The organism is Bradyrhizobium sp. MI1.11 (assembly GCF_055811255.1).
Genome location: NZ_JBVVPM010000020.1, coordinates 1 through 110,077 on the forward strand (window position 1 = coordinate 1; position 110,077 = coordinate 110,077).

At 63.3% G+C, this 110,077-nt stretch carries 115 protein-coding genes, 3 tRNA genes and 1 pseudogene (1 of these 119 cut by a window edge); 43 read left to right on the forward strand and 76 right to left on the reverse strand.

Annotation, left to right across the window (positions count from 1 at the left end; genetic code table 11):
- Positions 1–220: 220 nt before the first annotated feature.
- Positions 221–700 (reverse strand): hypothetical protein, encoded by a 480-nt coding sequence (locus AC0L30_RS20365; protein WP_473405011.1) that lies wholly within the window; start codon positions 698–700, stop codon positions 221–223.
- 195 nt (positions 701–895) lie between these two features.
- Between AC0L30_RS20365 and AC0L30_RS20370 the strand changes: the two genes are divergently transcribed.
- Positions 896–1,198 (forward strand): hypothetical protein, encoded by a 303-nt coding sequence (locus AC0L30_RS20370; protein WP_219682443.1) that lies wholly within the window; start codon positions 896–898, stop codon positions 1,196–1,198.
- A 167-nt stretch (positions 1,199–1,365) separates the two neighbouring features.
- Here the strand turns inward: AC0L30_RS20370 and AC0L30_RS20375 are convergent, their stop codons facing one another.
- Together AC0L30_RS20375 and AC0L30_RS20380 are read right to left on the reverse strand one after the other, a co-directional pair.
- Positions 1,366–2,580 (reverse strand): hypothetical protein, encoded by a 1,215-nt coding sequence (locus tag AC0L30_RS20375; RefSeq protein WP_473405012.1) that lies wholly within the window; start codon positions 2,578–2,580, stop codon positions 1,366–1,368.
- Between the two features lie 70 nt (positions 2,581–2,650).
- Positions 2,651–3,280 carry an NUDIX hydrolase gene (locus tag AC0L30_RS20380; RefSeq protein WP_473405085.1) on the reverse strand — a complete coding sequence of 210 codons (630 nt, stop codon included), beginning with the start codon at positions 3,278–3,280 and terminating at the stop codon, positions 2,651–2,653.
- Between the two features lie 67 nt (positions 3,281–3,347).
- Here AC0L30_RS20380 and AC0L30_RS20385 point away from each other — a divergent pair, with 67 nt between their 5' ends.
- From AC0L30_RS20385 to AC0L30_RS20400, 4 genes are all read left to right on the forward strand, one after another.
- Positions 3,348–3,773 (forward strand): PaaI family thioesterase, encoded by a 426-nt coding sequence (locus AC0L30_RS20385; RefSeq protein ID WP_219682446.1) that lies wholly within the window; start codon positions 3,348–3,350, stop codon positions 3,771–3,773.
- A gap of 279 nt (positions 3,774–4,052) precedes the next feature.
- Positions 4,053–5,063, forward strand: a complete 1,011-nt coding sequence (locus AC0L30_RS20390; RefSeq protein WP_007597527.1) for an aldo/keto reductase — start codon at positions 4,053–4,055, stop codon at positions 5,061–5,063.
- 13 nt (positions 5,064–5,076) lie between these two features.
- Entirely contained in the window at positions 5,077–6,390 is a 1,314-nt protein-coding gene (locus tag AC0L30_RS20395) for a tetratricopeptide repeat protein (protein WP_473366883.1), read from the forward strand.
- 197 nt (positions 6,391–6,587) lie between these two features.
- Positions 6,588–7,163, forward strand: coding sequence for a hypothetical protein (locus tag AC0L30_RS20400; protein ID WP_007597530.1), 576 nt, complete (start codon positions 6,588–6,590; stop codon positions 7,161–7,163).
- 9 nt (positions 7,164–7,172) lie between these two features.
- Here the strand turns inward: AC0L30_RS20400 and AC0L30_RS20405 are convergent, their stop codons facing one another.
- Complete coding sequence (locus tag AC0L30_RS20405; protein WP_473405013.1) at positions 7,173–8,732, reverse strand: oleate hydratase; 1,560 nt, start codon at positions 8,730–8,732, stop codon at positions 7,173–7,175.
- Between the two features lie 358 nt (positions 8,733–9,090).
- Here AC0L30_RS20405 and AC0L30_RS20410 point away from each other — a divergent pair, with 358 nt between their 5' ends.
- A complete protein-coding gene (locus AC0L30_RS20410) occupies positions 9,091–9,411 on the forward strand; it encodes a hypothetical protein (RefSeq protein WP_219682448.1) in 321 nt (106 codons plus the stop codon).
- Between the two features lie 58 nt (positions 9,412–9,469).
- On the opposite strand, the gene AC0L30_RS20415 is transcribed toward AC0L30_RS20410, so the two are convergent.
- From AC0L30_RS20415 to AC0L30_RS20430, 4 genes are all read right to left on the reverse strand, one after another.
- Positions 9,470–10,741 (reverse strand): flavin monoamine oxidase family protein, encoded by a 1,272-nt coding sequence (locus AC0L30_RS20415; RefSeq protein WP_473405014.1) that lies wholly within the window; start codon positions 10,739–10,741, stop codon positions 9,470–9,472.
- 8 nt (positions 10,742–10,749) lie between these two features.
- Complete coding sequence (locus AC0L30_RS20420; protein WP_473405015.1) at positions 10,750–11,460, reverse strand: RibD family protein; 711 nt, start codon at positions 11,458–11,460, stop codon at positions 10,750–10,752.
- Positions 11,461–11,479: 19 nt separating this feature from the next.
- Positions 11,480–12,151: an FABP family protein gene (locus AC0L30_RS20425; protein ID WP_007597539.1), complete on the reverse strand. Its 672-nt coding sequence runs from the start codon at positions 12,149–12,151 to the stop codon at positions 11,480–11,482.
- 236 nt (positions 12,152–12,387) lie between these two features.
- A complete protein-coding gene (locus tag AC0L30_RS20430) occupies positions 12,388–12,888 on the reverse strand; it encodes a hypothetical protein (RefSeq protein ID WP_473405016.1) in 501 nt (166 codons plus the stop codon).
- A gap of 377 nt (positions 12,889–13,265) precedes the next feature.
- Between AC0L30_RS20430 and AC0L30_RS20435 the strand changes: the two genes are divergently transcribed.
- Positions 13,266–14,408, forward strand: a complete 1,143-nt coding sequence (locus tag AC0L30_RS20435) for a helix-turn-helix transcriptional regulator (protein WP_473405017.1) — start codon at positions 13,266–13,268, stop codon at positions 14,406–14,408.
- A 13-nt stretch (positions 14,409–14,421) separates the two neighbouring features.
- Here AC0L30_RS20435 and AC0L30_RS20440 read toward each other — a convergent pair whose 3' ends face one another.
- From AC0L30_RS20440 to AC0L30_RS20485, 10 genes are all read right to left on the reverse strand, one after another.
- The gene (locus tag AC0L30_RS20440) at positions 14,422–14,667 is read right to left on the reverse strand and encodes a hypothetical protein (RefSeq protein ID WP_007597542.1); all 246 of its coding nucleotides are present in this window, start codon (positions 14,665–14,667) and stop codon (positions 14,422–14,424) included.
- Between the two features lie 185 nt (positions 14,668–14,852).
- Positions 14,853–14,928, reverse strand: a tRNA-Phe gene (locus tag AC0L30_RS20445).
- Positions 14,929–15,113: 185 nt separating this feature from the next.
- The gene (gene yacG / locus AC0L30_RS20450) at positions 15,114–15,296 is read right to left on the reverse strand and encodes a DNA gyrase inhibitor YacG (protein WP_473405018.1); all 183 of its coding nucleotides are present in this window, start codon (positions 15,294–15,296) and stop codon (positions 15,114–15,116) included.
- 155 nt (positions 15,297–15,451) lie between these two features.
- Positions 15,452–16,081 (reverse strand): Maf-like protein, encoded by a 630-nt coding sequence (locus AC0L30_RS20455; protein WP_027565713.1) that lies wholly within the window; start codon positions 16,079–16,081, stop codon positions 15,452–15,454.
- A 156-nt stretch (positions 16,082–16,237) separates the two neighbouring features.
- Positions 16,238–16,705: an arsenate-mycothiol transferase ArsC gene (locus tag AC0L30_RS20460; protein ID WP_219682453.1), complete on the reverse strand. Its 468-nt coding sequence runs from the start codon at positions 16,703–16,705 to the stop codon at positions 16,238–16,240.
- Between the two features lie 5 nt (positions 16,706–16,710).
- Complete coding sequence (locus AC0L30_RS20465) at positions 16,711–17,208, reverse strand: UPF0262 family protein (RefSeq protein WP_018453111.1); 498 nt, start codon at positions 17,206–17,208, stop codon at positions 16,711–16,713.
- Complete coding sequence (gene hisD / locus AC0L30_RS20470; protein ID WP_035993721.1) at positions 17,205–18,500, reverse strand: histidinol dehydrogenase; 1,296 nt, start codon at positions 18,498–18,500, stop codon at positions 17,205–17,207. The genes AC0L30_RS20465 and hisD overlap by 4 nt, the downstream gene beginning before the upstream one ends.
- A gap of 152 nt (positions 18,501–18,652) precedes the next feature.
- A complete protein-coding gene (locus tag AC0L30_RS20475) occupies positions 18,653–19,090 on the reverse strand; it encodes a DUF2948 family protein (RefSeq protein ID WP_007597561.1) in 438 nt (145 codons plus the stop codon).
- A gap of 81 nt (positions 19,091–19,171) precedes the next feature.
- Positions 19,172–19,831 (reverse strand): NAD(P)H-binding protein, encoded by a 660-nt coding sequence (locus AC0L30_RS20480; protein ID WP_473256110.1) that lies wholly within the window; start codon positions 19,829–19,831, stop codon positions 19,172–19,174.
- A gap of 26 nt (positions 19,832–19,857) precedes the next feature.
- Positions 19,858–20,796, reverse strand: coding sequence for an SDR family oxidoreductase (locus AC0L30_RS20485; RefSeq protein ID WP_473405019.1), 939 nt, complete (start codon positions 20,794–20,796; stop codon positions 19,858–19,860).
- A gap of 83 nt (positions 20,797–20,879) precedes the next feature.
- Between AC0L30_RS20485 and AC0L30_RS20490 the strand changes: the two genes are divergently transcribed.
- A complete protein-coding gene (locus AC0L30_RS20490; RefSeq protein ID WP_219682456.1) occupies positions 20,880–21,533 on the forward strand; it encodes a TetR/AcrR family transcriptional regulator in 654 nt (217 codons plus the stop codon).
- A gap of 6 nt (positions 21,534–21,539) precedes the next feature.
- Here AC0L30_RS20490 and AC0L30_RS20495 read toward each other — a convergent pair whose 3' ends face one another.
- The 5 genes from AC0L30_RS20495 to AC0L30_RS20515 form a co-directional block, all read right to left on the reverse strand.
- The gene (locus tag AC0L30_RS20495; protein ID WP_354126889.1) at positions 21,540–22,364 is read right to left on the reverse strand and encodes an alpha/beta fold hydrolase; all 825 of its coding nucleotides are present in this window, start codon (positions 22,362–22,364) and stop codon (positions 21,540–21,542) included.
- 19 nt (positions 22,365–22,383) lie between these two features.
- On the reverse strand, positions 22,384–22,893 hold the full coding sequence (locus tag AC0L30_RS20500) for a hypothetical protein (RefSeq protein WP_354126890.1): 510 nt from the start codon (positions 22,891–22,893) through the stop codon (positions 22,384–22,386).
- 184 nt (positions 22,894–23,077) lie between these two features.
- Entirely contained in the window at positions 23,078–23,386 is a 309-nt protein-coding gene (locus AC0L30_RS20505) for an EthD family reductase (protein WP_354126891.1), read from the reverse strand.
- 216 nt (positions 23,387–23,602) lie between these two features.
- Complete coding sequence (locus tag AC0L30_RS20510; protein WP_473366899.1) at positions 23,603–25,309, reverse strand: FAD-dependent oxidoreductase; 1,707 nt, start codon at positions 25,307–25,309, stop codon at positions 23,603–23,605.
- Between the two features lie 27 nt (positions 25,310–25,336).
- Entirely contained in the window at positions 25,337–25,549 is a 213-nt protein-coding gene (locus tag AC0L30_RS20515) for a hypothetical protein (RefSeq protein WP_473405020.1), read from the reverse strand.
- A 315-nt stretch (positions 25,550–25,864) separates the two neighbouring features.
- Here AC0L30_RS20515 and AC0L30_RS20520 point away from each other — a divergent pair.
- Positions 25,865–25,939 (forward strand) — tRNA-Thr (locus AC0L30_RS20520).
- Between the two features lie 821 nt (positions 25,940–26,760).
- Here AC0L30_RS20520 and AC0L30_RS20525 read toward each other — a convergent pair.
- The 4 genes from AC0L30_RS20525 to AC0L30_RS20540 form a co-directional block, all read right to left on the reverse strand.
- Complete coding sequence (locus AC0L30_RS20525) at positions 26,761–26,958, reverse strand: hypothetical protein (RefSeq protein ID WP_473405021.1); 198 nt, start codon at positions 26,956–26,958, stop codon at positions 26,761–26,763.
- A 99-nt stretch (positions 26,959–27,057) separates the two neighbouring features.
- Complete coding sequence (locus tag AC0L30_RS20530; protein WP_219682461.1) at positions 27,058–27,522, reverse strand: Crp/Fnr family transcriptional regulator; 465 nt, start codon at positions 27,520–27,522, stop codon at positions 27,058–27,060.
- Positions 27,523–27,694: 172 nt separating this feature from the next.
- Positions 27,695–28,333 carry a ferric reductase-like transmembrane domain-containing protein gene (locus AC0L30_RS20535; RefSeq protein ID WP_473405022.1) on the reverse strand — a complete coding sequence of 213 codons (639 nt, stop codon included), beginning with the start codon at positions 28,331–28,333 and terminating at the stop codon, positions 27,695–27,697.
- An 11-nt stretch (positions 28,334–28,344) separates the two neighbouring features.
- Positions 28,345–28,848, reverse strand: a complete 504-nt coding sequence (locus tag AC0L30_RS20540; protein WP_473405023.1) for a peptidase associated/transthyretin-like domain-containing protein — start codon at positions 28,846–28,848, stop codon at positions 28,345–28,347.
- Positions 28,849–29,130: 282 nt separating this feature from the next.
- Here AC0L30_RS20540 and AC0L30_RS20545 point away from each other — a divergent pair, with 282 nt between their 5' ends.
- Positions 29,131–30,126: an LLM class flavin-dependent oxidoreductase gene (locus AC0L30_RS20545; protein ID WP_473405086.1), complete on the forward strand. Its 996-nt coding sequence runs from the start codon at positions 29,131–29,133 to the stop codon at positions 30,124–30,126.
- Positions 30,127–30,359: 233 nt separating this feature from the next.
- Here the strand turns inward: AC0L30_RS20545 and AC0L30_RS20550 are convergent, their stop codons facing one another.
- Genes AC0L30_RS20550 through AC0L30_RS20575 form a run of 6 tightly spaced genes read right to left on the reverse strand, consistent with a single transcriptional unit; the run spans position 30,360 to position 34,964 of the window.
- Entirely contained in the window at positions 30,360–31,235 is an 876-nt protein-coding gene (locus AC0L30_RS20550; RefSeq protein WP_473405024.1) for an amidohydrolase family protein, read from the reverse strand.
- A 13-nt stretch (positions 31,236–31,248) separates the two neighbouring features.
- Positions 31,249–31,641, reverse strand: coding sequence for a RidA family protein (locus AC0L30_RS20555; RefSeq protein ID WP_063994176.1), 393 nt, complete (start codon positions 31,639–31,641; stop codon positions 31,249–31,251).
- A 25-nt stretch (positions 31,642–31,666) separates the two neighbouring features.
- Positions 31,667–32,470, reverse strand: a complete 804-nt coding sequence (gene hpaH, locus AC0L30_RS20560; RefSeq protein WP_473405025.1) for a 2-oxo-hept-4-ene-1,7-dioate hydratase — start codon at positions 32,468–32,470, stop codon at positions 31,667–31,669.
- A 3-nt stretch (positions 32,471–32,473) separates the two neighbouring features.
- On the reverse strand, positions 32,474–33,334 hold the full coding sequence (locus AC0L30_RS20565) for a fumarylacetoacetate hydrolase family protein (protein ID WP_473405026.1): 861 nt from the start codon (positions 33,332–33,334) through the stop codon (positions 32,474–32,476).
- A 43-nt stretch (positions 33,335–33,377) separates the two neighbouring features.
- Positions 33,378–33,995: a flavin reductase family protein gene (locus tag AC0L30_RS20570; protein WP_007597595.1), complete on the reverse strand. Its 618-nt coding sequence runs from the start codon at positions 33,993–33,995 to the stop codon at positions 33,378–33,380.
- Positions 33,996–33,998: 3 nt separating this feature from the next.
- A complete protein-coding gene (locus tag AC0L30_RS20575) occupies positions 33,999–34,964 on the reverse strand; it encodes a Bug family tripartite tricarboxylate transporter substrate binding protein (protein WP_473405027.1) in 966 nt (321 codons plus the stop codon).
- A gap of 131 nt (positions 34,965–35,095) precedes the next feature.
- Between AC0L30_RS20575 and AC0L30_RS20580 the strand changes: the two genes are divergently transcribed.
- From AC0L30_RS20580 to AC0L30_RS20595, 4 genes are all read left to right on the forward strand, one after another.
- Positions 35,096–35,878 carry an IclR family transcriptional regulator gene (locus AC0L30_RS20580; RefSeq protein WP_473405028.1) on the forward strand — a complete coding sequence of 261 codons (783 nt, stop codon included), beginning with the start codon at positions 35,096–35,098 and terminating at the stop codon, positions 35,876–35,878.
- 82 nt (positions 35,879–35,960) lie between these two features.
- The gene (locus tag AC0L30_RS20585; protein WP_473256292.1) at positions 35,961–37,256 is read left to right on the forward strand and encodes an O-acetylhomoserine aminocarboxypropyltransferase; all 1,296 of its coding nucleotides are present in this window, start codon (positions 35,961–35,963) and stop codon (positions 37,254–37,256) included.
- A gap of 4 nt (positions 37,257–37,260) precedes the next feature.
- Complete coding sequence (locus AC0L30_RS20590) at positions 37,261–38,043, forward strand: alpha/beta fold hydrolase (RefSeq protein ID WP_473405029.1); 783 nt, start codon at positions 37,261–37,263, stop codon at positions 38,041–38,043.
- Between the two features lie 68 nt (positions 38,044–38,111).
- Positions 38,112–38,615 (forward strand): DUF6496 domain-containing protein, encoded by a 504-nt coding sequence (locus tag AC0L30_RS20595; protein WP_007597601.1) that lies wholly within the window; start codon positions 38,112–38,114, stop codon positions 38,613–38,615.
- 11 nt (positions 38,616–38,626) lie between these two features.
- Here AC0L30_RS20595 and AC0L30_RS20600 read toward each other — a convergent pair whose 3' ends face one another.
- The 11 genes from AC0L30_RS20600 to phnG all read right to left on the reverse strand — a co-directional run bounded on the left by AC0L30_RS20600 (position 38,627) and on the right by phnG (position 47,245).
- Positions 38,627–39,580: an aliphatic sulfonate ABC transporter substrate-binding protein gene (locus AC0L30_RS20600; RefSeq protein WP_007597603.1), complete on the reverse strand. Its 954-nt coding sequence runs from the start codon at positions 39,578–39,580 to the stop codon at positions 38,627–38,629.
- A gap of 21 nt (positions 39,581–39,601) precedes the next feature.
- Entirely contained in the window at positions 39,602–39,823 is a 222-nt protein-coding gene (locus AC0L30_RS20605; RefSeq protein ID WP_007597604.1) for a hypothetical protein, read from the reverse strand.
- Positions 39,824–40,303: 480 nt separating this feature from the next.
- Positions 40,304–40,915: a pyridoxamine 5'-phosphate oxidase family protein gene (locus AC0L30_RS20610; protein ID WP_473405030.1), complete on the reverse strand. Its 612-nt coding sequence runs from the start codon at positions 40,913–40,915 to the stop codon at positions 40,304–40,306.
- Positions 40,916–40,937: 22 nt separating this feature from the next.
- Positions 40,938–41,534 carry a phosphonate metabolism protein/1,5-bisphosphokinase (PRPP-forming) PhnN gene (gene phnN, locus AC0L30_RS20615; protein ID WP_473405031.1) on the reverse strand — a complete coding sequence of 199 codons (597 nt, stop codon included), beginning with the start codon at positions 41,532–41,534 and terminating at the stop codon, positions 40,938–40,940.
- Positions 41,531–42,685 (reverse strand): alpha-D-ribose 1-methylphosphonate 5-triphosphate diphosphatase, encoded by a 1,155-nt coding sequence (locus tag AC0L30_RS20620; RefSeq protein ID WP_007597607.1) that lies wholly within the window; start codon positions 42,683–42,685, stop codon positions 41,531–41,533. Before AC0L30_RS20620 ends, phnN begins: the two co-directional genes overlap by 4 nt.
- 11 nt (positions 42,686–42,696) lie before the next feature.
- Positions 42,697–43,395, reverse strand: coding sequence for a phosphonate C-P lyase system protein PhnL (phnL, locus tag AC0L30_RS20625; RefSeq protein WP_473405032.1), 699 nt, complete (start codon positions 43,393–43,395; stop codon positions 42,697–42,699).
- A 22-nt stretch (positions 43,396–43,417) separates the two neighbouring features.
- Entirely contained in the window at positions 43,418–44,215 is a 798-nt protein-coding gene (gene phnK / locus AC0L30_RS20630) for a phosphonate C-P lyase system protein PhnK (RefSeq protein ID WP_007615531.1), read from the reverse strand.
- Entirely contained in the window at positions 44,208–45,104 is an 897-nt protein-coding gene (locus AC0L30_RS20635) for an alpha-D-ribose 1-methylphosphonate 5-phosphate C-P-lyase PhnJ (protein ID WP_473405033.1), read from the reverse strand. The genes phnK and AC0L30_RS20635 overlap by 8 nt, the downstream gene beginning before the upstream one ends.
- A complete protein-coding gene (locus AC0L30_RS20640; RefSeq protein ID WP_473405034.1) occupies positions 45,101–46,216 on the reverse strand; it encodes a carbon-phosphorus lyase complex subunit in 1,116 nt (371 codons plus the stop codon). Before AC0L30_RS20640 ends, AC0L30_RS20635 begins: the two co-directional genes overlap by 4 nt.
- Positions 46,217–46,218: 2 nt before the next feature.
- A complete protein-coding gene (phnH, locus tag AC0L30_RS20645) occupies positions 46,219–46,827 on the reverse strand; it encodes a phosphonate C-P lyase system protein PhnH (RefSeq protein ID WP_007597614.1) in 609 nt (202 codons plus the stop codon).
- A 4-nt stretch (positions 46,828–46,831) separates the two neighbouring features.
- The gene (gene phnG, locus AC0L30_RS20650) at positions 46,832–47,245 is read right to left on the reverse strand and encodes a phosphonate C-P lyase system protein PhnG (RefSeq protein ID WP_007597616.1); all 414 of its coding nucleotides are present in this window, start codon (positions 47,243–47,245) and stop codon (positions 46,832–46,834) included.
- 170 nt (positions 47,246–47,415) lie between these two features.
- On the opposite strand from phnG, the gene phnF reads away from it, so the two are divergent.
- Positions 47,416–48,147, forward strand: coding sequence for a phosphonate metabolism transcriptional regulator PhnF (gene phnF, locus AC0L30_RS20655; RefSeq protein WP_473405035.1), 732 nt, complete (start codon positions 47,416–47,418; stop codon positions 48,145–48,147).
- Between the two features lie 109 nt (positions 48,148–48,256).
- Here phnF and phnE (AC0L30_RS20660) read toward each other — a convergent pair whose 3' ends face one another.
- The 4 genes from phnE (AC0L30_RS20660) to phnC form a co-directional block, all read right to left on the reverse strand.
- A complete protein-coding gene (gene phnE, locus AC0L30_RS20660) occupies positions 48,257–49,105 on the reverse strand; it encodes a phosphonate ABC transporter, permease protein PhnE (protein WP_473367338.1) in 849 nt (282 codons plus the stop codon).
- On the reverse strand, positions 49,102–49,986 hold the full coding sequence (phnE, locus tag AC0L30_RS20665) for a phosphonate ABC transporter, permease protein PhnE (RefSeq protein WP_473405036.1): 885 nt from the start codon (positions 49,984–49,986) through the stop codon (positions 49,102–49,104). The genes phnE (AC0L30_RS20660) and phnE (AC0L30_RS20665) overlap by 4 nt, the downstream gene beginning before the upstream one ends.
- A gap of 76 nt (positions 49,987–50,062) precedes the next feature.
- Entirely contained in the window at positions 50,063–50,998 is a 936-nt protein-coding gene (phnD, locus tag AC0L30_RS20670; RefSeq protein WP_354199987.1) for a phosphonate ABC transporter substrate-binding protein, read from the reverse strand.
- A gap of 63 nt (positions 50,999–51,061) precedes the next feature.
- Positions 51,062–51,871, reverse strand: a complete 810-nt coding sequence (phnC, locus tag AC0L30_RS20675) for a phosphonate ABC transporter ATP-binding protein (protein WP_007597623.1) — start codon at positions 51,869–51,871, stop codon at positions 51,062–51,064.
- 183 nt (positions 51,872–52,054) lie between these two features.
- Here phnC and AC0L30_RS20680 point away from each other — a divergent pair, with 183 nt between their 5' ends.
- From AC0L30_RS20680 to AC0L30_RS20690, 3 genes are read left to right on the forward strand one after another with little or no spacing between them, the layout of a single operon-like run.
- On the forward strand, positions 52,055–52,714 hold the full coding sequence (locus AC0L30_RS20680; RefSeq protein WP_354199988.1) for an LbetaH domain-containing protein: 660 nt from the start codon (positions 52,055–52,057) through the stop codon (positions 52,712–52,714).
- Entirely contained in the window at positions 52,711–53,904 is a 1,194-nt protein-coding gene (locus tag AC0L30_RS20685; RefSeq protein ID WP_354199989.1) for an alpha-D-ribose 1-methylphosphonate 5-triphosphate diphosphatase, read from the forward strand. The genes AC0L30_RS20680 and AC0L30_RS20685 overlap by 4 nt, the downstream gene beginning before the upstream one ends.
- A gap of 18 nt (positions 53,905–53,922) precedes the next feature.
- A complete protein-coding gene (locus AC0L30_RS20690) occupies positions 53,923–54,621 on the forward strand; it encodes a DUF1045 domain-containing protein (protein WP_354199990.1) in 699 nt (232 codons plus the stop codon).
- Positions 54,622–54,624: 3 nt separating this feature from the next.
- Here AC0L30_RS20690 and AC0L30_RS20695 read toward each other — a convergent pair whose 3' ends face one another.
- The 6 genes from AC0L30_RS20695 to AC0L30_RS20720 form a co-directional block, all read right to left on the reverse strand.
- Positions 54,625–55,218, reverse strand: a complete 594-nt coding sequence (locus tag AC0L30_RS20695) for a hypothetical protein (RefSeq protein WP_354200371.1) — start codon at positions 55,216–55,218, stop codon at positions 54,625–54,627.
- A 77-nt stretch (positions 55,219–55,295) separates the two neighbouring features.
- Positions 55,296–56,696, reverse strand: coding sequence for a selenium-binding protein SBP56-related protein (locus tag AC0L30_RS20700; RefSeq protein WP_354162620.1), 1,401 nt, complete (start codon positions 56,694–56,696; stop codon positions 55,296–55,298).
- Between the two features lie 307 nt (positions 56,697–57,003).
- Entirely contained in the window at positions 57,004–57,945 is a 942-nt protein-coding gene (locus AC0L30_RS20705; RefSeq protein ID WP_473405037.1) for a dihydrodipicolinate synthase family protein, read from the reverse strand.
- Between the two features lie 124 nt (positions 57,946–58,069).
- Positions 58,070–60,151 carry a methyl-accepting chemotaxis protein gene (locus AC0L30_RS20710; RefSeq protein WP_007597630.1) on the reverse strand — a complete coding sequence of 694 codons (2,082 nt, stop codon included), beginning with the start codon at positions 60,149–60,151 and terminating at the stop codon, positions 58,070–58,072.
- A gap of 133 nt (positions 60,152–60,284) precedes the next feature.
- On the reverse strand, positions 60,285–61,055 hold the full coding sequence (locus tag AC0L30_RS20715) for an enoyl-CoA hydratase (RefSeq protein ID WP_473405038.1): 771 nt from the start codon (positions 61,053–61,055) through the stop codon (positions 60,285–60,287).
- A gap of 11 nt (positions 61,056–61,066) precedes the next feature.
- A complete protein-coding gene (locus tag AC0L30_RS20720; RefSeq protein WP_473405039.1) occupies positions 61,067–61,540 on the reverse strand; it encodes a MarR family winged helix-turn-helix transcriptional regulator in 474 nt (157 codons plus the stop codon).
- Between the two features lie 211 nt (positions 61,541–61,751).
- Between AC0L30_RS20720 and AC0L30_RS20725 the strand changes: the two genes are divergently transcribed.
- Complete coding sequence (locus tag AC0L30_RS20725; protein WP_473405087.1) at positions 61,752–62,354, forward strand: ATP-dependent Clp protease adaptor ClpS; 603 nt, start codon at positions 61,752–61,754, stop codon at positions 62,352–62,354.
- A 183-nt stretch (positions 62,355–62,537) separates the two neighbouring features.
- Positions 62,538–63,470: an AAA family ATPase gene (locus tag AC0L30_RS20730; RefSeq protein WP_473405040.1), complete on the forward strand. Its 933-nt coding sequence runs from the start codon at positions 62,538–62,540 to the stop codon at positions 63,468–63,470.
- A 25-nt stretch (positions 63,471–63,495) separates the two neighbouring features.
- Here AC0L30_RS20730 and AC0L30_RS20735 read toward each other — a convergent pair whose 3' ends face one another.
- The 3 genes from AC0L30_RS20735 to AC0L30_RS20745 all read right to left on the reverse strand — a co-directional run bounded on the left by AC0L30_RS20735 (position 63,496) and on the right by AC0L30_RS20745 (position 67,811).
- On the reverse strand, positions 63,496–65,157 hold the full coding sequence (locus tag AC0L30_RS20735) for a tannase/feruloyl esterase family alpha/beta hydrolase (protein ID WP_473405041.1): 1,662 nt from the start codon (positions 65,155–65,157) through the stop codon (positions 63,496–63,498).
- A gap of 77 nt (positions 65,158–65,234) precedes the next feature.
- Positions 65,235–66,479 carry a phosphoglycerate dehydrogenase gene (gene serA, locus AC0L30_RS20740; protein WP_007597639.1) on the reverse strand — a complete coding sequence of 415 codons (1,245 nt, stop codon included), beginning with the start codon at positions 66,477–66,479 and terminating at the stop codon, positions 65,235–65,237.
- A gap of 99 nt (positions 66,480–66,578) precedes the next feature.
- The gene (locus AC0L30_RS20745) at positions 66,579–67,811 is read right to left on the reverse strand and encodes a rhodanese-like domain-containing protein (protein WP_473405042.1); all 1,233 of its coding nucleotides are present in this window, start codon (positions 67,809–67,811) and stop codon (positions 66,579–66,581) included.
- A 182-nt stretch (positions 67,812–67,993) separates the two neighbouring features.
- Here AC0L30_RS20745 and AC0L30_RS20750 point away from each other — a divergent pair, with 182 nt between their 5' ends.
- Positions 67,994–68,662 (forward strand): hypothetical protein, encoded by a 669-nt coding sequence (locus AC0L30_RS20750; protein WP_219682492.1) that lies wholly within the window; start codon positions 67,994–67,996, stop codon positions 68,660–68,662.
- Positions 68,663–68,719: 57 nt separating this feature from the next.
- On the opposite strand, the gene AC0L30_RS20755 is transcribed toward AC0L30_RS20750, so the two are convergent.
- The 3 genes from AC0L30_RS20755 to AC0L30_RS20765 all read right to left on the reverse strand — a co-directional run bounded on the left by AC0L30_RS20755 (position 68,720) and on the right by AC0L30_RS20765 (position 73,392).
- Positions 68,720–69,913, reverse strand: a complete 1,194-nt coding sequence (locus tag AC0L30_RS20755; RefSeq protein WP_473405043.1) for a PepSY-associated TM helix domain-containing protein — start codon at positions 69,911–69,913, stop codon at positions 68,720–68,722.
- 63 nt (positions 69,914–69,976) lie between these two features.
- Positions 69,977–72,301, reverse strand: coding sequence for a TonB-dependent siderophore receptor (locus AC0L30_RS20760; RefSeq protein ID WP_473405044.1), 2,325 nt, complete (start codon positions 72,299–72,301; stop codon positions 69,977–69,979).
- A 206-nt stretch (positions 72,302–72,507) separates the two neighbouring features.
- Positions 72,508–73,392: a dihydrodipicolinate synthase family protein gene (locus AC0L30_RS20765; protein ID WP_473405045.1), complete on the reverse strand. Its 885-nt coding sequence runs from the start codon at positions 73,390–73,392 to the stop codon at positions 72,508–72,510.
- Positions 73,393–73,572: 180 nt separating this feature from the next.
- Here AC0L30_RS20765 and AC0L30_RS20770 point away from each other — a divergent pair, with 180 nt between their 5' ends.
- Positions 73,573–74,985, forward strand: a complete 1,413-nt coding sequence (locus AC0L30_RS20770) for an FAD-binding oxidoreductase (protein WP_473405046.1) — start codon at positions 73,573–73,575, stop codon at positions 74,983–74,985.
- An 8-nt stretch (positions 74,986–74,993) separates the two neighbouring features.
- Complete coding sequence (locus AC0L30_RS20775) at positions 74,994–75,659, forward strand: GntR family transcriptional regulator (protein ID WP_354200000.1); 666 nt, start codon at positions 74,994–74,996, stop codon at positions 75,657–75,659.
- Between the two features lie 6 nt (positions 75,660–75,665).
- Here AC0L30_RS20775 and AC0L30_RS20780 read toward each other — a convergent pair whose 3' ends face one another.
- Positions 75,666–75,830 carry a hypothetical protein gene (locus tag AC0L30_RS20780; protein ID WP_007597654.1) on the reverse strand — a complete coding sequence of 55 codons (165 nt, stop codon included), beginning with the start codon at positions 75,828–75,830 and terminating at the stop codon, positions 75,666–75,668.
- A gap of 266 nt (positions 75,831–76,096) precedes the next feature.
- Between AC0L30_RS20780 and AC0L30_RS20785 the strand changes: the two genes are divergently transcribed.
- From AC0L30_RS20785 to AC0L30_RS20795, 3 genes are all read left to right on the forward strand, one after another.
- The gene (locus tag AC0L30_RS20785) at positions 76,097–78,118 is read left to right on the forward strand and encodes a YgiQ family radical SAM protein (protein ID WP_354126945.1); all 2,022 of its coding nucleotides are present in this window, start codon (positions 76,097–76,099) and stop codon (positions 78,116–78,118) included.
- 91 nt (positions 78,119–78,209) lie between these two features.
- A complete protein-coding gene (locus tag AC0L30_RS20790) occupies positions 78,210–78,425 on the forward strand; it encodes a type II toxin-antitoxin system HigB family toxin (protein WP_473405047.1) in 216 nt (71 codons plus the stop codon).
- Positions 78,412–78,792, forward strand: a complete 381-nt coding sequence (locus AC0L30_RS20795) for a helix-turn-helix domain-containing protein (protein WP_007597661.1) — start codon at positions 78,412–78,414, stop codon at positions 78,790–78,792. Before AC0L30_RS20790 ends, AC0L30_RS20795 begins: the two co-directional genes overlap by 14 nt.
- Positions 78,793–78,883: 91 nt before the next feature.
- Here AC0L30_RS20795 and AC0L30_RS20800 read toward each other — a convergent pair whose 3' ends face one another.
- Entirely contained in the window at positions 78,884–79,831 is a 948-nt protein-coding gene (locus AC0L30_RS20800) for an MFS transporter (protein WP_473405088.1), read from the reverse strand.
- 17 nt (positions 79,832–79,848) lie between these two features.
- Complete coding sequence (locus AC0L30_RS20805) at positions 79,849–80,172, reverse strand: hypothetical protein (protein ID WP_473405089.1); 324 nt, start codon at positions 80,170–80,172, stop codon at positions 79,849–79,851.
- Positions 80,173–80,274: 102 nt separating this feature from the next.
- Between AC0L30_RS20805 and AC0L30_RS20810 the strand changes: the two genes are divergently transcribed.
- The gene (locus tag AC0L30_RS20810; RefSeq protein WP_473405049.1) at positions 80,275–80,733 is read left to right on the forward strand and encodes an Rrf2 family transcriptional regulator; all 459 of its coding nucleotides are present in this window, start codon (positions 80,275–80,277) and stop codon (positions 80,731–80,733) included.
- Between the two features lie 26 nt (positions 80,734–80,759).
- On the forward strand, positions 80,760–81,443 hold the full coding sequence (locus tag AC0L30_RS20815; RefSeq protein WP_473405050.1) for a class I SAM-dependent methyltransferase: 684 nt from the start codon (positions 80,760–80,762) through the stop codon (positions 81,441–81,443).
- A gap of 47 nt (positions 81,444–81,490) precedes the next feature.
- On the opposite strand, the gene AC0L30_RS20820 is transcribed toward AC0L30_RS20815, so the two are convergent.
- A complete protein-coding gene (locus AC0L30_RS20820) occupies positions 81,491–82,315 on the reverse strand; it encodes an outer membrane beta-barrel protein (RefSeq protein ID WP_219682501.1) in 825 nt (274 codons plus the stop codon).
- A gap of 45 nt (positions 82,316–82,360) precedes the next feature.
- Entirely contained in the window at positions 82,361–85,996 is a 3,636-nt protein-coding gene (locus AC0L30_RS20825) for an autotransporter domain-containing protein (RefSeq protein WP_473405051.1), read from the reverse strand.
- Between the two features lie 355 nt (positions 85,997–86,351).
- On the opposite strand from AC0L30_RS20825, the gene AC0L30_RS20830 reads away from it, so the two are divergent.
- The 3 genes from AC0L30_RS20830 to AC0L30_RS20840 all read left to right on the forward strand — a co-directional run bounded on the left by AC0L30_RS20830 (position 86,352) and on the right by AC0L30_RS20840 (position 89,516).
- Complete coding sequence (locus AC0L30_RS20830; protein WP_246648925.1) at positions 86,352–87,320, forward strand: AraC family transcriptional regulator; 969 nt, start codon at positions 86,352–86,354, stop codon at positions 87,318–87,320.
- 132 nt (positions 87,321–87,452) lie between these two features.
- Positions 87,453–88,418, forward strand: coding sequence for an AraC family transcriptional regulator (locus AC0L30_RS20835; RefSeq protein WP_473255583.1), 966 nt, complete (start codon positions 87,453–87,455; stop codon positions 88,416–88,418).
- A gap of 75 nt (positions 88,419–88,493) precedes the next feature.
- Positions 88,494–89,516, forward strand: a complete 1,023-nt coding sequence (locus AC0L30_RS20840) for an LLM class flavin-dependent oxidoreductase (RefSeq protein WP_219682504.1) — start codon at positions 88,494–88,496, stop codon at positions 89,514–89,516.
- 30 nt (positions 89,517–89,546) lie between these two features.
- Here AC0L30_RS20840 and AC0L30_RS20845 read toward each other — a convergent pair whose 3' ends face one another.
- Positions 89,547–89,705, reverse strand: a complete 159-nt coding sequence (locus tag AC0L30_RS20845) for a hypothetical protein (RefSeq protein ID WP_007597667.1) — start codon at positions 89,703–89,705, stop codon at positions 89,547–89,549.
- Positions 89,706–90,152: 447 nt separating this feature from the next.
- Here AC0L30_RS20845 and AC0L30_RS20850 point away from each other — a divergent pair.
- Positions 90,153–92,446 (forward strand): annotated as a pseudogene (locus tag AC0L30_RS20850) (MHYT domain-containing protein).
- Positions 92,447–92,521: 75 nt separating this feature from the next.
- Here the strand turns inward: AC0L30_RS20850 and AC0L30_RS20855 are convergent.
- Positions 92,522–92,968, reverse strand: a complete 447-nt coding sequence (locus AC0L30_RS20855; RefSeq protein WP_245285950.1) for a hypothetical protein — start codon at positions 92,966–92,968, stop codon at positions 92,522–92,524.
- Between the two features lie 276 nt (positions 92,969–93,244).
- Between AC0L30_RS20855 and AC0L30_RS20860 the strand changes: the two genes are divergently transcribed.
- Together AC0L30_RS20860 and AC0L30_RS20865 are read left to right on the forward strand one after the other, a co-directional pair.
- Positions 93,245–93,469, forward strand: coding sequence for a hypothetical protein (locus AC0L30_RS20860; RefSeq protein WP_245285951.1), 225 nt, complete (start codon positions 93,245–93,247; stop codon positions 93,467–93,469).
- A gap of 249 nt (positions 93,470–93,718) precedes the next feature.
- Entirely contained in the window at positions 93,719–95,140 is a 1,422-nt protein-coding gene (locus tag AC0L30_RS20865) for a DUF7986 domain-containing protein (protein WP_473405052.1), read from the forward strand.
- 80 nt (positions 95,141–95,220) lie between these two features.
- Here AC0L30_RS20865 and AC0L30_RS20870 read toward each other — a convergent pair.
- Positions 95,221–95,293: transfer RNA gene (locus AC0L30_RS20870), tRNA-Arg, on the reverse strand.
- An 87-nt stretch (positions 95,294–95,380) separates the two neighbouring features.
- Between AC0L30_RS20870 and AC0L30_RS20875 the strand changes: the two genes are divergently transcribed.
- The 5 genes from AC0L30_RS20875 (at position 95,381) to AC0L30_RS20895 (ending at position 100,958) form a co-directional block, all read left to right on the forward strand.
- Positions 95,381–96,643 (forward strand): tyrosine-type recombinase/integrase, encoded by a 1,263-nt coding sequence (locus AC0L30_RS20875; protein ID WP_473405053.1) that lies wholly within the window; start codon positions 95,381–95,383, stop codon positions 96,641–96,643.
- Positions 96,644–97,007: 364 nt separating this feature from the next.
- Positions 97,008–98,168, forward strand: a complete 1,161-nt coding sequence (locus AC0L30_RS20880; protein WP_473405054.1) for a Shedu immune nuclease family protein — start codon at positions 97,008–97,010, stop codon at positions 98,166–98,168.
- A gap of 340 nt (positions 98,169–98,508) precedes the next feature.
- Positions 98,509–99,243 carry a reverse transcriptase domain-containing protein gene (locus AC0L30_RS20885; protein ID WP_473405055.1) on the forward strand — a complete coding sequence of 245 codons (735 nt, stop codon included), beginning with the start codon at positions 98,509–98,511 and terminating at the stop codon, positions 99,241–99,243.
- A gap of 365 nt (positions 99,244–99,608) precedes the next feature.
- A complete protein-coding gene (locus AC0L30_RS20890) occupies positions 99,609–100,616 on the forward strand; it encodes a restriction endonuclease (RefSeq protein WP_473405056.1) in 1,008 nt (335 codons plus the stop codon).
- A 141-nt stretch (positions 100,617–100,757) separates the two neighbouring features.
- A complete protein-coding gene (locus tag AC0L30_RS20895) occupies positions 100,758–100,958 on the forward strand; it encodes a hypothetical protein (protein WP_473405057.1) in 201 nt (66 codons plus the stop codon).
- Between the two features lie 748 nt (positions 100,959–101,706).
- On the opposite strand, the gene AC0L30_RS20900 is transcribed toward AC0L30_RS20895, so the two are convergent.
- From AC0L30_RS20900 to AC0L30_RS20910, 3 genes are all read right to left on the reverse strand, one after another.
- On the reverse strand, positions 101,707–101,931 hold the full coding sequence (locus AC0L30_RS20900) for a hypothetical protein (protein WP_473405058.1): 225 nt from the start codon (positions 101,929–101,931) through the stop codon (positions 101,707–101,709).
- 114 nt (positions 101,932–102,045) lie between these two features.
- Complete coding sequence (locus AC0L30_RS20905) at positions 102,046–102,300, reverse strand: hypothetical protein (protein ID WP_473405059.1); 255 nt, start codon at positions 102,298–102,300, stop codon at positions 102,046–102,048.
- Between the two features lie 116 nt (positions 102,301–102,416).
- Positions 102,417–102,818 carry a DUF6804 family protein gene (locus AC0L30_RS20910; RefSeq protein WP_473405060.1) on the reverse strand — a complete coding sequence of 134 codons (402 nt, stop codon included), beginning with the start codon at positions 102,816–102,818 and terminating at the stop codon, positions 102,417–102,419.
- On the opposite strand from AC0L30_RS20910, the gene AC0L30_RS20915 reads away from it, so the two are divergent.
- A complete protein-coding gene (locus AC0L30_RS20915; RefSeq protein WP_473405090.1) occupies positions 102,757–103,593 on the forward strand; it encodes a hypothetical protein in 837 nt (278 codons plus the stop codon). The genes AC0L30_RS20910 and AC0L30_RS20915 overlap by 62 nt on opposite strands.
- A gap of 133 nt (positions 103,594–103,726) precedes the next feature.
- On the opposite strand, the gene AC0L30_RS20920 is transcribed toward AC0L30_RS20915, so the two are convergent.
- Entirely contained in the window at positions 103,727–104,398 is a 672-nt protein-coding gene (locus tag AC0L30_RS20920; RefSeq protein WP_473405061.1) for a polysaccharide deacetylase family protein, read from the reverse strand.
- 849 nt (positions 104,399–105,247) lie between these two features.
- Between AC0L30_RS20920 and AC0L30_RS20925 the strand changes: the two genes are divergently transcribed.
- Positions 105,248–105,757, forward strand: a complete 510-nt coding sequence (locus AC0L30_RS20925; protein WP_473405062.1) for a hypothetical protein — start codon at positions 105,248–105,250, stop codon at positions 105,755–105,757.
- Here the strand turns inward: AC0L30_RS20925 and AC0L30_RS20930 are convergent.
- From AC0L30_RS20930 to AC0L30_RS20940, 3 genes are all read right to left on the reverse strand, one after another.
- Complete coding sequence (locus tag AC0L30_RS20930) at positions 105,731–106,429, reverse strand: hypothetical protein (protein WP_473405063.1); 699 nt, start codon at positions 106,427–106,429, stop codon at positions 105,731–105,733. The genes AC0L30_RS20925 and AC0L30_RS20930 overlap by 27 nt on opposite strands.
- Positions 106,426–107,259, reverse strand: coding sequence for a hypothetical protein (locus tag AC0L30_RS20935; RefSeq protein ID WP_473405064.1), 834 nt, complete (start codon positions 107,257–107,259; stop codon positions 106,426–106,428). Before AC0L30_RS20935 ends, AC0L30_RS20930 begins: the two co-directional genes overlap by 4 nt.
- A 105-nt stretch (positions 107,260–107,364) precedes the next feature.
- Positions 107,365–107,646: a hypothetical protein gene (locus AC0L30_RS20940; protein WP_473405065.1), complete on the reverse strand. Its 282-nt coding sequence runs from the start codon at positions 107,644–107,646 to the stop codon at positions 107,365–107,367.
- A 364-nt stretch (positions 107,647–108,010) separates the two neighbouring features.
- Between AC0L30_RS20940 and AC0L30_RS20945 the strand changes: the two genes are divergently transcribed.
- A complete protein-coding gene (locus tag AC0L30_RS20945; protein ID WP_473405066.1) occupies positions 108,011–108,643 on the forward strand; it encodes a hypothetical protein in 633 nt (210 codons plus the stop codon).
- Complete coding sequence (locus AC0L30_RS20950; protein ID WP_473405067.1) at positions 108,630–109,391, forward strand: hypothetical protein; 762 nt, start codon at positions 108,630–108,632, stop codon at positions 109,389–109,391. Before AC0L30_RS20945 ends, AC0L30_RS20950 begins: the two co-directional genes overlap by 14 nt.
- Before the next feature lie 481 nt (positions 109,392–109,872).
- Here AC0L30_RS20950 and AC0L30_RS20955 read toward each other — a convergent pair whose 3' ends face one another.
- Positions 109,873–110,077: the final stretch of a phage exclusion protein Lit family protein gene (locus AC0L30_RS20955; RefSeq protein WP_473405068.1), read on the reverse strand. It continues 761 nt past the right edge of the window; the window shows 205 of its 966 coding nt (coding positions 762–966); its start codon lies beyond the right edge, outside the window — the gene reads right to left on this strand; the stop codon is at positions 109,873–109,875.

The following is a 110,077-nucleotide window of genomic DNA, read 5'->3' on the forward strand; positions in this document are numbered from 1 at the left end:
GCGCCATCCGAGGCCGCACAAAAAAATACCCCATATCGAGCCTCACTCCCGCTCGGCCAATTAAGCAAAGCCCTCGCGTGCGGGAGAGGTCGGCGCGAAGCGCCGGGTGAGGGCTTTCTCCTCTGGGGGATTGCCCCATTGCGGAAACACCCTCTCCCCAACCCTCCGCGCAAGCGAGCAGGGAGCGCACCGTCACTGGTGAACTCTCACTGGCAAACGCTTACTGGAAATTCATGTCCAGGCATTTGGAGATGTCGGAGCCGAGGCCGGAGGAGATGATGATGCAGCCGCGCACCTTCTGCGCGCCGACGTCGGCGGCCCAGACCGAGTAACCGCCGGGGCCGAAGAACGAATTGGTGTTCGGCGGCTCGGTCTCGGTGGCGTCGAAATCGTAATGGCCGTCGGTCTCGAAGATGCGCGGCTTCTTGGTGCAGGCGCCGTCGGTCTGGACGTTGATGACTTCCTTGTTGTCGCGGGTCAGCGCCAGCGAGACCTGGCAACGGAAATATTCCGAGGTCTTGGTGTTGAAGAGATATGTGTAGGACTTGCAGGTCGCGGTGTTCAGCTTGCCTGGGGCCAGGCCGCGGCTGCACGAAATCCTCTGGTTGTGGCTGAGCTGGTAATCATCGGCCCGGGCGGCCGGCGCGAGCACCGTCAGCAACAGGCCGGCGGCCCAGCAAGCTTTAATGACGAAGTTCATTCGAATCATCCCCTACCCAATGTTTTTGTCGAATTGCGTTCTAGACGGAAAGCGGAACATAGTCGCGCGGGGACGAAGGGAAAATCACAAACTGCTCGGCAAGACGTGATGCGCTGCGGCGCTTTCGCAAATTGACCTGGAAGCGCCGTTCGTGATTTGTTCAAGCCGGGGCGCCTCGATGGGGAGGATAGGGTGATGGCATTTTCGACAAGGATTTTTCTGGTGACGGCCGTGCTCGGCGCGTTCGCTGCGCCCGCATTGGCGCAGACCGCTGCAACACCTTGGGAGCTCAAGCCTGACACCGGCTACGCCTATGACAAGGACGGCAAGACCTTTTCCTACAAGATGGGCACCAGCAATGCCGGCGAACTTCTGAAGGGCGCCAAGAAGGTGCCAAAGGGCACGCTGTTCTTCATCGGCCACAACGGCCAGCTCTACATGCGCAGCGGCCCGTATCTGGAAGGCGACGGCAAGTTCAAGTTCGGGTCGGATCAGTAGGGCGGGGATGGCGGGCGACGGCGCCACCACACACTCGGTGTCATCACCCGCGAAAGCGGGTGATCCAGTATTCCAGAGGCCGTCGTGATTGAATCGAGAGGCCGCGGCGTACTGGATGCCCCGGTCAAGCCGGGGCATGACAGCGGAAGGTGTGGCAGGGCGAACGGCTAGAACGCCCCCGCCAGCTCGCGCGCGCCGGCGTTGTTGCTGTTGCTGTCCATCCTCGTATCCGTCACCGCCAGCAGCTTCGCCACCGTGTTGTGGCGGATCGCGACCGGGTTGCGCTCGTAGCCGCCGCGCTGGAAGAAGTTCGAGGTCGGCACCTGCTCGCGCATCGCCGGCGGCATCGTCACCATGTCGAGGCCGGTGCCGTCGCCAGTGAGGTTCATCATCTCGAGCTCGGCCGCGCTGAGCGGGCGGCTATAGCCCTTGGCGCGCGCAAACAGCACCGAGGTGAGCAGTTTGTGGGTCTGCAGCATCGGTCCGATGTCGATGTCGAGCACCATGGCATGCATGGCCCAGCCCTGCGCGGTGTTGCCGATCTTCTCGTGCTCCGACCAGGTGTCGGGCACCGATTTGGCATGTGCCACCATTTTCTTCAGAACGGCGAGCTTGTGCTCGAGCGACTGTCGCGCCGGGCCCGAGGTCCGCGCGACCCTGTCGGAGAGCGCGCGGATGAATTCATGGCCTTGCTCGGCCAGCAGCTCGACGCTGTTGGTCGTCAGCAGCTGGTTGTAGCCCATCGCGGTCGAAATGGCGCGCTTGCCGCCATGCTCGATTCCCGCCTGCACGTCGTAACTGCCGGTGCCGCCGGTCTCGAACGCATAGACCCGCACCGCCTGCTCGCGCGTCAGCCCCGAGGCCAGCGCGTAGCGTGCATAGACGCGCTTGAATTCGACCTCGCTGGAGGGCCGCTGCGGCGTGAACTGGTAGAGTTCCTGCGCCGCACGCAGCAGATCGGCGACCACGGGGATCGGCTTTTTCGTCGGGCGGTCCGGGGTTTCCTCCGGCTCCGGATTCACCGGCCGTTTCGGCCCGTTATAGAGCGGCGGATGCTCCAGCACGTAATCGTCGAGCGTGATCTGCTGCCCGCTGCGCCGCTTGGCGTTGCGACCTTTCCGCTTCTCGGAGATCTGACTCCAATATGCGCCGGCTTCCTCGTCGAACGCAGCACGCGCCGCCTGATACTCCTGCAGCTTGCGGCGATATTCGAGCACGGCCGGCGACGCGCCGCCTTGCGCGAAAAATTGCGACAACAGCTGGGCTTTGGCATTGCGGACGGCTGGCGGCAGCGCGTCGGATTCGCCCCCGCGCGCGGCAGGCGCGAGCAGGACGAGCGCGAGTGGAACCAGTCTCACGGCATTTCGAATCGATCGATGCATGCTGCCCTCTTAGCAGGCATCCGGTAACTGTCACGTTAACGCGCCGTTTACCTCGTTTTCGCCCCTCGCGTCATTTCCAGGCGAATACCGGCTGTTCCAGCTCGGTGACGCGGGTGTGCCGTCCTGCCAGCACTTCGCGGAACTGGTAGATCAACGCCGCCGTCGGTGCGTGGATCAAGCTCGACTGATGATGGAAGCGGATCACACGGCGCGTGCTCTCGGGGATCCCGACGAAATCAAACGCATCTTCGCGCTCGATCGTCGCAAGCGCGATGCGATGGACGGAGGCGACCTCGTCGGGGTTTGGTTTGATCGCGGCATTGTCGGCGGCCCAGACCACGACCGGCGTGATCAGATAGCCGGAGCGGGTCGGATAATCATCGAGCGTCCCGAGCACCTCCGCGCCGGTGAGCTGGAGGCCGAGCTCCTCGTCGAGCTCGCGTAGCGCCGCCTCGACCGGCGTCTCGCCGGCATCGCAGCGTCCACCGGGCAAGGCCCATTGACCGCGATGGGCGCGCAAATGAGATGCGCGCAGCGTGAGCAGCAACGCTGTGTCATCGCTCTCGCTGGCCGCAGTCAGCGCAACTGCCACCGCGGCGCGCTTCAACGCCGCCGGCGCCTCGTCCTCCGGCAGCCGCGTGAAGGCCGCGCAGGCGGCCGCGATATTCCGCCGTGTGGCATCGTCGAACGATCTCATGATGCTTGACTACACCACGTCCGGCCCCGATGAAATGAGATCGCACGACCCGCTCAGGAATGGACGAGACATGACCAACAGAGCCGCCGCACGGCTGAAATCAGACGGCTGGACCATCCTGGAGACCACGGGCTTCATGCATCTGATCGGCCCATTGTGGGAGCGCAAGGTCGACGGCCAACACGAATTCGCACTTGCGACCGAGGACAAGCACCACAACCGCCGCGGCATGGTCCAGGGCGGCGTGATGATGACGTTCGCGGACCGTACCTGCGGCATGACCGCCCGCTACGTCTCCGGCAAGGAGTTCATGGCGACGGTGCAGCTCGACACCCATTTCGTCGAAGCCGGCCAGATCGGCGACATCCTGATCTCCCGCCCGCGCGTGGTGCGCTCGACGCGCAGCCTGATCTTCATGAGCACCGAGGTCAGCGTGGACGGCCGCTGCGTGGTGATGGCCAATGGTGTGTTCAAGATTTTGAAGGGGCCGGGGTAACTCCACACCCAACGCTGTCATTCCCCGCGAAGGCGGGGAATCCAGTACGCCGAGGCTTCTCCGGTCATCACTATCCTCTCGGCGTACTGGATCGCCCGGTCAAGCCGGGCGATGACAGCTGAGAGCGTAGCAAGCTGCTCCCCCAACCTCGTCATTGCGAGCGCAGCGAAGCAATCCAGAATCTTTCCGCAGACGCATCTCTGGATTGCCTAGCTGCGCTCGCAATGACGGAGTGAGACGGCTATGCTGGCGTGTCAACAAGCGTTGAGGAAACAGCCCATGCAATATCGCCAACTCGGCCGCAGCGGCATCAAAGTGTCGCCGATCTGCTTGGGCACGATGATGTTCGGCGGGCCGACCGATGAAGCCACCTCAAAGCGGATCATCGCGAAGGCGCACGAGGCCGGGATCAATTTCATCGACACCGCGGATGCCTATTCGAAGGGTGCATCCGAAGAGGTCGTGGGACGCGCGATCGGCAACAACCGTCACGCCTGGGTGCTCGCGACGAAACTCGCCAATCCCATGGGCGACGATCCCAACCGTGTCGGCCTGTCGCGACGCTGGGTATTGCAGGCGGCGGATGAGAGCCTCAAGCGGCTCGGCACCGATCACATCGACATCTATTATCTGCACAAGGAAGACCATGCGACGCCGCTCGAAGAGACGGTGCGCGCGATGGGCGATTTGATCCGCGCCGGCAAAGTGCGCTATTTCGGCGTCTCGAACTACCGCGCCTGGCGCGTCGCCGAAATCTGCAACATCTGCGACCGGCTCGGCATCGACCGGCCCGCGGTGAGCCAGCCCTATTACAACGCCATGAACCGCATGCCCGAAGTCGAGCACTTCCCGGCCTGCTCCTATTACGGCCTCGGCATCGTGCCCTACAGCCCGCTGGCGCGCGGCGTGCTGACCGGCAAATACAAGCCCGACGCGGCTCCCGACAAGGAGACGCGCGCAGGCCGCAACGACACGCGCATGATGCAGACCGAATGGCGGCCGGAATCGCTTCAGCTGGCGCAGGAGATCAAGGCCCACGCTGAGAAAAAGGGCATCACCGCAGGCCAGTTCGCGGTCGCCTGGGTGCTGAACTCCGCCTTTGTCTCCTCGATCGTTGCCGGGCCGCGCACCGAGGAGCAATGGGACGGCTACACCGGCGCGCTCGACTATCGCTTCACTGCGGAAGACGAGGCGCTGATCGACAGGCTCGTCGTGCCGGGGCATCCCTCGACGCCGGGCTACAACGACCCGGCCTATCCGATTGAAGGACGTCGCGCGCGGACGGCTTGAGCCGGAGACAGGAATGGCCCTCGAAGATCGCTACGGCCTGCCGCTCTCTACCTCTTCGCCCGAGGCGGCATCCGCTTATCGTGAGGGCGTCGACCTCATGCTCGCGGGCTGGACCGGTACGGCGGAAACGCTGGAGCGCGCGATTGCGGCCGATCCGGATTTTGCGATGGCCCATATCGCCCGCGGCCGCCTGCATGGCTTCTATCAGCAAGGCGATCTGGCACGGCAGAAGGCGGCACTCGCGCGTGAGCTCGTGGCGACACGCGGCACGGAACGCGAGCGTTCGCATGTCGAGACGCTGGCGCTCGCAATCGAGGGCCGGCTGCCCGAGGCGATCGCGGCGACGATGAAGCACGTCGAGGCGTGGCCGCGCGATGCATTGGTGCTGTCGCTGCCGCTCGGCGCCTTCGGCCTGTTCGCATTCTCCGGCATGGCCGATCACGACCGCGCGCGGCAGGAGCTGTGCGAGCGCGTGGCGCATCACTATGGCGAGGATTGGTGGTTCCTCACCATGTACGGCTGGGCGATGACCGAGAACGGCAATGTCGGTCGCGGTCGCGGTATCACCGAGCGCGGCTTCGACCTGCGCCGGCAGAATGCCCACGCCGCGCACGCCGTGCTGCATGCGATGTTCGAGGACGGTTCGATCGAGGCGGCCGACCGACTCGTCGACGACTGGATACCCTCTTACGACCGGGCTGGAATTTTGCACGGCCACATCCGTTGGCATCAGGCGCTCGGCGCGCTGGAGCATGGCGATGCCGCGCGGGCGCTCGCGATCTATGCCGACGTGCTGCAGCCGCAGGCGACGCAGGCGCCGCCGCTCAACGTCGTCACCGACGCCGCGTCCCTGCTCTGGCGCCTGTCGGCTTACGGCCACGCCGTGCCGAAAGCGCTATGGGTCGAAGCCGATGCCACCGCGCAAAAGCTGTTTCCGAAATCGAGCCTGCCCTTCGCCGACATCCACATGGCGCTGTTCGCGGCTGCGACGCAAAATCGCGAGGCGCTCGCCATACGTCTTGCCGCGATCGAGCAGCGGCTCGCCGATGGCAAGCTTCCGGCCGGTCCCGTGGTGCCCGCGGTCTGCCGTGCGCTGGCAGCCTTTGCGGAAGAGGATTACGCGGCATGCGTGCAAATGCTCGCGCCGGTCCTCGGCGAGGTCGTGCGCGTCGGCGGCAGCCATGCCCAGCGCGAGTTGATCGAGGACACTTTTGTCGTTGCCCTCATGCGCAGCGGCGACCTGCCGCGCGCCCGCGCGCTGCTCGACGCGCGCCTGCACCGCCGTCCCTCCCTGCGCGATACGCGCTGGCAGGCGGCAATGGGGTAGCTCCGCCACGAAAAAAACACCGGCCGGGCGGCAAGTGCCGGCCGGGAATGGGTTGGGCGATACGGGCGAATCGCCGTTGGGGTGGCGCGGTGGTATTTCAGACGGATCCGGCAGAACAAACGGGATCGCAACCAATTTGCGGTTCGCTGGTTATCGGACGGAACTTTTCCGTGGTTCCCTGGCATGTGAGCCTCCCGATGCGCCTCTGCCGACCAGTCCTCACCGCCGCCCTTATCAGCCTGGCAAGCCCTTGTTTTGCCGAGTCTTCCTTGTCGATTCCCGTCAACAACCCTCCGGCCGCAAACGCTTACGTCGACCTGCTGGCGCTGATGTCCGGCCACTGCAAGACGTTGAAGGTCGCCGGGCGCACCTTCGCCTGCAAGACGGTGGCCTACGCCCATGGTGACAAGGGCCGGGTCAATTTCGCGGTCGCGGTCGACGATCCCGCCGATCACAATCACGTCGTGTCGTTCTCCGGCGAGAACGGCAAGCGCGCCGACGACAATTCCTACGAGCTGCCGATCGATCGCATGCTGCTCAACTCCAAGGACCGCCCCAAGGTCGACGGGTTGCCAGTGCCGGCCGAGCAGACCTCCACCGGCCTCTGCCGCCAGACCGGCAATTTCGCCGCCAAGAAGGTGACTGATGTCACCTGCTCCGCCACCGACAGCGAGGGCCGCCGCTACGAACTGCTGTTCGTTTCCGACGGCACGCCCGTGAGCGTGCGTCGTATCAGGCAGTCGGCGCCATCGATCCAGGATCCGTTCAAATAACTCGACCCGTCACGTGAACGCCTTTTCCAGCGTTGCGAAGATCACTGCGAGCGATTTGTCGTGCCGCGTCACCGGCGGCACCGGGCGATCGATCTTCATCAGATGATAGACCGCCGTCTGCGCCGCGCGCACCGAATATTCGACGGTGAACACGACGTCATCGGGGATTTCGACGAACTGGCTGACGAAGGCGAGATTGACGGAATTCCTGGGCACCGGCAGCGGCCGGTCGGTCGCGCTGCGCGGCATGAACATGCTGGTGATGTAGGGCATGCGGCAGGGAACGCAGATCGCATCCTCGAAGACGCCAAGGTCGAAATTCAGATGCCCGCAAAGCTCCTTCAGGATGTCGGCGCCGCTGCAATCGGACATCGGTTTGGCCACGAAATTGCCGACGCGGTCGGGATGCAGCGCATAGCCCCAGAACACCTGCACGTTGTTCGGCTGTCCGGCGAAATGCGGCTGGTGATACAGCACCACCGACATCAGCCAGTTGGAGTCCCTGAACGTGACGAGGCCGCCGGTGCCGGCCTTGTTGCCGGAGAACGCCTCCATCTTGTCGAAGAAGCGCGGATCGCGGCAGGTGACCGTGAATGACAGCCAATAGGATTCCGGGATCGACGCGTTGAACGCGGACGGCTTGCCGAATTCGGGACGTCCCTCCGCGATTTGTTCCCACAGCGCCCAACCCCGGCTGTCGGACTTGGTCAGGCGCGGAGCCGGCTCGGTCATCGAGCCCAGGCTCGAGGCATCCGTCATCGAGCCGTTCTGAAAGAACACGAGGTCGCCGTCCTCGATCTGGACATTGGCGATGCGGCCGTCGCGGTCGAGTACGAGCTGGCGCACCCGCAAGCGTCCGTCCTCGCTCTCGATCGCCATGTCGGTGACGGCGGTCCCGCGCACGAACTGCACGCCCTGACCCTTGAGCCAGTCGGCAAGCGGCCGCACGATCGCGTCATACTGGTTGTAGACGGTGCGCTTGACGCCGGCGAGCGTCTCGATGCGCGGGAATTCGTTCATGAAGCGATGCAGATAGCGCTTCAGCTCGACCGCGCTGTGCCAGGGCTGAAAGGCGAAAGTGGTCTGCCACATGTACCAGAAATTGGATTCGAAGAATTTGGGCGACAGCCAGTCGGTGATGCGGCTGTTGCCGAGCGTCTCCTCCGAGGCCTCCGTGAGCCGCAGCAGCTCGAGCCGGTCGCGCGCGGAAAATCCCATATGCGAGACGTCGAGCTTGAAGCGGTTGCGATCGACCAACCTCGCCTGCGAATGCGCCGGGTTCTCGGTGTTGAACGCGACGGTTTCCTCGCGCACGCTGAGGCCGGGATGTTCGAGCGAGGGAATGCTCGACAGCAGGTCCCAGGTGCATTCGTAGTGATCGGTCGTGAGCATGCGTCCGCCGCGCAGCGAATAAGCGCCGTTCGCGAGCAGCGCGCCGTCGAGGCTGCCGCCGACCAGCGGCTGCGCCTCGTAGATCACGATGTCCCGCCCCGGCAGCTGCGCGTCACGAACCAGGAACGCCGCGCCCGCGAGCGATCCAATGCCGCCACCGATGAAATACGCCTTCATGTCTTGCCTCGATCTGCAATTCGAATTGTCGCGGCGACATTGCATGGGGAGACACTGGCCGGAGTTGCGCTGGATCAAGCGCAACGCGCATGAGGATCACGTTGAGTTGAGCGATTGACTGATCAGCCCCCGGCATGGCGGCCTTTCGCGACTCTCCACCGATGACGTGATTGCGTCATTCGCGGCAGAGTGATGGCAGAGTTGCGATCGACGCCCGCGATGCGACAATAAATCTCACGAGACGCACGCAGCCGCGCAAATCGAACGCCAATGAAACTGCGTCGTTTCGACGCCCGCACTGACCGGAACGCGCCGGATGACCACGTGTTGTCACACGACATTCAACTGGAGTAATGACATGAAGTATCTCATTGTCGCGATAGCCGTCGGTGCTGCGGCGCTTGCAGGCGGATCCGCGGCGAACGCGGCCAACAATTCAAGCGCGAAACACAACGCGCCAGCCGGCCAGTCGACCGATATCAGCGCGCAGCACAGGCACCACCATCACGGCTATCGCCATCACTGGCGTCCTCACCACCATCACGGATTTCATCGTCCGCACTACCGGAGCTACGGCTATTACCCGCGGCACCACGGCTATTACGGCGGCGGACCGTACGGATATTACGGCGGCGGCGGTCCCAGCGTGACGTTCGGCTTCGGCGGCAGCCGCTGGTAAGACGAAAGGCAGCAACACGAAAGGCTCGCGAAATGCGGGCTTTTCTTTGCTCGTCAGCCTATCCCCGCAAGATCATCCCCGCCGTCTGTTGACCGCTCGCCAGCGCCGCTTCGACCGTGCCCATGTCGGCTCCGCGATAGAGCGCCTCGCCGGAGAACAGCACCGGACCGTCGGCGCGCGCGAAGATCGTTTGCGCCTCGCGCGTTCGCGGCGTCGCCCAGGAGTAGGCGCCGCGGGCGTAGGGATCGTCCGCCCAGTTGGTCGCAACGGCCGCAGTGAGCTCGTGCGCGAGATCCTCGCGCGAGAGGCCGAACACGGTCGCAAGCGAATCGAGCCCGGCATCGATCAGCGCTTGCGGGTCGAGGTGCGACAGCGCTGCCGTGCGCGGGCCGCCGAACCATCCGGTCAGCACGGGATGCCGGTTCGGATATTGCGTCCACCACACCGGGACGGTCTGGTCGGACAAAAGGAAGCTCATGTCCGCGAGCTCTTCCTTGCGCTCGCGCCACCACGGCCGCCTGAAGCGCAGCAGGATCTTTATAACGTTACCGAAGCCGATGTCGTCGGCCGCCGCCGCCTTCGCGCGCGCGCGGCTCGGCAGCCCGATCTCGCGCAATAGCGGCAACGGAACAGTGAGGATCACGCGATTGCAGCCAAGCACGTCGCCGCCGATACAGCGAACGGCGGTCGCGCCACCCTCCTCCTCGATCGCCGACACCACGCAGCCCAAGCGAAACATCACGCCAAGCTTGCGGCACTCGGCTGCCAGGAAGTCGATCATCCCACCATAGCCTCCCTTGATGCGCGCCTGCGGAGAGTGCCCGCCAGCCATCCATTCCTCGCGCAGCGCCAGCGTGGAGGCGCGCTCGGGATCGGCCGCATCGTAGCCCTCGACCATTCGCTCGATCGAATGGCGCAGCCCCGCATGCTCATCGCCGGCAAAATGCCGGCGCAGGAAATCGGCGATGGTGAGATCGTCATTCAATTCCCGAACCACGGCGTGCAGCTCAGCCTCAAGCGGATCGTGGCGGTCCTCGCGCACGATGTCTGCGCCGTCAAAGCCCCATCGCTCGCCTTCGATTTCCTGAAGGGACAGCCCGGCCTCATGCAGCAGCGCGCGCGTGACCGGCGCCTCGCCGTGGACGAATTCGGCGCCGCCATCGGCGGGGTAGCCGAACTCCGAAACAGACAGCGGATGGATGCGGCCGCCGCAGCGCTCGCGCGCCTCCAGGATCGTCACCGTCCTGCCCGCGCACGCCAGCTCGCGCGCCGCCATCAGGCCGGCCGCGCCGGCACCGACGATGACGATATGCTCTGATGTTGCCGACATGTCGGTGCTTACTTGCCCACGGCCTGCGGATCGTTCTGGATCAGATAGCGCAGCAGCAGGACGCCGCCGCCGAGATCTCGCGTGCTCTCCAGCGTCATCGCGCTCAGCGGTGCACGCCGGTCGCCATCGGCATCCGTGGAATCGAACACGAAGGGCGCGCCCTTGGCGCCGTCGATCGCGGGGCTAAGGATCAGATCGAACTCGTCGATCAGGCCGGCACGCAGGAACGCGCCGTTGGCGACGCCGCCGCCCTCCACCAGCAGACGCTTCACGCCGAGCTCGCGGTTGAGAATGTCCAGCGTCAGGGCGAGGTCGATCTCGGACTTGCCGGCAAAGATATAGGACACGCCCTCGCGGCGGAGCCCCGCGAGATGCGAATCGGAGACGCTCTCGGTCAGCACGACGACGATCGGATCGCCGCCGATATCAGAGCGGCCCCAGCCGATCTTCCCCTTCGCATCGAGCACGACGCCATAGGTTATCGCGTCACGTCGTGCCAACCAGTTTTCGCGCGGAAATTTCGCGGCCGCCGTCGCGGGATAGGGCTTGCCCTTGGCGAACTCCGAGCCGGTGACGCGGCCGATTACCCAGGCATCGCCGCCGAGCTCGTCGTGGATCTTCTCGAACCAGTCCGTCCCTGCCCCCTTCGGGCGCCAGCGGCTCGGATGGGTGCGGCCGTCCAGACTCGAATGCATCAGACAGATGACGTAAGGCTTCATGCGTATCTCCGGGCCGCGCTCAGGCTGCCGGCTCATTGCCCTTATTCCCCGTGGCGCGATCGTTCAAGATCACCGCGAGGGGATTGAGCTTTGGCGGCGCGACGAGTTTCAGCGTGTTGGTGTCGCGATGGTTGAACGGCGCGCCGCGCACGAACAACTCGGTCTGGATCAGATAGGTCCAACTGCCGTCGTCGTTGAAGGTGATGTCGCAGCGGTAAGCATCGGTGCGGAACGCTTGTTCCAGAAAATCAGTCGAGCAGATCCCGTATGCGGTGTCGCCGCGCTTGGCGGTCACGGAGATCTCCTTGTCGTCCGCCCCGGCCTTGCCCGACGCCAGCAGCACCTGCCCGCGCGGGATCGCCAGCGTCTGCATGATCAGCCCGGTCGCAGGCTCCCACAACCAGTAGCCGACCTGGTCGTGGAAGGTGATGTCTTCCTCGGGCGTGTTGATGTGGATGTGATAGCGCAGCCCATAGAGCAGCTGCGGCCCGTTGGCCTGCGGATCGATCGGGTCCATCCGGATGCGCTCAATGAAGGTCCGCCGCTCCGGCCCCTCCGCCTTCGGATTGATATCGATACCTTTGTCGGCCTGCCAGCTGCCTGCGAGACGGCGGAGCGGGCCGAGATTGGCAAGCCCGTCGGGCGAGACGTCCTCGGGCTCGGTGAAGATATCGGCGGGAAGGGGGAGCATGGGTGTCCTCGCGTCATTGCGGAGGCAGCAATAGCATGAGAGCGCGGGCGTGGCTCGTTCGCAAGCCTCACAATCGCGAATGGACATAGGCGCCACGCGCAGACGATCCATGACGCGAGCCACCTGACAACAGGCTGGACTGACCGGCTGGAATGATATGTGTCGTCAATCACGCGCTGATCGTCGACCCGCTTGCGACTTGCCTCGTGCAATCGGAGGAGAGGCCATCCGCACTGCTACTTCAACGCAAGGCTGCTGCAATATGCCGAGGTCTCGCCGGAGCGCCAGCCGGTGAGCCGTCCTGCTTCCTTGCACTCGTCATAGGTCTTGTAGTTAGCGACGTTACGGCACGTGAACGAATAGACGCCACCCGAAACGTTGCAACCAACCCAGGGCTTGTCGCCCGTCTTGAAGCTCGATTGACAACCGCCGACGCAGCTGCCCGTGGCAGCGGCGAGCTTGGCAAGCTTCGCGGCGTCCGAGTTCGGCGCCAGTGACGCCGTCGAAGCGCTTGGCGTGCGCGATGCGGGCCCGCGAGCTGTCGCGTGATGCGCCAACCGGTGTGGCCGCGCCACATGCTTCGGCGCCTCAACCGTGACGCCGGGAAGCTGGGTGTCGGCGGCGGTCGTGGTGGGCGTCGGTTGCGACATCGCGGTGCCGCCGAGGGCGCACAGGAGCAGTGCAATGGATGAGATGGCGACAGCGCGACGCGTAACGAAGCGTGATGACAACGTCATGGCCATGTCCTTCCAGATGTGGGGACGGTCAATTCCTTCCCGAGGGCCAGGATATCACGCCCTGATCCAGGTTGCATGGAGAAGAACCATGCAACCTGACACGGCCAGCCGACGCGCTCCGCATCGCATCTGCTGCAGTTTTGAGCAGGCATCGAGCAGAACAGACACTGGACTAGCGACGACAAAGCACGAGCGCGAAATTCGTCGCGGTCGCCAACAAGCCACCCCAAGCATTTGTGTTCGGTGTTCCCGTTTGTGCCACGGAATCACGATGATAAGATCACTGCCTCAGGGTTGTGAAATACATCATAGGCGATGAAGCCACTCCTAAACTAACGTTCAAGTGACGTCCGTTATTTTCAAGTGAGTGGTTTGGAATGCGGCAGGCTTCGGTCGAGAAGTTCTCGGGCCTCATCGGCAGTGTCTATGATTGTGTGATCGCACCTGAACGGTGGACCGCGGTTCTGGATGAGATTTGCGCCGAGTTCGGCTTTGCCACCGGCGCGCTCTCGGTCGCCAGCCTCACCAATATGAAGGCCGTCGTCAATGCGGTCTCCGGGTCCGACCTGGCCCAGATGGCCCAGAACGGGGTCGGCTACGGCGCCGACATCATCGAGCTATGGGGCGGCGCCGAGCGCATTCAGCAGTATCCGCTCGGCGAGCCGATCGTTCAATCCGAAGCCGTCCGGTCGGAGATCATTTCCAGCAACCGCTATTATCGCGAATGGGCCCTGCCCAAGGGCTTGTTCGACGCCGTTGCCGTCGGCCTCGTACGCGACAGGACGATGGTTGGAAATGCGATATTCAGCCAGCATGAGTCGGCAGGCCGCATTGACGATGTGCAGGTCGACGGATTGCGCCTTCTGGCGCCTCACATCCGTCGCGCCGTGACGATCAGCAATCTGTTCGACATGAAGGCGGTGGAGGCCAACACATTCGCGGCCACGGTGGAGGCCCTGACGGTGGGCGTCGTCCTGGCCGACGAGGATTCGAAAATCGTTCACACCAACGCCGCAGCCGCGGCGATGCTCGCGGCCGGCGATCCGATCGTGGCAAGGCATGGCCGGATCGCGGTTCAATCCGCGGCGACCACGGCCAAATTGCAATCGGCGGTCGCGCAGGCGGCAAAGGACGAGACGAAGCTCGGGCAGAAAGGCATCGGCATCCCGATCCCTCGCCAAGGCGGTGACGCTCTCGTCATTCACGTTCTGCCGTTGCGACGCAGCCACACGCGATCCGGCCTGATCCAAAGCGCCGCTGCCGCCGTGTTCGTGACGTCAGCCTCCGGGCCGCCGCGATTGCCTCACGATGCGCTCAACCAGCTCTATGACCTGACGCCGGCCGAGATTCGCATCTTCGAGCTCATCTGCGAGGGACACACACGAGACGCGATCTCGGCCTTGCTCGGCGTTTCCGTCAGCACCGTGAAGAGCCACCTCATTCACGTCTTCGAAAAGACGGGCTGCCGACGCCAGGTCGATCTGGTCAGGCTCGCGAAATCGCTGACGTTCCCGGTGTAACAGAAGAGCGCGCTCAAGCCGCTTCCGACGTTGATCGCGCACGCTGCTCGAGCACGCCGATCGTCGAGACCAAATTGTCGCGTCGCACGCGAAGATTAAGCGCAAGAAGCGGGTATGTCGGCTGCAGCACGTCAAACACCCCTGCTCTCGCCTCTTCCTCGAGAATGTCTGTGTTCATGAGCCGAACGCGCCACCACAAATCGGCGACCAACGCATCGAGCCGGAGTTCGCCAGCATCAGAACGGGACACTTCCTGCATCACTTGCCTCAACCTGAAACGGCCTCTCTTCCAAGGCCAGACTTTGGTCCTGGCTGAGCAAGCAGAGTGCCAGCAATGGGCGGGCGCGATCTGGTTCCGGAACGGATTGCTGCGCGAGCCGGCTGGTCAAGACCTGGCGCTCGAGGCTTGGCGCTGGGGAAGATGTTGCCCGTGGCGAGCGAAAATGGTGCCCAGGGGCGGAATCGAACCACCGACACTGCGATTTTCAGTCGCATGCTCTACCAACTGAGCTACCTGGGCGTGCTCCAAAGAGGGGCCAAAGCCCATCGAGCGGGCGGTTTATAGTGGGCTGAAGGCTGCCTGTCCACCCGGCTTCGCCAAGAGGCTTCGCCGGGCGCGGCCCGGCTGTGCACAAGGTCGGGCGGGCTTGCTGGAGCTGGCGTGCTGCGCGGGCATCATTCACTTAGAATGTTGATATTACTTGTTTATTCTTCTCCATCCGCCTCGTCATCCCGGCCGGGAATGACATAGGTGCCTTTCAGCCAGCGGTTCAGATCGACGTCGCGGCAGCGCGAGGAGCAGAACGGGCGGGTGGCCTCGGATTGCGGCTTGCCGCAGATCGGGCAGGTTTTGAGAGGGCTTGCGGGCTTTTTCACCTGGTCGTCCATAGGGTGCCGAGCTTACACGCGGTGAGAGAGTTCAAGAGCCTGTCGCCAAAGGGGTTCCTCCGCCGGACGCGCAGGCGTCCCGGCCAGATTTCCGCGGGGCAATTCTACTGTGCATGGGGTTGTTTTCGCGATTTTTGCAGGAGCGGCTTGTCGGCTCAGATGGCGGTGGCGTTGAGCCAGCCGAAGCGGATCGGGAAACCTTCGCCGCCGAGCAGCGTGGTGGTCTCGTAAAGCGGCAGGCCGACCACGTTGGTGTAGGACCCCACCATCTTGACCACGAATGAGCCGGCGATGCCCTGCACGGCGTAGCCGCCGGCTTTGCCGCGCCATTCGCCGGAGCCGATATAGGCCTGGATGTCGTCCTCCGAGAGGCGCTTGAAGCGGACACGGGTCTCGACCAGACGCTGGCGGAAGGCCTCGCGCGGCGTCACCAGGGTGATCGCGGTGTAGACGCGGTGGTTGCGGCCCGACAGCAGCCGCAGGCACTGCGCGGCCTCGTCGACGAGGTTGGCCTTGGGCAGGATGCGGCGGCCGACCGCCACCACCGTGTCGGCGGAGAGGATGAAGGCGCCACGCAGCTCGTCGTCGAGCTGCACCGATTTGAGCGCCGCATCCGCCTTGGCCCGCGCCAGCCGGTTGGCGCAGGCGCGCGGCAGCTCGCCCCGCTTCGGCGTCTCATCGACGTCGGCGGGCCGGAGCGCGTCCGGCTCGATGCCGGCCTGGTTGAGCAGCGACAGGCGCCGCGGCGAACCGGAGGCGAGAACGAATTTGGGGCGGCCGAGCATCAGGTGATTTGGGGAATGAAGCAGGGGGTGAATTGCGCGCGGAACCTATCGGACGGGGGCTGATTTCACAACCCGGGAACCCGGACTTTACTGATTCCACGGGTACAGGATGCGTGTGCCCGCAGTCTGTGACGCGGGTGTTACGGGCGCCGAATGCTACCCGTTCGCCGCGCCCACCTTCGAAAACCGCCGGCGGATGCGCAGCAGGAGCTGGTCGCAGACGTCACGGTAAGCCGCCAACTTCTGGTCGCGGCTGCCTTCCATGGTGGTGGGATCAAGCGTCGGCCAATACTCGACGTCGGCGGCAAGCGTGCGGGTCAGCTCCAGCGCCTTGTGATGCGCCTCCGGCGACAGCGTGATGATCAGGTCGAAATTCAGCCCCTCCCAATCCTCCAGCTCCTCGAAGGTCTGCGGCTTGTGGGTGGAGATGTCCTGGCCGAGCTCGGCCATCACGGACACCGCGAACGGATCGAGCTCGCCGCGCCTGGCGCCGGCCGACTTCACGTAGAGGCCTTGCGGAAACATGTGCCGCAGCAGGCTCTCCGCCATCGGCGAGCGCACGCTGTTCATGGCGCATGCGAACAGCACCGATTGCGGATCGCGTGCGCGTGGCGGACCCGCCATCGCGCTTAACCCTTCCAGTGCAGGACAGTAATGAGCGTGAACAGCCGGCGCGAGGTCTCGAAATCGACCCGCACCTTGCCCTTCAGCCGCTCCTGCAGCGTGCGCGAGCCCTCGTCATGGATGCCGCGGCGGCCCATATCGATGGCCTCGATCTTGTCCGGCGTCGCGGTGCGGATCGCCTGGTAGTAGCTGTCGCAGATCATGAAATAGTCCTTCACGATCCGCCGGAACGGCGTCAGCGACAACAGATGTGCGACCACGGGCGTGCCGTCCTCACGGCGGATGTCGAACATCAGGCGGCTGCCGGTGATGCCGATATGCAGCGTGAACGGCCCCTTCCCGTCGGCGCCCTCCGGCGCGAACAGGTTCTGTTCAATCAAATCGTAGATCGCGATCGCGCGCTCATGCTCGATGTCGGGGCCGGAACGGCCGATCGAGTCCTCGTCGAGCGTGACGCCGACGATGCGATTGGTCGAGTCGTCCTGTTCGGGCGGCTGGGTCATGACAGGTTGAGGCGCAATCCAATCGAGCGCGAATGGGCATCTAGCCCCTCCGCCTTGCCGAGAATCATCGCGGCCGGACCGAGCGCACGCAGCTGATCCGGGCCGCATTTCAGGATCGAGGTGCGCTTGAGGAAATCGTGCACCGAGAGCCCCGACGAGAATCGTGCCGAGCGCGCCGTCGGCAGCACGTGGTTGGAGCCGCCGACGTAATCGCCAATCGCCTCCGGCGTGTGCGGCCCGAGGAACACGGCGCCTGCGTTGCGGATCCTTGCGGCGAGCGCGTCGGGATCATGCGTCATGATCTCGAGATGCTCGGCGGCAATCGCATCCGCGAGCGGAATGGCGTCATTGAGGCTCTGCACCATGATGATGGCGCCGAAATCGGCCCACGAGGCGCTGGCGATCGCAGCGCGCGGCAGCGTCTTCAACTGCGCCTCGACGGCCTTTTCGACGTCGGCGGCAAGGCGCGCGGAATCGGTAATCAGGATCGACTGCGCGCTGGAATCGTGCTCGGCCTGTGCCAGCAGGTCGGCGGCAATCCAGTCGGCATTGCCGGTGTCATCGGCGATGACAAGCACCTCCGAGGGACCGGCGATCATGTCGATCCCGACCTTGCCGAACACCAGCCGCTTTGCCGCGGCGACATACGCGTTGCCGGGTCCGACGATCTTGGCGACGGGCGCGATCGTCGCGGTGCCATGCGCGAGCGCGGCAACCGCCTGCGCACCGCCGACGCGATAGATCTCGGTGACGCCGCCAAGCTTTGCTGCCGCCAGGACCAGCGGGTTGAGCTTGCCGTCGGGCGAGGGCACCACCATGACGAGGCGCGCTACGCCCGCGACCTTTGCCGGCACCGCATTCATCAGCACCGAAGACGGATAGGCTGCAGTGCCGCCGGGCACGTAGAGGCCGGCGGATTCGATCGCGGTGTAGCGCCAGCCGAGCTCGACGCCGAGCGAATCGGTGAAACGCTCGTCCTTCGGCAGTTGCCGGCTGTGATAGGTCTCGATGCGATCGCGCGCGAGCTTGAGCGCATCCAGGGTCGCTGCGTCGCAGGCTTTCACCGCGGCCTCGATCTCGGCGGCGGTGACGCGCAGGCCGGATGCATTGAGCGTCAACCGGTCGAACTTTGCCGTGGCCTCGAGCAGGGCGGCATCGCCCCGCTTCGCCACGTCGTCGACGATGGCTCGCGCGGCCGCCTCGACGTCGGCCGAGGCCTCGCGCTTGGCGGCGAGGAAGGCCCCGAATCGCTGGTCAAAATCGGCGCTGCTGCGGTCGAGACGAACGGGCATCTTGGCTTCTAACTGGTTTTTGGGGGCGCGGTTTGGCTCACCAGGCCCCTGCTCAATGGCGCGGCGGGGAAGCTGCGTCAACCCTTGGGCCGGGCCGTTCCCCTCCGGCGTCGTCCTGGCGAAAGCGGAATGCGTGGCCTTGGCATGCCACTTCACCCCTCCCCTTCAGCCTCCAACCCCGCTCCCAGCTGATCCGCCCCCAGATCAGTCAGTTCGCATTCCAGGCATTCGACGTCGAGGCGGATGGCGCCGCCTTGGGCAAACAGGAGCAGCGCGCTCCCGCCGGGGGCGTCCTGGCCGTGGAATTCGATGCCGACGAGGTCCAGGACAGTGTCCGGCGCGTCGAGGTCGATGTTGCGCGACTTGCAGGCGAGCACGCGGTCGAAACGGAGGGCCGCCACCAGCCTGCGCGGCTCGGCCTCGCCGTCCAGTGTCTGCTCCCAGTCCAACCGGCTCATGCCGACGACCAGCCGCTTTTCGCTTTGCCGCCAGATGATGTCCGAGGGCTGCACGCGGGCGTCCTGGACGTGGGCCGAGATCACGGAGAGGTCGTCGGCGTCGAGTGCGATCAGTTTGAGCTGGGGAGACATCGACGGCGCTTTCTGCTTCGGGCGGACAGGGCTCAACGCGCGCGGGCGGCGAAATTTCCCTAGAACTAACGCCCCACTGGACTAGAGGCTATTGATATCCTCCATCTCCAGCACCTTTCGCGGATACCCCTCCCGCGCGACCCGGATCATCGCGCGGCCGATCTGCTCCGTCGAGGTGACGAGCCGCGGCGAGACCCGGCGCAGTACCGACCACAGTGGCCAACTTGCTGCATACACGGCCTGCACCCACGCGGTCTTGGAGCGGGCACCGTGGAGCGGTTGGATTGCACCGGGGCGGAACATGTAGGCCGCCTTGAACGGCAGCTTGAGCAGATCGTTCTCGGTCTTGCCCTTGATCCGCGCCCACATCCGCGAACCCTGCTCGGTGGAATCGGTGCCGGCGCCCGTGACATAGACGAATGTCATCTGCGGATTGAGCCGTGCCAGCGCGGTCGCCGCTGCGAGCGTGAGGTCATAGGTGAGATGGCGGTAGCGCTCCTCGCTCATGCCGATCGAGGAGACGCCGAGGCAGAAGAAGCAGGCATCGAAGCCGGTGAGCTGCGCTTCGATCGCCGAGTAGTCCGTGAAATCGCCGTGCGTGATCTCCGTGAGCTTGGCGTGGCGCACGCCGGTCGGGCTGCGGCCGACCACGAGCACGCGATCGATGCCGGCATCGACCAGGCATTCGCGCAAGACGCCCTGCCCGACCATGCCGGTCGCGCCGAAGATGATGATCTGCATCGGGACCTCCCCGACAGGCTCGCGGCTCATGCGGCGGCCGCGATCTCGTCGAAGGATATACCGGTCAACGTCGCCGAGACATCCCACAGCATGGCCGCCGAGGCGAAATCCTTTGCCTGCGGCATGATCTTCGCCGGCCGCGGCGGCCCTTTCAATTCGAAGAACCAGTTGGGACCATAGTAGCCGCCCGGCTCTGCTGCCGGCGAGGTCGCCGCCAACAAAGTCGGCAGCGCGCCTTCCGCGGCAGACTGGCTGATGAAGGGCTGCAGCCACCGGCTCACATGCCACTGGAACGTGTTCGCACCCGGACCGTTCGAAATCAGATCGGTCCGCGCGTAGCCGGGATGTGCGGCAAGGCTCGTCAGACCCCAGCCTGCGGCGAGGCTGCGGCGCTGCAATTCCAGCGAAAACATCAGCATCGCCAGCTTGGACTGGCAATAAGCCCGCCACGGACGATAGGAATGCTTAGCCTGCAGATCGTCGAAATTGATCGCCCCGGAGCGGTGCGCAAGGCTCGAGAGGTTGACGACCCGAGCCGCCTTCGCCCGGCGAAGCTGCGGCAACAGCCGCGCCGTCAGCGCGTAATGACCGAGATAGTTGGTGCCGAGCTGCATCTCGAAACGATCCGCCGTCTGCTGCCGCTTTGGCAGCGCCATCACGCCGGCATTGTTGACGAGCAGGTCGATCTGCTCGTTGCTGGCGGCGAAGCGCCTGGTAAAATCGGCGACGGAAGCGAGGCTGGCGAGGTCGAGATGCTCGTAGGCGATCAGCGCATTGGGAAAGCGCTCGCAAATGCCCTCGATCGCGCGCAGGCCCTTTGCCTCGTTGCGTCCGGTGAGTATGACAATGGCACCGGCGCCCGCCAGCGCCATCGCCGTCTCGTAGCCGAGGCCGCCCGTCGCTCCGGTCACGACGGCAGTCTTGCCGCTGAGGGAGGGGATGTCTGCCGTGGTCCAGTCGGTCATGCCATAGCTCCGTCGGGGCTGGGAAAGGCCCCGCGACGGGTCTAAATGTGCACTGGGTGCAACTTTGCAAGTGATGAAGTGATTTGAAGCTTTCGAAAGTCGCCGGGAAATCAGTCAACAGGCGCACCAAGCCATTGCCGGCAGGAGCAAAATCCGCCGATGGCACCGGCCTGCGCCAGCGCAAATTGCAAGCGACCCGCGAGCGGTTGACCCGCGCCGCGATGGCGCTATTCCTGGAGCGCGGTTTCGAGGCCACGACCATCGACGATATTGCGGCCGCGGCGGACGTGTCGCGACGCAGCTTCTTCCATTATTTCGCCTCGAAAGAGGACGTGGTCGCGGCTTGGCAGGAAGGCGCCGCCGCCGCGCTGGTCGCGGAGGTCGTGGCGCGGCCGGCGGGCGAAACCATGCTGACGGCGGCGGAGAACGCGATCGCGGCGGCGCTCAAGCGGATCGATCCGGCGGAGGCTGCGGCCATGTCGCGGCTCAAGCGCGATAATCCCGCTCTTCGGGCGCGCGACCAACTCAAATACGAGAAGCTCGAGCGGGCGCTGGCCGAAGGGCTCGCCCAGCGCGCCAGAACCAAATCGGACCAGCTGAAGGCGCGGCTCGTCGCCATGATCGCCACCGGCGCGATGCGCGTCGGCGGCGAGAGCTGGATCGCCGGAGGAGCGCGGGAGAAGCCGGAAGCTTTCGTCAAGCGCACCTTCGACGCGATCAGGGCAATCTTGGCGTGAGGCCGCTCACTCCTTGAAGAACGCCAGCAGGTCGGCGTTGATGGTCTCGGCGTGCGTCGTCGGCATGCCGTGCGGGAAGCCCTTGTAGGTCTTCAGCGTGCCGTTCTTCAACAGCTTGGCCGACAGCGGCGCGGAGTCGGCGTAAGGCACGATCTGGTCGTCGTCGCCGTGCATCACCAGCACCGGCACATTGATCTTCCTCAAGTCCTCGGTGAAGTCGGTCTGCGAGAACGCGACGATGCCGTCATAATGGGCCTTCGCGCCGCCCATCATGCCCTGGCGCCACCAGTTCTGGATCACCGCTTCCGACGGCTTTGCGCCGGGTCGGTTGTAGCCATAGAAGGGACCGGCCGCGATGTCGCGGTAGAAGCTGGAACGGCCGGCAGCGAGTTGCACCTGGAAATCGTCGAACACGCTCTTCGGCAGGCCGCCGGGATTGGCCTCCGTCTTCACCATCAGCGGCGGCACCGCGGAGAGGATCGCGGCCTTCGCCACCCGGCTCTCGCCGTGGCGCGCGATGTAATGCACTACTTCGCCGCCACCGGTGGAGTGGCCGACATGGATCGCGTTCTTGAGATCGAGATGCGCCGTTACGGCCGCGAGATCATCGGCATAATGATCCATGTCGTGGCCGTCGGCGACCTGCGACGAACGGCCATGGCCGCGACGGTCATGCGCGATGACGCGATAGCCGTGCGTCACGAAGAACATCATCTGCGCGTCCCAGTCGTCGGCCGACAGCGGCCAGCCGTGGCTGAACACGATCGGCTGGCCCGAGCCCCAGTCCTTGTAGAATATCTCGACGCCGTCCTCGGTGGTGATGGTGGGCATTACTAGGCTCCTTGAATGATCAGGCGAACGCCATCGGCTTGAAGCGGCGCCAGGCGCCGATGGTGAGCACCACGAAGAACACCAGCACGAGGCCCTGCACCACGGCGAACACGGGACCTCCCGGTGGATTTGGTGCCACGGCAGGTGCGAGCGCGGCGAGCGCCGGCACCTTCAGGAACGACTGGATTACCAGCACGAAGACGTTGAAATACAGCGAGATCATCGCGGTCACGATGTAAACCGGACGCCAGATGCCAGAGAGCTTCATGCCGTAGATCGCGAGACAGGCGATCGCGAGCAGGACCAGCGAGATGATGCCGATGATATGCGACGGCAGCAGCTCCTTGAACGGAAACAGGAAGCCGGTGGCGCTGGTGAGGATCGTGAACAGCAGGAAGATCGCGGTGAGGCCCGGCATCGGCTTCGAGCCGAGCAGGCCAAACATCACGACGAGGCCGGCGACGATGCCGATCAGGCTGATGATGACATGAACCAGCGTGAAGGCGGGCAAGCTCAACCCAAGAACCATGACATCTCTCCTAATCTCCGCATTGGGATCGGATTGATATTACGGTCCTCATCGGATTGCCACCTGCGCGACGTCACACATGCGTGCGCAGCCATGCGTCATCGTGCGAATCGAAAACGCATGGCTGAATTTTTGCAACGCTGTCGCAAACGACGGCAGTTGTAGCCCGCGAAGTCGAAGCGGCTCACACTTCCTTGGTGTCGAAGATCAACAGGTCGGCGCCGCCAGTGGCGAATTTCGGCACGTCGCCGGCGGCCGCCTTGCCTGCTTCGCTGCCGAAGGCCGACTGGATGGCGGCGACGTTGTCGAAGGTGAGAATGGCAACAAGGTGAATTCCGGAAGGCCCGGCGGGGGAGCCGACCGTGCCCGTGCTGACGGCGTATTTCTTCAAGCCGGGAAGTTTCTTGGCGAGCGGAATGTGGGTCTCGGCATAATGCTTGTCGAAAGCGGCAACATCCTTGGGCGTCTTGTAGAGCACGACGAGTTCGGCCATTTAGTCCTCCCGTTAATAGTTTTCTTTGTCGATCCTCATGGTGAGGAGCGTGCGAAGCACGCGTCTCGAACCATGAAGGCCCGGCTTTTGCATCCGGGCCTTCATCCTTCGAGACGCGGCCTTCGGCCGCTCCTCAGGATGAGGGGAGATAGTCCCGCATCACACCGCAGGATGGCAAGCCTCATTCGACTTGCCATTTACTTGCCTTGTCCCTGACTAAAGCGCCGGTTTTGCGGCGTCGCCGAGGAAGCCGTGCAGGGAGGCCACGACCTGCGCGCCCTCGCCGATGGCGCCGCCGACGCGCTTGACCGAGCCGGAGCGGACGTCGCCAACGGCGTAGACGCCGGGCACCGACGTCTCCAGCGGCGCGACCAGCCGGCCCTGGTTCTGCTCGGACTGCGCGCCGGTGACGACGAAGCCGCCGCGATCGAGCGTCACGCCGCAGCCGTCGAGCCAGCTGGTGGCGGGATCGGCGCCGACGAACAGGAAGAGATTGCGGATGTCGGCGAAATCCTCGTCGCTCGAGAGCCGGCTCTTCCAGCGGATGCGCCGCAGCAGCGAAGCCTCGTCGCCTTCGAGCGCCGTGATCTCGGTGTTGAACATCAGTTCGATGTTCGGCGTGGCTTCGATGCGCTCGATGAGATAGCGCGACATGCTGGCGCCGAGGCCGCCGCCGCGGATGATCATCAGCACCTTTTTGGCGTGTCCCGACAGGAACACGGCGGCCTGTCCCGCGGAGTTGCCGGCACCGACCAGCGCGACCTCCTCGCCGGCGCACAGCTTCGCCTCGACCGGCGAGGCCCAATACCAGACGCCGCGGCCTTCGAACTTGTCGAGGTTCTCGATCTCGGGCCGGCGATAGCGCGCGCCGCTTGCGACCACCACCGCGCGCGAATGCAAGGGATCACAGCCGTCGAGCGCCACCGAAAACGCGCCGTCCTTGCGCGTGCAGTCGAGCGACTTCACCGTCACCGGGATCATGATCTCCGCGCCGAACTTTTGTGCCTGGTTGAAGGCGCGCGCGGTCAGGGCCTGGCCGGAAATTCCGGTCGGAAAGCCGAGATAATTTTCGATGCGCGCGCTGGCGCCGGCCTGGCCGCCGAAGGCGCGGGTGTCGAGCACGGCGACCGAGAGGCCTTCGGACGCGGCATACACGGCGGTAGCGAGCCCGGCCGGCCCGGAGCCGACGATTGCGACGTCGTAGATGCGGTCGTTGCGCGGGCCGCCGATCATGCCGATCGCGCGCGCAAGCTCGGTTTCGCCGGGATTGCGCAGCACCGCACCATCGGGGGTGACGACCAGCGGCCAATCGTCCGGCTTGGGCGAATAACGCGCGATGACATCGGCGGCGTCGCGATCGCGCGCGGGATCGAGCAGATGATGCGGCTGACCGTTGCGGGTGAGGAAGCCCTGCAACCGCACCACGCCTGCCGAATGCGACGGACCGATCAGCACCACGCCGCCAACGCCGCCCTGGAGCAGATTGACCCGGCGCAGAATCAGCGCGCGCATGATGCGCTCGCCGAGTTCAGCCTCGGCGACCAGCAGCGCGCGCAGCCGCTCCGGTGGCAACAGCAGCGTCTCGACATCGCCTTCGGCGCGGCCGTCGACCAGCGCCGGCCGTCCCGAGAGCTGGCTCAACTCGGCCAAAAATTGCCCCGGCCCCTGGTCGATCAACGGGGTGACATGGCCAAGGCCGTCGCGCTGGGTGATGGCGACGTGGCCCTTCAGCACGACGAACATGCCCGGCCCGGGCTTGCCGGTCTCGAACAGGAATTCCCCATCGGCGTAGTTGCGGACCTCACCGAAATGCCTCATCCGCTCGATCTCGGCTGATGTCAGCGCCGGAAAGGTCTGCTCAGGGCGGGTGAACCGCGACATCTGCGCGTCACCGTCGGGTCGTTGCTGCTCGTCCTGCCCCATTGCCACGGCCATGCACTCCAAAAAATTCTAGTCGCCGGTCTTGTCGGCTATCTTGCCGGCGGTCCCCTCATCTAGGGAATCATCTTCGTTCTGCGAGGGGCCGCCACTTGCGGCCCGTTCGCGCGCCTGCATCCTTCGCCGCTTCAGGTTTTCGCGCAGCGCCGATTTGAGCCGGTCGTCGCGGGACGCCCTCGCCTGTCTGGAGTCCTGCTTCGTGCTCTTGTCGTTCTCGTCTGCCATCGAGGTCCATTACAGCGATCGGCGATAACATGCCCGAGGAATAAGGCAGCTCAAGAGGGCCGCGCGATCCGATCGTGCGAAAATCGAAATGGATCGAATCCGGCGCATCGGGCAACTGGCCAGTTGGGTGGGGATATCGGAACCGAATCCGCGGAAAGTCGGCCGTTTCGAGCCAAAACAGGCATTTTGGCCCCGATATCGACCCGATTTTATCGCTTTGGCGGAGCTAGCAAGCTTGCACAGGAGGGGGGCTTGTGGCAGATATCGGCCCGCTTGGTAGGCCCCTCGTGGCGGCCGATTCTTACCCCAGCACATGCTGCCGTAGCTCAGTGGTAGAGCACTCCATTGGTAATGGAGAGGTCGACAGTTCAATCCTGTCTGGCAGCACCATTCCCTCGCTCAAATCGCACATGAAGCAGCCTTCTCGCGGCACCAAATGCCCGAGTTTTGCTTTTTTCGTAGCCCTCCTCTGTGAAGAGGGCGCAGGGAAGACCGGGTGCCGGCTGGCACCCGCGGTCCGCTGCGCAAAGATGTAGCGCAAAGAGACCGCACAGCAGCACACAGGTGACGCCGAACACTCGGCCTTCCCTGCGCAGTGGGTTGACGGCTTATGCCGCGCTCTCCCCGGCGACGAGTTCCTTTTTGTCACCGTCGCCTTGCGAATTGACGATGGACAAAGACCCGGTAGAGCCCCGATCCATCTCCGCAAGGCTTGACCGTAGCAACGACGGCCAGGACCACACGATTTTGCCGTACGCAGCGATCCGGCTTCGCCAAGAGGCTTCGCCGGACACGTCCTGCTTCGCCCAAAAGGACTTCGCAGGGCGTTGGCGCCGTTCGTCCGCACGCTAGACAAGACCTCACGAGGTTCATCTCGCCCTGGTCCCCGCCTTCGTGCCCGACGCTGCCGCGTCCACCGCCCCCCGATCCACGTTCGTTACGACGGACGATCGCCCCTCTCCCTGGACCGGGATGGCGGATTGATACTGCGATTCCGAATTTCGGTAAAGTGGAATATTTTTGTGAGAGGGGATTGACGGGATTTTGCGGAAGGTGGGTGTTTTGTCCGACGGGTCAGATTGGCATGACCGACGTTAGCCTTAGGCGGCCATGGCGGGCGTTATTGGGAATCGTCTTCATCTGATGCGAGTACAGCGCGAACAACGTCGCCCAGGTTTATGCTGAGGCGCGCTCTCGCTTCATTTTCGTCTTCAGCATGCACCACGTACGACACTTTCGGCAGAACGATGGTGAGAACTCTTACGACGGCTCCTAGCTGCTTCTTGTTCATCGCTAAACGGATCGTTGACTGAAGCCAATTTCTTCATTCTCTCGAAGATACCGGGAGTGTGGTCCTCTAAGGCAGCAACGGCTTCCTGTATCTGCTCGTCGGTATAGAACGTGCCCATGAAAACATCTCAGCTCGTAGGATGGGTAGAGCGCAGCAAAACCCATCGAGGCCTCGTTCGGTGACGAAATATGATGGGTTTCGCAGTGCTCTACCCATCCTACGCACTGTGCCCGGTAAACCGATCATCAGACCGGCGAAGCCGTCGGCATAGCTCGCGATTAATGTTTTGCAGGACGATCACATAGGCATGGATATCGGCCTTGTAGCAGGCGTAGAGCTTTTGGGCCGTCAGCTCGTACAGCACCGTCGGACTCTCCGCGATCACCGTGGCGGAACGATTCTGCATTTCGATCAGCGTCATCTCGCCGAAGAAATCGCCGGGCTCCAGAACGGAGATCGGGATCACGCGCCCCGCATTCGCCCGTTTGCTCACCGCCAGCCGGCCGGATTTGACGATGAACAGCGAGCGTCCGGGCTCGCCCTCCGTCACGACGGTTGCTCCGGTATCAAATCGGCACTCGACCAGCATCGACATCAGGAGGTCGAGACTTTGATCCGGGATACCGCCGAAGAACGGTGTGGCGAGCAGGAATGCTTTCAGGTCGGGGACACTGACGGCCATCGCGGAAGGTTACGCCCCGTCGCTGACTGCGGCAAGCGGGGTAGCCTGCTCCGTCATTGCGAGCGTAGCGAAGCAATCCAGAATCTTTCCGCGGAGGGACTCTGGATTGCTTCGTCGCAAGTGCTCCTCGCAATGACGAGTTGAGAGAGCTTCGCCTCTTGAGCCCAGTGAGCTACTGCCGCGCGACACTTTCCCCCCGCAGCGTCCTTCGCTTTCGCCACACTTGCAGGTCAATCATGACCTTCACGGTTGCCACGAGGATCAACACGCACAGCACCGCCTTCGAGATCGTCTCCATCGTCCCCTCGATCAGCAGGCAATGCGCCACACTGCCTGCGACGATGACGATCGCGAGGGGAATATGGACGATGCGCCAGGTGCGCAGCCGCAGTCCCAGGCGGCGGCGCAACGCGGCCAGGACCGCAACGGTGAAGATGGCCCACATCGCGGTCACGCCGAAGGGGGAGAACGGCGTCGGTGAGGTATAGGTCAGGGCGTCGATCATATCGGGCGGACTGGTGATCCAGAGGCCGGCGACGTGGATCACCACCGCCAGAGCGAGCGCGCCGCCGATCCAGCGATGGGCGCGCCGGCCGCGATAGGCCGACAGGCCCGGCAAATATCCGCCGATTAGCAGGGGCTGAGCGAGCACGAGACCGAGCGCGACGATGCCCGCGAAGCCGGCGAGGATGTAGAGCGCGCCGCGCCATGCGAGTTGCTCGCTTGTTGCGGCGGCGGCGATCGGCACGCCGATGGCCAAGGCAAGGGCGACCCAGATCAGGGGCGCCCGGGCCGATCGCCACCCTTTCATTCGCAATGCGGTCAGGCCGGCTGCAGCACGAAATGCGCTTCCAGGCTGGTTTCCTTTGGGCTCCGCATCACCGGCCGCAGGAAGACGGTTTTGAACTCGCCGCTGTCATAGGCGAGATGGCCATGCGGCTGGCCGAAGATGGGAATGATCTGCGGCATCTCGAGCCGGAACTTGCCGTCCTTGTCGGTGAGCGTGGCGCCATGGCTTTGCGGCTCGTGCTCTTGTCCCTCGGTGGTGTGCGCCCAGATCTGGATGCGCTGGCTTGCGAGCGGCGCGCCGGCGCCGGCGCGGCGCACGGTACCGCTCATCCAGAAGCCGCCCTTGCCGATCCGCTCCACGATCGCTGCGCCCTTGCGGTAATTGTTCGCGCCGCCCGACATCGTCTCGGTCGGCGCGAGGCCGTCCGCACGGGCAGGCAACAGCAGGCCGGGAACGCCGGTTGCCAAAATCCCGGTGGCGACGATCGAGCCGCCAGCGGCAAGGAGGTTGCGGCGATTGAGTAGGACCGTGGTCATGTCGGTTCCTCCTGCAACAGAGCAGGGCTCTGGCAATGGTACAACAACAGACGCGAGACGCCCAGTTGGGGCGAGGGGTGGAACGGGGCGCGATGACGGTGTTGTGAATGGGGTTTAGGCCGCTCGAACAGCTTCGTAGGATGGGTAGAGCGCAGCGAAACCCATCGAGCCTTGTTCGATGAAGACGCATGACGGGTTTCGCTGCGCTCTACCCATCCTACGCGCCGACACTACATGTATTCTCAGCCGCCGCGCGTCATCCTCCTCCACTTCGGTACCGAAATGATCCCCTTCTCCGTGCTCGACCTCGCGCCCATCCGCCAGGGTGGCGACGCGTCACAAGCGTTCCGCAATTCGCTCGATCTCGCGCGGCGCGCCGAGGGTTGGAGCTACAAACGGTTCTGGCTGGCCGAGCATCACAACATGACGGGCATCGCGAGCGCGGCGACGTCGGTGGTGATCGGGCATGTCGCGGGCGGCACCAAAACCATCCGCGTTGGCTCCGGCGGGATCATGCTGCCGAACCATTCACCGCTGGTCATCGCCGAGCAGTTCGGCACGCTGGCCTCGCTCTTTCCCGGGCGGATCGATCTTGGGCTCGGCAGGGCGCCGGGCACCGACCAGTTCACCGCACGCGCGCTGCGCCGCGATCTCGCCACCAGCTCCGAGAATTTTCCGCAGGACGTGCTGGAGTTGCAGGCGCTGCTCGGCGACGTCAAGCCGAACCAGACCATCCGCGCCGTGCCGGGCATGGGGACGAAGGTGCCGCTGTGGATCCTGGGATCCAGCACCTTTGGTGCGCAGCTCGCGGGCATGCTCGGCCTGCCGTTCGCGTTCGCCTCGCATTTCGCGCCTCAGATGATGATGCCGGCGCTGCGGGAGTATCGCGCGCGCTTCGAACCCTCGGCGCAGCTCGACAAGCCCTATGCGATGGTGGGCGTCAACGTGTTCGCCGCCGACAGCGACGCGGGCGCGCAGCGCATGTTCTCCTCGCTGCAGCAGCAATTCATCAATCTGCGCCGCGGCACGCCCGGCCCGCTGCCGCCACCGGTCGACGACATGGACGCGCTGTGGTCGCCGGCCGAGAAGGCCATGGCCGGCCAGTCGCTGTCGTGCTCGGCGGTCGGCTCGCCTGACATGGTCGAAGCGAAGCTGAAGGCTCTGATCGCCGAGACCGGCGCGGACGAACTGATGACCACGGGCCAGATCTACGATCACGTTGCGCGACTGCACTCGTTCGAGATCGCGGCTGGGGTAAGGGATCGGCTGGCGGGGTGAGCGCAGAGTTTGTCGCCCGACAAAGGTGCGTTCCCTCCCCCCTTGTGGGGGAGGGCTAGGGAGGGGGGTAGCCCAGGAAAAGGTGCTGGTTGTAGATGATGCGCTCAGGGCCGGTGCGCGAAGGAAAGAATCCCCGCGTGGCACCCCCCTCCCTGCCCCTCCCCCACAAGGGGGAGGGAACGGAGAGAGCGGTATTCGCGGTTAAACTCGACTCGGCTTCAGCTCATCTCGCCCTAAGCCGGAAAGCCGAACAGCTTGGCCGGATTGTGCACCAAAATCTTCTCCAGCTCCGCCTGATCAGGCGCGTAGCGGTACATCAGCTCGAGCAGATCGGCGTCGTTGGGCGGCTGCTTGACCGAGACCGGATGCGGCCAGTCGCTGGCCCAGACGCAGCGGTCGACTGCGGCCTCGATATAGGCGCGCGCGATCGGGATGACGTCGTCGTAAGGCGCACCGCGCTTCGAGGTCTTCTCGCCGAGCGACAGCATCACCCAGAAATTGCCCTTGGCGAGCAGTTCGAGCATCTTGCGCAAATTCGGATCGTTCCTGCCGGCTTCCGGATCGGGACGCGCCATGTGGTCGATCAGCACGGGCACGTCGAGATTCTCGTATTTGGCGACGCTGGAAACGATGCCGTCCTTCTCGGGCTGGATCTTGACGTACCAGCCGAGCTCGCGGATGCGCGCAATCGCGCGGGCGAAATCGGCATCCGACAGCACGGCGCCGAGCTCCTGGCGGAAGCTGAAGCGCGCGCCGCGGACACCTGCATCATGCAGCTTGGCGAGATAAGTGTCGTTCGCCTCCGCGAACACCAGCGCGTTGGCGCAGCCGCGATAGTTCGGGCCCATCGCGGCGAGACCGTCGAGCACGACGGCATGATCGGCGCCGTAGGTCGTGGTCTGCACGATGATGCCGCGCTCGATGCCGAGCGTCTTGTGCACGCGCAGCGCCGCTTCCCAGGTCGCGGTCGGCATCCGATAGGCCGCACCCGGACGCTCCGGATATTTGTCGATGGGGCCGAGCACGTGAAACTGGCTGTCGACGGTTTTGGGCGGCGGCGCCTTGACCGGGCGGCGCGGGTTCGGGTCGAACGGCAGATAGGTCGGCATGCGCGAAACTCCCTCAGTCGATTACGGCGGTGAAGTCGCACTGCACCAGCGCGCCGCCATCCATATTGTCCATCGGCAGCGCGTGGCGCGCCGGGCGCGAATGCTCGTCCGGAAACATCTTCAGCCATTCGACATTGACCGGGCCGCGCTGCGTACGGTCCTTCAGCCACACGGTCATCTTGATGATGTCGTCCGTCGAGCCGCCCGCGGCCTCCACCGTCGCCTTCATATGCGCGAACATGTTGGCGCATTGCGCGTCGAGACTCTCGGGCATCGCGCCAGCCGCATCGCGGCCGAGGATGACACCCGACATCACGAGATTGCCGATGCGGCAGGCGTTCGGAATCGGGTTGGCGTGCTTGAAGCCGCCGATATGGATGCTCTTGCGCCGCGTGTGACCGGTCATGATGCGCTCCCTCTTGCTTATTGGTTCAGACGAACTGGCACGACACTGAGCCGAACGCGCCGTAGTCGGCATGAAACGTGTCGCCGCGGCGGATGTCGACCGGACGCGTGAACGACCCCGCCAGCACCACCTCGCCGGCGGCGAGATGCTCGTCATGCGGCGCCAGGCGGTTGGCGAGCCAGGCGATGCCGTTGGCGGGATGATTGAGCACGCCGGCCGCAAGCCCGGTCTCCTCGACCTCGCCGTTGCGGAACAACAGCGCGCCGATCCAGCGCATGTCCGCGTCCATCGGGCGGAACGGCCGGCCGCCGAGCACCAGCGCGGCATTCGCCGCGTTGTCCGAGATCGTGTCCATCATCTTTCGCGCCTTGCCGGTGTCGGGATCGACGCGGTGCATGCGCGTCTCCAGGATTTCCAGCGCCGGGGTCACGTAGTCGGTGGCGTTGAGCACGTCGAAGATGGTGCAACCGGGCCCGCGCAGCGGCGCCTTCAGCACGAAGGCGAGCTCGACCTCGATGCGCGGCGCGTGAAAACGGTCGAACGGAATCGGCGTGGCATCGGAATAGAACATGTCGGCGAACAGCACGCCGTAATCCGGCTCGGAGATGCCGACCGCGTTCTGCATCGCCTTCGAAGTCAGGCCGATCTTGTGGCCCTTGATGACCCGGCCGCGTCCGAGCTGGAGTTTGGTCCAGGCGCGCTGAACGGCATAGGCATCCTCGATGCTGAAATCGGGATAGTCTTTGGTGAACATCGTGATCAGCGTCTTGCTGCGCTCGGCTTCGTCGAGCCGCGCGGCAAGGCGTTCGATCGTGGCGGTGTCCAGCATGACTTAACTCTCCGCAGCCACGGTGTTGCGCAGCACGCCGATGCGGCTGGATTCGACCTCAACGACATCGCCGACTTTCAGCCAGCGCGGCGGGTCGAAGCGGGCGCCGGCGCCGGTCGGCGTGCCCGTCACGATCATGTCGCCGGGCTTGAGGGTTGCGAAGGTGGAGAGATAGGAGATCAGAAAGTCGAACGGAAACATCAGCCGCTCGGTGGTGTCCTGCTGCCGCACCTCGCCGTTGACGCGCGTGGTAATGTCATGAGGCCCGCGCGGGTCGAGCTCGTCCGACGTGACGATCCACGGACCGATGCTGCCGGAGCGATCAAAATTCTTGCCCTGGGTGACGTTGAACTTGCCGTGGCGCAGCCAGTCGCGGATCGTGCCCTCGTTGCACAGCGTCATGCCGAAGATGTGCGCCCACGCCTTTTCGCGCGGAATGTGGCGGCCGCCCTGGCCGATCACGATGACGAGTTCGCCTTCGTAATCGAGCTGATCCGAGACCTCAGGCTTCTCCAGCGGCTGACCGGAGCCCGTCATCGAGGACATGCTGCGCACGAACAGGCTGGGATATTTGGGCAGATCGGAGCTGTCTTTATACTCCGCATTGCGCTCGGCGTAATTGACGCCGATGCACCAGAGCTTTTCCGGCGACAGCACCGGCGGAAGCAGCACGAGATCGTCGAGCGTGTAGTCCGGCTTTTGTCCGGCGACGGCTTCCTGCGCGTCGGCCAGCGCATTGGCCGCGATCAGCGCCCTCAGGTCAGAGAAGTCGCGGCCGATCCGCCGGGTCAGGTCGACGACACCGCCTTCGATGGCGGCACCATAGCGCGGCTCTCCGTCCAAGAGATAGCTTAGGAGTCGCATGGTCGTTCTCCAATGGTCTTGAGGTGCTGCCGGGGCAGCGCGCTCAGTCTTTCGATTTGGGGGTCTGGAACACGCCGCGCAGCGTCACGATCTCGCCGAGCCGGGCGTAGCGCGGTCCGCCGATGCGCGCGATCGGATCGAGCGCCGCGGTTTCGACCTTGCCGTCGTTCACGAGGCCGTCGCGGAGGTGGAACATCACGACTTCGCCGACGATCAGGCGGCTGCGGGCGTCGCCGAATTCCAGGCACTGCCGGAAGCGGCATTCCATCGCAACCGGTGCAATACTCAGCCGCGGCACCTTGATGCGCTCGCTCGGGAGCGTCTCGAGGCCAAGCTCCGCGACCTCGCTGATCTCAGGCGGATGCTCGACCGACGAGTCGTGCACGGCCTGCATCAGCGGGGTATCGGCGATGTGGATCACATATTCCTCGGTGTCGAGAATGTTGTGCGCGGTGTCCTTGTAGTCGGCGCCCTTGCGGCCGACGCTGATGGCCAGCATCGGCGGCTTCTGCGAGACGAAGGTGAAGGCGCTGAACGGCGCGAGGTTGAGCACGCCTGCGCGGGACAGGCTCGTCACCCAGGCGATCGGACGCGGCACCACGATGCCGGTCATCAGCCGGTAGATGCGCTCGGCGCCGAGCTCGGTGGGGTCGATCCGCATCGATCAATCCGCCTTGATGTTGGCCTTGCGCACGATCGGAATCCATTTGGCGTCCTCGCGCTCGAGATAGGCCCTGAATTCATCGGGCGTCATCGCGACGGCTTCTCCGCCGAGCTTCTCGAACTTGTCGGCCACGGCGGGGTCCTTCAGGATCGCGGTCAACGCGTCGTGCAGCTTGTCGATCACGGGCGCCGGCGTGCCTGCCGGTGCGAACAGGCCGGTGAAGGTCTGGCCGTCAAAATCCTTGTAGCCGAGCTCGGCAAACGTCGGGACATCGGGCAGCGACTTCAGGCGGTGCGGGCTGGTGACGGCCAGCGCCCGGAACAGGCCGGCCTTGATGTGCTGCAGGCTGACCGTGAGCTGGTCGAACGCGAACTGTACCTGACCGCCCAAGAGATCGTTGACCGCAGGCGCATTGCCGCGATAGTGCGCGGTGACCCATTGCAGGTCGAGGCTGGACTGCATCAGCTCACTGAGCAGATGGTTGGTGGTGCCGGGACCGGGCGAGGCCATCGTCAACTTGCCCGGCTCGCGCTTGGCAAGGTCGATGAATTCCTTGAAATTCGTCGCCTGCACCGACGGATGCACCTCGAGCACCAGCGGCGTCATCGAGATCGTCGTAATCGGCAGGAAGTCCTTCTTCCAGCTGTAGACGTCGCGCTTGTTGATTTCGGTCGCGAACAGCACCGGGCCGTTGGCGCCGACGAACAGCGTGTAGCCGTCGGGCGCGGATTTCGCGAACGCCTCGCCCGCGATCATGCCGCCGGCGCCCGCCTTGTTCTCGATGATGAAGGGCTGGCCAAGCTTTTCCTGGAGCTTGTCGGCGATGATGCGCGCGGCGCTGTCGACATTGCCGCCGGCCGGATAGGGCACGATCAGCTTGACGTTGCGCGACGGCCATTGCTGGCCGGACGCCGGTCCCGTCAGCATCGCCGCTGCGGCAGCGATGGCAATCCAGATTAATCTCATGTTAACCTCCCGGCGGCGCTTCCAATTTTACGTCGATTTGCCTGACGTCGTACACGGCATCTCGATTCGGAGCGCAATCTCCAGATGCGCGCTTTACCTGTCGAGTGAATTGTGGCGTTCTTGTCCATATTATGGACAAGACCGCTTCCGCGAAATCCACCCGCCGCATCACCGAACCGCGACAGGGTGCGCAGGCGATCCGCCGCGCGCTCGCGGTGCTGCGCATTCTTGCCGCCGGCCGCGAGGACGGCGTGCCGCTGGCAGAGGTGGTGCGGGCGACCGGCCTCACCCGCCCGACCGTGCATCGCATCGTCCACGTGCTGATCGAGGAAGGTATCGTCGAACGGCATGACAAAACCGGCCGCTACGCGATCGGCAACCAGGTGCCGGAGCTTGCGCTCGCACGGGCTCGGCCGTCGCGGCTGCTGATCGCCGCCAATCCGTCGCTGCAACGTGCGTCGACCGAGATCGGCGACACGCTGTTCCTGACGGTGCGGACTGGCAACGACACGCTGTGCGTCGACCGCAGGATCGGTGTCTATCCGATCCAGGTGCTGTCGATCGAGGTCGGCGTCTCCAGCGCAGGCGTTGCCATCCTCGCCGCGATGCCGGCCCAGGACGCGCGAAAAATCGTCGCTGCCAATGAGAAGAGACTGGAGGCTTACCGGACCGACGCTGCGACGGTGCTGGGCCAGGTCACCGCCGCAAGACGGCTGGGATATGGCATGAGAGAAATTGGTCTCGTGCAGGGCACGAAATCGATCTCCACCTGGATCAAGACCCCGGACGGCCGCCCCGCCGCCGCGATGACCGTCTCCGCCGTTCGGACGAGGCTCGGCCCGCGCCGCGAGCAGGAGGCCGCGGAGATCCTGCTGCGGGAGGCGCGGATCATCGAGCAGGCGATCCGGGGTTAGACAACGCAGTCAATGGGCTGACGCAGCGCGCATTTTTGTGGCACAAGGGCCGCCTCCCGCCGACTGAGCAACGAGGCCACGCATGCCCGCGCCAAAACCGCCCGCCTTCGAAACCCTGAGCCTGCATGCGGGCCAGCATCCGGATCCCGCGACCGGCGCCCGCGCGGTGCCGATCTACCAGACCACGTCCTACGTGTTCCAGGACTCCGATCACGCCGCCGCGCTGTTCAACCTCGAGCGCGCCGGCCACATCTATACGCGCATCTCCAATCCGACCACCGGCGTGCTCGAGGAGCGGCTCGCGGCGCTGGAGGGCGGCGTCGGCGCGATCTGCACAGCGAGCGGCATGGCGGCGCTGCATCTGGCGATCGCGACGCTTCTGAACGCCGGCGACCATATCGTCGCATCGAGCTCGCTCTATGGCGGCACCATCAACCTGCTCGCGCACACGCTGCCGCGCTTCGGCATCACCACAACGTTCGTGAAACCGCGCGATCTCGATGCGTTCCGCGCGGCGATCAAGCCGAACACGAAGCTGGTGATCGGTGAGACCATCGGCAATCCCGGGCTCGAGGTGCTGGACATTCCGAAGGTCGCGCAGATCGCGCATGACGCGAAGATTCCGCTGCTGATCGACAACACCTTTGCCACGCCCTATCTCAGCCGTCCGATCGAACTCGGGGCCGACATCGTCATGCATTCGGCGACCAAATGGATCGGCGGCCACGGCATCGCGATCGGCGGCGCCATCGTCGACGGCGGCCGGTTTGATTGGCGCTCATCCGGAAGATTCGGCGTGCTGACCGAACCCTATGGCGGTTATCACGGCATCGTCTTCGACGAGCAGTTCGGCACCGCGGCCTTCATCATGCGTGCGCGCACCGAAGGCCTGCGCGATTTCGGCGCTTGTCTATCCCCGACCAACGCGTTCCAGCTGTTGCAGGGCGTGGAGACACTCGGGGTGCGCATGGACCGCCATATGCAAAACACGCACCTCGTGCTGGAAGCACTGAAGTCCAACAAGGCCGTGGATTGGGTGCAGCATCCCTCGCTGGAAGATCACGCGGACTACCAGCTGGCAAAACAGTTGCTGCCGCGCGGCGCCGGCTCGATTGTCTCCTTCGGCATCAAGGGCGGGCGGCCCGCGGGCCGCAAGTTCATCGAGCAGCTGCGCATGATCAGCCATCTCGCCAATGTCGGCGATGCCAAGACGCTGGTGATCCACCCTGCCTCGACCACGCATCAGCAGATGGACGCCGAACAACTTAAGTCCTCCGGCATCGGCGAGGAGCTGGTGCGGCTCTCGGTCGGCATCGAGACCGCAAGCGATATCATCGACGATCTCGCGCAGGCGCTGCGCATCTCGCAAAAGGTCTGACACCATGAAGCTCTCCGTCAACGGCGCCGAGGTGCTGGTCGCAACCGGTGGCCGCGACTTCGACAGATCCCTGCCCGCGGTCGTCTTCCTCCATGGCGCCGGCTTCGACCATTCGACCTGGGCGCTGCATACGCGCTGGTTCGCCCATCACGGCTTTGGCGTGCTGGCGCCTGATCTGCCCGGCCACGGCCGCTCGCCCGGACCTTCGCTTGGCAGCATCGCCGAGATGGCCGACTGGACGGCGGCCCTGCTCGATGCGGCCGGAGTGACGAAAGCGCATCTGATCGGCCATTCCATGGGGTCGCTGATCTCGCTGGAGACGGCCGCACGTCACCCCGACAAGGTGTCCGCGCTCAGCCTGATCGGCACGGCCGCGACCATGACCGTCGGCCCGGATCTGCTGAAGGCGGCCGAAGCCAATTCGCAGGATGCAAACGACATGGTCGCGATCTGGGGGCTCGGCTTCAACGCCGAGCTCGGCGGCAGCCTCGCACCGGGCCTGTGGATGCATGGCGGCGCGCAGGCCGTGTTGAAACACTGCGAGCCGGGCGTGCTGTTCCGGGATTTGTCGGCCTGCAATGCTTACGCGAATGCGCTTCAGGCAGCCGCGAGCGTGAAGGTGCCCACGACGCTCATCCTTGGCGAACGGGACATGATGACGCCGGTGAAGGCCGGCAGGGCGCTCGCCGCGGCGATCCCGCATGCGAAGACCGTCATCGTGCCCGGCGCCGGCCACATGATCATGGCCGAACGCCCGGATGAATTGCTGGCGGCGCTACGGAACTGACAGGATCAATCGTCCATCTTGCGCGTTGCGGTCAGACATCCCTGTGAATTCCAGAGGGAACCGGACCCATGCCAAGACAGCAAGTCGTTCGCAAAGCCAGGCAAGACAAGCGTGCCGGTAAATCGGCAAGCACGCAGGCCGGCGAATTCGTCAAGGACCAGATCGACAAGATCCGCAAGGGCAAGCATGGTGCGCGCTCGACGAAACAGGCCATCGCCATCGGTCTGTCCGAGGCGCGCCGCGCCGGCGTCGATCTTCCGCCGCCGCGCAAGGGACGCGTCAAGAAGGCGACGCGACGCAGCGCCAAATATGCCTATGAGGTCGGTCAGGGCAAGCGCACCGCGAAGCGCCGGCCGCGCGTGTCGCGGGCCGTCGAAAAGGTTTTGAAGAAGGAGCCGCGCTCGACCGCATCGCGCAGCGCACTGTCGAAACAGGGCAAGCGCGCCGCGAGCCAGCGATCCGCCGCGTCGCGTTCAGCCACCGCGCGCAAGGCGAGCCGCACCAAGGGCGCCAAGGCCCGCTCCGCCGCCGCAAAGAAGGCGGCACGCACCAGGGCGCGCCGCCGGAGTTAAGTCTGGTCCCCTCAGGAGCCCGGCGTCCACTTCCAGACGATGTCGGACACGTTGACTGGCTTCGGGATCAGGCCCAGTTTTGCAAAACGGTCGGCGACGGCCTGCTGGCTCTTGGTCACCTCTGCATCCAGCGGCACCACGCGATAGGTGGAGCGGTTGACGAAGCGGCTGACAGCTTCGATGTCGACGCCGGTCGCCTCGGACTGAGCCTTTGCTACCTCCTCATGGTGAGATTCCGCCCATACGCCTTCGGAGGCGAAGCTCGCGTTGAGCTTTGCCACCAGCGAAGGATACTTCTCTACGAAGTCCGTCCCGGCGATGTAGAAAGCGTTCGGCTTGTGGACATCCCTGTCGAAGGCGATGACTCGGGCGCTTTCCTTCAATTCAGCAAGCGCCAGATATGGATCCCAGATCGACCAGGCATCGACCGAGCCCTTCATGAAGGCGGCTGTCGCATCAGCCGGGGCGAGCGGTGCCGGCGTGATGTCGGACCAGGCGAGACCGGCCTTCTCGAGCGACGCGACCAGGAGGTTGTGCGCACTCGATCCCTTGGCGAAGGCAACGCGCTTGCCCTTGAGGTCTGCGAGCGATTTGATCGGTGAATTCTTCGGCACGATGATCGCCTGAGTGTCGCCGTCCGACTTCACCGCCGCAACGTAGCGGATCCTGGCGCCGCCGGCTTGCGCGAAGATCGGTGGGGTATCACCGACGAACCCGAAATCGACGCTGCCGACATTGATGGCCTCCAGCAGCGGCGGACCAAACTGGAAGTCGATCCATTTGACCTCGATGCCGAGCGGCTTGAAGGCGCTTTCGAGCGTCTGGCGCTGGCGAACCGCGGGGAAGAAGCCGCCCTTCTGCGTACCGATGCGGATTTCCGCCGGCTTGTCCTCCGCGCGCGCAGGTGGGGCCAAGGCCGTCGCGAGCAGCAGGCTGGTTGCGAGGATGTATCGTCGGGTCATCATCATGTGGTCCTTTCGGTGGTTTCAGCTGGCAAAGAAGCGAGAATTCGCGCGCCGGCTCCGTTCGGAGAACACGGCACGGGCGGCACGCTCGGCCTCGCGCGCCGAGCGGAACTGCCTGCCTTCGAGGCTGTCGAACAGACGCTCGGAGGAGAAGAAGCGGAAGCCGCGCGTATCCTTCGTGACGATGCCGGCGGCGCGGTCGTGGATCTCGATGATGTAAGCGTTCGATTGAGTTCGGGACATGACTGCTCGTTCGCCGGGATCTCGGCGTTCCTGTCTCGGGATTTGCTGGGTGAGGTGCTGCTAGAAGACGGCGGTCAGCAACAACAGGCGCCGGTGGCCGCCGAGAAACAGCGCCGCGTCATGCACACATGCATGTCGTCCCTATTGCGCTGCTGATCGGTTCTCATATCGCGGCTTCGGCTCGAGGAGCAGTTTCGATGCCTCGACTATCGAGTGTTTGGCGCGATCGGTCAATGAAATGGCTATCCATAATTACCACCGGCGCGCATCGGCACTTCTCCGGGCGCGAGCGCAGGCAATCGAATTTATCTCGCGATGAGTTCTTTCCTTCTCCCCTTGCGGCAGAAGGTGGCGCGAAGCGCCGGATGAGGGGTTGCCTCAGCGAATCCTGAAGAGAGTCGCGCGCGGAGAGAACCCCTCACCCGTCTCGCCGCTGTCGCGGCGAGCCACCCTCTCCCGCAGGGGGAGAGGGAAGAGAGCTCACCACATCGTCGCCGCGGCCCGCTCGCGCCAGGCGCGATCATATTCCGCGCCGCCGACCTTGTTCTCGCTCATCTCGGCGAGGATCTGGCCGGGCGTCGGCAGTGTCTTGGGGTCGATGCGCTTGTCGGGATTCCAGAGATCGGAGCGGACGATGGCGCGGGCGCACTGGAAGTAGATTTCGTGGACCGTCATCACCATGACGCTGCGCGGCGCCTTGCCGTCGACCTTGAAGGAAGCGAGCAGTTCGGGATCGATGGAAACATAGGCCCGGCCATTGGCGCGGACCGCATTGCCGGAGCCGGGGATCAGGAACATCAGCGACACCCTGGGATCGCGCACGATGTTGCGCAAGGAATCGACCCGATTGTTTCCGCGGCGATCCGGCAGCATCAGCGTCTTCGGGTCGTGAATGCGGACGAAACCGGAGAGATCGCCGCGCGGCGAGCAATCGATCCCCTCGGGTCCGATGGTGGCGAGCGCGGCGAACGGCGCCTTTTCGATGAAGGCCCGATAGAGCGGGGTGACGTGGTCGGCGACTTTCACGGTCGAGGCGTCGTTGGTGACGCCGTAGATGGCCTCTAGCTGCTCGACCGTTTCGATCACCGACATTCCAGTCTCCTTGTTGTGCCGGCTATTCGTGCCAGCCTTGATTTCTGATCACGCGCAGAAGCTGGCGGCCATGATACTCCGCGCTGCCCGCGTTGAGAATGGTGACGTCGGCCTGCGCCGATGCGTCGCCGACGCTGCGCGTCAGCCGGTCCGCGATATTGCCGTCGCTGTCCCGGGCGCGGGCGGCAAGCCGCTGCGCCAGCACATCCGGTGGCGCCGTGATCGCGACCACCACGACGTTTGCATAGGTCTGGCGTAGCGCGCCGATCACCGTGCGCGAAACATTGGCCACGACGGCGCGTCCGGCACGAATATCATCGTTGAGGTCGAGCGGCAGCGCGTAGCAATGCCCATGCGCTTCCCAATGCACGGCGAAATCCCCACGCTCGAGCGCGCGCCGGAATTCGTCAGGGCTCACCGCGACATTGTCTTCGTCGGCTGAGGATTCGCGCGTCACGACACGGCGCGGAAAGACGATGTCGTGATCCTCGATGCATGCTGCCTGCGCCAGCCGCAGCAGCGTGTCCTTGCCGGCACCGCTGGGGCCGACCACGAGCACGAGCCGGCCAGGGCCGATCGCATCCGTCTCGTCCTCCGCCACGGTCGCGGCCTCGCTCATGCGACGCGGCTCCCCTCGCGCCAGACGCTGCGGACCGCGGGGACGCTGCCCGCAACATGCACGCGGATCAAATCGGCACGCTTGCCGACCGCGATCTCGCCGCGGTCGGACAGGCCGACTGCCTCGGCGGGCGCCTTCGTCACCGTGCGGATCGCCGCCGCAAGACTGATGGCAGGCACATGCTCCGGCAAATGTAGCGCGGCCATCAGAAGGCTCGAGGGAATGTAGTCCGACGACAGGATGTCGAGCAGGCCTTCGCGAGCGAGATCGACCGCGGCGATGTTGCCGGAATGCGAGCCGCCGCGCACGACGTTCGGCGCGCCCATCAGGATGTCGATGCCGGCCTCGTGCAGGCCGCGCGCGGCCTCCAGCGTGGTCGGAAATTCCGCGACCGAAACGCCATCGCGCACGGCGTCCACGACGTTCTCCTCGGTGGTATCGTCATGGCTCGCCAGCGGGATCTTGTACTTGTGTGCCAGCGCCACGATCTCGCGCATGTTGGTCGCCGCATAGGCCTTCTGATATTCGAAGCGCTTCGCGAACAGCTGGTCGAGCTCGGCATCGGTCTTGCCGCCGCCCTTGCCGCGATAATAGTCGCGCAGCTTGCCTTCGTCGCGGAACTGGCGCTGGCCGGGGGTGTGGTCCATCAGCGACATCAGCCGCACGTCGGGACGGTCGATCAGCTCCATGGCCTCCTCGACCACGCTCGGCATCGGGATTTCGCAGCGCAAATGCAGGAAGTGATCGGCACGCAGCAAATTGGCATCGCGTGCGGTGGTGATCGCGGCGGCGAGCGTGCCGGCGCGTCCGTCGACTTCCTCGGCGCCATCCTCGCGCCAGACCCGGAGCGAGTCGAACACCGTGGTGATGCCCGATGTCGCGAGCTGGCCGTCATAGGAGACGACGGCGGCGACCGGATTCCAGAACACTTTTGGCCGCGGCACGTAATGCGCCTCGAGGTGATCGGTGTGGAGCTCGATCAGGCCGGGCATGATCAGATCGCCGGCGGCATCCTCGGCCCCGGCGGGCGCCCTGCCCTCACCGATTTCGGCAATGCGTCCATCGGCGAGAGCAAGCCAGCCCTGCTCGATCACCCGCTCCGCCAGCACGATCCTGGCGTTGGCGATCACGATGTCCTTCTTGGCGTTCATATCCATTTCCTTCAGGCCGCGGCGGCGAAGCTGGTGACGTCGACGATGCGGTCGGCAATCTGATGACGGATTTCGTCGTCATGGACAATGGCGACCATGGCGACGCCCCGGCGTTTCTTTTCGGCGACCAGCTCGACCACGACGGCGCGGTTGGCGGCATCCAGCGAGGCGGTAGGCTCGTCCAGCAGCAGGATCGGCAGATCCGAGATGAAGCCGCGCGCGATGTTGACGCGCTGCTGCTCGCCGCCGGAGAAGGTCGCGGGCGGAAGCTGCCAGAGCCGCTCGGGGATATTGAGCCGATGCAACAACTCGCCCGCGCGCGTCTGTGCGTCGACACGAGCCAGGCCGTTGACGATCAGCGGCTCGGCGACCACGTCGACAGTGGCGACGCGTGGCACCGCGCGCAGGAACTGGCTGACATAGCCGATGGTCGCGCGGCGGATGTTGAGGACCTGCCGCGGCTCGGCAGTGGCAAGATCGACCAGCGCGCCGCGATGGCGGATGCCGATGCGGCCGGAGTCGCAGCGGTAGTTACCGAAGATCATCTTCAGGATCGACGATTTTCCGGCGCCTGATGGCCCCGACAGCACGACGCATTCGCCAGGATTGACGTGGAAGGTCACGCCGCTGACGACTGGCAATTCGATGCCGCCCTGCAGGTGCATCGTAAAGGTCTTGTTGGTGTTGGCGACGTCAATCATGGCGATCATTGAAAAACTCTTCCGGGAAGGCTCATGGCGGCAGAATCGAGGAGACGAGGAGCTGGGTGTAGGGCTCGCGGGGATCGTCGAGCACCTGGTCGGTGAGGCCGGTCTCGATGACGCGGCCGCCCTTCATCACCATCACGCGATGCGACAGCAGGCGCGCGACCGCGAGATCATGGGTGACGATGATGACCGCGAGGTGCAGCTCGGCGACGAGACTGCGCACGAGGTCGAGCAGGCGGGCCTGGACGGAAACGTCGAGGCCGCCAGTCGGCTCGTCCATGAACACCAGCCGCGGCTCGGTGACGAGGTTGCGGGCAATCTGGAGGCGCTGGCGCATGCCGCCGGAATAGGTGCGCGGCGCATCGTCGATGCGTGCGATGTCGATCTCGACGCGGGTCAGCCAGTCCGACGCGGTATCACGGATGCGGCCGTAATGATTCCAGCCCACTGCCATCAGCCGCTCGCCGACATTGGCGCCGGCCGAGACCGCCATGCGCAGACCCTGCGCGGGATCCTGGTGGACGAAACCCCAATCGGTGCGAAACAGAAACCGCCGCTCGGCTTCGCCCAGCGTGGCAAGATCGCGGGCGACGCCGTCGCGCATCCGGTAGGACACCTGGCCGCCGCTGGCCGCGAGCTGACCTGACAGGAGCTGAAGCAGCGTCGATTTGCCCGAGCCGGATTCGCCGACGATCGCCAGCACCTCGCCGGGATAGAGCGCAAAGGACACGTCGCGGCATGCGGCGATCCGGCCGTAGGACTTGCTGAGGGATTTTGCGACCAGCAGCGGCTCGTCGTTTTCGAGCATGTCTTGATCAGCCATTCGGTGCCTCCTGCGCCTTCTCCTTGTACGGCGCGGCGCTGAGGCTGCCGTGGTGGCCGGCGGCCTGGCGGCCCTCGCAATAATCGGTGTCGGAGCAGACGAACATGCGGCCGCCCTTGTCGTCGGTGACGATCTCGTCGAGATAGGAATTTTCCGCGGCGCATAGCGCGCAAGGCGCATTAAAGCGATACGGCTCGAAGGGATGGTCTTCGAAGTCGAGCGACACGACTTGCGTATAGGGCGGGATCGCGTAGATGCGCTTTTCGCGGCCGGCGCCGAACAATTGCAGCGCCGGGCAATTGTCCATCTTGGGATTATCGAATTTCGGCGTCGGCGAGGGGTCCATCACGTAGCGCGCATTGACCTTCACCGGATAGGCGTAAGCCGTCGCGATGTGGCCGAAGCGGGCGATGTCCTCGTAGAGCTTGACATGCATCAGGCCGTATTCGGCGAGCGCATGCATGCGCCGCGTCTCCGTCTCGCGCGGCTCGAGGAAACGTAAAGGCTCGGGGATCGGCACCTGATAGACCAGCACCTGATTTGCGTGCAGCGACGTCTCCGGGATGCGGTGACGGGTCTGGATCACGGTCGCATCTTCTGTGGCCGTCGTCGTGGCGACGCCGGCGGTCTTGGCAAAGAACTTTCGGATCGAGATCGCGTTGGTGGTGTCGTCAGACCCCTGGTCGATCACCTTGAGCACGTCCTGCGGACCAAGAAGCGCGGCCGTCACCTGCACGCCGCCGGTGCCCCAGCCATAGGGCATCGGCATTTCGCGGCTGGCGAACGGCACCTGATAGCCGGGGATCGCGATCGCCTTGAGGATCGCCCGGCGGATCATCCGTTTGGTCTGTTCGTCGAGATAGGCGAAATTATAGGTAGGCGCGTTCATTCCGCGGCCTCCTTCATGGCGTCAGGCGCATTGGCCTCCGCAAACGCTTCAGAAAACTCTTGGCGCAGCTTGCGCAACAGGCCGAGCTCGGACTGGAAGTCGACATAATGCGGCAGCTTCAAATGCTCGACGAAGCCGGTCGCCTGGACGTTGTCCGAATGCGACATCACGAATTCTTCATCTTGTGCGGGGGCGAGTGCCTCCTCGCCGAGCTCGCGCGCGCGCAACGCGCGGTCGACCAGCGCCATTGACATCGTCTTGCGCTCGCTCTGGCCGAAGGCGAGGCCATAGCCGCGGGTGAAGCACGGCGCTTCGGTCGCGGAGCCCTTGAATTGATTGACCATCTGGCACTCGGTGAGTTCGATCGAACCGAGCGGCACGGCGAAGCCGACGTCTTCCGCCGAAAATTCGACTTCGACCTCGCCGAAGCGGATCTCGCCGGCGAAGGGGTGGTTGCGGCCGTAGCCGCGCTGGGTGGAATAGCCCATCGCGAGCAAGAAGCCTTCGTCGCCACGCGCAAGGTTTTGCAGGCGCAGGTCACGATCGGCAGGAAAATTCAGCGGCTCGCGGGTGAGATCGCCGACGCTGGCGCCCTCTTCGGCCTGCGGGGAGGGCTCGATCAGGCCGTCGCGGCCGAGAATATCCGTCACCCGCGGCGTGGGCACTGTCGATGCTTCGGCCGTCGCCGGCGCTTCCGGTACGAAGCCTTCGGCGAGCGAGGGATCGAGCAGGCGGTGGGTATAATCGAAGGTGGGGCCAAGGATCTGGCCGCCGGGAATGTCCTTGAAGGTCGAGGACACCCGCCGCTGCACCCGCATCGCGCCGGTCTCGACCGGCTCGCTCGCGCCGAAGCGCGGCAGCGTGGCGCGGAAGGCGCGGATCAGGAAGATCGCCTCGATCAAATCGCCGCGCGCCTGCTTGATCGCGAGCGCCGCGAGCTCGCGGTCATAGAGCGAGCCTTCGCTCATGACGCGGTCCACGGCGAGGCCAAGCTGCTCCGAAATCTGGTCGAGGGAAATTTCCGGCACGCTTTGATCGCCGCGCCGCGCACTGGCGAGCAGGCGATGGGCGTTCTCGATGGCGCGTTCGCCGCCTTTGACTGCGACATACATGCTTAGCTTCCCTTGCTCACGACGCGCGTGGTGCGCGGGACCGCAACCACGGCATCATCCGCGACCAGGACCACATCGATGCCGCGCGGAAACAGCGCTTCGTTAATACGAAGTCGCTCGAACAGGTCGAACGGCTTGATCGAGGCCTTGAGCGTCGCGACGCCGTCGATGCCGGGACCGCGCAGCTCGAAGCTGCGCCCCGAATGCAGGCTCTCGACCTGAAGGATCAGCGTGGTCGACCGGTCCGGATATTCGCTGGTGCCGAGCGCGAAGCGCTCGAGCGAAGGCAGCGCCCCGCCTTCGCTGATCAGCGCGAAGCTGACGATCGAGGAATCCTGCACCACCGGCGCGCCCGTGTGGAACTTCAGCCATTTTGTCACGTCGGTGCTTTCCGACATGCGCGCATCGAGCCAGAGCGGCGTGTCGTGATCGAACAGCGTCAGCGCGATCGCGGCCGTGCCGCGCATCATCACATGAGGCGCGCCTGATGTCGGCACGATGCGCTGGACCGACCCCGGCCGCGCCATCGCGTCCATGACCGAGCGAAAGGTCGATTGCGCCGACAGCACCTTATCGGCGAACCCCGGCGGCAGTTCCGCAATCGTGGTCATGATCTCACCCCTCACCGCGCACCATGGTGTAGAAATCAACCTTCGTCGCAGCGGTCTCGGCCGCCGCTTGCTTGCGCCTGACCATAAGCTGCTCACGCAACGGCGCGATGATGTCCCGCTCCACCGCGCCACTGAAATCGCTGGACTGCACCAGCGCATCGCACAGCGCAATCAGCCGCGCCTTCTCACCGTCGCGACCGAGCGTGTAACCGAAACCGACCTCGCCGCTCGCAAGCCGCACCGCAGCCCGCGACACCGTCGCTTCGCCGAGATTGAATGGCGCACCGTCGCCGCCGACCCGGCCGCGCAGCATGACGAGGCCGTTTTCCGGCGCGCGCAGATCCTGATGCGCCGGCAAAGCGAGAGCGCGGAGGCGAGCGGCGATCTCGCCCGCCTCCGCGTGCGCCAGCACGGCCATTGCGGCCTTGCGCTGGGCTTGCTGATTGTTGTGCTGGGTCACCAGATCTACCGAAACTTTCTGCAGAACTTGCCGAATCCAAGTTGTCTATGATACTAGACAACTTCATACGGGAGCGCCATGACTGTTTCGTGACAAAGGCGTGATTTCTGGAGTAGCTTCCGAGCCACATGAGCATGCAGGACACAGCCTCCTCCGGCGTGGCGTTGTGGCGCCTCGTTGCCGACGGCATCGAGCGCGGCATCGCCGACGGCCGCGTTGCGGCCGGCGACAAGCTGCCGGGCGAGGTGGAGATCGCCGAAACCTATCGCGTGAACCGCCACACCGTGCGACGCGCGCTGGCCGCGCTTGCCGAGCGCGGCATCGTGCGGGCCGAACGCGGCAGCGGAACCTATGTCGAGGCGCAGAAGCTCGCTTATCCACTGCGCTCGCGGACCCGTTTCTCCGAGATCGTCGGCGCGGACGGCCGCGAACCGCATGGCCGCTTGATCGAAGCGTCCGATGATGTGGCGACCCGCGAACTCGCGCGGGAACTTGGATTGAAGGCCGGCGCACCGTTGGTGCGGATCGAGGCGATGCGCCTCGCCGACCGCACGCCGATCTGCGTCTCCACGACGTGGCTGTCGGCGCAGCTGTTCCCGGGTGCGGGCGACGTCTTTGCTGCGACCCGCTCGATGACGAAACTGCTCGAGCATTACGGCGTCCGCGACTATCGCCGGGGCGCGACCCGGATCACCGCCGGCATCGTCGACGCCACTGACGCCGCGCGGCTCGATCTGGCGCTGGGACGACCGATCCTGGTGGTCGATGCCACCGACCACGATCTCGACGGCAAGCCGCTGGTGACCAAGCATTCGCGCTTTGCCGCGGAGCGGGTGGAATTTCTGGTGGAGAACGGGTGAAGAATCGTAGGGTGGGCAAAGGCGCGCTTGCGCCGTGCCCACCATCTATCCAACGTCGCGATTGAAGTGGTGCGCACGCTTCGCTTTGCCCACCCTACGAAATCGGTGATCAGGCCACCGCCCTTCGCCCAATAATCGCAAACCGCAATTTGCCCGAAACGAAATCGATCGCGGCGACCGCGACCAGGATCATCAGGATCAGGAACGACACTTTCTGCCATTCCAGCACGCGGATCTGCTCGGCGAGCTGGAGGCCGATGCCGCCGGCACCGACGATTCCGATGATGGTAGCCGAACGCGTGTTCGACTCGATGAAATAGAGCACTTGGCCGGCGATCACGGGCAAAACCTGCGGCAGCAGACCGAAGCGGATCTCGTGCAGCGCACTGCCGCCGGAGGCGCGGATGCCCTCGACCTGCTTCTGGTCGGCGCCCTCGATCGCCTCCGAGAACAGTTTTCCAAACGCGCCGAAATCCGACACGGCAATGGCGAGCACGCCGGCAAACGGGCCGAGCCCGACTACGTTGATCCATACCAGCGCCCAGATCAGCGTGTCGACGCCGCGGATCGAATCCAGGAAACGTCGAATCGGGAAGCGCAAAATGCTCGACGGCACGACATTACGGGCGGCAAGAAGACTGACCGGCAGTGCGAACAGCGCGGCGAGCGTCGTGCCGAGCAGCGCGATCGACAGCGTCTCGCCCAGCGCCTTCAGATAGACCGGCAGCGACGAGCCGGGATCCGGCGGGATCATCATCAGGCTGATCCAGCCGAGCTGGTTGAGGCCCGCGACGAACCGCGACGGCGAGAAGTCGAGATCGACGAGGCCGTAAATCAGGATCGCGAGCGCCGCGACGATCATCGCCGGCATGGCGAGCCGCGCCGAGGCCGGCCGGTCGAACACGTCAGGATAGCGCGCGCGAAGCGCCGCGGTATCGGTCTCCTGCGGTCCCGTCACGTCCGCGCCTCCTTGCCGAACAGGCGGCCGCGCAGCCAGCCGGTGCTGATGTCGATGATGAAGACCGTGACGATGATGGTGAGCAGGATCGCGCTGACGTCGGAGTAGTAGAACTTGCGGATGGCGACGACGAGCTCCTGGCCGATGCCACCGGCACCGACAAAGCCCATCACGGAGGCCTCGCGGACGTTGATCTCGAAACGCAGCAGCGCGTAGCTGGCATAGCCTGCCATGACCTGCGGCAGGATGGCGAAGCGCATACAGGCAAGCCAGCTTGCGCCGGTCGAGCGGACGCCTTCGACCGGCTTCATGTCGGCATTCTCGACGATCTCCGAGAACAGCTTGCCGAGCGCGCCGGTGGAGTGGATTGCGATCGCCAGCACGCCCGCCATCGGCCCGAGCCCGAAGGCGATCACGAAGATCAGCGCAAACACGATGCCGGGTACCGTACGGGCGAATTCGAGCAGGCGCCGCACCACGAAGCGCAGCCAGGGCGCGGGCGAGGTGTTTTCAGCCGCGAGGAAGTTCAGGCAGAATGCAAAAGTCGCGCCGATCAGCGTGCCGACATAGGAGATCAGCAGGGTCTCGCCCAGCATCCTCAGCCATTTGCGCCAGCCCCACAGCCACTCGCCGACATCGGTCCAGACCCGCTGTCCGCTGTCGAGCGTGAGGATGCGGTCGAAATAGCTGATGAAGTTGCCGAAATGAGCGAACAGCGTAGGCAAATTCACTTCCGCGCCGATCGCAGCGAGAAGCAATGCAGCGGCGAAGATCACGGCTCCAAACAGGAGTCGGAGCCGCCTGCGCGCGACCGCCTGGCGATAGGCGGCGTTGAGCACGGCGAGCTGCTGCTCGGGAAGGATCGAAACCGCGACGGTCATCTGATCAGGAAAGGTGGTCGATCAAAGAGAAAGAGCCGGGTCCATCGACCCGGCTCCAGTGGCATCGTCCCGAAACTCAGGACGCCTTCTTCTTACGCAGCGCATCAACGAACTTGATCAGCTCGATCGTGCCATCCCAATCCTTGGTGGTCGCGGGATGGAAACCCTTCTTCTGGCCGTCCTGGAGGCGATCGAAAGCCGCCTTGTCCTTGACCGGCGCGTCGAAGAACGCCTTGGCGATGGCGGCCTTGGCCTCTTCCGGCAGGTCGGAATTGTAGGCATAGGGACCGTTGATGATCGGCGCCGATTTGTGGATGATGCGGAAATCGTCCTTCTTCATCGCCGAACCGTCGGCATTCTTCAGCATGCCCTTGGTCAGCATCTGCGCCAGCGTCGAATCGTCATCGCTGGTCCACTGGTTGGCGGCAACGTCGACAGTGCCCTGCGCCAGCGCCAGGATCGCGTTCTCATGGCTGCCGGTGAAGACGACCTTGCTGAAATAGGTGTCGGCATCCGCGATGCCCATCTTGTCGAGCTCGAAGCGCGGCACGTTGTTGCCGGAGGTCGAGTTCGGGTCGACCAGGCCGAGGTTCTTGCCTTTGAGCTGGTCGATGCTCTTGTAGGGGCTGCTCGTCTTGACGAAGAACACCGAGTAGTAGCCGGTCGAGCCGTCGGAATTGATGTCGTTGGCGAAGGCGTCGGTCTTGACGCCGGTCAGGCGGGCGCGGGCGAACGAGGCAGAGCCGTAGCTCGCGATGTGGATGTTGCCGGCGCGCTGGCCTTCGATCACGGCAGCGTAGTCGTTGGCGATGCGCAGCGTGACTTTCACGCCCAGTTCCTTGGAGAGATAGCTCATGAACGGCGCCCAGCGCTCGGTGACGCCCGAGGCGTTTTCCGCCGGAATGACCGCGAAGGTCAGCTCGGGATATTTGGCCTTCCAGTCTTCGGCGGACGCGGAAGTCGTGAACGCGAGCGCGGCGGCGCCGGCAAGAATCAATCTGCGAGTAATCATGATAGCCTCTTCATTGGTTGAGGTCGGTTGACGCAAAACTGGTGAGTCCTGAAGCGGCGCAGCTCAGGCGGCGGCCGCCGTTCCAAGCGCCGGAATGCCCTGTCGCACCGGTGCAGGCGTGCCGCCCATGACATCGGCGGCTTCGAGATCGTAGAGCTCGCGCGCAACGTGCTCGGTCAACTCGGCCGGCGCGCCGTCGAACACCACGCGACCCTGCGCCATGCCGATCAGCCGGTCGCAATAGCTGCGCGCCAGATCGAGCGAATGCAGGTTGCAGAGCACGGTGATGCCGAAATGCTTGTTGATGCGCAGCAGCGCATCCATCACGATCTTGGTGTTGCGCGGGTCGAGCGAGGCGATAGGCTCGTCGGCGAGAATGATGTCGGGCTGCTGCACCAGGGCGCGGGCGATCGCCACGCGCTGCTGCTGGCCGCCGGAGAGCTGATCGGCGCGCTGGGCTGCGAGCGGGGCGATATCGAACTGCTCGAGCGCGGACATCGCCAGCGCCTTGTCCTGCTCGGGCCATGTCTGCGACAGCGAGCGCCAGGCCGGCATCGTCGCGAGCCGTCCCATCAGGACGTTGGTGAGAACATCGAGCCGGCCGACCAGGTTGAACTGCTGAAAGATCATCGCCGAGCGCGCCCGCCACTGCCGCAGCTCCTTGCCGCGCAGCGCGGTGACGTCGAGTCCGTCGAACAGGATGCGTCCCTGCGAAGGCGTCGCGAGACGGTTGATGGTCCGCAGCAGGGTCGACTTGCCGGCGCCGGACCGTCCGATCACGCCGACGAAACCGCCGGGAGAGACTTGAAACGAAGCGTCGTCCACCGCGGCTTTCACGCCGAAGCGACACGTCAGACCTTCAACCACCAGCATGCAGGGCTCCAGAGTAGCTGGGACCCACCGCTAACGCCGGCGCTTGACACTTGTGTGACACGGACGTTGCGCTGCGGCGATCCTACACACCTCATCCCCTGTTCATCCCCTGTCATCGCGTCGTCATGACATTGTCATCAAGCCGCTCGAAGAGAAACGCTCGCCCTCTCGTTCGGATGCAACATGGCCGCCAAAGCTCTTTCGGTCCAGCCGACCATCGATCCCTCGGCGAAGCTGCACGACACCAGGCTTGGGGCCTACACAGAGGTCGGTGCCCGCACGATGCTGCACGAAGTGACGATGGGCGATTACTCCTATGTCGTGAACGACGCCCAGATCACCTACACCACCATCGGAAAATTCTGCTCGATCGCGGCGATGACGCGGATCAATCCGGGCAATCACCCGATGCACCGCGCCACGCAGGCGCACTTCACCTATCGTTCGAGCGCCTATTTCGAAGGCGAGAGCGACGACACCGAGTTCTTCGACTGGCGGCGCCAGCATCACGTCCATATCGGCCATGACGTCTGGATCGGCCATGGCGCGATCGTGCTGCCGGGCCGCAACGTCGGCACCGGCGCGGTGATCGCGGCCGGCGCCATCGTCACCAAGGACGTGCCGGCCTACACCATCGTTGCCGGCAATCCGGCGCGCATCGTTCGCCGGCGGTTCTCGGAAGAGGTTGCGGGGCGGCTTGCGAGGCTCGCTTGGTGGGACTGGGATCACGACAAGTTGCGTGAAGCCCTGCCCAATTTCCGCAAGCTCGGGATTGAGGATTTCCTCACGGCATACGAAGCAGGGGCACCCTCTTCTGCCAGCAAACGAAGCGCGGTCGCGTGACAGACATATTCCTCGAGGGCGGGCGGGCCCTGATCGGCTCCGAGTTCGCCGAAACGTCGCTTCTCGTGTCCGGAACGGACATCGCAGAGATCAATGCCTCGCGCAGCCGGGCGCGGCTGGCGATCAACGCGCGCGATCTGCTGGTCCTGCCGGGAATCGTCGATCTGCATGGCGATGCCTTCGAGCGACAGATGATGCCGCGCGCCGGGGTCGATTTCCCGATCGACGTCGCGCTCGCCGACAGCGACCGCCAGGCGATTGGCAACGGCATCACCACGGTGTTTCACGCCACGACCTGTTCGTGGGAGCCGGGCCTGCGCAGCGCCGACAATGCGCGCGGCCTGATGGAGGCGATCGAACGGCAGCGCCCGCAATTTGCGGCCGACACCCGCTTTCACCTGCGCCACGAGACCTACAATCTCGATGCCGAAACCGAGATCAGCCAGTGGCTCGCTGAGGGCCGCGTCGACCTGTTCGCCTTCAACGACCACATGGACGGCACGGTGGGGGACATGGCCAAGCCCCGCAAGCGCAACCGCATGGTGGAGCGTACCGGCCTGTCGAGCGAAGATTTCGACCGGCTGGTCGGGCGTGTGCTCTCCCGCGCCAGTGACGTGCCGGCTTCCGTGTCGCGGCTCGCCGCGACAGCCCGCGCCGCCGAGGTGCGAATGCTCTCACATGACGATGCGACACCGGCGATGCGCCAGGGCTTTCGCGCCATGGGCGTGGCGATCGCGGAATTTCCGATCAACGAGGAGACGGCGCGGGCGGCGGCAAGCCATGGTGACGCCATCGTCTACGGCGCGCCGAACGTCGTGCGCGGCGGCAGCCACACCGGCTGGACCAAGGCATCCGACATGATCGCCAAAGGGCTCTGCTCGGTGCTGGCCTCGGACTACTACTATCCCGCGCAGCTGCTCGCTGCGTTCCGCCTCGCCGCCGATGGCGTGCTGCCGCTGAACGAGGCCTGGAATCTGGTCTCCGCCGCGCCCGCGCGCGCGACCGGTCTTGCAGATCGCGGCGTGCTCGCGGAAGGCCGGCGCGCGGACATTCTGCTCGTCGACGACAGCGTGCTGCTGCGGCCGCGGCTGATGGCCGTGATATCAGGCGGCAAGCTCGTGCATCTCACCGACGCGACGCGGTTGCTTGGCATGGCAGCTGCCCCGCGCGAAGCTGTCGTCGCGGCATAAACCCGCTATGCTCGAACGATGACAAGTTTCCCCCGCTACGCGATCTATCATGCCGCCAGTGCCGACAGCGCCGTCTCGCGCTTCGGCGCCGAACTGCTCGGCTATGATGCGCATACCGGCCGAGAGCTGCCGTTCCCGGACGAGGCGCTGCGCACGGCTCCGGACTGGCGTGATGTCACCGCCGATCCCCGCAAATACGGCTTTCACGCCACGCTGAAGGCGCCGATGGCGCTGGCGTCCGACAGGCGCGAGGTCGAGCTTGTTGCGGCCTGCGCGACATTCGCCGGCAGGGCACGCGCAATTCCGGTGATCCGCCCGGTCGTCGATTCCATCAGCGGCTTCATCGCCGTCATTCCGGCGGAGCCGGTCGGCGAACTCCAGCAGCTCGCCGCCGATTGCGCGCGCGACTTCGATTCCTTCCGCGCGCCGCTGAGCGCGGAAGACCGCGCGCGGCGCAAGCCGGAGAAGCTGAGCGAACGGCAACGCGACTATCTCGACCGCTGGGGCTATCCTTACGTGATGGAGGAATTCCGCTTCCACATGACGCTGACGGGCCGGCTCGACGCGGAGCGGCGCGGGCCGATTCTGGACATGCTGCGGGGAAGGTTTGCTGCGCTCGGTCTCAAGACGCTTGCGATCGATCGCGTCGCGCTGTTCAAGCAGGATGACGCCAAAGCTCGCTTCCGCATCATCGGCGAGTGGGCCTTGACGCAGTAAGCGTCAGTGCCAGCTCGCGAGATTGAAGCCGAGCGCCACAACGCCAACCAGAATGAGGCTGGTCGCCCAGATTACATCCAGATTGAACCAGCTTCGCGAGACGAATCTCAATCCCAGATGGCGGTAGACCAGCCATGCCAGGCATCCGCCGACGCTGACCATGGCGGCAACGTGCACCAAAGACACCAGCACCGCCATCCCGAGACTCGCCTTCATCAGCGCGCCGGCGGCCTCATGGCCGGCATCGAGTTCGAAGGCCTGGCAGAGCCCGAGATAGATCGGCACGAGCATCAAGGCGGCGCCATGAGCAATGGCAACGGCAAATGACCAGAGCGCCAATTGCGTCGGCGGAATTCGTGCCAGCGCGCGCGGATGGCGCCGCTCGACCAGCCGATAGACGCCGAAGCCGATGACGAGAAGGCTCGCGCCGAGCTGGATCGAACGCTGCCACTCGGCCAGCACGAGAAGGAACGCGAATGGCAGCAGCACGAGAAGCGTTGCCAGGAGATGCCCGGCCGCCAGAGCCCACAAAGCACGAAAGAGCGCGCGCGGGCTCTTGTCCATGAGCCCGGCCGAAACGGCGAGCGGCCAGCCCATTCCCGGATTGACCCCGTGATAGAGACCGCTCGCAACAAGAGCGAGCCACAGCCAGCCGAGGCTCGCGTGTGCCCAATCTAGGCCGACGGGTAGCAAAAGGAGTCCGTCGAACAATCACCGCCCTCCAGCCTGATCTGGTGCGCACGATATCCGTCGGGGAAGCTCACGAAGTAGTTCTTGTCGAGCTCAAGGCCGCCATTGCGACCGACATTGGCCATGACTTCCACACCCGGAACGCCATCGGGATAGAACTGGTCATCCCAGGTGGAATAGAGCGAATTGGTCCAGTACACCCGCCTGCCGTCGCGGCTGATCTCGACCATCTGCGGGCCGGCCGCAAATGCCTTGCCGTTCGGATGACGGGTGCGGCGCGCGATGCCGCCGATGTGAACCGAGCCCGCAAGCTTCGGCTTTCGCGGATCACTCACGTCGTACTGGCGCATCTCACCCGTGCCCCAGCACGAGACGTAGAGAAAACGATCATCCATCGACAGGTCGATGTCGGTCACCAGCGGCGGCACGGCGCCAAAGCCCTGAAGCAGCGGCGGGAGCTTCTCCTTTGGCGCAGGCTCGGACGGGATCGTCGCCGTCTTCTCCGCATGGAATTTTCCGCCTTCGCGCCACCAAGTCCAGATCGAGGCTTCGAGATTCGTGGTGTCGACCACAACGCCTACGAAGCCGTATTCGCGAACCGGATCGTGCGCCGGCCGTACCTCCAGCGCCATCTGATGATTGGCGCCGAGGTCGATGGTCTGCACGTTGCGACGGGCGCGAAGATCCCAAAAGTGGAGACGATGGCCATATTTGTTCGCCAGCAGATCTTCCGCGACGATTCCGTTCTCGAACTGCGGCGGCAACGCCCATTCACTCGTCACCATGTAGTCGCGCGGCAGGTTCCACCAGAAATCATAGTGCAGCGTCTGCGGACCGCGGTCGATCTCCCATCGTCCAAGGACCTCGAACGTCTCGCAATCCATGATGAAGACGCCTGGAGGCCCGTTGGTGCCGTCCTTGCCGCCGCCGCCGAGCGTGCTCACATAGACGCCGTCCGGCCCGCAATGGATGGTATGCGGCCGCGAATAGCCGGTCTTTTTGAAAACTTCCTCGGGCTCGATGATTTTATGGATTTTGGCTTTGGTCGGATCGGGCTTGGTATCGATGATGTAGATCCGCGACGAGCGCAGCCCGGGGATGATGAGATAGCGCCGCTCGATGAAGGCATGCCCAGTGAGCGGCGACAAGGCGGAGGAGCAGGCATTCCAGCCGAAGTGATGAAACTCATCGCCCTTGTTGGGCATCGTCACGGTGTGGACGATCTGGCTGTAGGTCGGCGATCCCGGCTTGACGTCGATGACCGCGAGAGCATCCGGTTTTGAGAAATCCGGACTGAGCAGCAACGTGTAGGCAAAGTTCTCCGCAGGAGCTTCCATCGCAAGCTTGGGCGATGCGTGAAAGGTGGGATCCGGCCTCATCGTCATGGCACTGCCTCCCTGTCTCGTTGGTTCGCACCAACCTGGTTCGGAATAGCGGCATAATGAAGAGTTGTTGCGCGATGTCTTGATATGCTCCGCGGGCCTGGTTGGCGAGCGAACAATATGTCATCGCCGGGCTGCGCGAAACCGCCCGAACCGCGTTAATTCGACGCTTTCAGCCGGCGGGATCAGGCCAGGGCGCGCACCTCACAGCGCGCCTCACACTCAGTGTCGTCCCGGCCTAGTGCGCAATCGCGCACGGGAGGCGGAACACATAACCTTCGGGCGCGCTTGTCCAGGACGCCGGCAGAGGCTACTTCCCCCACCGCAGCGCCAGCGCATCCCGTTCTTTCGCGAGCTCCAGCAGCCCGGCCCGCGTCGCCGGGTGCAGCGGCTGGAGCGGATGCCGCACCGTGTCCGACTTGATCACGCCGCCGGCCTGCATCATCGCCTTGCAGGCGATCAGGCCGCATTGGCGGTTTTCGTAGTTGATCAGCGGCAGCCAGCGTTCGTAGGCGGCTTTGGCCTCTTCACGCTTGCCGGCGAAGTAGGGATCGACAATCTGGCGGATGCCGTCGGGATAGCCGCCGCCGGTCATCGCGCCGGTGGCGCCTGCATCGAGATCGGCGAGCAGCGTGATCGCTTCCTCGCCGTCCCAGGGACCTTCGATATCGCTGCCGCCCGCCTCGATCAGGCTACGCAGCTTTGCAGCCGCGCCCGGCACCTCGATCTTGAAATAGCGGATGTTGGAGAAGTCGCGCGCCAACCGCGCGAGCAGCTCGACCGACAGCGGGGTGCCGGCGACGGGCGCGTCCTGGATCATGATCGGAATCTTGATTGCGCCCGACAGCACCTTGAAGAATTCGACCACGCCTTTCTCGGGCACGCGGAAGGTCGCGCCGTGATAGGGCGGCATGACCATCACCATGGCGGCACCGGCCGCCTCGGCCTGCTGGCTCCGCGCGGCGCAGACGGCCGAGCTGAAATGCGTGGTGGTGACGATCACGGGAACCCGGCCCGCGACATGCTCCAGCACTGCATGCATCACGGTCTCGCGCTCGGCGTCCGTGAGCACGAACTGCTCGGAAAAATTGGCGAGAATGCACAGACCGTTCGAGCCTGCGTCGATCATGAAATCGATGCAGCGGCGCTGTCCTTCGAGGTCGAGCTCGCCGCGCTCGTCGAAGATGGTGGGCACGACCGGGAACACGCCGCGATAGGGGCGCTGGGCCTTGTGTTGAGGCGTGACCGGCATCGAACTCTCCATCCCTGATATCTCTTACATCTGCCGCGACGCTCGCGCAGCGTCACAGATGTACCCGCCGCGCGCATCGGCGGCAATGCCGATCGCGCGACGTAGGGACGGAAGATTGTCGAAGCTATGCGGTCCTCACCGCGCCCAAAAAGCCCTCGACCGCGACGCGGAGACGATCGGCATCGGCGGACATTTTCGTCACGGACACCGACAGGACCGAACCGGCATTGCCTGTCTCCTGGTTGAGCCTGGCGACGCTGCCGATGGTGTCGGTGACCTCGCGGGTTCCCTGCGCGGCCTGCTGGAAGTTGCGGGAGATCTCGGTGGTGGCCGCGCGCTGCTGTTCGACGGCGGCGGCGATCGCCGTCATCTTCTCGTCGATGCCGCTGATCGCGCCGCCGATCGCGCGGATGGCAGTGACCGCCTGGCCCGTCGCGCCCTGGATCTCCGCGACCTGGCGGGAGATCTCTTCCGTCGCCGTCGCCGTCTGCGAGGCGAGGCTCTTGACCTCGCCGGCAACCACGGCGAAGCCGCGGCCGGCCTCGCCCGCGCGCGCGGCTTCGATGGTGGCGTTCAACGCCAGGAGATTGGTCTGCCCTGCGATGGCGTTGATCATCTTCACGACCTCGCCGATGCGGCCAGCGGTCTGATCGAGGATCTCGACCGTCGCATTGGTCTGCGCTGCCTGCGACACGGCCTCGCGGGCCTCGCGGGCGCTGGCCTGCACCTGCGCGGAGATCTCGCCGACGGACGCCGAGAGTTCTTCGGTCGCGGCCGCGATGGTCTCGAGATTGTTGGTGGCCTGTTCGGCGGAGGACGAGACCGCCGCGGTCTGGCTGCTCGATTCCGTAACCAGCGAGCGCACGTCGGTCGCGGTGGCATCGAGTTCCTTCGTCGAGGCCGCAACGCTGTGAATGACGGCTTGCACGGTGTCGTCGAAACTGCGGCAAGCCGCATCGACGGTGCCGGAGCGGGCGAGCTGGAGCGCCTGCTGCGCTTCGCGCTCCCGGCCCAGGCGTTCCGCGGTCGCCGCGCTCTCGCGCAGGCTTTCGAGTGCGGCCGCCATGGTGCCGAACTCGTCGGGATACCTGGATTGCGGGACGGGCGTTGCGTAGTCGCGGGCGCTGATCTTGGCGATGGCGTCCACAATGGCGCGCACCGGGCGCATGAGGCGGTTGCGGACCACGTACACGCCGGCCAGGGTCACGGCCAGCGCGAGCAGGAACGCGAGCGACTGTACGACGAGATTGGTGAGCGCCTTGGCCTGCACCGTTTCCGCCCGGACGATCGACTGGTCGAGCGCCTTGTTCGCCACCGCGACGATGGACGCGAAGGGTGACTGACACAGCGTATTCCATTCCGCGGCGGGCATCGCGGGCTTGCCGCTGCCGTCAAAATTTTTCGTGAGGTCGCCGATCTGCTTGAGGGCACCGTCGGTCGTGGCCTTTGCGTCCGTCGCTGCCGTCACCAGCTCTGCCGCCACGTCCGGCGCAGCCAGCAACTCGGCCATGCCCGCCCAGCCGGAGGCGATCGTGCCATCCCATTGCGCCACTGACCGCTTCTGAGCGTCATCGAGCGGCTTGCTGGCGTTGACGTTGGAGCGAAGGGACGAACAATGGATTCCATAACGATCGCGCACCTGCCAGGCGAAGCGCCGAACCTGGATCATGCGGGCGATGAAGGGGTCGTTCATCCAGGCACGGTTCGAGACCGCGGTGGAGGCGAGATTGGCCGTGTCGATCACCTTGGTGACGGCATCATACCAGGAGTTGGTGCGCTCGATCTTGCGCTCCGCGCGCGGGCGCTTGGCTTCATCGTAGAACAGCTGGAATTGCGGCGAGGCGGCGCTCCAGCCCTGCTTCAATGTGCCAGCGAGTTCGTCGCGGCGGGCGAAATCGACGGTGGCGAGCGCAGCGCCAATCGCGTCGTAACCTCCCTGCTCAGCCTTTTCCACCTCGCCAAGTTTTGCCCGCGGGTCGTCCTCGCCGAGGATTGCGCTCTGCGCATCGCCGCGATTGTGGCGCAGCGCCAGCACGCCCTGGAAGATCGCCTTGTCGGCGGCGGCGAGCCGCGCGGTCTCCAGGCTGTCGCTATAGCGGCCGAACGCCCCAACCATCTGGATCGCCGTAGAGGCCAGCGCACCCGCGGCCAGCAGGGCCATCAAGGTCAGGAGAAGCGAACTTACCGATTTCTTAAACATTGCCATGGTGTCGGGGGCCTGGTGTCGGGGGCCTATTCTTCGGGCGCCACCTTGCCCCGCGACATGCCAATGTTCCGTTAAGCTTTTAATCGAATTGGCGTGAGTTTCCGGCCCGACGAGCCTCACTGAGCCCCGGATATCACGCAACCTTGGTGAAATCCGGCGGGCGGCGCTCCGCGAATGCCGTGAAGGCCTCGCGCGCCTCGGCGGTGCGCAGGCGCAGTCCGAACTGCTCGCCTTCGGCATTCATCTGCGCGACCAGCGCCTCGCCATTGCGCATCAGCTTCTTGGTGGCGGTGAGCGCGCCGGCCGGCTGACGGGCAAGACGCTGCGCCAGCGCGAGCGCCTCGGCATCGAGCTTGTCGAGCGGCACCACGCGGTTGGCGAGCCCCCATTCCAGCGCGGATTTGGCCGGCACGGCCTCGCCCAGCGCGAACATCTCGTAAGCCCGCGCATAGCCGATGCGCGCCGGCATCAGCAGGCTGGAGGCGGCTTCCGGCACCAGCGCAAGGCTGACGAACGGCGTCGACAATTGCGCGTTGTCGGCAAGCACGACGAGGTCGCAATGCAGCAGCATCGTGGTGCCGACGCCGACGGCGCGGCCCTGCACCGCGGCGACCAAGGGCCGGGTGCAGCGCGCCAGCGACTGGATGAAGCGCACGACGTTGCGGCTTCCTTCCGACTTGCCCGCCGCGACCGCCGCGAATTCGCCGACGTCGTTGCCGGCAGTGAACATGTCGCCCTCGCCGCGGATCAGGATCACGCGGGCCAACGCATCGGACTCGGCGGATTCGATGGCATCGGCGAGCTTGCCGTACATCGCATCCGTCAGCGCGTTCTTCTTGTCGGGTCGCGCCAGCGTGAGCGTGAGAATTCCGCCGTCGTTCTGGATCCGGACGTGCTCGGTCATGGGTCTCTCCTCTATTCCTCTGGATCTCTCAAAGGCTCTGTTGGAAGTTCTCTTGGAAACTTGTCCTGAATGCTGGTCAGCCAGCGCGCGATGGTATCGATCTCCGCACTGGTGAATCCGTCCGTCAAGGCAGCGTTGACCTGTGCCGCGTTGGCCTTTGCCTGTGCGAGCGCTGCACGGCCCTTCGGCGTCAGCCAGATACGCCAGGCGCGCCCGTCCTCGCGATCGGCCCGTCGCTCGATCAATCTTGCAGCCGCCGTGCGATCGACGAGGCCGGAGATGCCGGCCGGCCCCAGATCGAGCGCCGTGCCCGCCTCGCCCATCAGCACGCCGTCCCGCTTGCCGAGGATGAACAGGAGTCCTGCCTGCGCCGGCGTGACCTCGCTCGAAGGCTGCGTCGCCATCCAGCGCTGCAAGCGCCGCTGCGCAACGCTCAACAGGTAGATCAGCCGATGATGCCCCGCGCCGGCTTCTTTATTTCGCATGCGAAATAGATAGTCGAAGCGGTTCAGATTGTCAAAGAGCGGCGGCTAGGTCGATGTGCCGCGGCAGTCGTCGAGGAACAGGGCCGCACCGGCGCACCAGGACCTCAGCCACCAATCGCAATTAGTCGCCGCCGCCCCGCTTGACGGTCGCTTCTTTTTGTGTTCCCTATTCGTTCTATTCAATCATAGATTGTCCCGGAGACCTTTCGTGATGAACAGTATGCGTGGCGAGAACCAGCCGACCCAGCTCGTAATTCATAATGACGATGATACGCCGGACCAATTCGTGATGGATCTGCTTCGGCAGGTCTTCGGCAAATCAGACCGTGAAGCGACCGCGCTGATCACCCAGATCGAGCAGAAGGAAAAGGCGGTTTGCGGACCTTACCCTCAATCGGTTGCCGAAGCCCTTTTCAAATCTGCGCAACAATCCATCGGCTTGGCCGGCCATCGACTGCAGGTCACGCTTGAGGCGGTCAAAACTCCTTGCGAACTCTGCGGGAAGCCTGAGGGACAGATGGACGTGCGTATCGGCGACCGCACGGTCTGGCTGTGCAGCGACTGCATGCGTGCGGCGGATGAGCCCTCGAACGAACAAGAGGAAGATTTCGACTTTGCTTGCGACGTTCTCGATTGGCACCTTGCCAGCACCGCGCGCAGCAAACTCGTGACCACGATCCGCCAATTTCCCGGCCACATGCGCGTCGATCTCCAGGCCGCAGTCGACCGGCTCTTCGGCAAGGCCATCCGGCTGGTGGGATTGAACGAGGAGCAGCGCTACGAAACGCTGTCGATTCCACGGCTGCTCAAGTAGGGCCGCTATGCGATCGCGATCGCCCCGCTGCAATATTCCGACGTCGACGTAGGCGAGAAGAGCCCGGTCAAGTGTCTGGATAACGGACTATGGCTGTGTGAGCAGGATCATCTCCGCTATGCGGTTTTGCTCTGCGCACACCGCGAATACAGTCGCGAGCCCGGAATTCGGATCGAGATCCTGGTGTCTTCAGGTTCCGCAGGCGCGGCTCTGGTCCAGCAATGCTTCAGTGAATTGGAAGAAGCCGTACAGGCTGCGCGGACCTATCGCGGCAAGATCCTGTCGCTCGATGCGGACTCCGACTATCGCGGTCGCTCGCGCGGCATCACGGTGCATCGCTTGCCGCAGGTGTCGCGCGACGAGGTGATCCTGCCGGAGCAGACCCTGCGGCTGCTCGATCGCAACGTTCTGACCTTCGTCAACACCCGAGACCAATTGCGCCGGTTGGGCCAATCGACCCGCAAAGGCATCTTGCTGTACGGCCCGCCGGGCACCGGCAAGACCCACACGATCCGCTATCTCGCAACGCATTTGCCCGGGCATACGACGCTGATCATCACGGCCGAACAGATCGGTCTGCTCGGCGCCTATATGAGCCTGGCACGGCTGCTCCAGCCGTCGATGGTGGTGATCGAAGATGTCGATCTCATCGCCCGTGACCGCGATGACATGGGGCCGTGTGAGGAATCCATGCTGAACAAGCTGCTCAACGAGATGGACGGGCTGAAGGAAGATGCCGACATCCTGTTCGTCCTGACCACCAACCGGCCGGAGGACCTCGAAGGTGCTCTCGCGGGTCGCCCCGGCCGCATCGACCAAGCCATCGAAGTGCCGCTACCCAACGAGACCGGCCGCGGCAAGCTGGTCCGGCTCTACGGCAAGGGACTGCCGCTCGACGAGGCGGTCATCGCAGAGGCTGCCCGGCGTAGCGACGGCACGAGTTGCGCCTTCATCAAGGAGCTGATGCGGCGGCTGGCGCAAGGAAGCATTGCGCGGGACGGCGGCAACACCGTGGTCTCCGCCGATATCGACGAAGCCCTCGACGACATGCTGTTCTCCGGCGGCCGGCTTAACGCGCAGCTGCTCGGCGGCGCGCAGGCAATGGCCACCGGGTGACGCTTCCTCCGACGTGGTGCGCCTGCTACGGAGCGCACATGAAGCTCGACGCCTCCGTCAGCGGGCCGCTCTTGTAGTGCGGCCAGGCCGGCCAGCGGCACAGCGGCAGCGCGCGAAGCGTCGCAAACGACGGCGCCTCGACCTTCTGCTCGGCGACTTCGAGGTTGCCGGGCGCCTTGGCCTTTTCGACCCAGTCGACCAGCGCGCTCAGCATGTCGACATTGGCCGGCGCGCCGGATCCGACATGGTCGACGCCGGGCGCGGTGTAGAGCCGCGCGAATTCAGCCGTCTCGGCCTTGCCGAGCTTACGTTCGACGTTCTCGAAATAACGGATGCCGGCATAGGGGCTCTGCGCGTAGTCCGCCATGTGCTCGAGCATGATCAGCCGGCCGCCGCGAGCGCGGAAGCGGCTGAGATCGGGGTCGGTGGAATCCATCAGGCTGGAGACCTCGAGCAGCCGCGCCTTGTGCTGTTCGGGCTTGTACGTCGTCACGTCGAGCTTGGGATCGCGCGCGAACACATATTGGATGCCGCCGGCACCGTAGATCCAGGCGATGCCGTTATTGGGCGCGGGTGGCTGCGCCGGGGGCGCCGTGCCGAGCCACCACGCGACCCAGCCGCCGGTCGGGCCAACCGCCGGCGTGTCCTCGCCCGACACGCCCCAGCCCGGATAGTCGTCGAGGCCATTGGCAAGCGCGAACGGGAATTTGTAGGTCGCATGCAGGGTCTCGATTGCCTTGATCTGTGCGTCGGTGAGGCACTGATCGCCGGTCTTGCCGCTCGCGCAACGCAGCGTCTCCGCCTTGAACGCTGCCTTGCAGGATACAGGATCCTGCACCAGCGCGTCATCGGAGCCATCGGCCTTGTCGCAAGCCGCGCGCACGGCATCGCCGACGAGCTTCACCTGCGCCGGATTGATCCAGCCATCACCCATGGTCACGAGCCCGGAACGCGTGCCGGCATGCTGAAGGCCGACCCAGTTGATGACGGGCACGCGGGCAAAGATGCCGTCGAAATCATCAGGGTAGCGTTGCGCCATGGTGAGGCCTTCGCGGCCGCCTTCGGACGACCCCATGAAGTACATTTTCTCCGGCGTCTTGCCGTAAGCGCGCTGCATCAGCGCGACGGCGGCGTCGCGCACCTTCTTGTAGGCGCGATGGGCGAAATTCTCGAAGGCTTCGTCGTTGAGCGCGAACAGCTGCGGCGGTTCGCCCGGCTTGGACTCATGACCGGAATCGGTGCCGTAGGTGACGAAGCCGCGCGCGAGCGGCGACGGCTTGTCGAAGGGATAGGCCGGCGGCAGCGTCAGGCCCGTGATCAGCACGCCGTTGAATCCGCCGCCGCCATATTGCAGCGAGCGGCCGTTCCATTCGACGGGCAGATTGACCTGAAATTTGATCGGCGGCGCCTTGGGATCGCTGGGATCGATATGGCCGAGCAGCTTGCAGAAGCCGGGATTGGCGGGCGTGACGCGCTGCGACGGCGTCGGGCCGCGTTCGGCGACGGCAAGCTGCGACGGCGCCAGCAACGTCGCCGAATCGATCTTCACGGCGTCGATGCCGCCGACGAGGCCCTTGCAGACGGTGTCCGCATCCTCGGCCAGCGTCGCCGCTGAAGCCGAATTCGCGCCGAGCACGCCCGCTGCGCCCACCAGCAATGCGCACAGTGTCACATGGATTTGCGCCATCGTTTCCCCCTGAGTTTCTGTTCGTTCCGCCAGAAGGCCGCATTCAAGGCGCCCTGCGGCCGGTCGTCAATGCAGTGCTAGTGCTCAAACACCAGCCGCGCGCCGACGGTCCCCTCGAGGCTGCGGATCTGCTGCAGCAGCGCGCCTGAATCCTGGCCGCCGAGGTCGGCATCGAGCACGACGTAACCGAGGTCGCCCGAGGTCTCCAGATACTGCGCGGCGATGTTGATGTCGCGCTGGAGGAAGACCTCGTTGAGCCGGCGCAGCATGCCGGGCACGTTGCGATGGACGTGGCTGAAGCGCGCGCCGGAGGGACGCAGATGCAACTGCACCTCCGGAAAATTCACCGCCCCCGTGGTCGAGCCGGTGATGAAAAAGTCAACCAGCTTGCGCGCCACCTCGCCGCCGATGCGCTCCTGCGCCTCCTCGGTCGAGCCGCCGATATGCGGCGTGAGGATGACATTGCCGAGGCCCTGCACCGGGCTCTTGAAGCGGTCCGAATTCGAGGACGGCTCGACCGGAAACACGTCGATGGCGGCACCCGCGAGATGACCGTCGCGCAGAGCCCCCGCCAGCGCATCGAGATCGACGACGGTGCCGCGGCTGTTGTTGATCAGGAGGGAGCCGGGCTTCATCGCCCGCAGCTCCTTCTCACCGATCATCCCGGCGGTCTCCGGCGTCTCCGGCACGTGCAGGCTGACGACGTCGCTCTGCGCCAGCAGCTCTTCCAGCTTTTCGACCGGCTCAGTGTTGCCGTGGCGGAGCTTGTCGGTACGGTCGAAATAGATCACGCGCATGCCGATCGCTTCGGCCAGCGTCGAGAGCTGCGAGCCGATGTTGCCGTAGCCGATGATGCCAAGGGTGCGGCCGCGCACTTCGCGGCTGCCGGTCGCCGACTTGTCCCAGCCGCCCTCATGGGCCGACACCGAGCGCGGGAAGATGCGCCGCAGCAGCATCACGATCTCGCCGATCACGAGCTCGGCGACGCTCCGCGTGTTCGAGAACGGCGCGTTGAACACCGGAATGCCGCGCTTGCGCGCCGCCAGCAGATCGACCTGGTTGGTACCGACGCTGAAGCAGCCGACGGCGAGAAGCTGGTCGGCTGCTTCCAGCACCTCATCGGTGATCTGGGTGCGCGAGCGAATGCCGAGCAGCGACACGCCCTTGAGCGCCCGCCGCAAATCCTCGCCGTCCAGCGCCTTGGTCAGGCGCTCGACATTGGTGAAACCCGCCGTTCTGAACAGGTCCACGGCGCTGTCGTTGACGCCTTCGAGCAGCAGCGCCTTCGCGCTCCGCTCAGGGCTTTGGCCTGGGACTGGCATGAAATCTCCGTGGGTCACAGCTTCGCCGCAGCTCATAGACCGCGGGGGATGCGCAGCACAATAGGGTTCGGATACGGGGAGAAGATGGCGGAGCGGTCGTCAGATCACATAAAACCCGTGCGTTCCGTCAAGCCGCAACTGATCGACCAGACCATACTCCCAGTCGAGATAGGCCTGCATCGCGCGCTCGTCGACGCCGGTGCCCTCATAGGGGCGGCGGTAGCGGTGGGCTGGGTCGGGCTTGGGCAGGACGTGCGGCGGACCGATTTCGAGTGCGCCGTCATAGCCGCCTTCCCGCACATAGACCTCCCAGCCCATCTGCGCGAGCCAGGACGCCGTCATGTCGGCGCGGACGCCCCTGTCGTCGGTCAGCACGATGCGCGCGCCGCGCACTGGTGCTGCCATATCGGTCTCCTGGACGAGCTGGCCGCCAGGATAGTGGCGAAACCCCGGGAGATGACCTGCGGCATATTCCTCCGCGTCACGCACGTCGAAGCGATAGAGCGTGCGATCGGCCTGCGCGACAAGCGAAGTCATCTCGCTCGCGCCGATATGGCGGACACCGGCGCGATAGGCGACGTCGCGCGCATTGGCCGGGCCGCCCTCGAACGGTCCGATTGCGCCACGCCGGTCGGCACCATGGTCGAGCGTATGCCGCGCCAACGTCCAGCCGATGGTGCCGTTGCGCAGTGCCCGGACTTTGTTCGGCACGCCGGCATTGATCAGCGATTGGGTGCCGATGATCGAGCGGGTGCGGCCGGCGCAATTGACGATGATGGTGGTCTCGGCATCGGGTGCCGCCTGCCCTGCCCGCAGCACCAGCTCCGCGCCGGGCACGCTGACCGAGCCCGGGATGTTCATGGTGGCATATTCGTCGAAGCGGCGAACGTCGATGATGGCGATGTTGGCCTTGTCCGCGATGAGTTTTGCCACCTCGTCGGCACTGAACGACGGCGTGTGCCTGCGCGATTCGACCAGCTCGCCAAAGGCTTTTGAGTAGGAGTTGACGTCCTCGAATATTTGATAGCCGGCGTCGCGCCAGGCCTTCAGCCCGCCGTCGAGCGCGCGGACGTTGGTATAGCCGAGCGCGGCGAGCCGCTCGGCGCCGGCAGTGACGAGGCCCTCGCCGTCATCATAGAGCACGATCGCCACGTCCTTGCGCGGCAGCTTGACCTCGGCTTCGATCGCAATCCGATCGGCAGCCATGTTGGCGGCGAACAGCGGATGTCCCGTCGCGAAACCAGCCTCGTGCCTGGGATCGAGCAGCGCGATCTCCTCGCGTAGCAGCAGTGCACGGCGGATATCGGCGGGAGTGACGGTGGTGAGCTTCATGGGGTAGGCAACCTTGGGAGACTTGAACGGGACTGGTTCTTGAATGATTGCCGGCCGGTTGGCCAGCCCGATCCGGGGCATGGCCCCGCCCGGCGGCGCGCCCGCCCTGGCCCCTCGCTGAAAAATCGTTTCGTATGCCGCGCTTGGGGGCTAGAGTTTCCAAATCGTCTGGGGGGCGCAATATGAAAATGTTGAAATTCCTGGTGATATTTCTGGCGCTTCCGGGCGTCGCCATGGCCGCGCTCACCAATGCCGAACGCAAATCGCAATTCGAGCGGGCAATGGCCTCGATCATGGCCGCAGCGACGCCGGCCGTACACCCAACGCTTCGCGACACGCTGATCAAGGACTATCTCGCCTGCAAACCCAACAAGGGACAAGCCGTGGAGCTCATCCGCGCAAGCTATTTTCGCTCCTGCGAGCATGAAGACCCGTCTGTCACCGGCGACCGCTCGCTCGAAGCGTGTCAGCTCCGCTACGGCAAGCCATGCGCCCTGCTGGCCGTCAACGAGGAAATCGTCGCCGAAGGCGAGCTCGCGTCGAGAGACATGCCGCGGCTGCACTATGCAGGCAAGTACGACTTGTCGCAGATTCCGATCATCCGGCGGATCACGCGACAGCGCCCTGACGTGCAGAACTACGACAAGGCCATGGAGCCCAAGGCGATCGCGATCCATCCCTGGGGCAAACTATTCATCTCGGCAGGGGATCCCAGCCTGAAAGACGCCCAGACCTCCGCGTTGGCGAAATGCAACAGCGATCCCGCGCGGAACGGCCGAGATGGCGGCTGCTTCGTCTACGCCATCAACAACGACATCGTCATTGACGAACGGCGCATGCAGGCGAAGTGATATGAGGGCGGCAGGTCAGCCGGGCGACCCCAAGCCGTGTCGAAGCAGTTCGTCCGTTCACTCGCCCGGCACGAGCCGGCCGAGCCGCGGCTGCACAGGGCGCCGCATCCTGCGGCGCGACAGATAGAGCAGGACGCCGGTGACCGCGAACAGCGGCATCAGCGCAGCCGCGACCATGAACGCGAGCTTGCCGGGCCAACCCAGAATCGCACCGCGGTGGATGTCGAGCACATTCGCGATGATCTTCTCGCCGAACGTCTTGTCGGCGTAGCGTTCCGCAGAGACCAACTGACCGGTCACGGCGTCGATGCGGAGTTCGTCGCGGGTAGTATCGAGGGTGGAGTCTTTCCCCCAGGAGCGGATCCGTATCACCGTGCCCGGACCGGCGGGCAGCGTCAGTAACGCCTTGGAGAAGCGGCTGCCCTCTTCGTGCAGGAAGGCGGCCCACGCGCGATCAAAGCCGATCGGCGGCGCCGTCTCGCCGGCGCCGGTGGCACGCGACGCCTTTGTGGGCATCTTGGGCTGCATCTTAGCGGCGGCGACTTGCGGCCGCGACAGCAACCAGACGACGCCATCCTTGTACCAGTCGAACGAGTACCAGAGCCCGGTGAGCGTCATCACCAGATAGACCGGCAGGACCCAGGTGCCGATCACCGCATGCAGCGACCGATGCAGCCCGCGCCCGCTGAGCCGGACATTGGGCTTCAGCCACATCTTCACGCTGCCTGCACGCCGCGGCCAGCGGAGCACGAGGCCCGAGATGAGCATCACGATCAAGCCGAGCGCGGCCACGCCCGTGATCTGACGCCCCCAGCCCTTGGCGTCGCCGGGAATCGACAGCCAGCGATGCAGCTTGCGCACGGTCGCGAAAAACTCTTCGCCGCGCGGTGCGCCCAACACGCGCGCGTCATAGGGATCGACATAGAGCGAGGACGGCCGCGCGCCTCGTTCGTCGCGGGCGAAGCGCACATGCACCGCGGCGGACGGATCACTTGCTAGCGTCACGGCGGAGACCTTGCCGACATCCTGCGCCGCAGTCAGGCGCGCAACCAGTTCGTCCGGCATCAGCGCCGCTGCCTGGCGCGGCGCGACCTGCATGATGCCGCGGTTCAGATAGTCGCCGATCTCGTCCTCGAAACTCATGATCGCACCGGTCAGCGCGATCACAGCGAGTAGCAGCGCGAGCGCGAGGCCCGCGATGGAATGGACCTGAAGCAGAACGGCCTTGATCGCGCGCCAGCACTCATGCATCGGCGCCGGCCCTTCTGGTCTGCACGACCGGGAAATCGGCTTCCTCGCGCCACACCGTCATCGCTAGAACTTCACCGTCGCCGACAGGGATATCCTGCGCGCGTCGCCGATCGCGACGTTCAGAGCGTTTCCGGTGGTGGACGTATAGTAGACCTTGTCGAACAGGTTCTTGACGTTGAATTGATAGATCACCGGCAGATTGTCGATCTTGGTGTCGTAAGTCGCAAAGATGTCCGCGACGGTATAGGCCGGCAGGAAGAACGTGTTGAGGGAGTCGCCCGGTCGGTCACCGACATAGTGCGCGCCGCCGCCGAGCCGCAGACGTCCGGGCAGCGCATCGCCGAAATCATAGACGAGATAGAGCGAAGCCGTGTTCATGGCGGCGTTCAGGAGCTTGGCGTTACCGACAGCGGGATCATTGATCAGCCGGGCATCGGTATACCCATAACTTCCGATCAGGCTCCATTGATCAGTCAGTTTGCCGGTCACGTCCAATTCGACGCCGCGCGACTTGGCCGCGCCAGAGGCGCGCGCCGCCGACTTGCCTCCGCCGATGTCATCCAGCACCAGGACATTCTTCTTCTGGATGTCGTAGACGGCCAGGGTGCCCGACAGCCGCTTGTTGACATCGAACTTCAGACCGGTTTCCCATTGCGTTCCTTCTTCGGGCGCGATGGTGGAGTCGACGACAAAGCCGGAGGTGAACGCTGCGATGACCGATGTCGGCTTCAACGACTGCGTATAGCTCACGTAGTAGGAGAGCTGATCGTTCAGCTTGAAGATGACGCCGCCGAGCGGCAGCACCTTGTCACCCGCCAAATTAGTGTTTGTGATGAAGTTCGGCCGGCCTTTTCCGGCGAGCTGCTCGTATTCCATCCAGCGCACGCCTCCGACCACGGACAGCCAGTTGGTCAGATGGAAGGTGTCCTGAGCGAAGAAGCCGCGGGTGCCGAGCTTGTCAGTCTGTTCGCTGTCCGTTGGCGAAACAGCCGTGCCCGGCGAGATCAGTCCGTAGACCGGGTTGTAGAAATTGAAGCTCGGGGTCGCCTGACGGATCAAGTCGTGGCGATCGATCGTGCGATACAGCGCCTCGCCACCGAACAGGATCTCGTTGCGGAAGCCGCCCACCCAGACGTCACCCTGTAAATAGGAGGTGCCGTAACTGGCGTTGCTCAGCGAGTTCTGGGTGCCGTCATTGCTGCGGGTCTCCACACCGCTCTTGGCGTTGACGCCGGTGATGCGAAGCTGATTGGCGCTATATGTTTCGGTGTTGTAGCTATAGGCCGCCGTGACCTTCCAATTGTCGTCGAGCTTCTGCTCAACCGAGGCCTGCACCAGGTCGGAGGTGCCCCACATGTTGTTGAAGGGCTCGTCGAGCCGGCGCGTCTTCGGGATCGCCAGCGGAGCGCCGTTGACGAACGCGGTGCCGCGGTCGAACGGAGTGATGAATTCGCGGTGCTCGTAGGTTAGCTGGACCGTCGTGGTGTCGCCGTACCAGGCGAGCGACGGGTTGACCAGCATTTCCCTGTGGCGGCCGAAATTGCGCCAATAGTCCTCGCTGACGCCGTAGCCGATGAAACGATAGGCGAGACCGCCGTCGCCGATCGGACCGGTGATGTCGAGCGTGCCGTCAGCGCCGCTGCGGTTGTTCGCGAAGGTCGAGCCGAGCAGCGTGACCGAGCCGTGCTGATAGAGCTCCGGACGCTTGCTGATGGTGTTGACGATGCCGCCGGGATCCATGATGCCGTAAAGCAGCGAGGCCGGCCCCTTCAGCACCTCGACGCTGTCGACGGCTGCATTCAGGCTGCGCCCCTGCACCAGGGGCATGCCGTTGCGCATGATCGAGCCGTCGCGGTTGTCGCCGAATCCGCGACGGATCACGGCGTCCTGGGTGCCGGCGAGCGTGTTGGTCTGGGTGATGCCGGAGATATTGACGAGCGCATCGTCGATGTTGCGCGGAAGCTGGTCCTTCAACACTTGCGCAGGGACGACGTTGACGGCCTGCGAGGTGTCGAGCGGCGAGGCGCCGCTGCGCAACGTGGTTGCGCTCGGCATCGCGCGGTAGCCGAGCTTGGCGGCCTGTTGCGCGGCGGCTTCCGCCGCGGCGCGCTCCGAGAGCGTCGGCGCTGCGGGTGCTGGATTGTGATTGCGCTGGCGCGCGGCGGTTTGCGTGCGGCGCGGAGACTGGTCCGATGCACGCGCCGCTTTCGGCCGCGGAGCCCGCGCTTCCACCGTCACCGGCGGAAGTGCGGATTGGGCCTGCGCGGTCGCCGAGCTGGAGAGAAATTCGGCGAGCAGCACGGCCGCTCCAATGAGAAGACCCGCGCGGCTCTCGCCGGCAAGCGTTCGACGGCCGCTGACGCGCTGGCCGTCCAGATAGACACGCACTTTCGATTCACTTCCAAGTCAGACGCAGAAGCTGGCGCGTCTAACAGCCGCTGTTCGTGAAGAGAACCGCAAGCGAACTTGAATCGCTCTAGTGTTGAAGGGTTCTAGATTCCGATCCCGCTGTTCGGCAATCTTCGATTGATTGCGCAGCGAGCGCGACACGCAGCGCGCGAATTTGCGGCAACGTGTCGCGGTTTTGCGCGATCTCACGCGATGGCGGGAGCCGTCAGCTCGTCGAGCTTCCGCTTGAGCACGGTGCCGACGGATAAGGCCCGGAGCGGCGGCCGCACACGCAGCCAGCTCGCATCGCCCGTCTGTGCCGCGAGGATGGCTTTCAGCGTCGTGAGGAAGGATGGCGATTTCACCACGATGTCCACGGCAGCCTGCATGCGTGCTTCGACATCCTTGCCGTCGATCATGGCCTTGACCAGCTCCGGCGCGATGTTGGCCATGCCGCAGATGGTGCCGGCGCCGCCGGCGGCGATCGCGCGGGTGATGTCAACCTCGTTGCCGACGGTGATGGCGAGCTCAGGAGCGGCGGCGCGGAACGCCTGGAACTGCTTGAAGTCGCCGCTGGAGTCTTTCAGGCCTGCAACGACCTTGCCGTGGCGCTTGCGCAGATTCGCGGCGACGCTCGTCGGGACCGCGACACCCGAGATCTGCGGGATATGATAGAGGTAGGCGCGCAGGCGATCGTCGGCGACGCCGTCGAGGATCGCCGCAAAGGCATCCTCGATGCCTTCAGCGGTGACGCTGCGGTCGAAGTAAGGCGGCAGATACAGCACGTGACGCAGACCGAGTCCGAGCACGGCACGCGTCAATGCGATGCTGTCGCTGATTGCGGGGAAGCCGCCGCCGATTCCAATTCGGTCCGGCGCGACGCCGGCCTTGAGCACGGCCTCGATGGTCGCGACCCGTTCGGCGACATTGAAGGAGGTGCCCTCGCCGGTGGTGCCGAACAGCACGACACCGTCGACGCCCTTGCCGAAGAGTTGCTTGGCGTGGGCCGCGAGCTTGGCGGAGTCCACGCTGCCGTCGGCGGCAAGCGGCGTCGCCGACGCCACCCAGAACCCGCGAATTGCCTCCGTCATCACACCATCCGTTGCTGTGGCTTCGGACCAGGCCTCTGATCTCGAAAGATCTTTAAGGCGCTAAGTCGAGCCTTGTTTTTGCTTTACTTTCCACCTTGTACCTTACATACAAGAAAGGCGCAAATCCTTTCCATCGTCATGGCGCGCATGACACGCAGCCAGATTCCGAGGAGGTCTCGCATGGACATGGTGACCCCCGTCGAGCGGCCCACCCAGTTGCTTGGCGCCTTGCGCAACAGGCTCGGCGCGGCTGCCGTGCTTGTCGGCGCCGACGTGCCCGCGCGCAATTGCAACGACTGGAGCGCGAGCCTGCCGCAAGCGCCGCTCGCGGTGATCCGCCCGGTCGACGCGCAAGGCGTGGCGGATGCGATCGCGACTTGCCGGCAGGCACATCTGCCGTTCGTGCCGCAGGGCGGATTGACCGGACTGTGCCGCGGCGCATCGCCTGAGGCAGGCTGGGTCGCGATCTCGCTCGAGCGCATGAGCGGCATCGAGGAGATCGATCACGCCTCGATGACGATGACGGTGAAAGCAGGCACGCCGCTTCAGACGATCCAGCAGGCGGCCGACGAAGCCGGCTTCTTCTTTCCGCTCGATCTCGGCTCGCGCGGCTCCTGCGCGATCGGCGGCAACCTCTCGACCAATGCCGGCGGCAACCGCGTGATCCGCTACGGCATGACGCGCGAGCTGGTGCTCGGGCTCGAAGTCGTGCTGCCCGACGGCACCATCATCACCAGCCTCAACAAGCTGATGAAGAACAATGCCGGCTATGACCTGAAGCATCTGTTCATCGGCTCGGAAGGCACGCTCGGCATCATCACCCGCGTGGTGCTGCGGCTGTTTCCAAAACCGCGTTCGACCATGGCCGCGCTCTGCGCGCTCGAGGACTATGCCGCGGTGATCGCGCTGCTCGGCGCCGCGCGAAGCGGGCTCGGCCCGCTGCTGTCGGCATTCGAGGTGATGTGGCCGGACTATTGGGACGTCATTACGACTCGCGCCGGCGTCAAGCCGCCGGTCGCCACAGGCCACGGCCTCTACGTGCTAGTCGAAGCGCAAGGCACCGACGAGAGCCTCGACGCACCGCGGTTCCAAAGCTGGCTCGAAGAGCTGATGGAGCGCGGGCTGCTCGCCGACGCTGCCGTGGCGCAATCGCTGGGGCAGACGCAGAGCTTCTGGCGCGTGCGCGACATCTGCGCCGAGTTCGGCCAAGTGCTGGGGCCGCACATCTCCTACGATATCGGGCTCGCCGTGGCGCGGATGGACGAGTTCGTCACGCGCTGCAAGGCGGCGCTCGCGGATGGCATCAAAGGCTGCGAGAGCGTCTATTACGGCCATATCGGCGACGGCAATCTGCATCTCGTCTCCTGGGTGACCGGCCTTGCCGTCGAGCAGCAGCCGAAGGAAGCGATGGACGCGATCATCTACGGTCTCGTGCGCGAGATGGGCGGCAGCGTCTCCGCCGAGCACGGTATCGGCACCTTGAAGAAGAAGTGGCTGGGTCATGCCCGCAGCGAGGCGGAGATCGCGCTGATGCGGACGCTGAAGGCCGCGCTCGATCCCGATCATCTGCTCAACCCCGGCAAGGTGATCTGAGAGAGCCGATGCGATCGCTGAAGCTCGATGCACCGAAATCGCTGTCGCAGCGGGTGATGCAGCGGCTGCGCCAAGCCATCATCGACGGCGAGTTCGCGCTCGGCGCCGCCATCTCCGAGGAGATGGTGGCCAACTCCTTCGGCGTCAGCCGCACCCCGGTGCGCGAGGCGATGGGCCAGCTGCAGGCGCAGGGCCTCGTCGTGATCCGGCCGCAGGTCGGCAGTTTTGTCTTCACGCCAAGCGCCGAAGACATCACCGCGCTCTGCACTTTCAGGATCGCGCTGGAGCCCAAGGCCGCCGAGCTCGCCTTCCACCATGATCGCGAGGGTGCGACCGCGACGATGAGCGAGGCGATCACGGCGATGGAGCCGGCGATTGCGGCCCGGGACAATATCGCCTACGGGCGCGCCGATGCCGCTTTCCACGAGGCGCTGTTCGCCCATTGCGGCAACCGCTATCTCGCCGAATCCTATCAGCTCGCATCCAGCCGCGTCGCTGCACTCCGCACCAATTTGACTTCGCCGATCGACGTGCGCACCCGCACGTCCTTCGACGAGCATCGCAAGCTGCTCGATCTGTTCGCGCGCGGCGAGTTTGCCGCCTTCGCGACGCTGATGACCACGCACGTCACCAATTCGGGCGTGGTCTACGCAAGAGCACTGCAGGTGGATTGAGCGCTGCTACCGCGCACCTTTCGTGCCGGGCCTGTCCAGAAAATCCAGCGCGGTGTTGATCTGTTCGAGCTGGTGCTCGATTTTGTCGCGGTCCTCGACCGTGGGCGCCTTCTCGAGCTGCTCAACGAGCTTCTGCTTTCGGAGCAGCAAGTTCTCTATGACTGTACTCACGGCTCCCCCATCCGCCCGAGGCGAACATCGAGGCGATACTAGACCCCGGGCGCGAGCGCGCGCCAGCCGGGCCGGCGCAAACCCTGCATCAGAATGTTCGCGAGGGCAGTTGGTTCCTGCGTGTGACCCGAGAAGGTGCACACAGCTGATGGCTGCGTTCGCGAACGGTTAACGCGGTCGCACGCCTGGGCTGCCGGCCACGGAACCGGATCTTTCACGTGCCCGTCGGTTGTATTCGCCGTCCCGGAGTCCTATGCGTAGGCGCCATGGACATCCAGATCATCGCCGCCGAAAAACCCCTGATGGCCCAGGCACGCCCGCGCAAGCCGGCTCCGTTCCTCCCGATGAGCCGCGCCGAGATGGATGCGCTCGGCTGGGATGCCTGCGACATCGTGCTGGTGACCGGCGATGCCTATGTCGACCACCCCAGCTTCGGCATGGCCATCATCGGCCGGCTGCTGGAGGCGCAGGGCTTTCGCGTCGGCATCATCTCGCAGCCGGACTGGCATTCGGCCGAGCCGTTCAAGGTATTGGGCAAGCCAAAAGTGTTCTTCGGCGTCACCGGCGGCAACATGGACTCGATGGTGAACCGCTACACCGCGGACCGCCGCATCCGCAGCGACGATGCCTATACCGCGGGCGGCGAAGGCGGCAAGCGGCCGGACCGCTGCACCGTCGTCTACGCGCAGCGTTGCCGCGAGGCGTTCAAGGGCGTCCCGGTCGTGCTCGGCGGCATCGAGGCGTCGCTGCGCCGGATCGCGCATTACGATTACTGGTCGGACAAGGTGCGCCGCTCGGTGCTGGCCGACGCCAAGGCGGACCTGCTGCTCTACGGCAATGCCGAGCGCGCCGTGGTCGAAGTGGCCAACCGTCTTGCCGCCGGCGAGGCGCCGCGCGAGCTCGACGACATCAGGGGCGTCGCGCTGTTCCGCCGCGTGCCTGAGGACTATGTCGAACTGCACGCCGACGATCTCGATTCCGCCGACGAGGGCGCTTCGCGGACGAAAGGCTTGACCGTGATCCGGCTGCCGGCGCTGGAGCAAGTCGAGCAGGACAAGGAAGCCTATGCGCGCGCGTCACGCGTGCTGCACCGGGAGAGCAATCCCGGCAATGCGCGACCGCTGGTGCAGCGCCACGGCGATCGCGACCTCTGGCTCAACCCGCCGCCGATCCCGCTGACCAGCGACGAGATGGACGCGGTCTACGATCTTCCCTACGCGCGCGCTCCGCATCCGTCCTACGGTGACGCAAAGATCCCGGCGTGGGACATGATCAAATTCTCGGTAACGATCATGCGCGGCTGTTTTGGCGGCTGCACCTTCTGCTCGATCACCGAGCACGAGGGCCGCATCATCCAGAACCGCTCCGAGGGCTCGATCCTGCGCGAGATCGAAAAGATCCGCGACAAGACGCCCGGCTTCACCGGCGTCATCTCGGACATCGGCGGTCCCACCGCCAACATGTACCGGATGGCGTGCAAGGACCCGAAGGTCGAGGCCGCGTGCCGGCGGCCGTCCTGCGTCTTCCCCGAGATCTGCCCGAACCTCAACACCTCGCATGACGATCTGATCCGGCTCTATCGCAAGGTGCGCGAGACCAAGGGCATCAAGAAGGTGATGGTCGCCTCCGGCGTGCGCTACGACCTCGCGGTCGAGAGCCCCGAATACATCAAGGAGCTCGTCACCCATCACGTCGGCGGTTATCTCAAGATCGCGCCTGAACATACCGAGCGCGGGCCGCTCGACAAGATGATGAAGCCCGGCATCGGCGCCTACAACCAGTTCAAGCGGATGTTCGATGCGGCGGCCGAACAGGCCGGCAAGAAATACTATCTGATCCCGTATTTCATCGCGGCGCATCCGGGCACGACCGACGAGGACATGATGAACCTCGCGCTGTGGCTGAAGAAGAACCGCTATCGCGCGGATCAAGTGCAGACCTTCCTTCCCTCGCCGATGGCGACCGCGACGGCGATGTACCACACCGGCGTCAACCCGCTGCGCGGCGTGCGGCGCGGCGGCAGCGACAAGGTCGAGGCGATCAAGGGCCTGCGCCAGCGCCGCCTGCACAAGGCGTTCCTGCGCTACCACGACCCCGACAATTGGCCGGTGCTGCGCGAGGCCCTGAAAGAAATGGGCCGCGCCGATCTGATCGGCTCCCGCCCCGACCAGCTGGTCCCCGCGCACCAGCCACCCGGCACCGGCAAGGCCGCCGGCACACGGCGGCCGGTTCGTCCCGGCGACAAGACGCAGCGGTTCACGACCAAGAATCTGCGGGTGATGAAGTAGCGGGCGAGCCGGATCAGGTCCGGTTCAGATTGACGCTTTTCGGACCTCCAAAACAAAAAGTCGAAAAACAACCCCATGCACAGTAGCCGGCATGAGCGGGATCAATGGCTTAGACGGTTACGAAGCATTGATCCGGCGACCAGAACAACGACGACACCACAGCTACGGGGAATTCGTCGCGAACGTCCGGATTGCACCCATCGTTGCAGTCGATTTCGAGAAGAGCATCGTGTGGATCAAGTGGATCGGCACGCACCGGGACTACGACAAGGTCGATGTAAGGGAGGTTCGGCATGGCGGCGACTGAGATTAGGCCAATTCGGACGAAGCAAGACTATGATGGCGCACTCAAGGAGGTGGAGCGCCTCTGGGGCGCGAAGTCCGGCACACCCGAAGGCGACCGTCTGGATGTGCTCGCGACGCTGATCGATGCATACGAGGCCGAGCATGATCCGATGGATCCGCCAGATCCTATCGAGGCCATCAAGTTTCGCATGGAGCAGCAAGGGCTGACCCGGCGGGACCTGGAAGAGATCATCGGGACACGCACCCGCATCGCCGAGGTTCTGAACCGAAAGCGCGGGCTGTCGATCACGATGATCCGCCGCCTCCATGAACGTCTTGGAATTTCCGCAGACGTTCTGATCCGACCGAGCCGTAAAAAGGCGGCGTGACGACTTGCGGATTTTAAGACGCGTTCTTGGCCCGTCGGGCAAAACAGGCGCAGAACGGCATCATCGGACGCATTGGCCATTGCGCGGCGTTTCAAGCCGCATCGGCTCGGAGGCGCGACTGGCGCCCCGCCCAAAATGCGCAGATCGCCAATCCCTGCACCAGCGCCGCAGCAACATAAAAGCCGGGCGTGGCGCCCGTACCGGCCGGAAGCCATTCCCGGATCAAACCAAAGACCGCCGGCGCAAATGAATAGGCGCCTTGCGACATCGCAACGATCAGCGCGACCACACGCGGCACGTCGTCCGGAGCGAATTCGAGCTGCGCAATCAGCGGCGGAAGGAACGTCCCGTTGCCGAACCCGAGGCCGAACAAGACAACACCGAGGATCAACAGCGGAATGTTCGTTCCGGCCGCGGCAATGAATGTGATCGTGCCGGCGATTTGAACGGCGTAGCTGGCGCAGGCAACCAGCCGCCGGTCGATGCTTTCAGGCATGAGCCAGCCCAGCAGCGTCCGGCCGGCGATCGCCATGACGCCGATCAGTCCCACCACCGGCCCAGTCCATTGCGCACCGAGCGCAGGCAGCAGCAGCGAGAAGAGATGCGCGGTCAGGCCAATCTGTGCGAACAGCCCCAGGCTCATGCCAGCCGCGAGCGTCAGGAATTTGCGGTCCCGCCAGAGCGGCGATCCCGGCAGCGGCCGTGCGCACTTCGCCGAGACAGTCTCTTCGGCCGGGGCCGCGCCGTCCGGCATCGATCCAGTCTGCTCCGGCGCGCGCGACAGCACAGTGCTCGCAAGCAGCCACACTACCACGACCAAGATCAGGCCGATGGCTGCTGCTGCAACGGCAAACCCAAGCTTGGCAATGGCCGCAGCCCAGAGCGGCGAAAAGATGATCCCGCCGACATTTGCGCCGTTATAGGCGACCGCGAGTGCCGCGGGACGACGACGGACGAACCAGGGCGACACGATGGCGTTGACCGCGGCCACGCCCATCGTCACCCACCCTGCACCACTCAACACCGTCGCGCCGAACAATTGCCACGGCGTCGCTGCTATCGCCCATCCAAAGACGCCGACGGCCAGCGACAGCGCCCGGCCTTCGTCACAGCCGGAGTGCCGAAGCGCCGATAGAGCGTCGGCAGATTGGCCGTCACGATCGATCCCGCCAGGAAGTGCACGGTGACGGCCGTCGAGACCAGGGCCAGCGGCCATCCGTGGGCTTCGCGAATGGCACTCAGGAAGATCGGCGGCCCATAGAAGCCGAACCCCAGGCCGAGAACGGCGAGACCGAACGCCGCGGCGACAACGCGCCATCCATAGAACGTTCCGCTTCGCATCGTCGTCAGCCGCCTGAGCTTTGCGACGAGATTCTGCACAGACCTGGCGGCGCGCAGTTCGCTTCCGGTCGAAGCGTGAGATCGGAAGGCTCGGGCCGAAATCGGTTGACATGAATGCAATCATGCAACATATAAAGTTACATGAAGCGAGACAGTCGATTATCCGGCGTGCTGCACGTCCTGCTGCACATGGCACAGCAGCCTGATCCCTTCACGTCCGAGACCCTGGCAAAAGCAATGGATACCAACCCCGTGGTGATCCGGCGGATCATGGCCGGGCTTCGGGACCTTGGTTACGTCCGCTCCGAAAAAGGCCATGGCGGCGGCTGGACGTTGGCTTGCGACCTCACGAAGGTGACGCTGCGCGACGTCTACATCGCGCTCGGCAGTCCCTCGCTTCTGGCGATTGGTAACCGGACGGAGGCGCCGGGCTGCCTCGTCGAGCGGGCCGTCAATGCCGCCCTCAATCAGGCGTTTGGCGATGCGCAGGCGCTGCTGCTGGCGCGCCTTGGCGAGGTAACGCTGGCGATGCTGGGCGACGATCTGCGCAAACGCCTCGGCTCGCGAAAGCTTCAAGGCATGAGCGCGCATGGCGCGTGATTGGCCCATTCAGCAAGGACTACATCATGGCCGACATTCAGAACATGTTTTCCGATCCGCAAGCGGTGGCGAGATACACCGAAGGACCGCCACGGTTCGTCCCCGGCTACAATGCCATGCTGTCCATGGCGGCGATCCTACTGGCCGAGCGCGCGCGTGACGATGCACGGATTCTCGTTCTCGGAGCCGGCGGCGGCCTCGAGCTGAAGGCTTTTGCGCAAGCGCATGGAGGCTGGAGCTTCGATGGCGTCGATCCGTCCGCGGCCATGCTGGGGCTAGCGAGGCAAACCCTCGGATCGTTCGCGCCACGTGCGCGTCTTCATCAGGGCTACATCGACGACGCTCCGGAAGGCCCGTTCGACGGCGCCACCTGCCTGTTGACCCTGCACTTCGTCGATGTCGAGGAGCGACGCCGTATCGCCTCGGAGATCCGCCGCCGGCTCAAGCCGCGCGCGCCTTTCGTGGTCGCGCATTTGAGCGCGCCCAATGGCGAAGAGGAACGCCCGCTGTGGCTCTCGCGATACTCCGCGTACCTCGCCGCGTCCGGCGTCGAGCCGGATCAGGCGGCGGCCGCGCGGAACGCCGTCACCAACCATCTGGAAATCCTCGCGCCCGCGCAGGATGAAGCGATTTTGCGGCAGGCCGGATTCTCCGACCCGACGCTGTTCTATACCGGCTTCACTTTCCGCGGCTGGGTCGCCTACGCCTGAGGCGCTACAGCAACGTTGATGTAGGTATCTGGAAGAAATACTCGGAATCAGTACCACGCGACCACCGGTCCAGGCGCGAACTGGTAGTTGAAGCCGGCCCGCAGGATATGATCGTGGAAGCCGACTGTCGTTTCGTTGGCAGTGCCACTGAAGTAAGTGGCAGAGCCCAGATCGAGATAGAGGTATTCGAGTTTGGCTGACCAGTTGCGGTTGAATTTCTTTTCGATGCCGGCGCCGGCGGTCCAGCCCAGGCGGGTCCGGCTCTCCGAGACTATCGCACCGGCAATCGTCACCGGCGCTCCGACGGGCGCATTGGCACCATCGAACAATTGCGCGGTCAGCGTTGCCTGTGTTCCGAATTTAACCTCTCCGACTGCTAGGCCGCCGGTTGCATAGAGCAGCAGGCTGGGATCGGCCAAAACTCCGGCGCGACCGCGGAAGGTTGCAAACCACGGGAAATCAGTGCTGCTGGTAGTCGTGCCGGTAACCCCAACCAAACCGATCCTGACCGCCGTCAGCGCGTCAGTCGAACGGCCGCTCTCGCCGGTTGCTTGAAGATCGGCCTCGACACCCAGAACCCATCTCGGATCGATCTGCCAGCTGTAGCCGGCCTGGCCACCGCCAAGCCCGCCGTCAGCGTTCTGTCCGATGCTCACGGCCAGCGGTGTGATCGGCAGGACCGTTGCGTTGGAGCGGCCCCAGCTATAGCCGCCGTTCAACCCCGCATAAAATCCCGTCCAGTTGTAGCCGGGATCGACCATCGGCGGCGCCTTGACGTGCGGGCTTGGTACGTTGCTTCCTGGCGCCAGATCGGCAGCCGTCGCGCCCGTTGCAAGCAGCGACACCGCCATTCCAATCACGATCCGATTCATCAAAAACTCCTCAGCACGAATTCCCTGAAAGGCGCTTGGTGCACTTCACCACTGATATCTGGCGATGCCCTTGCCGGCGTAGCTACGGGTGACGCTCGAGAACTCACTCTCGAAGGTGCCGGACAGCGAGAAGCCGTTCAGCCATCTCAGCTCGGCCGCGCCCGTGAGGAGCGCGGCATCGGGCGCCTGCGCGGCGCCATTCACCACGAAACTCGCGCCTGGCAGGGTCTGGAAGGTGGCCGCGACCGCACGATCCGGATTGACATCATGCGCCCACGCCGCACGGCCGCGCAGCGTGAGAACCGCCGTCTCCAGTGCATAGGAGCGATCGGTGCGCAGACCGAGTTCGCCGCGCGCGGCGGCGACATCCCTGCCGGCATAATTCAGCGCAAAGGTGTTGGCGCCGGAGATCGCCTGCTCGCCATAGCCCGACAGGAACAGCGTCGTGAACTGCGCCGCCGCATAAGGCGTGATGCCCATCCAGGGCGTGGCATAGCGATAACCGCCTTCGAGGCGTCCCGACAGCGCGTTGGCGTCGAAGCGGGCCCGCAGATGGTCGGCGCCCGCGATCGTCACCGTGCGATCCGTCGTCACGTCCTGCCAGCCATAGGCGAGTGCGCCGGCAACGTAGGCGTTGCCCATGGTGTGGCGTGCGTAGACGCCGGCCTGGAACAGGTCGGAGCTGCCTCCGCCGAGCCCATTGGCGACGCCAAAGCTGGTGCCGCCGCCGCCGAGCGCGAAGCCGACCAGCGTGTTCGGCGATATCTGATAGTCGGCGCCCGCGGCCACGCCGGCGATGCGGCTGGTCGCGGTGTTCGAACCGATCACCGCATTGCCGTCGGTGGTCTGCGCGCCGCCATAGCCGGCCGCCCACACGCTCCAGCGCCGTGCGAACGAATCCCCGGCACCCCGCGCCTTATCGATTGCCGCGTAGGCGTCCCGACTCGGGTTCGTGCGCGTGGCGGCGCCACCCTCGGCATATCGGGAGGCCCCGTTCACCGGCGCGCCGGCATCGTTGCGGCCGCCGAAGAACGGGTCGAGCATCGCGTTGAGGAACTGGCCCATGGCATTGAAGGTGCCTTGCTGCGCACCGGTGGCGGCTTCGCCGGAGGCCTGCGTCAGCCGGTTGAGGAGATTCTGGCCGGTCGCGTTGAACAGCGTGTTGAAGCCGGTCGAAAGCGAAGCGCCCGAGAGCAGGGCATTGTCGATCCCGGCGGCGACATTCCTCTGGTTGATGTTGGCGAAGCCGGGCAGCGACGGCGACAGCAATCCGGCATCGAGCGTCAGCAGCACGTTATTGCCGGAGTAGGTGACCCGCGCGTTGCGTGCGTAGGCCAAGTTGCTCACCGCGACCGATCCGAACGTCCCGGTCGTGTTCGCCGAACTGAGGATGGTATAGGTCGTGGTCGCCGCGATCCGGCCGGTCAGGTTCACCGCGACGGTGCCGGCGAGCTGCGCGGCGCCTGCGACCACCGTGTTGCTGGCCGATATGCCAGAGACCTGGACCATGTAGGTCGCCGCCGTGGACAGCACCAGATTGCCCGCAATGGTGAGCGTGCCGATCGCGTTGGTGCCCGGCGCCAGCGTGCCGCCGCTGATGGTGGTGTCGCCGACGATGCCAATGCCGCCCAGTGTGCCGCCGGCGTTCACGGTGGTGGTGGAGCTTGCAATCGTGCCGTTCACCAACAGCGTACCGCCATCAACGGTGGTCGGCCCGGTATAGGTGTTGTTGCCGGTGAGGATGGTGGTGCCCGACAATAGGTTGACGGCGCCGTTGCCGACGATGTCAGGCGAGAACAGATAATTCGACGAGGAGTGATTGAAATTGATGGCGCCGATGCCGGCGCCGAACTGGACCGTGGCCGTCGCCAAGGTGCCGGGCGCCGCCGCAGCCGAGCCCGGCGCCGCCCCGATGTTGAGCGCGCCGGTCGAGCCCGCCTGATTGGCGATCACGAACTGGCCAGCGGCGGAAACCGCGCCACCATTCGAGATCGTCAGTGAGCCTGTTCCGGCGTTTCCGATCGTGATGTTCACAAAATTTGTCCAGGACGAACCCGCACCGTCCACGGTGACGCTGCCGTTCGAGCCGCTGCTCTGTCCGATCCCCGTGTTGAGATTGCTCAAGCTGCCGCCATGCATAACCGCAAGTGAGCCGAGCGTGTTCATGCCGACATAGAGGCTATTGACGGTCCATGACGAGCCCGTGCCGTCGATCACGGCCGATCCGCCGCTCCCGCCGGCAGTCAGGCCAAGCACAGCAGTGGCGCCCAGAGCTATGCCGCCATTGGAGAGCATCAGCGTTCCCCGGCCGGCGCCCCCGAGCACGAGCAAATTGGCGGCGAACCATTCCGATCCTGCGCCGTCGACGAGAACAGAACCGCTCGCGCCGGTCGCCGCGCCGACAATGCTGTTGCTGCTGGCGACTTGGCCGGCATTGGTGATCGCGAGTGTACCGATTCCGGCCACGCCGACAGACAAGTTGGCATTTGAGGTCAGGCCGAGGCCCGACCCTGCTCCATCGACCCGAACATTGCCGGTTGAGCCGACGCCGTTGCCGATACTGATAGCGCCTGAGCTCTGCACGAAGGCACCATTTGTGATCGTCAGCGTGCCGGTGCCGGCGTTACCCACGGTCAGCGTGCCGGTGTTGGTCCAGATCGATCCCGCGCCATCCACCGAGGCCGTGCCCGAACCGCCATAGTATCCGAGGAAAACGCCGGTGCTGTTGACATGACCCCCGCCGGAAACGGTCAGCTGGCCAATACCGTCGAGCCCGGCGGTTAGCGTTCCCGTACTCAGGGTTGAGCCGACACCGTCCACCGTGACGTCGCCGTGGACGCCCGCCGCGGAGCCGATCTCGGTGATCGTCGCACTCACCGAGCCGCCCTGCAACACCTGCAATGTGCCGCTGGCGCCCGCACCGACGAGAAGGTTCGCGCCGGCAGCCCAGGTCGAGCCGGCCCCCGTGACCGTCGCCGTACCGGCGCCGAGATTGCCGATGAAGCTGTTTCCGACCGTGATGACGCTGGCGCCGTTGATAACCGTCAGGCTGCCAGTGCCGATGTCGCCGACATTGACGTCGCCAGCATTGATCCAGGTCGACCCCGCACCGGCCACCGTGACACTGCCAGAGCCGCCGACGCCTCCGCCGATCGACGCGTTGACGTCGGCCACGGTACTGCCGCCGGATATCCCGAGGTTGCCGGCGCCAAGACGGCCGATGCTGAGATCGGCCGTATTGTTCCAGGCCGAGCCCCCGGACACGTTGACGCTGCCGATGCTGTTCTGGAGATAGCCGAGGTAGCCGAAGGCGTCGTTCAGGATGCCGCCACCGCCGATGGACAGGTTGCCCGTGCTCACGCCACCCACGAAGGTCTGCTGCGCCGCTGCCGTTCCGCCGTTGATGAATGTGAGATGCGTTGTCGTATCGATTGTGACCGTATCGGTCGCGTTCGGCACCGCCGAGGTATTCCAGTTTCCGGCGGTGAACCAGTCGGTCGAGATGGTGCCGACCCAGACCGGATTGCCGGCGCTTGCGGGGCTGATCAGCGCCAGCGACACCACCGTCAGCGCGGTCGAGCCGATCATCAATGCCATCAACGACGCCGCGCGTGAGGCAAAGCGGCTCCGCGCGGGAGCCAGTTGCGCAGCCGCGTCGCGGTTGAATGAAAGATGCGGCATGCATGACCTCGCACAAATCGAACATCGATCTCGCGCGAACCGGCCCGGCCGTTTGGCGAGACTGAATCGCACTGAAACTTCGCGTGGCATCAATGAGGTATGCGGGGTTTTCTGTCTTGGAACGCAACGCCATTCGCTTCACTCCCAGCGCCCCGCGAGCGCAACAGCGGCGCTCTGATGCAGAACGGCCACGGACGAAAGCCCCTAAAAGCGGCGGCTTCCTGCGCACTCTCGAATGGCACCGGTACAATTGGACTCCAGCGCCAATCGTCGAGATTGAGGCGCTATCCTCCGGCGCCGGCCTTTCGGTTCGGCAATCTCCCGGTATGGTGTGCGATCGCAATTGAAGGGACCCATGATGGATCGTGCGGGCGCGCCGAACGTCTTCGTCAACCGTTACACGGGTCCGCCAAGCGGACGCGAATACGAACGGTGGCGCGAGGAAATGTACCGGTGCACGCTGCGGGTCGACGTCCAGCCCGGCGCCGGCGACAGCATCGATTGTAAAATGCAGATCAGCCTGTTGGGCGGCATCCTGTTGGGCACCACTGTCGGAACGTCGGCTGAATTCTCGCGCACCCCCGAAATTCTCAGGGATGGTTACGACGGCATGTGCCTCGTCATCGCCACATCCGGCCCCGTGCTCATATCGCACGAGCAGCATTCGATCGAACTGTCGGAATCGCAAATGTGTCTCGGCGACATGAGCGTGCTCTGCGGCACGCGCATGAGCAGCGATTGCGAGGTCAAGACCATACGCATCCCGCGGTCGCTGCTCCTGACGATCTGCCCCAGAGCCGAGGACCGGCTCGCGCTGGCTCTCGTCGACCAGGCTCCGATACGAGAAGCGATCGCACGCTACCATACGCTGGCCGCCAGCATTGGTCCGCACGCGGATGTGGTCGGGCAGCACCTGATGGCGCGGCACATGGTCGATCTGATCGGGCTGTTGCTGGGGACGGACGGCGATCGCACCGAACTGGCGAACAGCCGGGGACATGCCGCCGCACGGCTTGACCTCATGCGTGCCGACATCATCGCCAATCTGAGCACGGACAAGCTCACGATCTATTCGGTGGCACAGAAGGCGGGGCTCAGCCCGCGCCAGGCGCAACGGATGTTCGAACAGACCGGAACCACGTTCACCGAGTTCCTGCTCGAACAGCGCCTGCTGCTGGTGCGCAGGCTGTTGCTCGATCCACTCAACCGCTGGCGCAAGGTCAGCGATCTCGCCCACTCGTCCGGCTTCCCCGACGTGTCCTATTTCAACCGCATGTTTCGACGGCGTTTCGGCGTCACTCCGTCCGACCTGCGCGGCGCCTGAGGTGCGGGCGATACCGGCGCGGTGCGATTGGACTCCAGCGCCAATCGTGTAGAATGAGGCGCCAACCACGTCTCCCGGCCTTTCGCTCGGGGAATCTCCGGATATTGTGGGCAGCCGGAATCGACGGGAAGCATGATGCAAACAAGCGCGCCGAATTTTTTTGTCGACCGTTACACGGGTCCGCCCAGCGGGCGCGATTACGAGCGATGGCGCGAGGAAATGTATCGATGGACGTTCCGGATCGACGTCCAGCCCGGCGCCGGCGACAGCATCGACTGCAAATTGCAGGTCAGCCTGCTGGGCGACATCATGATGGCCGTCGCCAGCGGATCGTCTGTTGAATTCTCGCGCACGCGCGAAACCTTGAAGGACGGCTACGACGGGCTATGCCTGGTCATCGCCACGTCCGGACGCGTGCTTGTATCGCAGGAGAAGTGTTCGATCGAATTGTCGGAATCGCAAATGGGTCTGGGGGACATGGGCGTGCTCTGTGGCACGCGCATGAGCGACGATTGCGAGGCCAAGGCCATACGCATCCCGCGATCCCTGCTCCTGGCGATCTGCCCGAAGGCCGAGGATCGGCTGGGGACAGTTGTTGGCGATCAAGGTCCCATCAGTGAAGCAATCGTTCGCTACCACGCCCTAGCCGCCAGTGTTGGCCCGCATACGGACATGGTCAGTCGGCACCTGATGTCGCAGCACATGGTCGACCTGATTGCGTTGTTGCTGGGAACCGACGCCGATCGCGCCGAACTGGCGAACGGCCGAGGACATGCCGCCGCGCGGCTCGACCTCATGCGCGCCGACGTGATCGCCAATCTCGGCCGAGCTGACCTGACGATCTATTCGGTCGCACGGAAGGCCGGTCTCAGTCCGCGTCATGCCCAGCGGACGTTCGAACAGACCGGAACAACGTTCACCGAGTTTCTGCTTGAACAGCGCCTGCTGCTGGCACGCAGGCTGCTGCTCGACCCGCTCAACCGCTGGCGCAAGATCAGCGACCTCGCCCATTCGGCCGGATTCGCCGACGTCTCCTATTTCAACCGCGTGTTTCGACGGCGCTTCAGCGTCACACCGTCCGACATGCGCGGCGCGTGAGGCGAGGCGCGAGTCTTAGGTGATTGGGCCGACGATGGTCTCGCAAACCGTCCTGATCGTCATTAGATTGCGCCCATGAAAAAGATCGGATTTCTCTCCTTCGGGCACTGGACGCCCTCGCCGCAGTCGCAGACCCGCTCGGCCGCGGACACGCTGCTGCAATCGATCGAGCTTGCGGTTGCGGCGGAAGAGCTCGGCGCCGACGGTGCCTATTTCCGGGTGCACCATTTCGCGCGCCAGCTTGCTTCGCCTTTTCCGCTGCTCGCCGCCGTCGGCGCCAGGACCAGCAAGATCGAGATCGGCACGGCCGTGATCGACATGCGCTACGAGAATCCGCTCTACATGGCGGAGGACGCCGGCTCTGCCGATCTCATCGCCGGCGGGCGCCTCCAGCTCGGCATCAGCCGCGGCTCGCCCGAGCAGGTGATCGATGGCTGGCGCTATTTCGGCTACCAGCCGGCCGACGGCGAGAGCGACGCCGACATGGGCCGGCGTCATGCCGAGGTCTTTCTCGACATCTTGCGCGGCGAAGGTTTTGCAAAGCCCAACCCGCAGCCGATGTTCCCAAATCCGCCGGGCCTGTTGCGGCTCGAGCCGCATGCGGAAGGCCTGCGCGAACGGATCTGGTGGGGTGCCGGCTCGAACGCGACCGCGGTGTGGGCCGCCAAGCACGGCATGAATCTGCAGAGCTCGACCCTGAAGAACGACGAGACCGGCGAAGCCTTCCATGTGCAGCAGGCCGCGCAGATCCGCACCTATCGCGCAGCCTGGAAAGAGGCCGGCCACGCCCGCGAGCCCCGCGTCTCCGTCAGCCGCAGCATCTTCGCGCTGATCGACGATCGCGACCGCGCCTATTTCGGGGGCGAGCGCGGCAGCGAGGACCAGGTCGGCTTCATCGACCCGCGCACCCGCGCGATCTTCGGCCGCTCCTATGCGGCCGAGCCCGACGCGCTGATCGAGCAGCTCAAGCAGGACGAGGCGATCGCCGAGGCCGACACGTTGCTGCTGACCATCCCGAACCAACTCGGCGTCGACTATTGCGCGCACGCCATCGAGGCGATCCTCACGCACGTGGCGCCGGCGCTTGGGTGGCGCTGAGGCGAACGGTCGATTTGGCGAAGCGCGCTCTCAAAGCAAGGCGGCGCTGACAGCCTGTCCGTAGATCATTGCGGCCACGAGAGAGAGCAGCAAGCCCGCGCCCGAAAAGATCACGAGGACTTTCAGAGTTTCGACGTCGACGTCGGTTCTCGTCGCGCGAGATATTGCCTTTGCCAGTGCAGCCATCATCGCCAGCTCCGAACAGGCCGCGCGGAGGCGCGCCTGGTTCCATCTAGCGTCATTGGGCGCGTTTGCGTGTGAAGCAGATTACAGGTGATCTCGCGTGCTGCACCTCACACCGCCGGCCGAGCCTGCCTGGATCTTACCATCGGTAGCGCACCACGCCCTTGCCGGCGTAGCAGCGCGTGACACCGCCCTCGCGTATGACGGGCGGCCGCTCGTCATGCACCTTTTGCGGGAACCGGCCGACTTGCTGCCACCTTTACGGTGCAGGCTCGTCGTCGGTACTATTCTCAACTGATTCTCGTCTGGCGAAGTACGGATGCCGCGGCCGGTCATCGGCGCCGTCCTGTCAGGCGGAAACGATCTTGGTGCCGAGGATGACACGGCGTCGTCGGGGGAGGACAATTTGCGGGAACGCGAACGCGAACGTAAGTTCGGCTAGCGTCGGCCGAAATGCATCATCATGCGGCTTTTCACGATCCCGTTCTGGTCGCGTTATCGATTCTGATCGCGGCACTCGCCTCCTATACGGCGTTGGACCTGGCGACCCGAATGCGAGCTGCTTCGGGAAGGGCCCGCCGATCCTGGCTGGTAGCCGCCGCGATCGCCATGGGCGGCGGCATCTGGTCCATGCATTTCGTCGGTATGCTGGCCTTCAGCCTGCCTGGAATCGAGATCTCGTACGATCCATTCCTGACTCTCCTCTCGCTTGTCATTCCGATCGTCGTCGCCGCTGCGGCCTTTGCCGTCGTCGGACGACGGCCACGGGCGCTCCTCGCATCCGGCTTCGCGATGGGACTTGGTATCTCCGGCATGCACTATACCGGCATGGCCGCGATGCGAATGGCGGCCCTCATGGAGTACGATCCCCGATGGGTTGTGCTCTCGATCCTGATCGCGATCAGCGCCTCCGTCGTGGCGCTCTGGCTCGCCTTTCGCAACACCAACGCGGTCCAGCGGCTGTTCGCGGGACTGGTGATGGGCCTTGCGGTCTCCGGCATGCACTACGCCGCGATGGAAGGCGCCATGTTCCTGCCGACGAACATCATGGCCCGGCAGGCAGGACATCTCGGCGTCGGTCAGGCGCCGCTCGCGTTCCTGCTCGCCGGCATCACCATTGTGATCCTGAGCATCGGAATCGCGGCTGCCGTCTATGACAGGGCTTCCGCGGAGCGCGCTCAACGCGAGGCCGACACCCTGAGGCGCAGCGAAGAACGCTTTCGGCTCCTTGTCGAAGGTATCGTCGACCACGCGATCTTCATGCTCGATCCGGACGGGCGCGTGGGCAACTGGAATCTCGGCGCGCACCGGCTGATGGGCTATGGCGATGACATCGTAGGGACGAGCTACACGATCTTTCACACCGAGGAAGATTGCGCGGCCGGGGCCCCGGCGCGCGCCCTTGTTGAAGCCGAGCGCGAGGGGAAGTCGGCAATCGAAGGCTGGCGTGTCCGCAAGGACGGCAGCCGCTTCTGGGCGGAAGCAACGATCGTTGCGGTACGGAACGAGAGCGGCGCAATCGCCGGCTTTGCGAAGATCGTGCGCGACGTCAGCGAAAGGCGACGGGCACAGGATGCGCTGGATCGGGCGCGCGAAGCACTGATGATGTCGCAGAAGATGGAAACCATCGGCCAGCTTACCGGCGGTGTGGCCCACGACTTCAACAACCTGCTCGCAGCCGTTCTCGGCAGCCTCGAACTTCTGAAGAGGCGCCTGCCGCCGGGCGATGCGAAGGTGCAGCGCCTGGTGGACAACGCGACGCTAGGCGCGCAGCGGGGCGCGTCCCTGACCCAGCGTATGCTCGCTTTTGCGCGTAAACAGGATCTCAGGCCGGCGGTCGTCGATATCCACGAATTGGTGCACGCATGGCCTCATTGCTGAAATTCGAGGCCGGAATTCGTGTCGAGACGCTGTTTCCGATGGACCTGCCGAAGGTGAGGGTCGACGCGAACCAGCTCGAACTGGCTGTCCTCAACCTGGCGGTCAACGCACGTGATGCGATGCCGGGCGGCGGCCTGATTACCATTGCCGCTCGCGAAGAGCGGGGCGATGGCGGCCTTCGGACGAGCGACTATGTTGCGCTCTCGGTGAGCGACACCGGCTGCGGCATGGATGACGAGACCCTCAGGCACGCCCAGGAGCCGTTCTTTACGACCAAAGGCGTCGGCAAAGGCACCGGGCTCGGCCTGTCAATGGTCCACGGACTTGCCGAGCAGTCCGGCGGCAAGCTCGCTTTGAGGAGCCTTCCCGGGGAGGGCACGACAGCCGAAATTTGGCTGCCGATGGCCGGGGAGACCGCGGTGCCTGACCCGCGCGCGGAAGCTCCGGCGCCCGTACCGCGGGCCAGCCGACAGCTTTCCGTACTTGTCGTCGACGACGACCTCCTGGTGCTCGAGAACACGGCAGCGATGTTGGACGATCTTGGGCACATCGTGGTCGAGGCGCGCTCGGGCGACGAGGCACTGGCTTTGCTCCGCCGCACCCGTACCGTCGACCTGGTCGTGACCGACTATGCCATGCCTGGGATGACTGGACTGCAGCTGGCCAGCGCTGTCGCCGCGGAGCGCCCCGGGACGGTCATCCTCCTGAGCACGGGATACGCAGAGATTCCCAGCGACGAACGATCCAGCCTGCCGCGATTGTCAAAACCATTCGACCAGGCTGCGTTGGCGAAGGCCATCGAGGCGGCAATGCGCGAAGACGAGCCAACCGGATCCATCGTCGCCTTTCGGCCGAAGAGCGCGTGAAAGCCGGATGATGAATGGCGCACGCCGCCTGCGCGCGGTGCGGTCCCGGTTCGGAGACTCCAAGGCAATGGTCCGTCAAATCCCGCCGGGAAGCTCGACGCCCGCTTCCGTCAGGTCACGGAGGAATTTCCGCACCAGGAGCATGTTGGTTCTTTGCAGCTCGTGATTATTGCCGAACTTGAACTGATTGGCTTCGGTCACGATCAGTCCCTGGTCGGTCTCGCGGAAAATGCCTTGCTTCTTCAAGCGATCGGCGCGCCGCCGGACGGTTTCGATCGGCAGACCGAAAAAGCGGGACAGGGCGGCACGGGAAACGCCCTGCTTGATCTTGTCCGGCTCAACCGCCTGAATGCTGCCAAATTGCCGGTCCAGTTCGGGGTTCTTCATGATCTTGAGAACGTTGGCGTTCAAGACCGCATGAATGATCATCAAGTCCAGCGGATCGAAATCGTAGTGGCGGAACATTTCGCTGGCTGCGCACAGCATGTAAGCCAACGAGTGGCGGGAGACGGTTCGGATCAAATCCGCCGCGATGTCCTCGCCTTCAGTCGTACCAACCATGGCCAGTGCCCGCTTCTACGGATGTCCGGTCCGACGTCCACAAGTCGGTTGCAAGCCAGTTATATGTCTCCCTGGCGCACCGCGTGAGGCAGGACCGGTCTGCTGTTTCCCCCAATATGGGTATGGTCGCGGTTCCATCGGGTCAATAGCTGGCTTGTCGGCAACATCATTTTCACCGATACGAGGTTGAGTTGCCGGGCGCGCAATTGGCGCGTGCCAATTGTAGTCATGGGCCAAATGACATTTATCATCGAAGCTATTAAAGACGACTGCCGCACCGTGGATTTCCGTGACAGCGCGATCGTTGCGGTGATCCTGGCCCGCAAGCACGCGGTGAATGGTTTTGTGGTTTCGATCACGGCTCCGAACGGGCAGCTTTTTTTCGCCGATCAGTTCAACCTTTTGCTGACGAGCAAGGGGCTCGGTTCGGATCCGACGGCGCAGGAAGTTGGGCGGCGCTAAAGCGGGCCTTGTTCGCGTAGGCTTGGAACCGGTGCAATCAATTGCAGCGGCTTCGGTGAGCGGTGCGAGCAGGCATCGTCGGCGCGTACGCGGCCCTTGCGTCGCAGGGCCAGTTCGGGTGCCAAAGAAATTCGTTGATCGTCGTTTCGAAAAATCCAGTTCCGGATCGAACAGGTCGCGCGGGCCTGCTAAACTCCGGCATGGCCGCGCTTACGCGGCGACCGGGAATTCCGGGATGCGAGCAGGGATATGGCCAGCAAGCACGTGCTCGAAGGGTTGATAAGGTGGTCTACGCGCGATCGATGGGCCGATCGGTTCGACTGGGTCCTTGAAGGTCACCTTGTCCCCACCTGCGAGGAAACCGGCATCGAGATCGAGCAGATCGCTTCGACCATCGGCGAAGACCTGTTCATGAGCACCGTGTGGGCCTGCGCTTTCGAGGACTTCCTGACCCGTGAATTCGACGGCGAGAACGCGACGGATGACTATCTCAAGCGCCGCGGCTGGAAAGAATCCGCATCGATTCGCAATTACATGGCCGCGCTGCGGAAATCGACGATGAGCCTCTATGAGGTCAGCGACATCGTCCCCGACACTTCGTTCCTGGCGCGCGACCTGCTTCGCGACACCGAACCGGTCCTGGTCAGCGAGCGGAGCGCGACCCGAAGCCTCAAGCCATGGGACCGCATTGCCGCGCGCGTGGTTCATGTCGGTTCGCGGTCGCAGATCGGTGGCGGCTTGCTGGTATTCGACCACGAGACATCGGAACTCTTGGTCGCGGCCGTTCGGAAGCTGGAGTCGCTGAGCAGCGAGGAAGAGCAAGAATTGGCGGAAGCGAACGGATACGAGTTCGACGAGGACCGATTCTCGGACCTTTCTCCCACCGACAGGCTCCGCGCAATCACGCCCATGTTCACCACGTTCTGGCTTGTCGACGCGATCGACCGAATTCAGTCACCGAGAATTCCCGATTTGCGGAACGCGGAAGGGGACGAGGTGATGCTGTGCGAGGCGCGCTTCCCGCTCGCCGCCCGCGCCACGGGGCGTGACATCCGAGCGGCGTTGGAAGCACGTCCGGAGTTTCGCGCCACGAGCTCGAAGTCATGGAGCTGGGTTGGCGAAAACAGAAGCGCAGCCAAGCCCGCCGCCGCACCAGGGCACGACGGATCATCGCGGAAACAGCTGACCTTCGAAACATGGTCCGACGAGGACAGGCTCGTGCTGGGCGATATACGGCTGGAGAGCAAGACGTTGGTGCTCAATACCAACTCCGAACAGCGCTGCAGCCGCGGATGCGCACTGCTGTCCGACGCGCTCGGCGGACGCCTGCGCCAGCCCTCGGTCAAGACGGAATCGATCGAGCAGGTCATGGTGTCGCGAGAGTCTGCCATGCCAAATCAGCTCGATATCCCTGAGGACGAGCAGCGTGCCATCGTCCATGACTACATGGACCGGCATTACCGTGACGTGCTCGATCAACCGGTTCCCGCGCTCGACGGGCAAACGCCGCGGACCGCGGTGAAGACGGAGGGCGGACGGATGAAGGTCGTCGAGTGGCTCAAGCTCATGGAGAACCGGACGGCGAAGCACGCCGATCCAGATAATCCGATGGCCAGCTACAATTTCGCGTGGCTATGGACAGAGTTGGGTCTCAGTGAGCGGAGGGAGTGAACGAACCGGGCAATGACCGCTGCGCTGGGCCGCTGAAGAGGGCTTCGATCCGCGTGACCAGGCGACAGTCGGTACCGAAATGGCGCGCCCGGAACGATTCGAACGTCCGACCCTCAGATTCGTAGTCTGTAATTCCTGATTGATTTTATTCGCTAATTTCATGTTTTGTTGCAGTTTTGTTGCATAAGTCCGGAGTGCCGTATAATACAACATGGTCACACCCTGTTACGGAACCGGGCCATGTCAATCAGGAAGCGTACTTGGAAGAACGCGAAGGGCGATGTTCGCATGGCGTGGGTGCTCGATTATTTCGATCAGAACCGCAAGCGGCGCCTTCGCACCTTTGACCGCAAACAGGATGCGGAGAAGTTCGAGGCCACAACCCGCATCGAGATCGGTAAAGGCATTCACGTTGCCGATCGTGTTTCCATCACGGTGAAGGAGGCAGGGAACATGTGGCTCGCGGAATGTCGGGCCGAAAATCTCGAGCCGACGACCCTCGAGCAATACGACCAGCACCTTCGACTCCATATTGTGCCGTTTATCGGGTCAGAGAAGTTGTCGCATCTCAATGTCCCATTCGTCAGTTCCTTCCGAACCAAGCTTCGCGATGAAGGGAGATCCCCGGCAATGGTCCGCGGAGTGATGGGATCGCTGGGAGCTTTGATTTCAGTCGCGCAGCAACGCGGCCAGGCCGCGCACAACCCCGTTCGCGAATTGAAGCGATCACGACGGAAAGGTAACGGGAGCCAACAGCGTCACAAGCCAAAGCCAAAGATCGGCGTCGACATTCCGACCCGCGATGAAATTCGGGCACTGCTTGCGAAAGCAAAGGGGCGATACCGGCCGTTGCTGATGACCGCCGTTGTCACTGGACTGCGCGCTTCCGAATTGCGCGGCTTGCGATGGGAGGATGTCGATCTCGACGCAAAGAAGCCCGAACTACATGTACGACAACGCGCCGATCGGCGCGGCATCATCGGTTCACCGAAATCGGCTTCAGGGTACCGCACGATCCCTCTGCCTCCGGATACGGCGCAGGTTCTGCGCGAATGGAAACTGACCTGCCCGAAAAAGAAGGAGCACAAAAAGGATTCGGGCAAATTGTGGCTCGTGTTTCCGAATGGTGCCGGCAATGTCGAGATGACGGGCAACATCGTCAAGCGCGGTCTGATCCCCGCCATGATCGCGGCGGGCATCATCATACCCGCGCTCGATGAACACAACAGACCGAAACGCGATGATGAGGGCAAGCCGATTGTTGAACCGAAATATTCAGGCCTGCATGCCCTGCGCCATTTCTTCGCGTCGTGGTGCATCAATCGCAAGGTCGATGGCGGCCACGAACTGCCACCGAAAATCGTGCAGGAGCGATTGGGTCATTCAACCATCGCGATGACGCTCGACATCTACGGGCACCTCTTCCCGCGCGGTGACGATACGGCGGAGTTGGCGGCGGCCGAACAATCGCTGTTTCAAGCCCCAGAAGGAAGCCGTTCCTGAGTGCTGGGTTTGGCGCTGGAACGCTCGAAAAGGCCCCCCAAAATTTCACCGTCAAGACTATCTCTCGCTGGGTGGCTTGGCCCAACCGATCACGAAACCGATTTATCAGTATTGCCTGTCAATCGGCGTTGGACTGGAACCCCCGATCGGCGTCCAAAGGGCATGCCGATTTCCCGGATACGAGGTCCTTATTCCATGCCGAAACACATCTATTCCGGCTGAAAGGATGACGCACCAAGGGAGGCGCAAATCGGGATGGTCTGGCATGTCGACTACATGACGACATCATAGACGGAAACAAGCGGGACGTTTGACGGCTCACACTGATACTGTAGGCTTGCAACTCACAAGCGAGCGCGAGATTATGAGCGATCAGAGCGACTACGAATTTTTCAAACTTCGCAAAGCCGCCAAAACATACATATCGAGAGTTTTCAAATTTAACGCATCGAGCACCGAGCGCCTTCGCCGAGTTAACATGGTGGTGGAGGGCAGCGACAGCGTCCGCTTTGGCGAGATTGAGGGCGTGATGTGCCTTCGTCTCACCGGAAATATTCGAAAGACGCAAGTGTCGGCCCTCGTCACCCAAGATGACAAGGGCATCAAACGCATCACGCTCCAGACATTCAAAGAAGTCGGGGGCGACTGGATCAAAGCAATCGATAAGGAAGAGTTTACGTTCCGAGGCGACGAGTTCGAGCGCCTTCTAAGCTTCCTATCTCAGATCAAATTTGTGGACCTGTCCAACGAGGAAAACTTCCAAATTGAAGACATCTCGACGAAGGCGGGCCCGAAGGCGATCATTGACGCGTCGGATCGCGGGATCGTCAACCGAATTAGGGATATGACAGAAGAGCAGCGGAGCGGCGTCCTTCGGGTTCTACAACAGTCGCTAACGCCTGAGGAGATCAATATCCTTCTTGGCCGCAAGCAGGGCCTCGCAGAATATGAAGAACACATGAGTGTCATGGATTGGAGGGAGGCGCAATGGCAGGAATTCTTTGACCGCGAGCAGTGGGTCTTTGGCTATGGGCTCGACTATCGGATGATGCGGCAGTTTGACCGTGAAATAACGGTTGGCGGCGGAGGCACCGACAACAAGAACAAGCCAGTAATCGACTTCCTTATGAGTTTCACTGACTACACCGTGCTAGTTGAGATCAAAACGCCCGATACGTCGATCTTCTCGCCGAGTAAGCGCGGACGGGCCGGGACATGGGAATTTAGTCGAGATTTCATGAGCGCCGTTTCCCAAGTCATCGAACAAAAAGCGGAGTGGCTGTCATTCGCTCAAACGGGCGAGCACTACAACAAAGCAGGTAACGTTTTGGAAGCTCGGACTAGGAATGCAAAGACAATTCTCGTCATCGGGTCGCGCGACGAATTCTCTCGGTTGGGCAACGCCCGAGACGCGAACATAATGCGCGACACGTTTGAGCTGTTTCGACGTGAGAACCGCGGCATTGACATCGTGACATTTGACGAATTGCTTGAGCGCGCCCGTTTTATCACGCGAAGCCATTAGCGTGCGAAACGTTGTTTTTTCTCTTGATTTTGCCGATGGACAGCTCCACGTTGAAGATCTTCTGTCAGCCAACTCACGGCGGCTTCGGGCGCTATGGGCGTAATGGCTCTATGCGTTCCACTCGGCGAATACGCTTCCCTGCGATGCGTACGATCCTCGGTTGTCGGCTCCATTTCTTGGTGTCGCTGGAGGCTGGCGGATGAATAATGGAGGCGCGGCATGAGCAAAAAAGCTTTTGCACGTGCGGCGCACCTTACTCGCAAAGTGGCTGAATGGTTGGTGCCAGTACTTACGGCAATCAAACTTCTCATCGAACTAGCGAGTAAGGTCGCCAACTGCAATGATCGAAAACTACAAGTACAAGTATCGGTCGCGGGGTAAGACCATTTTCGTGCCCAACGAGAGGTGCGAGCGTCGCGGCAAGAGGATGCTCAAGTTCTTCTCCAAACGCGTCGATTTTCCAGATTATTTCTATCACTATAAATCTGGCGGCCACATAGCTGCCTTACATGCTCACATCGACAATGGCCTATTTTTCAAGATCGACGTGCAGAACTTTTATAACTCTATCGCTAGAATGCGTGTCACCCGAGCCTTGCGAGCGTGGGGGTACCCCGGAGCCGGCACATTCTCGAAATGGTCCTGTGTCGCTAACCCGATAAATGCCCAGCCGCGACACGTGCTCCCTATCGGCTTCGTCCAGTCTCCCCTTCTAGCCAGTCTTGTCTTGATGAGGTCAGATGTTTCGGGTGCCATAGAGCGAGCCATCGCCAGCGGCGTAGTCATTTCAGTGTACTTGGACGACTTCATCGGATCGCATAACGACATCACGACGTTGACACTCGCGTACACAGACATCCGCGAAACCTGCGTAGCTGCGGGGTTATTGCCAAATCCAACTAAGCTTGTGCCGCCGAGCGTAGCGATCACCGCGTTCAATTGCGACCTGACACACGGTTCTGCGTTAGTCAGGGCAGATCGCGTAGCGAAATACATGGCATCGCCCAACCGGACCGCGCTGTCCGATGCGGCGTTCGAGCGCTACCGTGACTTAGTGGCGCGCGAAAACGCTTAGTCAGTTGGCGATTGGTTATGCGAGCGGGGCGGCAACTGGAGAAGCGTAGCTGCCGGGCGCTTCCTGAGATTGTGGACGCATGTCATCGGCATGTGGGGGCGGCGCGGCGAGATCGACATCGCGCGGCGTCAGAGCGCGAGCGCTTGATCTCCAGCAATGGGAAGCCGCCGTCTAGGGCTTGATCGATTGTGGGGATAGATCAATGGGGGCCGCCCTCGGACCACCGGCGTCGCAACCCTGTTTATTGGTATGACCTTTGACTAACCACCTAGTCGCTTAACTCGCTCCGCGCTAAGTTAGTGCCCCAAGCAATAGTGCAGTAACACCGGATCATTCGGCGCAGCACTCGAGTTGGGGGAGAGCCAATGGTAAAGGAGCGCCCGATTTGGGGTATCCATATGGGTAAAGGCCATGCCCGACGGCCGATAGAAGAAAGCTATATTGGTATCGGTTGGTCTAAAATGGGAGATCTTTCGAAACTGCCGGCTGATCGTGATGACTTTAAGAAGGCGGTCGCAACCACTTACCCGCAGATAAAGCCAGGGGCCATCCCAGTTGTGGCGGGTACGCTTTTTAAGTTTGCCTATGAGATGAAGGTTGGTGATCTCGTCATCTATCCATCCAAAATTGATCGAATGGTAAATCTGGGCACGATCAAGGGCGGCTATGAGTTCAAGCCATCAAAAGACGACATGGATGGCCCCAATCGCCGGTCGGTGAAATGGACGGGGCATATCGCGCGACCGGAATTCTCCCAAAGTGCCCTGCATGAGATTGGGTCCGCCGTCACCCTTTTCCAGGTAAAGAACAATGCTGACGAGTTTCTCGCGGCGTTTGAAGGAAAACCATTCAAGAGCGAGGACGTTGACGCCGAAACAGGAAGTGCAGCCGCCGCCCTCGCCGAAGAAGAGATTGAAGATTTTGTAATCAAACGTTTGAAGTCCGGCTTATCTTTTCGTCAATTCGAATATTTTGTTGCGCACCTGTTGGAACGCATGGGCTATCACTGTCGTGTTACCCAAGCTTCAGGAGATGGCGGCGTCGACATAATTGCGCACAAGGATGAGCTCGGGTTTCATGACGTCATAAAAATCCAATGCAAGCAGACGCTCTCGACGATTGGACAACCGCACGTCGCCCAACTGTACGGGCATGTGCAAGACGACGAACACGGCCTGTTTGTTACGCTCGGAGGTTATTCAACCCCTGCGATCGAGTTTGAACGAGCGAACCAAAACCTCCGCCTCATTGACGGTGACGAACTAATCAAGTTGATCTTCGCCCACTATGAACATTTTGATCCAAGATATCGCATGCTTCTGCCGATGAAGAGGACGTACGTTGTTGATGTGGGTGACGAGGCCCTCGATTGAAGAGGCGCACTGGGTACTGCTGCGCAAGTTGAGCCGACGATCCACGCTTACCGTAGCAAAGCCCGCAGCCGCGGACCGGTCCGCTTCCCTTAGTCGCAAGGTAATACGGACCAGTACATTGACCACGATGGAGCCGTCAGCATGCGTCACCCCAACGTGTTTAAGACCGAGGAAGAAGCTCGCGCTTACCAGGACAAAGTCGATGAGCTGGAACAATTGATTTTGAGCACGTCTCCTGAAGTGCGGCGTATCTTTTTTGAGAATAATGAGGGCTCATTGCCCGAGAAAATTGATAAGTCTATTCGACGGCTTCATCGTCTGCGGCGCGCAGCGCAGGAGTGACAAACCAATCCGGGTCCTCGGTATCCACGCGGCGACCACGACCTACCTTGATCGTTGGGCACTGGCCTTCGAGTTTGAGCGCCAAGCGGCAAACCAAGTTCGCAAAGTACTCTCCTTCAGCCCTAACTTTCGCCCAAGCATCCACGCTGCGTCTGTACCTTGGCTTTCGAACAGTTCTTGGACTTTGCTCTTGCGACGACCGGGCTTGGGGCCAGAGCTATTTGCAACCGCGTGACCGCCTTTCATTCGGACTTCCATCGTTCGTCCCTCCCAAATGGCTACTGCGCATCGCAGTACTTTCATTTTAGGGTTTGGCTCCGGAGGTTGTGCTGGGACGTAGTCACCGGTGATGATCTTAGATGCGCACTCCAATGCGACATGGCATCTAAGATTGAGCAATCGCTTAGATCGAAGCAGGGAGGGCTGGGGTCAGTTTCCATTCCCCACAATGTTTCGTGGCGCGCACCTCAAATTCCCCCTCAAAACCTCCCGTATCCGATGTAAACGCACATTCCAGCCCGTCACGATAGATAGACCCCGTCGCGGGACCGTTTGGGGAGCATTGTCCTCGGGACAGTGCTGCAATGTCCTTATGAGGTATGAGCAGGATTAGGGCGGGTTCAGCACGATCCCCGCAGCTGACCGTTGGGCCAATAATGTGGACCACGGTTGGCCCGGGCTAGGTGCTCTGCCGACTGTTCGTTGCGCGTCAGTTTCTTTCGAGCGCGTCAACATTCGCGACAGCGTCCTATTCGCCCCACTCCTTGATTACTTCGCTATGACCATCGTGAACCAGGGCGAGCCGAGTAGGTTCAGTTATGCCGCCCACTGATCCAATCTCGAGCACCGCCCACTCAACGGCCTGCCTTTTTGCCTCGCTTCGATCCTTCGCGTGGATTTCCCCGAACGCATAAGGATAGGTCTCTCCGTCGCGAAACAGTACTGCTGTAAAGTTTAGGTCTGAGATTGCCATGACTTCTCCTGCCGCCGCTTCGTTTGGATATCATCGGACTCAATTTATCGAAACTGCGCTCGCGCACTAAACGTCGCGCTTGATACCAATTCGCAGGCTTGCGCCGCGCGGCTGTTAGCGGCAGGGCATCGCGCCTTTGAGGCTGTAGAGCACCGCACCGGCGAGGTTTTGTTTCCCGACAAATACTTTCCAATCCGCGGACGTCTTTGTCGGCTCTGTCTTCTGTATCCAGCGGTCGAGGATCGCTCGGACCATATCGACACTGATGTCGCGCTGCCCTCGACAGAAGATCGGCGTCTGCCGGTTTGCAACTATCTCCTCGTTCGACATTCCGATCGCGTCGATCACTGCTATCAAGTAGTTATTCAACTTCTCGTTTCCTGCCGTCCCTGCTGCTTAAGATCGATGTATTCGCGCATCGTCCAGGCAGGCGAAGTTGCGGCTGGCAGGGCCAACAGCAACGAAAGTGCGACGAGGACCGACCTTCACGACCGGAGACCCCTAACTGTGAGCAGGTGCGCGAGGATGACGGCGGCGCCGCCGCCATCGATGTACATCCAGGTCTGCTTCTTCAGGTAGACCGGGATCAGCGGGTTGAAGACGATAGCGATCAAGATGAACAAAGACGTCCATATAATCGCCCCCGGGCGCGGTCCACGGGCTGTATAGGCCAAAGCTATGCAGGCAAGACAGGTGACGATCCTGGTAAATGTGTAGTACCTGTACGGGAGGGGAAACACGGCCACAACCAATATCAATGCCGGCACGATCCAGAGCGCGATCGGTAGGGCGGTTCGGGTCGGCGACGCTGCGGGGGTAAGGGTCATGACGGCCACAAGTGCGGATGTTGGGAGCGATCGACGGGCGCCGATTTGGCCAGTCATCATTGCCCCCTTTTTGTTCTCGGTCTACTACCTTGCATTGCGAACCGCCTTCTCGCAGTCCATCGAAGCGGTGCTCGGAAAGCCGGGCGACGATGACGCGCCGCTGGGAGCGGTCTGGGGAGCCCACTGGGTCTACCGTGGCATAGCGGAGTATCTGAGTGTCACCTTGGCCGCCTTTGTGTCCGGAGGCGTTGCCCGCGGGCGGGCGAAGGCGGGGGCGGTGATCGGGTCCCTGGCGGCATCACTCATCTTCGCGGGCCAGTTCGGCTTCTACCTTTACAACTGGAAATATCTCGGCGCCGACGTGCCGTTGCTCGTAGAGCCCTGGTACCAGACGGCGATTGACGCCGTGATGATTGTCGCCGCTCCCATCATCGCGCTGTTCGCCGCGGAGCACGTCGAGGCGGCCCACCGCCAGGAGCCGGGCCTCTTCGGCCTCAGTCGATGGCACGTCCTCTGGCTTTGGCTGATCACCTACTTTTACGGCCTTGCGATGATCACACCCATCGCACGATTCTACCACGTACAGATGGCCGGCAACATCATCTCCACCGTGCTCGTGTTCATCGTCAACTTCGTCCCCGCTGCGGTCGTGGCGGTGCCTCTTTACTATGGGCTCACCATTCTTCGGGGCGACTATGGAGAGACCATGCCACCTGCGGCGCGCAACTTCGTCGGCGCCCTGGTACTGATCGGCGGCCTAGTCGTCGGGATGGTCGTTCAGTTTGGATGGTATTGGGTGTTTGAAAAGATCCGGGAAGCCATGTTCGGCTCTTAACTTGGTGCCAGCCCCGATCCATTGTTTCACCCTCCAGGGGGATCGCTGGAACGAATTCGTCGATGCGTATCTGAGTTGAATGGGGGACGGCCGGTCCCAAGCGAACTCGGGCGGAAGGGCCACCAGCGAGAGCTTATATGCCGACGTCCAGCAGACCGCGGCAATATGCTTCCCGAAGCGACAGGAATGAAATGCCTCGATGTCTCCACAAAGGCACTAGTCTCTTGACCATGCGAAACGTTTGGCTTTGACGCGCGATTTGATGTTCAAAGTTGTTGTCGTGCATAAGCACAATTCCCCGTTTCGCCTCTGAATACCGGGTCACTGCCTGATTGAGCGCTTCCTCGTCGTCGGGACCTTTGGCTTCTCTCCAATACCACCAATCGTCCCCCGTGAAGTCCCACATGATCGGCCCGGCATAAGTGTCACCTTTAGTCACCGCACCGTTAGCGTCAGGAGACGACGGCCACTGCCCATATGGAGGACGAAAAAACAACGGACGATCTAGGTTGCCAACGAACGGAAGCAGCTCGTTGTGCGCCGCCATTATTTCTGCGCGAACCTGGTCTGCGTCGGAAAGGGCTGGGTGATTTTGCGTGTGATTACCGATTTCATGCCCCTGGTCTAGAAGTTGACGCACCACGTCGCCTTGAGACGCAACGAGAGAGCCGATCAGAAAGAACGTTGCAGCGATGCCTTGTTCGCGAAGGTATGTGCCGATCTCGGACGTATGTTCGCCTGGACCATCGTCGAACGTCAGGCACAGTTGATTGTCCGGGATCGCGCTGTCTATCTGGAGCAACATCCAACCCTCCCTACATCAGGCGAACCTTTCTCCCCCTGCCGTACGTTGCTGAATTGAGGGGTCGACGCTGATAGAATGAGCTACCACTCCACACCAAGTACGAAAATAGGCATGAGCGCTAAGTCCGGCACAAAGCTCGACCCATCGGAAGACCTTTCTCCACACGGGAGCATTGCCACAACGCAGGCCGATGCTCCCAACGTGGACTTCGTTCGCCAAGAACTGCTGTCTCGACCTTCAGCGGCCTTTTAAGGGATGAAAGGTCAGATGGTCTTCGAACCCGCGTAGGCGATGCAAGTACCAAAAGGTACCTCTTCTGACGTCTTGAGGAGGAGCGCTGGTACCACTCGGGAGGGAAAAACGGAGTTCAAGTTGCTTGGATTGAGCCGGTTTGGGACAATATGAGGAAGAATGAATAGGTAAACTGATTTAGAGAGGCGCTGATGCGCTCACGAGGTGCAGATGATGTTCCCCCGCATCTCTATGCAAGCAGCGTCCCCAGCCCTCCCTAATGGAGGCACAGAGGGGTTTTGATCCGGATGCGGGCGAATGGATAGGATACACGTTCAGGTCTGTGAGACTTAAGACGGAGATCGGTGCCGCAAATATCTCTCGCAGTTGACGATCGAATTTGGGTTGATTGCCTTGCACAGGATGATGGGTACTGGAACGGCCGCTCAGTGCTGTGATGTCCTCCTCAATTGCGGTACTGCTTGACGTGAGTGTCTTCCGCTGGTGGGAATGCGATGTGTGTTCGTCGCTCATCCTCTCGATTGTCTACGCCGGGACGTAGCCATACGACGGCAGCATCGCTCATTACATCTCGCGCCCCTGTTGAAGGAGGTAGAAATGTCCGACGAAATTGTCGATCAATCTGATGATCACATCTCCATAGACATCGGCCTAATTCAATTGGTCAATGAGGAAGGGCAAACGCTGATCCAGAAGGACTACCGCGTCGGCGGCGAGGTATGGCGCGTTCACAAATACGATCCCGACCCATTGCCATCTGCCCCTCACGCGCACTGCATCGATGGCCGAAAGCGGTTCGTCGGCTATAAGCTCCATCTCGGTACCGCCGAAGTCTTCCACAGCAACAATGACCCGACTGGATATCGGCTTGACCGCAAAGACTTCCTCCGGCTTTGCGAGCTAGTGTCCAAGAAGTTTTCCGCATCTGGTACTGCCTCTTGCGACCTGAGCCGAGTGATCCGCATAATCGGTCCGGCTGTTTTAGGGGATGAAGTTAGTGTAGTCGCGGAGAAATACTGCATCGGTCGAAGAAAAATTGTACTGCAACCGGCCACGATTTCCATGAATGTTGGAGCTGTTTCACTGGCGCGACTGGAAGAACCCTAGGAATTCACTGATTCGTTTGAACGGCTCGGCTCGGGTTCCAAGGTTTATTTCAACAATTCGCCGAGAACAAAGAACTTTGTCAAAGCCACCACGAACCGTGCTGTCGTTGGGCATCCTAAGAAGCGACAAGACTTCGCTCGGACCGCTCGGTGCATGCAGAGGAACGCCGACGATGCTGCTTCCGTTCAATCGAATGTCAAATGCTCCAGAGCAATAGCCCCCGCTGCTGTTCTCCATTTCGTAAACAACAAAATTGCGTTCCGGAAGGAACGCGTTCAACGCGCCGCGCAGCGCTCCCCCGTGATTGCGAATAACCAGATCGCGTTCAACGTTTAGGGGGTCCATTTCGTTTGGGGGAAGCGGCGATAACACCCCACGGGGATTTTCGCTACTCGCTATCCAATAGTTGTTCACTCCAACGCGCTCATAATCGGACGCGCTTGGAGCAGCAATTTCAGCCGTTCTCACGTCACTCAGAACGCGAATGTCGGTCGGAAGCGCAACGCGATAGAACGTTCCTAGGCCATCAACGACTGTGCTGCGCGCCCTAAAGTTCGTACCCCACCCGACGGCACAGAACGTCCCAAGAATTGCCCCGACTAAAATGGCAGATGCCAACAGCGCTGCGCGAGTAGACGACGGCGACAATGCTTTTGTTTTGGCTTTCTTCACGGCGATGGCCTGAGAGAAATTGTAGCGGGTAGGCGAAATTGATCGCAAGTCCGATACGATCCACTCTGCGAAATTGTCCGATAGACATTCGGCGTTGTTACTTTGTCGGCTATTTCGAAGCCTATAGTCTCGTCTTTGCCCGACACCATCCTAAAGATCAAACGGGCTTTCACGCGACATCCGACCAACCCCGAATTGTTTGAAAACACATCGATGTAGTTAAGCCCGGACCGCAGGTGGGGAAGAAAAGGTACTGTTAGAGGTAGTCTATTCAATTTGTCAGACGGATAGAGATTGTCGTCAATGTGGCGCGCTGCAATGAGCGGCAACAGCTTAGCCTGAGAGGCACTTGTATCGACCTCTCTGCATTCGAACGTCCAAACACAATCCCGATACGATCCAAAAACACGCGAGTTGTTCACGAAAATTCTTAGATCAGTCCTAACATCAAATTCGTCTAAGATCAGAACCGCGTCGAATACTGGTTCGGCCGCAATCCTTTTCAACCATGCGTTCTCATTTTCGTTCAGTGGCCGAAAAAAGGTTTGGATAAATTGCTCTACATTCGGCCGTGGCCCTGGGTATATGCGAAGCGTGAGCCAGATTGCCGTTGCAAACGTGGCGATCAAGCAGAGCGTGCCCGCAAGCCCACCCAAGATACGGGTCGGAATTTTGTACGGAACCTCGGTCGAGACGAACGGGACTTTGAGAAGGTCTGCACCCAACAAGTAGGCAACGGAAAGCCCTATCGCCGGCGTCACGAAAAAGGACGCAAGATTCTTCCAATCGTCGGCCAAGAGATCAAAAAGAAGCGGCTCAATTGGGATCAAGGGAAACCTCAAGAAAAGCTACCGATCAAAATGAAAGATGCATTGCGCTGTCGCGCTTGCGACCCAGCGTCTTTCATCCTGCGACATGATCCTATCTCAGAACGCCTACACCGCCGTGATTTGAATTTCAGCTCGCAAAACGTCATTCAAATTGAACAGCTGAAGATTCGCCGTGGTGGCCGGCACGGTTATCGCGATAGCCTCCCCGGGACCCAACGCGGCGCCGATATACGGCGTTGCTTTATCGTCCTCGGCTTCAATCGAGCCGTTGCTCGTTTTGGTTTCAACGTTTTTGATGACAAGAAGTGCAGGCAGTTTCCCCAGCGCGTTACTGAAGATCGTAACCTTAGTCGCCTTTGGCGCTACGACGGCGAATGTTGCAGTCATCAGCCTCTCCCTTGAGTTCTGGATCGACAACCTTAGCGCGAGATCAGTGGCGTGTCATGTGTTGCCGGTCACGCTCGGCCGGCCCCCAACCTAAGCTTTCAGCCCTCGTTGGCGCCGCGCGCGGCTTACTTCTTCGTCGGCCCCGCGATCGGCTGGAGGGGGCGAGAGCGCTGCAAACTCCGTCTCCTGCTTGCCGAAGCGCCAGGAGACGGCGCTTAGTTCAAGCGGCACAGCGGCATGCGGGGGATAGGTCGGATAAACGGAACAAAAAAGCAACTTACCCTTGCCCGGAACTCTCAACCAATGGATACATGATAGGTAAGAAACAACGTGTGATTCGTCCCTTTAGTTTGGAAAATTAGTGATGGCAAAGAATTCCAACGTAAGATCCGGTGGTCCAGCCCGCGTCCGCTTAGTCGTCCTGGACGCTGAAATTCCCGATGGCGATCTCGCCTCCTTTAACCAGGTTCTTCAAAACGCGCTCCGCGGCCCGGGCACGACTATCGTGCAGCAACGCGTGAATGGTGTGGCTGCAAAAACTCTCACCCATCAGCCGGTAGCAGAGATTGATGCGCAAGCAGAGGAAGTCGTGGATGACCTCGTTGAAGAGGAAGTCGATGCCAATCCTCAGCCTGCAAAGCCGCGTGCAAAGCGCACGCCGCCGAAGAGCCCGAACGTCGTACCACTGGACATGCATGCGCCAATCTCTCTGGCGACCTTCGCACAGGGCAAAGATTCAAAGAGCCAGCAGAAGCGCTACATGATCGCGGCGGCTTGGTTGAAAGAATGCCGGGGCCTGGACGCCGTAAACGGCGATCACATGTTTACCTGCTTCAAGTCTATGGGTTGGTCCACCAACATCCCGGACTTTACCCAGCCACTGCGCGTTCTGAAGGCCAAGTACAAATACTTCGATAAGTCGGACAAGGGATATGAAATCAATCATATCGGCCTGGATCACGTGAACAAGCTCGGCGGCAACAATGGAGCTGCGTGACCTAGTCGACCAGGTCAGCGGCTTCGATAGCGCGGCACCAAAAGACAAAATTAAGCTCTTTGCCTGGTGGCTTCACGTCCACGACGGCAAGGAGTTCTTTAGCCCTGCCGACATTCGCGCTTGCTTCGACAAGATCCACATCGATGAACCGGCAGCGCTCGCAACCTATCTCACTAGGATGGCGGACGCCAAGGACCTGCTGCCCGAACGGGGGAAGTACAAACTGGCCAGAACGGTCCGGGCTGAGTTGGACAAGAAGTATGGCCTTCACCCAAGCATTCAGGCGGTGAGCAAACTTCTCACCGACCTATCGGACAAAGTGCCGGACATTGCGGAGAAGGTCTTTCTTGCCGAGGCCATCGATTGCTACCGCGTTAAAGCCTACCGCGCCTGTATTGTGATGACCTGGAACTTAGCCTTCGACCATCTGCTGAATTGGATATTGAAGGACCCTGCACGTTTGGCCGCGATCAATGCTGCAATATCGGTGAAGTTTCAAAAGACTCCGAAGAAGGCCAGTATCGTTATCAATAGTTACGACGACTTCGCCGACGACCTAAAGGAGTTCGAAATCATTGAGCTGTGCAAGAGCGCTAACCTACTCAGTGACAACCTCGTCAGGACGTTAAAAGAGAAGCTGGGCAAGAGAAACATAGCGGCTCACCCATCCACTATGGTTATCGCTCAACCTCAAGCCGACGACGTGGTGTCCGACCTGGTCAACAACGTGGTGCTGGCGCTGACGTAAGAAGTAGCCGGCTCAACAAGCGATCCCGTTCCAGCACTTCGCTGCCCATAGCCAGTCGCACATCAACGATGAAGGCGGCAACGCTGGGCAGCTTGTCACGGCCAACGAGGGACCACTTCGCCGCCTTGCGGATCGCGTAGAGCGGGAAGTCTTCGAGGTAGTGGCACCGCTCCGCCACCTGCAGGGTCAGTTTGGCCTGGTCTCCGGTGTAGAGTTTCGGGCGGACGTATGTGTGGTTCACACATCAGGGCTTCGCCCTGATGGTGATGGTGAGAGGGCAAACGCTGATCCACAGGGACTACCGCGTCGGCGGCGAGGTATGGCGCGTTCACAAATACGATCCCGACCCATTTAGGTCGAGGGCTCGATCACGCTGCTCCGGCTAGCGGAAGATTAATCTGCTCAACCGAGCCACTTGTCCCGGTTTTCCGAAGAAGCGGCTGGTCCATGATGACGCCATCTGTAAATGGCCTAATGCAAACTAGCGATTGCGCTGGATGTGCCTGCTCAATTCAACGGCTGCCTCATACGCTGCATCGAGTGCCGTCGGCCGATCGGAGAAACCGGCCCACGCGCCTTCAGGATCTATCAGAGCCTTGATCGCATAGCTGACAATCTCAAGCGCGCCGCTGTCCTCTTTCAGGCCGAGAAGATCAACCACCTTCAGAAGTCGGTCCGCGGCCGCA

Bases quoted from the DNA above. Each gene is read 5' to 3' on its own strand.
- AC0L30_RS20500 (WP_354126890.1), bottom strand. From the start codon at position 22,893: ATGGTTCTTGGGTTGAGCTTGCCCGCCTTCACGCTGGTTCATGTCATC.
- AC0L30_RS20570 (WP_007597595.1), bottom strand. From the start codon at position 33,995: ATGCGGATCGACCCCACCGAGCTCGGCGCCGAGCGCATCTACCGGCTG.
- AC0L30_RS20550 (WP_473405024.1), bottom strand. From the start codon at position 31,235: ATGCCGACCTATCTGCCGTTCGACCCGAACCCGCGCCGCCCGGTCAAG.
- AC0L30_RS20620 (WP_007597607.1), bottom strand. From the start codon at position 42,685: ATGAACGCCAAGAAGGACATCGTGATCGCCAACGCCAGGATCGTGCTG.
- AC0L30_RS20460 (WP_219682453.1), bottom strand. From the start codon at position 16,705: ATGGCGGGTCCGCCACGCGCACGCGATCCGCAATCGGTGCTGTTCGCA.
- AC0L30_RS20765 (WP_473405045.1), bottom strand. From the start codon at position 73,392: ATGACGGAGGCAATTCGCGGGTTCTGGGTGGCGTCGGCGACGCCGCTT.
- AC0L30_RS20820 (WP_219682501.1), bottom strand. From the start codon at position 82,315: ATGAATCGGATCGTGATTGGAATGGCGGTGTCGCTGCTTGCAACGGGC.
- AC0L30_RS20875 (WP_473405053.1), top strand. From the start codon at position 95,381: ATGTCAATCAGGAAGCGTACTTGGAAGAACGCGAAGGGCGATGTTCGC.
- hisD (WP_035993721.1), bottom strand. From the start codon at position 18,500: ATGCCCGTTCGTCTCGACCGCAGCAGCGCCGATTTTGACCAGCGATTC.
- AC0L30_RS20715 (WP_473405038.1), bottom strand. From the start codon at position 61,055: ATGACCGAGCACGTCCGGATCCAGAACGACGGCGGAATTCTCACGCTC.
- AC0L30_RS20385 (WP_219682446.1), top strand. From the start codon at position 3,348: ATGACCAACAGAGCCGCCGCACGGCTGAAATCAGACGGCTGGACCATC.
- AC0L30_RS20395 (WP_473366883.1), top strand. From the start codon at position 5,077: ATGGCCCTCGAAGATCGCTACGGCCTGCCGCTCTCTACCTCTTCGCCC.
- AC0L30_RS20420 (WP_473405015.1), bottom strand. From the start codon at position 11,460: ATGAAGCCTTACGTCATCTGTCTGATGCATTCGAGTCTGGACGGCCGC.
- phnF (WP_473405035.1), top strand. From the start codon at position 47,416: ATGAGCATGCAGGACACAGCCTCCTCCGGCGTGGCGTTGTGGCGCCTC.
- AC0L30_RS20375 (WP_473405012.1), bottom strand. From the start codon at position 2,580: ATGCATCGATCGATTCGAAATGCCGTGAGACTGGTTCCACTCGCGCTC.
- AC0L30_RS20525 (WP_473405021.1), bottom strand. From the start codon at position 26,958: ATGGGCACGTTCTATACCGACGAGCAGATACAGGAAGCCGTTGCTGCC.
- AC0L30_RS20810 (WP_473405049.1), top strand. From the start codon at position 80,275: ATGAAGCGAGACAGTCGATTATCCGGCGTGCTGCACGTCCTGCTGCAC.
- AC0L30_RS20510 (WP_473366899.1), bottom strand. From the start codon at position 25,309: ATGGGGCAGGACGAGCAGCAACGACCCGACGGTGACGCGCAGATGTCG.
- AC0L30_RS20770 (WP_473405046.1), top strand. From the start codon at position 73,573: ATGGACATGGTGACCCCCGTCGAGCGGCCCACCCAGTTGCTTGGCGCC.
- AC0L30_RS20910 (WP_473405060.1), bottom strand. From the start codon at position 102,818: ATGATGACTGGCCAAATCGGCGCCCGTCGATCGCTCCCAACATCCGCA.
- phnE (WP_473405036.1), bottom strand. From the start codon at position 49,986: ATGACCGTCGCGGTTTCGATCCTTCCCGAGCAGCAGCTCGCCGTGCTC.
- AC0L30_RS20720 (WP_473405039.1), bottom strand. From the start codon at position 61,540: ATGCGAAATAAAGAAGCCGGCGCGGGGCATCATCGGCTGATCTACCTG.
- AC0L30_RS20925 (WP_473405062.1), top strand. From the start codon at position 105,248: ATGTCCGACGAAATTGTCGATCAATCTGATGATCACATCTCCATAGAC.
- AC0L30_RS20415 (WP_473405014.1), bottom strand. From the start codon at position 10,741: ATGTCGGCAACATCAGAGCATATCGTCATCGTCGGTGCCGGCGCGGCC.
- AC0L30_RS20830 (WP_246648925.1), top strand. From the start codon at position 86,352: ATGATGGATCGTGCGGGCGCGCCGAACGTCTTCGTCAACCGTTACACG.
- AC0L30_RS20710 (WP_007597630.1), bottom strand. From the start codon at position 60,151: ATGGCAATGTTTAAGAAATCGGTAAGTTCGCTTCTCCTGACCTTGATG.
- AC0L30_RS20890 (WP_473405056.1), top strand. From the start codon at position 99,609: ATGGTAAAGGAGCGCCCGATTTGGGGTATCCATATGGGTAAAGGCCAT.
- AC0L30_RS20590 (WP_473405029.1), top strand. From the start codon at position 37,261: ATGAAGCTCTCCGTCAACGGCGCCGAGGTGCTGGTCGCAACCGGTGGC.
- AC0L30_RS20705 (WP_473405037.1), bottom strand. From the start codon at position 57,945: ATGCCGGTCACGCCTCAACACAAGGCCCAGCGCCCCTATCGCGGCGTG.
- AC0L30_RS20565 (WP_473405026.1), bottom strand. From the start codon at position 33,334: ATGCGACTCCTAAGCTATCTCTTGGACGGAGAGCCGCGCTATGGTGCC.
- AC0L30_RS20745 (WP_473405042.1), bottom strand. From the start codon at position 67,811: ATGAAGCTCACCACCGTCACTCCCGCCGATATCCGCCGTGCACTGCTG.
- AC0L30_RS20940 (WP_473405065.1), bottom strand. From the start codon at position 107,646: ATGACTGCAACATTCGCCGTCGTAGCGCCAAAGGCGACTAAGGTTACG.
- AC0L30_RS20370 (WP_219682443.1), top strand. From the start codon at position 896: ATGGCATTTTCGACAAGGATTTTTCTGGTGACGGCCGTGCTCGGCGCG.
- serA (WP_007597639.1), bottom strand. From the start codon at position 66,479: ATGCCAGTCCCAGGCCAAAGCCCTGAGCGGAGCGCGAAGGCGCTGCTG.
- AC0L30_RS20695 (WP_354200371.1), bottom strand. From the start codon at position 55,218: ATGGGCTGGCCGCTCGCCGTTTCGGCCGGGCTCATGGACAAGAGCCCG.
- AC0L30_RS20595 (WP_007597601.1), top strand. From the start codon at position 38,112: ATGCCAAGACAGCAAGTCGTTCGCAAAGCCAGGCAAGACAAGCGTGCC.
- AC0L30_RS20795 (WP_007597661.1), top strand. From the start codon at position 78,412: ATGGCGGCGACTGAGATTAGGCCAATTCGGACGAAGCAAGACTATGAT.
- AC0L30_RS20945 (WP_473405066.1), top strand. From the start codon at position 108,011: ATGGCAAAGAATTCCAACGTAAGATCCGGTGGTCCAGCCCGCGTCCGC.
- AC0L30_RS20400 (WP_007597530.1), top strand. From the start codon at position 6,588: ATGCGCCTCTGCCGACCAGTCCTCACCGCCGCCCTTATCAGCCTGGCA.
- AC0L30_RS20640 (WP_473405034.1), bottom strand. From the start codon at position 46,216: ATGTATGTCGCAGTCAAAGGCGGCGAACGCGCCATCGAGAACGCCCAT.
- AC0L30_RS20430 (WP_473405016.1), bottom strand. From the start codon at position 12,888: ATGACGTTGTCATCACGCTTCGTTACGCGTCGCGCTGTCGCCATCTCA.
- AC0L30_RS20840 (WP_219682504.1), top strand. From the start codon at position 88,494: ATGAAAAAGATCGGATTTCTCTCCTTCGGGCACTGGACGCCCTCGCCG.
- AC0L30_RS20835 (WP_473255583.1), top strand. From the start codon at position 87,453: ATGATGCAAACAAGCGCGCCGAATTTTTTTGTCGACCGTTACACGGGT.
- hpaH (WP_473405025.1), bottom strand. From the start codon at position 32,470: ATGCTGGACACCGCCACGATCGAACGCCTTGCCGCGCGGCTCGACGAA.
- AC0L30_RS20635 (WP_473405033.1), bottom strand. From the start codon at position 45,104: ATGAACGCGCCTACCTATAATTTCGCCTATCTCGACGAACAGACCAAA.
- AC0L30_RS20405 (WP_473405013.1), bottom strand. From the start codon at position 8,732: ATGAAGGCGTATTTCATCGGTGGCGGCATTGGATCGCTCGCGGGCGCG.
- AC0L30_RS20440 (WP_007597542.1), bottom strand. From the start codon at position 14,667: ATGCAGGAAGTGTCCCGTTCTGATGCTGGCGAACTCCGGCTCGATGCG.
- AC0L30_RS20435 (WP_473405017.1), top strand. From the start codon at position 13,266: ATGCGGCAGGCTTCGGTCGAGAAGTTCTCGGGCCTCATCGGCAGTGTC.
- AC0L30_RS20755 (WP_473405043.1), bottom strand. From the start codon at position 69,913: ATGCATGAGTGCTGGCGCGCGATCAAGGCCGTTCTGCTTCAGGTCCAT.
- phnD (WP_354199987.1), bottom strand. From the start codon at position 50,998: ATGATTACTCGCAGATTGATTCTTGCCGGCGCCGCCGCGCTCGCGTTC.
- AC0L30_RS20495 (WP_354126889.1), bottom strand. From the start codon at position 22,364: ATGCCCACCATCACCACCGAGGACGGCGTCGAGATATTCTACAAGGAC.
- AC0L30_RS20750 (WP_219682492.1), top strand. From the start codon at position 67,994: ATGAAAATGTTGAAATTCCTGGTGATATTTCTGGCGCTTCCGGGCGTC.
- AC0L30_RS20365 (WP_473405011.1), bottom strand. From the start codon at position 700: ATGAACTTCGTCATTAAAGCTTGCTGGGCCGCCGGCCTGTTGCTGACG.
- AC0L30_RS20580 (WP_473405028.1), top strand. From the start codon at position 35,096: ATGGACAAGACCGCTTCCGCGAAATCCACCCGCCGCATCACCGAACCG.
- AC0L30_RS20410 (WP_219682448.1), top strand. From the start codon at position 9,091: ATGAAGTATCTCATTGTCGCGATAGCCGTCGGTGCTGCGGCGCTTGCA.
- AC0L30_RS20735 (WP_473405041.1), bottom strand. From the start codon at position 65,157: ATGGCGCAAATCCATGTGACACTGTGCGCATTGCTGGTGGGCGCAGCG.
- AC0L30_RS20865 (WP_473405052.1), top strand. From the start codon at position 93,719: ATGGCCAGCAAGCACGTGCTCGAAGGGTTGATAAGGTGGTCTACGCGC.
- AC0L30_RS20575 (WP_473405027.1), bottom strand. From the start codon at position 34,964: ATGAGATTAATCTGGATTGCCATCGCTGCCGCAGCGGCGATGCTGACG.
- AC0L30_RS20790 (WP_473405047.1), top strand. From the start codon at position 78,210: ATGAGCGGGATCAATGGCTTAGACGGTTACGAAGCATTGATCCGGCGA.
- AC0L30_RS20895 (WP_473405057.1), top strand. From the start codon at position 100,758: ATGCGTCACCCCAACGTGTTTAAGACCGAGGAAGAAGCTCGCGCTTAC.
- AC0L30_RS20815 (WP_473405050.1), top strand. From the start codon at position 80,760: ATGGCCGACATTCAGAACATGTTTTCCGATCCGCAAGCGGTGGCGAGA.
- AC0L30_RS20505 (WP_354126891.1), bottom strand. From the start codon at position 23,386: ATGGCCGAACTCGTCGTGCTCTACAAGACGCCCAAGGATGTTGCCGCT.
- AC0L30_RS20455 (WP_027565713.1), bottom strand. From the start codon at position 16,081: ATGCTCGGCCGCCCCAAATTCGTTCTCGCCTCCGGTTCGCCGCGGCGC.
- AC0L30_RS20610 (WP_473405030.1), bottom strand. From the start codon at position 40,915: ATGTCGGTGATCGAAACGGTCGAGCAGCTAGAGGCCATCTACGGCGTC.
- AC0L30_RS20475 (WP_007597561.1), bottom strand. From the start codon at position 19,090: ATGTCTCCCCAGCTCAAACTGATCGCACTCGACGCCGACGACCTCTCC.
- AC0L30_RS20465 (WP_018453111.1), bottom strand. From the start codon at position 17,208: ATGACCCAGCCGCCCGAACAGGACGACTCGACCAATCGCATCGTCGGC.
- AC0L30_RS20845 (WP_007597667.1), bottom strand. From the start codon at position 89,705: ATGATGGCTGCACTGGCAAAGGCAATATCTCGCGCGACGAGAACCGAC.
- AC0L30_RS20725 (WP_473405087.1), top strand. From the start codon at position 61,752: ATGAACAGTATGCGTGGCGAGAACCAGCCGACCCAGCTCGTAATTCAT.
- phnL (WP_473405032.1), bottom strand. From the start codon at position 43,395: ATGATCGCCATGATTGACGTCGCCAACACCAACAAGACCTTTACGATG.
- AC0L30_RS20485 (WP_473405019.1), bottom strand. From the start codon at position 20,796: ATGACCGACTGGACCACGGCAGACATCCCCTCCCTCAGCGGCAAGACT.
- AC0L30_RS20530 (WP_219682461.1), bottom strand. From the start codon at position 27,522: ATGGCCGTCAGTGTCCCCGACCTGAAAGCATTCCTGCTCGCCACACCG.
- AC0L30_RS20585 (WP_473256292.1), top strand. From the start codon at position 35,961: ATGCCCGCGCCAAAACCGCCCGCCTTCGAAACCCTGAGCCTGCATGCG.
- AC0L30_RS20885 (WP_473405055.1), top strand. From the start codon at position 98,509: ATGATCGAAAACTACAAGTACAAGTATCGGTCGCGGGGTAAGACCATT.
- AC0L30_RS20700 (WP_354162620.1), bottom strand. From the start codon at position 56,696: ATGACGATGAGGCCGGATCCCACCTTTCACGCATCGCCCAAGCTTGCG.
- AC0L30_RS20605 (WP_007597604.1), bottom strand. From the start codon at position 39,823: ATGTCCCGAACTCAATCGAACGCTTACATCATCGAGATCCACGACCGC.
- phnN (WP_473405031.1), bottom strand. From the start codon at position 41,534: ATGAGCGAGGCCGCGACCGTGGCGGAGGACGAGACGGATGCGATCGGC.
- AC0L30_RS20540 (WP_473405023.1), bottom strand. From the start codon at position 28,848: ATGACCACGGTCCTACTCAATCGCCGCAACCTCCTTGCCGCTGGCGGC.
- AC0L30_RS20555 (WP_063994176.1), bottom strand. From the start codon at position 31,641: ATGACCGGTCACACGCGGCGCAAGAGCATCCATATCGGCGGCTTCAAG.
- AC0L30_RS20600 (WP_007597603.1), bottom strand. From the start codon at position 39,580: ATGATGACCCGACGATACATCCTCGCAACCAGCCTGCTGCTCGCGACG.
- AC0L30_RS20785 (WP_354126945.1), top strand. From the start codon at position 76,097: ATGGACATCCAGATCATCGCCGCCGAAAAACCCCTGATGGCCCAGGCA.
- AC0L30_RS20425 (WP_007597539.1), bottom strand. From the start codon at position 12,151: ATGCTCCCCCTTCCCGCCGATATCTTCACCGAGCCCGAGGACGTCTCG.
- AC0L30_RS20480 (WP_473256110.1), bottom strand. From the start codon at position 19,831: ATGCAGATCATCATCTTCGGCGCGACCGGCATGGTCGGGCAGGGCGTC.
- AC0L30_RS20535 (WP_473405022.1), bottom strand. From the start codon at position 28,333: ATGAAAGGGTGGCGATCGGCCCGGGCGCCCCTGATCTGGGTCGCCCTT.
- phnK (WP_007615531.1), bottom strand. From the start codon at position 44,215: ATGGCTGATCAAGACATGCTCGAAAACGACGAGCCGCTGCTGGTCGCA.
- AC0L30_RS20920 (WP_473405061.1), bottom strand. From the start codon at position 104,398: ATGTTGCTCCAGATAGACAGCGCGATCCCGGACAATCAACTGTGCCTG.
- AC0L30_RS20515 (WP_473405020.1), bottom strand. From the start codon at position 25,549: ATGGCAGACGAGAACGACAAGAGCACGAAGCAGGACTCCAGACAGGCG.
- AC0L30_RS20775 (WP_354200000.1), top strand. From the start codon at position 74,994: ATGCGATCGCTGAAGCTCGATGCACCGAAATCGCTGTCGCAGCGGGTG.
- AC0L30_RS20880 (WP_473405054.1), top strand. From the start codon at position 97,008: ATGAGCGATCAGAGCGACTACGAATTTTTCAAACTTCGCAAAGCCGCC.
- phnC (WP_007597623.1), bottom strand. From the start codon at position 51,871: ATGCTGGTGGTTGAAGGTCTGACGTGTCGCTTCGGCGTGAAAGCCGCG.
- phnG (WP_007597616.1), bottom strand. From the start codon at position 47,245: ATGGCCGTGCTGGCGCACGCGGAGGCGGGCGAGATCGCCGCTCGCCTC.
- AC0L30_RS20390 (WP_007597527.1), top strand. From the start codon at position 4,053: ATGCAATATCGCCAACTCGGCCGCAGCGGCATCAAAGTGTCGCCGATC.
- phnH (WP_007597614.1), bottom strand. From the start codon at position 46,827: ATGACCACGATTGCGGAACTGCCGCCGGGGTTCGCCGATAAGGTGCTG.
- AC0L30_RS20680 (WP_354199988.1), top strand. From the start codon at position 52,055: ATGGCCGCCAAAGCTCTTTCGGTCCAGCCGACCATCGATCCCTCGGCG.
- AC0L30_RS20825 (WP_473405051.1), bottom strand. From the start codon at position 85,996: ATGCCGCATCTTTCATTCAACCGCGACGCGGCTGCGCAACTGGCTCCC.
- AC0L30_RS20860 (WP_245285951.1), top strand. From the start codon at position 93,245: ATGACATTTATCATCGAAGCTATTAAAGACGACTGCCGCACCGTGGAT.
- AC0L30_RS20900 (WP_473405058.1), bottom strand. From the start codon at position 101,931: ATGGCAATCTCAGACCTAAACTTTACAGCAGTACTGTTTCGCGACGGA.
- AC0L30_RS20915 (WP_473405090.1), top strand. From the start codon at position 102,757: ATGACGGCCACAAGTGCGGATGTTGGGAGCGATCGACGGGCGCCGATT.
- AC0L30_RS20950 (WP_473405067.1), top strand. From the start codon at position 108,630: ATGGAGCTGCGTGACCTAGTCGACCAGGTCAGCGGCTTCGATAGCGCG.
- AC0L30_RS20690 (WP_354199990.1), top strand. From the start codon at position 53,923: ATGACAAGTTTCCCCCGCTACGCGATCTATCATGCCGCCAGTGCCGAC.
- yacG (WP_473405018.1), bottom strand. From the start codon at position 15,296: ATGGACGACCAGGTGAAAAAGCCCGCAAGCCCTCTCAAAACCTGCCCG.
- AC0L30_RS20545 (WP_473405086.1), top strand. From the start codon at position 29,131: ATGATCCCCTTCTCCGTGCTCGACCTCGCGCCCATCCGCCAGGGTGGC.